This is a genomic window from Actinoplanes subtropicus, assembly GCF_000721705.1.
Classification (GTDB): Bacteria; Actinomycetota; Actinomycetes; order Mycobacteriales; family Micromonosporaceae; genus Actinoplanes; species Actinoplanes subtropicus.
The window spans coordinates 56,372-171,714 of the sequence record NZ_JOJL01000013.1 but is presented as its reverse complement, the minus strand read 5'-3'; the positions used below and the strand labels follow the sequence as shown (position 1 = coordinate 171,714).

93 protein-coding genes and 1 pseudogene (2 of these 94 running past the window's edge) are annotated in these 115,343 nt (G+C 71.8%); 53 read left to right on the top strand and 41 right to left on the bottom strand.

The window, feature by feature from the left end; genetic code table 11:
- Window positions 1-710 carry the 5' portion of a LacI family DNA-binding transcriptional regulator gene (locus IH26_RS0119535; RefSeq protein ID WP_030437654.1) on the bottom strand. The gene continues 301 nt to the left of window position 1, outside the view, so the window shows 710 of its 1,011 coding nt (coding positions 1-710); the start codon lies at window positions 708-710; its stop codon lies off the left edge, out of view.
- Between the two features lie 265 nt (window positions 711-975).
- Here IH26_RS0119535 and IH26_RS0119530 point away from each other — a divergent pair, with 265 nt between their 5' ends.
- From IH26_RS0119530 to IH26_RS0119510, 6 genes are read left to right on the top strand one after another with little or no spacing between them, the layout of a single operon-like run.
- Window positions 976-2,211 carry a sugar ABC transporter substrate-binding protein gene (locus tag IH26_RS0119530; RefSeq protein ID WP_245665312.1) on the top strand — a complete coding sequence of 412 codons (1,236 nt, stop codon included), beginning with the start codon at window positions 976-978 and terminating at the stop codon, window positions 2,209-2,211.
- Window positions 2,212-2,213: 2 nt separating this feature from the next.
- Window positions 2,214-2,828, top strand: coding sequence for a carbohydrate ABC transporter permease (locus IH26_RS53690; protein ID WP_245665310.1), 615 nt, complete (start codon window positions 2,214-2,216; stop codon window positions 2,826-2,828).
- Window positions 2,825-3,004, top strand: coding sequence for a hypothetical protein (locus tag IH26_RS62950; RefSeq protein ID WP_245665309.1), 180 nt, complete (start codon window positions 2,825-2,827; stop codon window positions 3,002-3,004). Before IH26_RS53690 ends, IH26_RS62950 begins: the two co-directional genes overlap by 4 nt.
- Window positions 3,001-3,810: a carbohydrate ABC transporter permease gene (locus IH26_RS0119520; protein WP_030437652.1), complete on the top strand. Its 810-nt coding sequence runs from the start codon at window positions 3,001-3,003 to the stop codon at window positions 3,808-3,810. The genes IH26_RS62950 and IH26_RS0119520 overlap by 4 nt, the downstream gene beginning before the upstream one ends.
- Window positions 3,811-3,817: 7 nt before the next feature.
- Window positions 3,818-5,641 (top strand): amylo-alpha-1,6-glucosidase, encoded by a 1,824-nt coding sequence (locus IH26_RS62945; RefSeq protein WP_030437651.1) that lies wholly within the window; start codon window positions 3,818-3,820, stop codon window positions 5,639-5,641.
- 13 nt (window positions 5,642-5,654) lie between these two features.
- Window positions 5,655-9,257, top strand: a complete 3,603-nt coding sequence (locus tag IH26_RS0119510; protein ID WP_084598927.1) for a LamG-like jellyroll fold domain-containing protein — start codon at window positions 5,655-5,657, stop codon at window positions 9,255-9,257.
- A gap of 269 nt (window positions 9,258-9,526) precedes the next feature.
- Here the strand turns inward: IH26_RS0119510 and IH26_RS0119505 are convergent, their stop codons facing one another.
- The 7 genes from IH26_RS0119505 to IH26_RS0119475 all read right to left on the bottom strand — a co-directional run bounded on the left by IH26_RS0119505 (window position 9,527) and on the right by IH26_RS0119475 (window position 15,880).
- The gene (locus IH26_RS0119505; RefSeq protein WP_030437649.1) at window positions 9,527-10,258 is read right to left on the bottom strand and encodes a GntR family transcriptional regulator; all 732 of its coding nucleotides are present in this window, start codon (window positions 10,256-10,258) and stop codon (window positions 9,527-9,529) included.
- Window positions 10,259-10,314: 56 nt separating this feature from the next.
- On the bottom strand, window positions 10,315-10,812 hold the full coding sequence (locus tag IH26_RS0119500; protein WP_030437648.1) for a hypothetical protein: 498 nt from the start codon (window positions 10,810-10,812) through the stop codon (window positions 10,315-10,317).
- Window positions 10,813-11,139, bottom strand: a complete 327-nt coding sequence (locus IH26_RS0119495) for a glycosyltransferase family 2 protein (RefSeq protein WP_030437647.1) — start codon at window positions 11,137-11,139, stop codon at window positions 10,813-10,815.
- 113 nt (window positions 11,140-11,252) lie between these two features.
- Window positions 11,253-12,266: a phenylacetaldoxime dehydratase family protein gene (locus tag IH26_RS0119490; RefSeq protein ID WP_211268692.1), complete on the bottom strand. Its 1,014-nt coding sequence runs from the start codon at window positions 12,264-12,266 to the stop codon at window positions 11,253-11,255.
- Window positions 12,266-13,348: a carbon-nitrogen hydrolase family protein gene (locus IH26_RS0119485; protein WP_084598926.1), complete on the bottom strand. Its 1,083-nt coding sequence runs from the start codon at window positions 13,346-13,348 to the stop codon at window positions 12,266-12,268. The genes IH26_RS0119490 and IH26_RS0119485 overlap by 1 nt, the downstream gene beginning before the upstream one ends.
- A 53-nt stretch (window positions 13,349-13,401) precedes the next feature.
- The gene (locus IH26_RS0119480; RefSeq protein ID WP_169789774.1) at window positions 13,402-14,451 is read right to left on the bottom strand and encodes an AraC-like ligand-binding domain-containing protein; all 1,050 of its coding nucleotides are present in this window, start codon (window positions 14,449-14,451) and stop codon (window positions 13,402-13,404) included.
- 52 nt (window positions 14,452-14,503) lie between these two features.
- Window positions 14,504-15,880: a glycoside hydrolase family 43 protein gene (locus IH26_RS0119475; protein ID WP_030437643.1), complete on the bottom strand. Its 1,377-nt coding sequence runs from the start codon at window positions 15,878-15,880 to the stop codon at window positions 14,504-14,506.
- A 199-nt stretch (window positions 15,881-16,079) separates the two neighbouring features.
- Here IH26_RS0119475 and IH26_RS0119470 point away from each other — a divergent pair, with 199 nt between their 5' ends.
- A complete protein-coding gene (locus IH26_RS0119470) occupies window positions 16,080-17,381 on the top strand; it encodes a vanadium-dependent haloperoxidase (RefSeq protein WP_245665307.1) in 1,302 nt (433 codons plus the stop codon).
- A 236-nt stretch (window positions 17,382-17,617) separates the two neighbouring features.
- On the opposite strand, the gene IH26_RS0119465 is transcribed toward IH26_RS0119470, so the two are convergent.
- Window positions 17,618-18,946, bottom strand: a complete 1,329-nt coding sequence (locus IH26_RS0119465; protein WP_030437641.1) for an extracellular catalytic domain type 1 short-chain-length polyhydroxyalkanoate depolymerase — start codon at window positions 18,944-18,946, stop codon at window positions 17,618-17,620.
- Between the two features lie 217 nt (window positions 18,947-19,163).
- On the opposite strand from IH26_RS0119465, the gene IH26_RS0119460 reads away from it, so the two are divergent.
- Window positions 19,164-20,114 (top strand): PaaX family transcriptional regulator, encoded by a 951-nt coding sequence (locus IH26_RS0119460; protein WP_030437640.1) that lies wholly within the window; start codon window positions 19,164-19,166, stop codon window positions 20,112-20,114.
- Window positions 20,115-20,249: 135 nt separating this feature from the next.
- On the opposite strand, the gene IH26_RS55950 is transcribed toward IH26_RS0119460, so the two are convergent.
- On the bottom strand, window positions 20,250-21,374 hold the full coding sequence (locus tag IH26_RS55950; RefSeq protein ID WP_051808291.1) for a GGDEF domain-containing protein: 1,125 nt from the start codon (window positions 21,372-21,374) through the stop codon (window positions 20,250-20,252).
- Entirely contained in the window at window positions 21,371-21,982 is a 612-nt protein-coding gene (locus IH26_RS0119450) for a DJ-1/PfpI family protein (RefSeq protein ID WP_245665305.1), read from the bottom strand. Before IH26_RS0119450 ends, IH26_RS55950 begins: the two co-directional genes overlap by 4 nt.
- A 29-nt stretch (window positions 21,983-22,011) precedes the next feature.
- Between IH26_RS0119450 and IH26_RS0119445 the strand changes: the two genes are divergently transcribed.
- Entirely contained in the window at window positions 22,012-23,208 is a 1,197-nt protein-coding gene (locus IH26_RS0119445; protein ID WP_084598924.1) for an aminotransferase-like domain-containing protein, read from the top strand.
- An 8-nt stretch (window positions 23,209-23,216) separates the two neighbouring features.
- Here the strand turns inward: IH26_RS0119445 and IH26_RS62940 are convergent.
- Window positions 23,217-23,573 (bottom strand): annotated as a pseudogene (locus tag IH26_RS62940) (helix-turn-helix transcriptional regulator); the annotation flags it as partial.
- On the opposite strand from IH26_RS62940, the gene IH26_RS61325 reads away from it, so the two are divergent.
- On the top strand, window positions 23,462-24,001 hold the full coding sequence (locus tag IH26_RS61325) for a zinc-binding dehydrogenase (RefSeq protein ID WP_157437269.1): 540 nt from the start codon (window positions 23,462-23,464) through the stop codon (window positions 23,999-24,001). The pseudogene IH26_RS62940 and the gene IH26_RS61325 sit on opposite strands and share 112 nt — an antisense overlap.
- Window positions 24,002-24,540: 539 nt before the next feature.
- Here IH26_RS61325 and IH26_RS64520 read toward each other — a convergent pair.
- Window positions 24,541-24,759, bottom strand: coding sequence for a DUF6578 domain-containing protein (locus tag IH26_RS64520; RefSeq protein WP_425394387.1), 219 nt, complete (start codon window positions 24,757-24,759; stop codon window positions 24,541-24,543).
- On the opposite strand from IH26_RS64520, the gene IH26_RS59860 reads away from it, so the two are divergent.
- Together IH26_RS59860 and IH26_RS57110 are read left to right on the top strand one after the other, a co-directional pair.
- Window positions 24,758-24,895: a hypothetical protein gene (locus IH26_RS59860; protein ID WP_157437268.1), complete on the top strand. Its 138-nt coding sequence runs from the start codon at window positions 24,758-24,760 to the stop codon at window positions 24,893-24,895. The genes IH26_RS64520 and IH26_RS59860 overlap by 2 nt on opposite strands.
- 108 nt (window positions 24,896-25,003) lie before the next feature.
- Window positions 25,004-26,692: a serine/threonine-protein kinase gene (locus tag IH26_RS57110; protein WP_245665320.1), complete on the top strand. Its 1,689-nt coding sequence runs from the start codon at window positions 25,004-25,006 to the stop codon at window positions 26,690-26,692.
- 40 nt (window positions 26,693-26,732) lie between these two features.
- On the opposite strand, the gene IH26_RS0119420 is transcribed toward IH26_RS57110, so the two are convergent.
- Window positions 26,733-27,611 (bottom strand): TolB family protein, encoded by an 879-nt coding sequence (locus IH26_RS0119420; RefSeq protein ID WP_245665301.1) that lies wholly within the window; start codon window positions 27,609-27,611, stop codon window positions 26,733-26,735.
- 60 nt (window positions 27,612-27,671) lie between these two features.
- On the opposite strand from IH26_RS0119420, the gene IH26_RS0119415 reads away from it, so the two are divergent.
- Together IH26_RS0119415 and IH26_RS0119410 are read left to right on the top strand one after the other, a co-directional pair.
- On the top strand, window positions 27,672-28,088 hold the full coding sequence (locus tag IH26_RS0119415) for a nitroreductase family deazaflavin-dependent oxidoreductase (protein ID WP_030437632.1): 417 nt from the start codon (window positions 27,672-27,674) through the stop codon (window positions 28,086-28,088).
- Between the two features lie 107 nt (window positions 28,089-28,195).
- Window positions 28,196-29,233: an LLM class flavin-dependent oxidoreductase gene (locus IH26_RS0119410; RefSeq protein WP_030437631.1), complete on the top strand. Its 1,038-nt coding sequence runs from the start codon at window positions 28,196-28,198 to the stop codon at window positions 29,231-29,233.
- Window positions 29,234-29,239: 6 nt separating this feature from the next.
- On the opposite strand, the gene IH26_RS0119405 is transcribed toward IH26_RS0119410, so the two are convergent.
- The 5 genes from IH26_RS0119405 to IH26_RS0119385 are packed head-to-tail and all read right to left on the bottom strand — an operon-like array spanning window position 29,240 to window position 35,397.
- The gene (locus tag IH26_RS0119405) at window positions 29,240-30,652 is read right to left on the bottom strand and encodes an amidase (protein WP_030437630.1); all 1,413 of its coding nucleotides are present in this window, start codon (window positions 30,650-30,652) and stop codon (window positions 29,240-29,242) included.
- A complete protein-coding gene (locus tag IH26_RS0119400; protein ID WP_030437629.1) occupies window positions 30,645-31,373 on the bottom strand; it encodes an ABC transporter ATP-binding protein in 729 nt (242 codons plus the stop codon). The genes IH26_RS0119405 and IH26_RS0119400 overlap by 8 nt, the downstream gene beginning before the upstream one ends.
- Entirely contained in the window at window positions 31,370-32,134 is a 765-nt protein-coding gene (locus IH26_RS0119395) for an ABC transporter ATP-binding protein (protein WP_034215660.1), read from the bottom strand. The genes IH26_RS0119400 and IH26_RS0119395 overlap by 4 nt, the downstream gene beginning before the upstream one ends.
- On the bottom strand, window positions 32,131-34,086 hold the full coding sequence (locus IH26_RS0119390; protein WP_030437627.1) for a branched-chain amino acid ABC transporter permease: 1,956 nt from the start codon (window positions 34,084-34,086) through the stop codon (window positions 32,131-32,133). The genes IH26_RS0119395 and IH26_RS0119390 overlap by 4 nt, the downstream gene beginning before the upstream one ends.
- A gap of 12 nt (window positions 34,087-34,098) precedes the next feature.
- A complete protein-coding gene (locus tag IH26_RS0119385) occupies window positions 34,099-35,397 on the bottom strand; it encodes an ABC transporter substrate-binding protein (RefSeq protein ID WP_030437626.1) in 1,299 nt (432 codons plus the stop codon).
- A gap of 126 nt (window positions 35,398-35,523) precedes the next feature.
- Here IH26_RS0119385 and IH26_RS0119380 point away from each other — a divergent pair, with 126 nt between their 5' ends.
- Entirely contained in the window at window positions 35,524-36,276 is a 753-nt protein-coding gene (locus tag IH26_RS0119380; RefSeq protein WP_051808288.1) for a hypothetical protein, read from the top strand.
- A 46-nt stretch (window positions 36,277-36,322) separates the two neighbouring features.
- On the opposite strand, the gene IH26_RS0119375 is transcribed toward IH26_RS0119380, so the two are convergent.
- Complete coding sequence (locus tag IH26_RS0119375; protein WP_030437624.1) at window positions 36,323-37,978, bottom strand: glycoside hydrolase family 27 protein; 1,656 nt, start codon at window positions 37,976-37,978, stop codon at window positions 36,323-36,325.
- Between the two features lie 223 nt (window positions 37,979-38,201).
- Here IH26_RS0119375 and IH26_RS0119370 point away from each other — a divergent pair, with 223 nt between their 5' ends.
- Window positions 38,202-38,891, top strand: coding sequence for a DUF4386 domain-containing protein (locus IH26_RS0119370; protein ID WP_169789773.1), 690 nt, complete (start codon window positions 38,202-38,204; stop codon window positions 38,889-38,891).
- 105 nt (window positions 38,892-38,996) lie between these two features.
- On the opposite strand, the gene IH26_RS0119365 is transcribed toward IH26_RS0119370, so the two are convergent.
- The gene (locus IH26_RS0119365) at window positions 38,997-40,163 is read right to left on the bottom strand and encodes an alpha/beta hydrolase family protein (RefSeq protein WP_281179758.1); all 1,167 of its coding nucleotides are present in this window, start codon (window positions 40,161-40,163) and stop codon (window positions 38,997-38,999) included.
- A 443-nt stretch (window positions 40,164-40,606) separates the two neighbouring features.
- Between IH26_RS0119365 and IH26_RS58010 the strand changes: the two genes are divergently transcribed.
- A complete protein-coding gene (locus IH26_RS58010; RefSeq protein ID WP_157437266.1) occupies window positions 40,607-43,150 on the top strand; it encodes a pectinesterase family protein in 2,544 nt (847 codons plus the stop codon).
- Between the two features lie 193 nt (window positions 43,151-43,343).
- On the top strand, window positions 43,344-43,928 hold the full coding sequence (locus IH26_RS0119345; protein ID WP_030437620.1) for an HAD family acid phosphatase: 585 nt from the start codon (window positions 43,344-43,346) through the stop codon (window positions 43,926-43,928).
- Window positions 43,929-43,948: 20 nt separating this feature from the next.
- Here IH26_RS0119345 and IH26_RS0119340 read toward each other — a convergent pair whose 3' ends face one another.
- Genes IH26_RS0119340 through IH26_RS0119320 form a run of 5 tightly spaced genes read right to left on the bottom strand, consistent with a single transcriptional unit; the run spans window position 43,949 to window position 50,124 of the window.
- On the bottom strand, window positions 43,949-45,304 hold the full coding sequence (locus IH26_RS0119340) for an L-serine ammonia-lyase (protein WP_030437619.1): 1,356 nt from the start codon (window positions 45,302-45,304) through the stop codon (window positions 43,949-43,951).
- Entirely contained in the window at window positions 45,301-45,855 is a 555-nt protein-coding gene (locus IH26_RS0119335) for a sarcosine oxidase subunit gamma (RefSeq protein WP_030437618.1), read from the bottom strand. The genes IH26_RS0119340 and IH26_RS0119335 overlap by 4 nt, the downstream gene beginning before the upstream one ends.
- Entirely contained in the window at window positions 45,845-48,637 is a 2,793-nt protein-coding gene (locus tag IH26_RS62935) for a 2Fe-2S iron-sulfur cluster-binding protein (RefSeq protein WP_030437617.1), read from the bottom strand. Before IH26_RS62935 ends, IH26_RS0119335 begins: the two co-directional genes overlap by 11 nt.
- On the bottom strand, window positions 48,634-48,885 hold the full coding sequence (locus IH26_RS0119325; RefSeq protein ID WP_030437616.1) for a sarcosine oxidase subunit delta: 252 nt from the start codon (window positions 48,883-48,885) through the stop codon (window positions 48,634-48,636). Before IH26_RS0119325 ends, IH26_RS62935 begins: the two co-directional genes overlap by 4 nt.
- Window positions 48,886-48,897: 12 nt before the next feature.
- Window positions 48,898-50,124, bottom strand: a complete 1,227-nt coding sequence (locus IH26_RS0119320) for a sarcosine oxidase subunit beta family protein (protein ID WP_030437615.1) — start codon at window positions 50,122-50,124, stop codon at window positions 48,898-48,900.
- 103 nt (window positions 50,125-50,227) lie between these two features.
- Between IH26_RS0119320 and IH26_RS0119315 the strand changes: the two genes are divergently transcribed.
- The 3 genes from IH26_RS0119315 to IH26_RS0119305 all read left to right on the top strand — a co-directional run bounded on the left by IH26_RS0119315 (window position 50,228) and on the right by IH26_RS0119305 (window position 53,455).
- Window positions 50,228-50,884, top strand: coding sequence for a GntR family transcriptional regulator (locus IH26_RS0119315; protein ID WP_034215658.1), 657 nt, complete (start codon window positions 50,228-50,230; stop codon window positions 50,882-50,884).
- Window positions 50,881-51,084, top strand: a complete 204-nt coding sequence (locus IH26_RS0119310; protein WP_030437613.1) for an aldehyde dehydrogenase family protein — start codon at window positions 50,881-50,883, stop codon at window positions 51,082-51,084. The genes IH26_RS0119315 and IH26_RS0119310 overlap by 4 nt, the downstream gene beginning before the upstream one ends.
- A 76-nt stretch (window positions 51,085-51,160) precedes the next feature.
- On the top strand, window positions 51,161-53,455 hold the full coding sequence (locus tag IH26_RS0119305) for an ATP-binding protein (RefSeq protein WP_030437612.1): 2,295 nt from the start codon (window positions 51,161-51,163) through the stop codon (window positions 53,453-53,455).
- A gap of 98 nt (window positions 53,456-53,553) precedes the next feature.
- On the opposite strand, the gene IH26_RS0119300 is transcribed toward IH26_RS0119305, so the two are convergent.
- On the bottom strand, window positions 53,554-54,201 hold the full coding sequence (locus tag IH26_RS0119300) for a response regulator transcription factor (protein ID WP_030437611.1): 648 nt from the start codon (window positions 54,199-54,201) through the stop codon (window positions 53,554-53,556).
- Window positions 54,189-55,346: a sensor histidine kinase gene (locus IH26_RS0119295; protein WP_030437610.1), complete on the bottom strand. Its 1,158-nt coding sequence runs from the start codon at window positions 55,344-55,346 to the stop codon at window positions 54,189-54,191. Before IH26_RS0119295 ends, IH26_RS0119300 begins: the two co-directional genes overlap by 13 nt.
- A 166-nt stretch (window positions 55,347-55,512) precedes the next feature.
- On the opposite strand from IH26_RS0119295, the gene IH26_RS0119290 reads away from it, so the two are divergent.
- The gene (locus IH26_RS0119290; protein WP_034215722.1) at window positions 55,513-57,720 is read left to right on the top strand and encodes an MMPL family transporter; all 2,208 of its coding nucleotides are present in this window, start codon (window positions 55,513-55,515) and stop codon (window positions 57,718-57,720) included.
- A complete protein-coding gene (locus IH26_RS63925; protein WP_281179756.1) occupies window positions 57,717-57,848 on the top strand; it encodes a hypothetical protein in 132 nt (43 codons plus the stop codon). The genes IH26_RS0119290 and IH26_RS63925 overlap by 4 nt, the downstream gene beginning before the upstream one ends.
- Here IH26_RS63925 and IH26_RS0119280 read toward each other — a convergent pair.
- The gene (locus IH26_RS0119280; protein WP_157437265.1) at window positions 57,835-60,156 is read right to left on the bottom strand and encodes a glycoside hydrolase family 2 TIM barrel-domain containing protein; all 2,322 of its coding nucleotides are present in this window, start codon (window positions 60,154-60,156) and stop codon (window positions 57,835-57,837) included. The genes IH26_RS63925 and IH26_RS0119280 overlap by 14 nt on opposite strands.
- Window positions 60,157-60,229: 73 nt before the next feature.
- Between IH26_RS0119280 and IH26_RS0119275 the strand changes: the two genes are divergently transcribed.
- Both IH26_RS0119275 and IH26_RS0119270 read left to right on the top strand, forming a co-directional pair.
- On the top strand, window positions 60,230-61,189 hold the full coding sequence (locus IH26_RS0119275) for a LacI family DNA-binding transcriptional regulator (RefSeq protein WP_051808286.1): 960 nt from the start codon (window positions 60,230-60,232) through the stop codon (window positions 61,187-61,189).
- Between the two features lie 307 nt (window positions 61,190-61,496).
- Window positions 61,497-63,233, top strand: coding sequence for a hypothetical protein (locus IH26_RS0119270; protein WP_245665318.1), 1,737 nt, complete (start codon window positions 61,497-61,499; stop codon window positions 63,231-63,233).
- Window positions 63,234-63,296: 63 nt separating this feature from the next.
- Here IH26_RS0119270 and IH26_RS0119265 read toward each other — a convergent pair whose 3' ends face one another.
- Window positions 63,297-64,733, bottom strand: a complete 1,437-nt coding sequence (locus IH26_RS0119265; RefSeq protein ID WP_034215654.1) for a carboxylesterase/lipase family protein — start codon at window positions 64,731-64,733, stop codon at window positions 63,297-63,299.
- Between the two features lie 26 nt (window positions 64,734-64,759).
- Here IH26_RS0119265 and IH26_RS0119260 point away from each other — a divergent pair, with 26 nt between their 5' ends.
- Window positions 64,760-65,677, top strand: a complete 918-nt coding sequence (locus IH26_RS0119260) for a nucleoside hydrolase (RefSeq protein ID WP_034215652.1) — start codon at window positions 64,760-64,762, stop codon at window positions 65,675-65,677.
- Here the strand turns inward: IH26_RS0119260 and IH26_RS0119255 are convergent.
- The gene (locus IH26_RS0119255) at window positions 65,671-66,273 is read right to left on the bottom strand and encodes a TetR/AcrR family transcriptional regulator (protein WP_030437603.1); all 603 of its coding nucleotides are present in this window, start codon (window positions 66,271-66,273) and stop codon (window positions 65,671-65,673) included. The two genes, IH26_RS0119260 and IH26_RS0119255, sit on opposite strands and share 7 nt — an antisense overlap.
- Before the next feature lie 170 nt (window positions 66,274-66,443).
- Here IH26_RS0119255 and IH26_RS0119250 point away from each other — a divergent pair, with 170 nt between their 5' ends.
- Genes IH26_RS0119250 through IH26_RS0119230 form a run of 5 tightly spaced genes read left to right on the top strand, consistent with a single transcriptional unit; the run spans window position 66,444 to window position 73,865 of the window.
- Window positions 66,444-67,961: an ABC transporter substrate-binding protein gene (locus tag IH26_RS0119250; RefSeq protein ID WP_211268691.1), complete on the top strand. Its 1,518-nt coding sequence runs from the start codon at window positions 66,444-66,446 to the stop codon at window positions 67,959-67,961.
- A 6-nt stretch (window positions 67,962-67,967) separates the two neighbouring features.
- Window positions 67,968-68,909, top strand: coding sequence for an ABC transporter permease (locus tag IH26_RS0119245; RefSeq protein WP_030437601.1), 942 nt, complete (start codon window positions 67,968-67,970; stop codon window positions 68,907-68,909).
- Window positions 68,906-70,594 carry a dipeptide/oligopeptide/nickel ABC transporter permease/ATP-binding protein gene (locus IH26_RS0119240; protein WP_030437600.1) on the top strand — a complete coding sequence of 563 codons (1,689 nt, stop codon included), beginning with the start codon at window positions 68,906-68,908 and terminating at the stop codon, window positions 70,592-70,594. The genes IH26_RS0119245 and IH26_RS0119240 overlap by 4 nt, the downstream gene beginning before the upstream one ends.
- On the top strand, window positions 70,591-71,427 hold the full coding sequence (locus IH26_RS0119235; RefSeq protein WP_030437599.1) for an ATP-binding cassette domain-containing protein: 837 nt from the start codon (window positions 70,591-70,593) through the stop codon (window positions 71,425-71,427). The genes IH26_RS0119240 and IH26_RS0119235 overlap by 4 nt, the downstream gene beginning before the upstream one ends.
- Window positions 71,424-73,865 carry a beta-glucosidase gene (locus IH26_RS0119230; protein ID WP_030437598.1) on the top strand — a complete coding sequence of 814 codons (2,442 nt, stop codon included), beginning with the start codon at window positions 71,424-71,426 and terminating at the stop codon, window positions 73,863-73,865. The genes IH26_RS0119235 and IH26_RS0119230 overlap by 4 nt, the downstream gene beginning before the upstream one ends.
- Window positions 73,866-73,984: 119 nt before the next feature.
- On the opposite strand, the gene IH26_RS62930 is transcribed toward IH26_RS0119230, so the two are convergent.
- Entirely contained in the window at window positions 73,985-74,224 is a 240-nt protein-coding gene (locus tag IH26_RS62930; protein WP_030437597.1) for a hypothetical protein, read from the bottom strand.
- Here IH26_RS62930 and IH26_RS64515 point away from each other — a divergent pair.
- Window positions 74,141-74,344 carry a hypothetical protein gene (locus IH26_RS64515; RefSeq protein ID WP_425394388.1) on the top strand — a complete coding sequence of 68 codons (204 nt, stop codon included), beginning with the start codon at window positions 74,141-74,143 and terminating at the stop codon, window positions 74,342-74,344. The genes IH26_RS62930 and IH26_RS64515 overlap by 84 nt on opposite strands.
- A 37-nt stretch (window positions 74,345-74,381) precedes the next feature.
- On the opposite strand, the gene IH26_RS0119215 is transcribed toward IH26_RS64515, so the two are convergent.
- Complete coding sequence (locus IH26_RS0119215) at window positions 74,382-75,506, bottom strand: glycoside hydrolase family 5 protein (protein ID WP_051808285.1); 1,125 nt, start codon at window positions 75,504-75,506, stop codon at window positions 74,382-74,384.
- A gap of 345 nt (window positions 75,507-75,851) precedes the next feature.
- Between IH26_RS0119215 and IH26_RS0119205 the strand changes: the two genes are divergently transcribed.
- The 5 genes from IH26_RS0119205 to IH26_RS59855 all read left to right on the top strand — a co-directional run bounded on the left by IH26_RS0119205 (window position 75,852) and on the right by IH26_RS59855 (window position 83,376).
- Complete coding sequence (locus tag IH26_RS0119205; protein WP_030437595.1) at window positions 75,852-77,159, top strand: CE1 family esterase; 1,308 nt, start codon at window positions 75,852-75,854, stop codon at window positions 77,157-77,159.
- 219 nt (window positions 77,160-77,378) lie between these two features.
- Complete coding sequence (locus IH26_RS0119200) at window positions 77,379-78,725, top strand: RICIN domain-containing protein (RefSeq protein ID WP_030437594.1); 1,347 nt, start codon at window positions 77,379-77,381, stop codon at window positions 78,723-78,725.
- Between the two features lie 24 nt (window positions 78,726-78,749).
- On the top strand, window positions 78,750-80,225 hold the full coding sequence (locus IH26_RS0119195; RefSeq protein ID WP_030437593.1) for an arabinofuranosidase catalytic domain-containing protein: 1,476 nt from the start codon (window positions 78,750-78,752) through the stop codon (window positions 80,223-80,225).
- Window positions 80,226-80,306: 81 nt separating this feature from the next.
- Window positions 80,307-82,748 (top strand): glycosyl hydrolase family 95 catalytic domain-containing protein, encoded by a 2,442-nt coding sequence (locus IH26_RS0119190; RefSeq protein WP_211268690.1) that lies wholly within the window; start codon window positions 80,307-80,309, stop codon window positions 82,746-82,748.
- Window positions 82,749-82,752: 4 nt separating this feature from the next.
- Window positions 82,753-83,376: a cellulose binding domain-containing protein gene (locus tag IH26_RS59855; RefSeq protein ID WP_030437591.1), complete on the top strand. Its 624-nt coding sequence runs from the start codon at window positions 82,753-82,755 to the stop codon at window positions 83,374-83,376.
- A gap of 288 nt (window positions 83,377-83,664) precedes the next feature.
- Here IH26_RS59855 and IH26_RS0119180 read toward each other — a convergent pair whose 3' ends face one another.
- Window positions 83,665-85,197: a cellulase family glycosylhydrolase gene (locus tag IH26_RS0119180; RefSeq protein ID WP_030437590.1), complete on the bottom strand. Its 1,533-nt coding sequence runs from the start codon at window positions 85,195-85,197 to the stop codon at window positions 83,665-83,667.
- Between the two features lie 240 nt (window positions 85,198-85,437).
- The gene (locus tag IH26_RS0119175) at window positions 85,438-86,229 is read right to left on the bottom strand and encodes a DUF3050 domain-containing protein (RefSeq protein ID WP_030437589.1); all 792 of its coding nucleotides are present in this window, start codon (window positions 86,227-86,229) and stop codon (window positions 85,438-85,440) included.
- Between the two features lie 335 nt (window positions 86,230-86,564).
- On the opposite strand from IH26_RS0119175, the gene IH26_RS62135 reads away from it, so the two are divergent.
- The 6 genes from IH26_RS62135 to IH26_RS0119145 are packed head-to-tail and all read left to right on the top strand — an operon-like array spanning window position 86,565 to window position 94,912.
- Window positions 86,565-87,650: a putative antibiotic biosynthesis monooxygenase gene (locus IH26_RS62135; RefSeq protein WP_063763707.1), complete on the top strand. Its 1,086-nt coding sequence runs from the start codon at window positions 86,565-86,567 to the stop codon at window positions 87,648-87,650.
- A gap of 13 nt (window positions 87,651-87,663) precedes the next feature.
- Window positions 87,664-89,772 carry an aminodeoxychorismate synthase component I gene (pabB, locus tag IH26_RS0119165; protein WP_030437587.1) on the top strand — a complete coding sequence of 703 codons (2,109 nt, stop codon included), beginning with the start codon at window positions 87,664-87,666 and terminating at the stop codon, window positions 89,770-89,772.
- Entirely contained in the window at window positions 89,769-91,280 is a 1,512-nt protein-coding gene (locus IH26_RS0119160; RefSeq protein WP_030437586.1) for an AMP-binding protein, read from the top strand. The genes pabB and IH26_RS0119160 overlap by 4 nt, the downstream gene beginning before the upstream one ends.
- Before the next feature lie 19 nt (window positions 91,281-91,299).
- Window positions 91,300-92,904: a class I adenylate-forming enzyme family protein gene (locus IH26_RS0119155; protein WP_030437585.1), complete on the top strand. Its 1,605-nt coding sequence runs from the start codon at window positions 91,300-91,302 to the stop codon at window positions 92,902-92,904.
- Window positions 92,901-94,094, top strand: coding sequence for an FAD-dependent monooxygenase (locus tag IH26_RS0119150; RefSeq protein ID WP_030437584.1), 1,194 nt, complete (start codon window positions 92,901-92,903; stop codon window positions 94,092-94,094). The genes IH26_RS0119155 and IH26_RS0119150 overlap by 4 nt, the downstream gene beginning before the upstream one ends.
- Window positions 94,095-94,105: 11 nt before the next feature.
- Window positions 94,106-94,912: an aminotransferase class IV gene (locus IH26_RS0119145; protein WP_030437583.1), complete on the top strand. Its 807-nt coding sequence runs from the start codon at window positions 94,106-94,108 to the stop codon at window positions 94,910-94,912.
- Here the strand turns inward: IH26_RS0119145 and IH26_RS0119140 are convergent.
- Window positions 94,888-95,379 (bottom strand): carboxymuconolactone decarboxylase family protein, encoded by a 492-nt coding sequence (locus IH26_RS0119140; RefSeq protein WP_030437582.1) that lies wholly within the window; start codon window positions 95,377-95,379, stop codon window positions 94,888-94,890. The genes IH26_RS0119145 and IH26_RS0119140 overlap by 25 nt on opposite strands.
- 115 nt (window positions 95,380-95,494) lie before the next feature.
- On the opposite strand from IH26_RS0119140, the gene IH26_RS0119135 reads away from it, so the two are divergent.
- A complete protein-coding gene (locus tag IH26_RS0119135) occupies window positions 95,495-97,015 on the top strand; it encodes a tannase/feruloyl esterase family alpha/beta hydrolase (protein WP_030437581.1) in 1,521 nt (506 codons plus the stop codon).
- A gap of 98 nt (window positions 97,016-97,113) precedes the next feature.
- Here IH26_RS0119135 and IH26_RS0119130 read toward each other — a convergent pair whose 3' ends face one another.
- Complete coding sequence (locus tag IH26_RS0119130) at window positions 97,114-97,956, bottom strand: PaaX family transcriptional regulator (protein WP_030437580.1); 843 nt, start codon at window positions 97,954-97,956, stop codon at window positions 97,114-97,116.
- A gap of 124 nt (window positions 97,957-98,080) precedes the next feature.
- Between IH26_RS0119130 and IH26_RS0119125 the strand changes: the two genes are divergently transcribed.
- Both IH26_RS0119125 and IH26_RS0119120 read left to right on the top strand, forming a co-directional pair.
- Complete coding sequence (locus tag IH26_RS0119125) at window positions 98,081-101,212, top strand: RICIN domain-containing protein (protein WP_030437579.1); 3,132 nt, start codon at window positions 98,081-98,083, stop codon at window positions 101,210-101,212.
- A gap of 106 nt (window positions 101,213-101,318) precedes the next feature.
- Entirely contained in the window at window positions 101,319-103,037 is a 1,719-nt protein-coding gene (locus tag IH26_RS0119120; RefSeq protein ID WP_211268689.1) for a right-handed parallel beta-helix repeat-containing protein, read from the top strand.
- A 481-nt stretch (window positions 103,038-103,518) separates the two neighbouring features.
- Here IH26_RS0119120 and IH26_RS0119115 read toward each other — a convergent pair whose 3' ends face one another.
- Both IH26_RS0119115 and IH26_RS0119110 read right to left on the bottom strand, forming a co-directional pair.
- Window positions 103,519-104,199, bottom strand: coding sequence for an SDR family NAD(P)-dependent oxidoreductase (locus IH26_RS0119115; protein ID WP_030437577.1), 681 nt, complete (start codon window positions 104,197-104,199; stop codon window positions 103,519-103,521).
- Window positions 104,200-104,231: 32 nt separating this feature from the next.
- Window positions 104,232-104,627, bottom strand: coding sequence for a zinc-binding dehydrogenase (locus IH26_RS0119110; protein WP_084598918.1), 396 nt, complete (start codon window positions 104,625-104,627; stop codon window positions 104,232-104,234).
- 99 nt (window positions 104,628-104,726) lie between these two features.
- Here IH26_RS0119110 and IH26_RS0119105 point away from each other — a divergent pair, with 99 nt between their 5' ends.
- From IH26_RS0119105 to IH26_RS0119075, 7 genes are all read left to right on the top strand, one after another.
- Window positions 104,727-105,383, top strand: a complete 657-nt coding sequence (locus IH26_RS0119105) for a TetR/AcrR family transcriptional regulator (protein ID WP_030437575.1) — start codon at window positions 104,727-104,729, stop codon at window positions 105,381-105,383.
- A 128-nt stretch (window positions 105,384-105,511) separates the two neighbouring features.
- The gene (locus IH26_RS0119100; protein ID WP_051808281.1) at window positions 105,512-107,056 is read left to right on the top strand and encodes an APC family permease; all 1,545 of its coding nucleotides are present in this window, start codon (window positions 105,512-105,514) and stop codon (window positions 107,054-107,056) included.
- Window positions 107,053-107,898 (top strand): urea amidolyase associated protein UAAP1, encoded by an 846-nt coding sequence (locus tag IH26_RS0119095; protein ID WP_030437573.1) that lies wholly within the window; start codon window positions 107,053-107,055, stop codon window positions 107,896-107,898. The genes IH26_RS0119100 and IH26_RS0119095 overlap by 4 nt, the downstream gene beginning before the upstream one ends.
- A complete protein-coding gene (locus IH26_RS0119090) occupies window positions 107,895-108,491 on the top strand; it encodes an urea amidolyase associated protein UAAP2 (protein ID WP_034215646.1) in 597 nt (198 codons plus the stop codon). The genes IH26_RS0119095 and IH26_RS0119090 overlap by 4 nt, the downstream gene beginning before the upstream one ends.
- Complete coding sequence (uca, locus tag IH26_RS0119085) at window positions 108,488-112,036, top strand: urea carboxylase (RefSeq protein WP_030437571.1); 3,549 nt, start codon at window positions 108,488-108,490, stop codon at window positions 112,034-112,036. Before IH26_RS0119090 ends, uca begins: the two co-directional genes overlap by 4 nt.
- On the top strand, window positions 112,033-113,721 hold the full coding sequence (gene atzF / locus IH26_RS0119080; protein WP_030437570.1) for an allophanate hydrolase: 1,689 nt from the start codon (window positions 112,033-112,035) through the stop codon (window positions 113,719-113,721). The genes uca and atzF overlap by 4 nt, the downstream gene beginning before the upstream one ends.
- A complete protein-coding gene (locus tag IH26_RS0119075; RefSeq protein WP_030437569.1) occupies window positions 113,718-114,431 on the top strand; it encodes a TetR/AcrR family transcriptional regulator in 714 nt (237 codons plus the stop codon). Before atzF ends, IH26_RS0119075 begins: the two co-directional genes overlap by 4 nt.
- Here IH26_RS0119075 and IH26_RS0119070 read toward each other — a convergent pair.
- Complete coding sequence (locus IH26_RS0119070; protein WP_034215713.1) at window positions 114,406-114,999, bottom strand: sugar O-acetyltransferase; 594 nt, start codon at window positions 114,997-114,999, stop codon at window positions 114,406-114,408. The genes IH26_RS0119075 and IH26_RS0119070 overlap by 26 nt on opposite strands.
- Before the next feature lie 114 nt (window positions 115,000-115,113).
- On the bottom strand, window positions 115,114-115,343 hold the 3' end of the coding sequence (locus IH26_RS0119065) for a hypothetical protein (protein WP_211268688.1). The gene runs 391 nt beyond the window's last position; only the last 230 of its 621 coding nucleotides appear in the window; its start codon lies off the right edge, out of view; its stop codon occupies window positions 115,114-115,116.

Genomic DNA, 115,343 nt, shown 5'->3' with positions numbered 1-115,343 from the left:
TGGTCCGCGCGCAGCTGTTCGAAGCAGGTCTCGCCGCTCGGCGCGTCGTCGGCGCAGCACAGGTCGACGCCGGTCAGCCCGCGCTGGGTGACGGCCTCGGTGAAGCCGGCCAGGGCGCGCTGGGCGGGGCCGTACCCGGCGGCGACCAGCTCGGTGGAGCGGTTGATCAGGGCCAGGCGGCGGTGGCCGAGGTCGGCCAGGTGGTGCACGCAGCGGGCGATCAGGGCGGCGTAGTCGAGGTCGACCCAGCAGGTGCCGTGCGGGTGGGCGGTGTGGCCGATGGTGACGAACGGCAGGCCGGTCTGCTGCAGCCGGGTGACGCGCTCGTCCTCGAGGCGGATCTCCATGAGGATGACGCCGTCGACGCGGCGGCCGCTGACCACGCGCTCGAAGGAGCGGTCGTGGTCGCCGCCGGAGGGGGAGAGCAGCACGTCCAGGTCGGCGCGGGCGGCCGCCTCGACCACGCTGGCGACGAAGCCCAGCTGCATGTCGGTCAGGCGCAGGCTGGCGGGCGGGATGACCAGGCCGAGCGTACGGGTGCGGCCCTCCTTCAACGCGCGGGCCGCGGCGTTCGGGCGATAGTCCAGCTCGTCGATGACCGCCTGGATGCGCCGGCGGGTCTCCTCGGACACGGTGCGTTTCCCGCTGAGAGCGTACGAGACGGTGCTGCGGGACACCCCGGCCCGGCGGGCGATCTCGCCGATGTTCATCTCGGACTCCTCACGAATCGGTTCACCACGCAGATCAGCTTGACGTAGCGCCCGCTGCGGCTCTTCGCCGGGTCGAAGTAGGTGGCGAATCGGTTCGCTGCGCAGCGTAAAATCGATCACTGAACGATGTCAATGGTGTATCGCGACCGTGAAATCTGCCCCCTTGACCGGCTCGTGGGCGGGTCCTATCGTCCTGTCGAACCGATTCGTCGAACCGATTCTCTCCGGCACCGAGAGGCCAGATATGAAGACATCAGCTCGCAGGATGGGCGCCGCCCTGATCGCGGTCGCGATCGCCGGTGGCGTGGGCGCCTGCTCGCATTCCGACGACACTTCAACGGGCGGGACGTCGTCCAGCGGGGGCGGCACGTACGCCATCTGGGATCCGTACCCGCAGTTCGACGACAGCTCGGACTGGGTCAAGCTGCTGACCAAGTGCGGCACCGCGGCCGGTGTCACGGTCAAGCGCACCGGCTACGACACCACCGACCTCACCAACAAGGCGCTGCTCGCCGCCCAGCAGAACAACTCCCCGGACGTGCTGATCATCGACAACCCGGTGATCTCCACGCTCGCCGAGGCGGGCGCGCTCACGTCCACGGACGAGACCAAGCTCGACACCTCGGCGATGGCACCCAACCTGCTGGGCGCCGGCCAGACCGGGGGCAAGACGTACGGTGTGCCGATCGGCGCCAACACGCTGGCGCTCTACTACAACAAGGACCTGCTGACCAAGGCCGGCGTGGACGTCGCCTCGGTGAAGGACTGGCCGTCGCTGACCGCCGCACTGCAGAAGGTGAAGGCGAAGGGCAAGAAGGGCATCACGTTCTCGGCGATCGGCACCGAGGAGGGGTCGTTCCAGTTCCTGCCCTGGTACTGGGGGTCGGGCGCGCAGCTGACCGCGCTGGACTCGCCGCAGGCGGTCTCGGCGCTCACCCTGTGGACGGACTGGCTCAAGAAGGGCTACGCGCCCAACTCGGTCATCAACAACACGCAGACCACCAGTTGGCAGGAGTTCGCCAGCGGCGACTTCGCCTTCAGCGAAAACGGCACCTGGCAGCTGGCGAATGCCGAAAAACTAGGTTTCTCGTACGGGATCATCCCCGTCCCCGCCAGCGCGGGCGGCACCGCACCGGCGCCCACCGGCGGTGAGTTCGTCTCGATCCCGGTGCAGAGCAAGACCGACCGGTACGCGACCTCGGAGAAGCTGGTGTCCTGCTTGACGAGCCCGGACAACCTGCTGACCACGGACACCACGCTGTCGTACATCGCGCCGGTGGCAGCCGTCCAGGAGAAGCAGGTCGCCGCCAACCCGAAGCTGAAGGTCTGGGTCGACGCGGTCCAGGCCGCCAAGGGCCGCACCGGCGACAACCTGGGCACGAAGTACCCGAAGATCTCGGAGCCGCTCTGGACCGCGGTGCAGGCGGCGCTGTCGGGCAGCAAGTCACCGCAGGACGCGCTGAAGGCGGCGCAGTCCACGGCGGCCGCGGCCACCAAGTGACCGTGGCGCACGAGGTGGCATCTCGCGCCGAGGCGGCTCCGGCCGCCCCGGCGCGGGCCCCGCGTCGGAGATCCGGCCGGCGGACGGGATCCGGCCAGTGGGCGGCGTGGGGGTTCCTGCTCCCGGTCGTGGTCTACCTGCTTGCCTTCTATGCCTGGCCGCTCTACCGCAACCTCGACCTGAGCCTGCACAAGTACACGGTGCGGTCGTTCGTCCAGGGCGGGGCGCCGTTCAGCGGGCTGGACAACTACCAAGCCGTTGTCCAAAACCCGACCTTCTGGCCGGCGTTGCTGCACACGATCGTGTTCACCGGGGTGTCACTGCTGTTCCAGTTCACCATCGGCATGGCCCTGGCCGTCTTCTTCACCCAGCACTTCCGGCTCTCCGTCACCCTGCGTGCCTTGTTCCTGGTGCCCTGGCTGCTGCCGCTGATCGTCTCGGCCTCGACCTGGTCCTGGATGATGAACAGCGACTCCGGCGTCATCAACTCCCTGCTCAAAGCGGATGGCAACGCTTCTGGCGGGTCACCTTCCCGCTCCTACGGCCGGTCTCCGCCATCACCCTGCTGCTCGGGCTGGTCTACACCCTCAAGGTCTTCGACATCATCTGGGTCATGACCCGTGGCGGTCCCACGGACGCCTCCACCACATTTGCGACCTGGTCCTACCGGCTGAGCTTCGGCAACCTGCTGCCGCAGTTCGGCCCCGGGGCCGCCGTCGGCAACCTGCTCATCGTCATGGCACTGATCTTCGGGCTGCTCTATGTCCGTACGCAGCGGAGGTCTTTGTCATGAAAAACCGCGTCAAAACCGGGCTGGCCCTCCTGTTGACCGCGATCATGCTCTTCCCGGTCTACTGGATGATCAACGTGTCCTTCACCAGGGACACGGACATGCGGCACGATCCGCCCTATTTGTTCCCGGTGCACGGCACGCTCGAGGGCTATCGGGCGGTGCTGCACCAGCAACTGCCCTATCTCGGGACAAGTCTGCTGGTCGGCCTCGGCACCGTGGCGCTGACTCTCGCCCTGACCGCTCCCGCCGGCTACGCCCTGGCGAAGTTGCGGCCGCGCGGCGGGGGACTGCTCAGCTTCGTGCTGCTGATGGCGCAGATGATTCCGGGGATCATCATGGCCATGGGGTTCTACGCCATCTACCTGCGGCTCGGCGTCCTGAACACCGCGCCCGGCCTGGTGCTGGCGGATTCCACGATCGCGGTTCCGTTCGGCGTGCTGATCTTCACCGCGTTCATGACCGGCATCCCGGACGAACTGATCAACGCCGCCCGCATCGACGGCGCCGGAACGGTCCGCACGTTCCGCTCGGTGGTGCTGCCGGTCAGCCGGAATGCCGTCGTCACCGTGTCGCTGTTCGCGTTTCTGTGGGCGTGGTCGGATTTCGTCTTCGCCACGACCCTCGACGGCGGCGGCACGCAGCAGCCCATCACCCTCGGCATCTACCACTACATCGGCAACAACAACCAGCAATGGAACGCCATCATGGCCACCGCCGTGATCGCCTCCATCCCCGCGACGCTGCTACTCATCCTGGCGCAGCGCTACGTGGCCGCCGGCATCACCGCCGGCGCCGTCAAGGACTGAGGAGCCCATGTTCTCCATCCAGGACATCCCGTTCAGCTACCGCGGATCCTGGCTCGACGTCTCCCCCGTGGTGGCCGAGGGCACGTATGCGGACGACCTCCACCTGGTGTCGCATCAGACAGGCATGCATCCGGTGTTCCGCTTCACGCCGTCGGTCGCGGACGGCCGCCGCTCCGGCAGCGCGCTGGATGCTGCCGCCGACGTGACGGTCGTCGCGACTCCGGCGCTGCTCACGTGGCGGCACGACGCCGGCCGGATCGAGCTCGCCTACGAGGGCCCGGACGCCATCCGAGTCCGTGGCAACGGTCTAGGTATGCGGATCGCGGCCGCCGCCACGACCCTCACCCCGTTCAGCGGCACGTACCTGTACCGCGACCCGGTCGACGGCTCGCACGTGTTCACCTGCTACGAGACCGGCCGCCGCTACCGCGTCACCGTGCTGTCCGGCAACGCCGACGACATCGCCGGCGTGGAAGCGCTCGGCACCGCCGACCGGCACCTCACCCTGCCGGCCGGGCGGCCGTGGGAGATCGCCATCGAGGAGTACGCGACGGCCCGCCGCCCGTACTCGTCGACCGCCACCTTCGACGAGATCCGGGCGGCCGCCGCCGCGACCTTCGCCGGGTTCGTCGAGACGGTCGCGCCGTGGCGCAGCCCGGAGACACCGGCCGCCGAGCTGGCCGCATATGTGTTGTGGTCCGCCACCGTGGATCCGGCCGGCTTCCTGAACCGCCCCGCGGTGCTGATGTCGAAGCATTGGATGGACAAGGTCTGGAGCTGGGACCACTGCTTCAACGCCATCGCGCTGGCGGCCGGCCAGCCCGAGCTCGCCTGGCACCAGTTCCACCTGCCGTTCGACCACCAGGACGAATCCGGCGCACTGCCCGACTCGGTCGCCCACTCGGAGGTCCTCTACAACTACGTCAAGCCGCCCATCCACGGCTGGGCGCTCCGCCACCTACGCGAACGCCTGCCGAAAAGGCCGGACCTGGCCGGGGCGGATGATCGGCTGGCGGCCGACGCGGGCGACCAGTTGATGGCTGGTGCGGGTGGTCGGCTGGCCGCTGGGGCCGGCGCGGGCGAGCGGCTGATGGCGGACACATACGAGCGGCTGGTGCGCTGGACGGAATTCTGGCTCACCTATCGGCGGGCGCCCGGGCACGAGCTGCCGCACTACCAGCACGGCAACGACAGCGGGTGGGACAACGCCACCACCTTCGACGGCCATCACGTCATCGAGACCGCTGACCTCGCCGTGTTTCTGATCCTGCAGCTGCGCCAGATCTCGGAGCTGGCCACCGAACTGCATCGTGGCGACGAGGCAGCCCGCTGGACCGCCGCCGCGGACCGGATCCGGTCCACGATGCTGGACGCCCTCTGGACGGACGACCGGTTTTCCGCCCGCGACGCGACCACCGGTGAATCGTGGGTCAGCAGCAGCCTGCTGGACCTCATGCCGATCGCGCTCGGTTCCGACCTGCCCGGCGACGTCAGCGCCGCGCTCGCGCGCCGCATCGAAACCCACCTGACCGCGCACGGCCTCGCCACCGAACATGTCGACTCGCCGGACTACGCCGCCGACGGCTATTGGCGCGGGCCGATCTGGGCGCCGTCCACGGTGCTGATCGAGGACGGGCTGCGCCGCGCCGGCCACACCGGCCTCGCCGACGAGATCAGCCACCGGTTCCGCGCGCTGTGCGAGAAGTCCGGCTTCGCCGAGAACTTCGACGCCGAGACCGGCACCGGCCTGCGGGACCGCGCCTACACCTGGACCGCCAGCAGCTACCTGATCCTCGCCGCCGCCCACGAACTCCGGTGCACGCAATCCTGAGGGGACCGGCCAGATGACACGAAAGGCAATCGCCGCGGCTGTCGCCGCTGCCCTGCTCGTCGCGCTGCCTGCCCCGGCGAAGGCGGCCGACACGAGCCGGCTGGTGCTGCATTACGACTTCGACGGCGACCTCTCCGACGGCGTCGTCAAGGACACCTCCGGCTCGGGTCTGGACGGCACCCTCGTCAACCCGGGCTCCGCCACGACGACGACCGGTGCGGACGGCTCGCGGGCGCTCCAGCTGCCCGGCGGCGGACCGGCCGACACCACCGCGCCGTACGTCTCGATCCCGAACGGACTCTTCCGGGGCCTGGCCGCCACCACGATCTCCACCTGGGTGAAGTGGGCCGGCGGCGACGACTTCCAATGGGTCTACTGCATCGGCAAGGACCTCGACACCGCCACCTTTGTCACCCCGTCCTACAGCGGGGTCGGCCGGACCCGCTCGTCGATCAAGCCGGTCAACGGCCAGTCCGAGGTCGGCGTCACCGCGACCCAGAAGCTGCCCACCGACCAGTGGATCAACCTCGTCACCACCATCGACGGCGAGACCATCAGCTACTACCTCAACGGCGCGAAGGTCGGCTCGACCGCCGCCATCCTGGACCTGGCCGCCACCATGTACTCCGCGGCCAACACCACGTCCGGGTTCCTGGGGAAGCCGTTCTGGGGCGGCCACCCGTTCTTTGCCGGCGCGCTGGACGACTTCCGGGTATATGACACCGCGTTCGACGACGCCCAGGTGGCCGCGCTCGCCGGGGACCACCTCGCGAAACTGACCGGCGTCAAGCAGACCACCTATGCCGTCACCACCACCGTGGGGACCGCGCCTAGCCTGCCCGCGGTGACCGCGACCTACTCCGACGGCATCGACCGGGAGCTGCCCGTCGCCTGGAACCCGGTCGACCCCGCCGCGTACGCACGCCGGCGTTCCTTTACGGTCACCGGGGTGACCTCCGGCATCACCGTGACCGCGAACGTCCATGTGGTCGGCGGCGGCGACCTGACGATCGACCTGGGCACTGACACCGGTCCCTTCCACGGGGGCGCGTCCGGCACGCTGTACGGCCTCTACGGTGATGGACTGCCGTCACGGAACCTCATCGAGGGCATGGGGCTGCGCACCGTCTCCACCAAGGCACAGGACGGACCACAGCATCCGGGCGCCGACGCGCTGGAGGTCGTCAAGCCGCTGGCGGACAGCACCGGCGGGGACGTGTACATCTACATGACCGACATCTACCGGGGCTTCCCCTACCAGTGGCCCGGTGACACGCCACAGGCGCGGCTCGACGACTTCAAGGCGAAAATCGCCAAGCAGGTGGACCAGGTCCGTACGCTGCCGGCCAAGTACCAGCAGCACATCGTCTTCGTGCCCTTCAACGAGCCCGAGGGCAACATGTTCGGCACCGGCGACTGGAGCTACAACAAGGTCAGCTGGCTCACCGACCCGGCCTACTACTTCCGGGCCTGGGACGACGTCTACCGCCTGATCAGGGGCAGGATGCCGGACGCGCGGATCGCCGGGCCGAACACCAGCGCCCTCTTCGACCAGGTCAAGGGCTTCCTGCAGCACACGGTCGCGGCCGGCACCGTGCCCGACGTGATGACCTGGCACGAGCTGAGCGATCCGGCGCGGATCCGCACCAGCGTCGCCCGTTACCGGTCCTGGGAGAACGACGTCCTCGGTGGGCGACACCTACCTATCAACATCAACGAGTACGCGTTCAACTACCACACCTCGGTGCCCGGCCAGATGATCCAGTGGGTGTCCGCCATCGAGGAGTCCAAGGTGGACGCGGACATCGCGTACTGGAACATCGACGGCAATCTCAGCGACTCGGCCGTGCAGGCCAACCGCGGCAACGGCCAGTGGTGGCTGCTGCACGCGTATTCCCAGATGAGCGGCCATACCGTGACCGTGACGCCGCAGTTCCCCGGTGTCAGCTACACCATGCAGGGCGTCGCCACCGTGGACAAGGCGAAGACGCAGGCGCGGGCGCTGATCGGCGGCGCCTCCGGCGACGGGCTGGTCACCTTCCGGAATGCCACCATGTTCGGCTCGACCGCGCACGTCCTGGTGCGGGAGATCCCGTGGACCGGGCAGATCGGCGATTCACCGCAGCCCGCCGTCGTCGCCGAGTTCGACCAGCGGGTCGCCAACGGCGCCGTCACCGTCGACTTCGGCGGCGCGCTGCCGAAACTCAGCGAGTCCTCGGCGTACGAGGTGATCCTGAGTCCCGGCCGCAACGCCACCTCGGCGCAGGTCCCGCCGAGGCTGTGGAGCGCGAGCTACGAGGCGGAGGACGCGACGCACACCGGCTCGCCCTACTTCCGCAACGGCCCCGAGGGCACGCCGGCCGACGTGTCGAAGTTCTACACCTCCGGCGCGTACGACATCGGTGGCCTGCGCACCGGCGCCGACCTCACGCTGAACTTCCCGGTGACGGTTCCGGCGACCGGCGTCTACGACCTCAGTGTCTTCGCCAACTCCCTGAACACCTTCGACGCCGTGGCCGAGCAGGGCCCCACCAACGTGTTCCTGCGCGTCGACGGCTCGGCCGAACAGGAACTGCATCTGCCGCTGGGCTACAAGTGGGTGGTCTGGGACCACGCCGACACCAAGGTCGCGCTCGCCAAGGGCGACCACGTGATCAGCCTGGCCGCGCGCAGCCTCGACGGCACCAAGGCCACCAAGGGCGACGCGATCGTCGACCGCATCACCCTCGCCCTGCCCAACCCGGCCGCGCGGCAATCCATATATGAGGCCGAGTACGCGACCCTGGCCGGTGCCCGCGTCGGCTACAGCCGCCGCGGCGTCTCCGGCTCCGGCCGGGTGGATCTCGCCCGTGGACAGTCCGCCACCTTCTGGGTGTACGCCGCCGACGAGGGCGAGCACACCCTGCTGCTCGACACCGCCGGGGGCAGCGGCCACGCAGCCCTGAGCGTGAACGGCCACCGGCTGGCCGACGTTCACAAATCGGCCGAGGCGAAGGTTTTCCTGTCCGGCGGCATCAACAAGGTGACGGTCACCGGGCTGTCCGGCAACCTCTATCTGGACCGGCTGTGCGTCTCGGCCACCGCGGGCACCCTGCGCACCGCCTGGTACGAGGCGGAGAACGCCACCCTTGCCGGCACCGCCACGGTCACCGCGTTCCCGCTCGCCAGTGGCGGTAAGGCAGTCACCGACGTAGGCGGCGCCCCCGGGAACGCCAACACACTGACGTTTGACGTCCAGGTGCGGGCCGCCGGCACATATGTGTTGACCGTCCGCTACTCGAACCCCGAACAGTCGCCTGCCTCGCATTACAACCCTGACCCGCTGGCCCGCCCGGCCGACATCTCGGTCAACGGGGGAGCGCCGCACCGGACGCTGTTCCCGCACACCTTCCACGCCGACAACTTCTGGAGCCTGACCATCCCGGTCGAGCTGAGGGCCGGGCACAACACCGTGCGGTTCTCGTCGGAGGAGTCGCCGGACTTCGACGGCACCACCTACATCAGCGACCGCTACTCCGAACCGCTGCGTTCCCGGTACGCGCCGATCATCGACCGGGTCGGTGTCACCCCGTATACCGGCGTCACGCCGTACGCAATGGACGCGAACGGTCAGTAAGCGTCGCCGGAATCCGTCGGCGCCCGCCTCGACGAGCTCGCGGGTCTCGGCCGTCTTGACGGTGGTACGGGTGTCGCCGTGCGGGAATCCGGCCACGCTCCCGACCAGCACCCCGGTGCCAGCGAGGGCGGCCTTGGCGAGCTCGACGTCGGACGGGCGGACGCAGACCGAGGCGACCTGACGGCGGCCGGCGATCCCGCAGCCGCGCCGGATGTCGTCGGTGGTCAGTTCGGGGCGCAACAGCGAGTGGTCGATCATCTTGGCGATGTTCATCGGGTTTCTCCTGCTCGGTGCGGCTGCACGTCGAAGGTGACCCGCAGCTCGTAGCGGTCGCCGACGTACCGGCTGACGGTGTGTTCGAGCGGCGCCGAGTGCTGGTCGACGATCAGCCGGGTCTCGACCAACAGCGGTTCGTCGGCCGGGACGTGCAGTAGATCGGCATCGGCGCCGGCCCCCTGGGCGGTCAACCGGGAGGAACCGAGGGTGGGCCGCAGCCCCCGCTCGTGCAGTGCGCGGTGCAGCGACCCGGTCTCCAGGTCGAGGTCGAGCAGCCCCTCCAGGTGCGGCGGGAAGCAGGCGTACTCCACGGCCAGCGGCACGTCGTCGGCGAACCGCACCCGTACGATCGAAACCACCCGCGGAGCCGCCGCGGTCAGCTGCAACGCCGCCGCCTCCGCCGGGGAAGCCGCCCGGAGCTCGCCCTCCACCAGCCGGGATCGCGGCACCCGGCCCCAGTCGCGCACCTGGTCCTGAAAGCTCATCAGGGTCCCCGCCGCACGCGGCTCGGGTTGCTGCCGTACGAAGGTGCCCCGCCCCTGGATCCGCTCGATCAGGCCGTCGGACTCCAGGGCGTTGAGGGCGGCCCGCACCGTCATCCGGGCCACGCCGAACTCTTCGGCCAGCGCCGACTCGGCCGGCACCACGTCGCCGGGCCGAGCCCGGGCCAGGCGGGTCCGCAGCTCACGCTCGATCCGCACGTACAGCGGAGGGGTTTTGACCATGCCGTCCTCCAGGTCCTATAGACAACCTAGAAGATGCCGTGCGGCCGACGCCGGAGTCAACCGCGATGGACGGCCGCGATGAAGCGCTCCGCCGTAGGCTCGCCGACCTCCTCGGCGAACTCCGCCAGGAACGCGGCGTAGCGCTCGGGAGCCGCCGCTTCCGCCGTGAAGTGCGGCTCGGCGTGCGTACGGGCCCAGTCGAAGTAACGGTTCGTGCGGTCGTCGTCGTGCAGTACTGCCCGCAGGGTGGTCCGGCCGAGGTGCACCACGTAGCCGTCCCGGGTGAACGGCAACTCGGCCACCGAGACGCCGCACCGCCGCGCGGACTCCTGCAACCGCTGGGACGGGCTGCCGTCCTCCTCGAACGGGACGATCGGGTCCCGCCACACCTGGCCCGGGTCGAGCAGCAGGCAGTGCAGGCCCAGCAACTCGCCGGGGCGATGCCAGCGGTCCACCGACCATTGCCCGACCAGGCCGGCGCCGGTGGTCGTCAGCAGGTCGACGGCGGTCGACAGGGTGTCCGCACGCAGCACGATGCAGTCGGAGTCGAGCACCTAGACGGCTCCCACCCGGCGGTCCGCCGTCTGGGTGGCTGCCAGGTGGTCCATGGCCTGGGTGAGCGCCGGCCCGTGGTAACGCTGCTCCCGGTTGGCGATGAGCTCGCAGAGGCCGGCCTCGGCCAGCGCCGCCAGCAGCTCGGCCGATCCGTCGGTCGAGGCGTTGTCGACCACGACCAGGCGGATCCCGGGAGTCCGGATCGTACGCAGCAGGGCGTACGCGGCCTGGGCCGTCACGTCCTTCGTGTTGTAGCTGACCATGACCACGCCGACCCGCTCCGCGGCGCCGAACTGTGCCACGGCCGGCCATTCGTGCGAACGCATGCCGCCCAGTATCCGGCCGAGGACGTGCGGAACCCCGGTCGCGGGCCCGTCCGATCCGGGGTGACGGTGCGCACAAACAATGACGGACTTCTATTTCTCCTCCAGCAAGGACATCATCGCGCCGTACGCAGCATGCCGGTCGAGTCGTGGCAGTTCAGATACTCGAACAGCTGCTGGTCCGCTGACGCGACGCTCACCTCGTGGTAGAGCTTCAGCCGGGCGGCCGGCCCGAGCGTCGACAGGTACTTCATCGCGGCGCCGAAGATCGCCACATGCGTGGGATGCGACTCCGCCCACCGCTCCAGCGCGGCGAGGCTGCTCCACCAGCTGAGCCCGTACGACTTGTCGGCCGGCGTTCCAGCGTCGTCGAGGACCCGGACGTAGCGATTGAAGAAGCACCCGATCGGGAGGCCGTCGTCCCGGAGGAAGTCCATGCCGGCGCGCAGGACGGGCTCGACGTCCTCGAGATACATGCGCCGCTCGTCCGCCTCGGTCTGCGTCCAATCCTGGCCGGAGCGGATCACGCACACGTTGTCGGCGGGGCGGATCCGCCGCACCGGGCCGTCCACCTCGACGGCCGAGCGCCCGGCCGGGGCCATCTCGTTGTCCTGGGACAGCGGGATGCGGTCGCGCGCGCCGCCCCAGTAGGCGTGTTCCTGGATCTCGCCGCTGAGCTCGGGCGCCAGCACGCCGATGCCTTCCAGCCGGTCGGCGGCGGAGAAGAGGGTCTCGTACCGGTCCACGGTCGGGCGGAGAACCTCGGTGAAGTAGCCGACGCCGTCGTGGGGCCGGTCGGGCGACGTCCATGCCTTCCCGTGGTTGGCGAACCACGTGTCGAATGCCGCGATGTCGTCCCAGTACGCGACGTTGAGCAGCGTCTGGTAGCCGCGCTCGTCCACATATGTGGCGCGATCCCAGTGACCGGAGGCTGCGATCCCCTCCGGGACAGTGTCCACGGGTTGGTCGCCGCGCCACTGTGCGCCGAAGTACGCCATCACGACCTGGCTGACAGCGGGCTGGAACCGGGCCGAGTAGCTGGGGTACGGCGGGGCGTAGTCGCTCGGCACCCGGATGTGCCGGGTGCGGGCACGCCGTAGGTGCTCCGGGATCGCGGATTCGATGGTCATCACACGGCTCCCGTCGTCACGAGCGCGCCGTCGACCGGCTCCTGGCCGTCGACCGGTTCCGGGCCGACCGGCGGCGGGCCGACCGGCGGCGGGCCGACCGGCGGCGGGCCGACCGGCGGCGGGCCGACCGGCTGCGGCCCGACGACCTTCGGCTGCGGGCCGGGGTTGAAGTGCAGCTGGAAGATGTCCGGGCGGGAGTAGTGGCCGACCGGGTCGGCCGCGGACTTGGCGATGGCGATCAGCGAGAAGTCCAGATCGGCGAGGACCAGGCCCTCGTACGTCTCGTCGGGCGCGCCGGCCAGCAGCGTCCCCTCCGGGCCGTAGATCTTGGTGAAGCCGCCGCCCTGCAGCAGGAGCTGTCGCTTGAGATCGGTGTCGCAGAACAGCTCGTGCGCCGCGGCGCCGATCCGCCCGCACGGCGCCAGGACGAAGGCCTGTCCCTCGACGGCGTACACCTGGCTGGCCGCGTTGTTCACCTCTGGACCCAGTGCCGTCGCGGCGCCGCGATACACCGAGAAGGACGGCCACGACGCCACGTGGATCTGCTCGCCCAGGCTGTACATCGCGAACTTGGTCAAGGGTTGGAAGTGCTCCCAGCAGTTGAGCGCGCCCACCCGGCCGATGCTCGTGTCGTGGACCTGCACATCGCTGCCGTCGCCCTCGCCGAAGACGCTGCGCTCCACGTGCGTCGGCTTGAGCTTGCGGCGTACGGAAACGACGCGCCCGGTCTCGTCGATGAAGGCCTGCGACATGTAGAGGCTGCCGCCGTCCCGCTCGCTGAAGCCCAGGACGACGTGGATGCCGTGCTGGCCGGCGGCCGCGGCGATGCGGCGCATCTCGTCGCCGTCGCGGGTCATGGAGTTGGCGCTGTAGCCCGGGACGAACTGCATCCCGGCCGCGGGCGAGTCGAGCCAGATCCACCAGGGGTAGCCCGGGAGGAAGGTCTCCGGGAACGCGACGAGCCGGGCGCCGGCCTGGGCCGCCGCGGCGATCCACGAGACGGCCTGCTCGACGCCGGCCGGAAGGTCAAGCCATGCGGATTCCGCCTGGACGGCGGCCACCCGGATGCTGTTGTCGGTCACTCGAACCCCCTTGAGGAACGGTCGGTTCGAGGATCGTCACGCCCCGCGGCAGGTCAGGACATCGCGTCGCGTGCCACGTCAGTGCCGGGGCGTGCCAGACCGCCGGCCGCGACCCCGTAGGCCGCGTCCCGATACTCGGCCGGCGTCATGCCGGTGGCCGCCTTGAACGTGCGGTAGAAGTGGCTCGGCAGGGCGAATCCGCAGGCCGTCGCGATCGAGGACACCGTCCGCCGGGCGTCGGTGACGAGCATCCGCCGCGCGTTCTCGACCCGCAGCCGGCGCAACTCGTCCGTGAACGTGGTCCCGTGCTCGGCGAGGATCCGGAACAGCTGCCGGCGGGACACGTGACAGGCCGCTGCCGCCCGGCCAGAGTCGAGATCAGGGTCCACATACGTGTTCGCCAGGTACGCCTGGAGACGGGCGAAGGCGAGCTCGTGATCGTCGGGCACGGGCGCGGACGGGCGGGCCGCGAGGGCGAGGACGGACGCCACCAGCCCCTCACCGTGCACGCTCAGCGCGGCCGCGGCCAGCGGGTCGTGCCGCTGCAGCCGGGCGAGCGAGGCGAAGTACGAGGAGGCGACGCTGCCCGGCCCGCCGGAGCCTAGATCGCAGGCCGTACGCGTCCGCAACGCGTCCAGCGGCACGCCCCGCTCGCGCAGGGCCTCCATCGGCAGGTGGACGCTGACCTGCTCGAACGCTCGCTCGAAGGTCAGCGTGTACGGGCGGGTGCTGTCGTAGAACACGATCGAGGAGGGTTCCAGGACGGCCGCCCGGCCGTCCTGCTCCACCACGCCCGACCCGCTGAGCGGAATGCTCGCGATCAGGTACTCCCCGGCCGTCCGCCCGATCAGCGACCTGGTTCGCCGGACCCGCTGACTGGCGGCGCTCACCGTGGTCACCTGCAACGCGCCGTACCGGTGGTTCTCGACCCGCCCGGTGAACTCCGCCAGATCACCGAGCGGCGTCGCGGTCAACGGCACGAACGTCTCGCTGATGATGCCGGTCCAGGCGTCGAACCGTTCGCCCGGACGCACCTCGGACGTGGACCAGCGCACAGCACTGTCGTGCTGACCTGGGACGATGTCCCGCTCACGGGTGGACACGCGCTCCATCCTGCGCGCGAAGCCAACCCCCTGTCGAGAGGCAGCCCGTCGATCAGTAGCCAACCCGGAAGGTGGCGTCCTGCTTGTCGGTGGCCGACGAGCTGCTGCTGATGACGTCGATCCGCAGCACGAAGTTGAAGTGCCGCAGGTACCGGGTGGGGTAGTTGTAGGAGCGGAACGACGTCCAGCTGCCATCGGCCAGGCCGGCCTCCTGGTAGAAGGTGGCGTCCGCGTTGAACGTGCTGCTGCCGTCGTTGGCGGAGAGCGCCAGCTGGTAGTTGGCGTGCCGCAGGTAGCGGTCCGGGTAGTTCACCGACCGGAACGAGACGCCCGCCGAGTCGGCCAGGCCGGGCACCAGCGTCCACTGCTGGTCCTGCCACAGGTCGAACGGGTACTCGTCGATCCGGCCGACGTTGTTCTGGTGCCGGACGTACCGGCCGGGATAGTTGTACGACTTGATCCGTCGCCAGGCGGGAGTGCCCCAGGTGCTGGTCATCCCGGACAGCTCGGTCGCGGTGATCGGGGTGACGCCGCAGTGTTTGGAGTTCAGGGGCTGGGTGTAGGCCCGGTCGTTGAGCAGCGTCCAGGATCCGGTCGTCAGGTCGGTGGTCTGCCAGCAGAAGAACCGGCCGTTCGGGCTCCAGGTGTCGCCCCACATGTACCAGGTGTTGCCGGTGTTCGACCTGGCGATGTTCGGCGCCTCGACCCCGCGGCCGGGGCTGAGCGCGCCGGTGAACGCGGTGAAGCTGCCCGGGTCCAGCGTGCTCGACCGTGCCCCGACCAGCGTGCTGCTGCGCTTGAAGTACAGGTAGTTGACGCCGCCGGCGCTGACCAGGTCGCCGTCGATGACGTCGTAGCCCGGGTCGAAGAACACCTGCGGCGCGGAGGCGGTGACGAAGTCGCTGGTGTAGTTGACCATCAGCACGTTGTGGTCGCCCGGCACGGTGGAGTAGACGACGGCGTACTGGCCGCGGGAGGCGTCCCAGAACGCCTCCGGCGCCCAGGCGTGCGACGCGAGCGAGTGCACCTTGAGCCGCCGGTAGCCGGTGAACGTGCGCAGGTCGGCCGAGTCCCAGATGTGCAGGTACTGGCTCTGGTAGTTCCAGTCGGTGCCGTTCAGGTCGGTCGCCATCACGACGAACCTGCCGTCCTGTTTGCGCAGGATGAACGGGTCGCGCAGGCCCAGACTGCCGGCCGTCGGGGTGGCGACCGGGTTGTTCTGGTTGAGCGGCGTCCAGTTCAGGCCGTCGGTGCTGACGGCCAGGTGCAGGCCGTAGTTGGCGGCGGACATGTCCGGCGACTCGGTGAAGTAGGCCATGGCATGACCCGAGTACGTGGCGGCGCTCGCCGCACCGGGACGCAGCAGCCCCCCGGTGAGGCCGGCGAGGGCGGCGCCGCCGGCGGTAGTGAGGAGGCTACGACGCTTCATGGCGGAACTCCCGGTCTCTGGCAGGTCGATGGCGTACGCGACTCGGCTCGGGGAGTGAAAGCGCCGATTGGGTTGCGTGAATGTTATCGTTAACAATCTCGGTGTCAAGGGACCGTAACCCCCGCCCGTATCTCCCGGTGTGAACCCACCACTCGATGAGGACCACCGGCAGATCGTGAGGGGAATTCTGATGGAGGGCTTGCGGCGCAGGAGCGTATTGCTGCTGGCCGGCGGCGGTGTCGGCATCCTGGCGACGGGCGTCTCGCCGGCCGCACCGGCGTCAGCCGGCCGACCGGCATCAGTCGGCGGGCAAGCATCGACCAGCCGGCAGGCATCAGCCGGCCGGTCGGCGTCCGGCGACCTGATCCTGGACTGGAATGCGGCCCTGCTCCGGATCGTGCGCACGGCCGGCGCGCAGCCGCCGACGATCCACCCCACCCGCAGCTTCGCGATGCTGCACAAAGCCATGGACAACGCGGTCGTCGCCGCGCCCGGCGCGGCCACGGCGGGCGCCGCTGCCGCCGCGGCCGGTCACGGCGTGCTCGTCGCGCTCCACCCGGCGTCGACGGGGCAGCTGGACGACCTGTTCCAGAGCCAGTTGGCCGCGCTGCCGGCCGGTCCGGGGCGGGCCGCGGGCGAGCGGACCGGCCGGGCGATCGCGCTGGCCATGGTCCGCTCGCGGGCCGCCGACGGCTCCGGCGCCACCCCGCCGGTGCTGCCGCCCGGCACCGCGCCGGGCGAGTATCGCCCTACCCCACCGGCCTTCGCGGCGCCGGTCTTCACGCACTGGGCCGGGGTCCGCCCGTTCGTGCTGCGTTCCGCCGGCCAGTTCGGCGTCGCGCCTTATCCGCGGCTCACCGGCGACACGTACGCGGCGGCGCTCGAGGAAGTGCGGATGGCCGGTCGCGACGCGGGGTCGAACCGTACGCCGGACCAGACCGAGATGGCCCGGTTCTGGGCGGCGCCGATCTGGAACTACTGGAACGAGATCGCCGCCGAGCTGGTCCGGAACACCGGCGCCGGCCTGCACCGGGCCGCCGCCGTGTTTGCCGAGCTGAACCTCGCGATCGCCGACTCGGTGATCGCCTTCTACGCCGCGAAGTACGCGCATCGGATCTGGCGGCCGGTGACCGCGATCCGGCTCGCGGACACCGACCACAACCCGGCGACGACGGCCGACCCGGCGTGGAATCCGCTGGCCACCACGCCCGCCGACCCGTCGTATCCCGGCGCGCACAGCGTCGTCTCGCAGGCCGCGGCGCTGGTGCTCCGCCGTACGCTGGGTGACCGGCCGGCGGCCGTCACGTCGGAGGCGCTGCCCGGCGTCACCCGGACCTTCCGGCACCTGCAGGACGTCGCCGACGAGGCCGGCCTCAGCCGGATCTTCGCCGGGGTGCACACCCGGATCGACCACTGGGCGGGCCAGCACCTGGGCTTCAACGTCGGCCGTTACGCGCTGGCCCACGCCACCGCCCACGGCCGGCCCCTCGCCGCGGCCTGACCGCCCGGCTCGGATGGTGTGGCCGAGCTGAGCCGGGCCGCGCCGAAGACGGTGTGGCCCGAGCCGGCCGGCGCCGAGGATGGTGTGGCCGAGCCGGGCCGCGCCGAGGATGGCGGCGTGGACGTTCCGGCTGGCCACGGCGTCGCCGTCGCGGAACAGCCGGAAGGTTCCGGACGTGCTTCGTTCGTGGACGCTCCGTGGGGACGGTGGCGGCCGTCCCCACGTCGCGTTGTCGGTCAGGCGGTGCTACAGGCGTTGCCGTTGAGGGTGAAGGCCGGCGGCTTGGTCGTGTTTCCGGTGTGGGTGGCCTGGAAGCCGACGGTCACCGAGCCACCGGGCGGGATGGCACCGTCGTACGACATGTTCCGGGCAGTCACCTGGCCGGCGGTCGGCGAGAAGGATGCGTTCCAGCCGGACGTGATGGTCTGCCCACTTGGCAGCGTGAAGACCAGCGACCAGCCGTCCACGGGGGTGGCGCCGGTGTTGGCGATGGTGAGGTTCTCGGTCAGGCCGGTGTTCCAGGCGTTGACGGTGGCCGTCACGCGGCACGCCCCCGACGCCGGCGGGCTCGTCGGCGGCGTGGTGGGCGGGGTCGACGGGGGAGTGGACGGCGGCGTTGTCGGCGGGGTGCCGCTGGTGAGGCCGAAGAACGAGATGGCGTACGCGGCCATGCCGGCACTCGGCAGGCTGTGCCCGGCGCCCTGGATGCTGTACGCCTCCACCTGGACCGTGCCGGCGCTGTCGGCGTAGCGGCGGCGATTCCAGCCGGACTGCGGGGTGTCAGACGTGGTCGGCGTCTGGCTCAGCCCGAAGACGTTGGTCCACTGCTCGATCTCCTCCTGGAGCAGGGAGTACGGCACGAGGGTGTCGCTGGTTCCGTGCCAGAGCTGCATCCGCGGACGTGGCCCGGTGTAGCCCGGATCAGCCTGCCGGACGGCGTCACCCCACTGCTGCGGAGTCCGGTCCATGCTGCCCCCGGTGCATTTGCTGCTGCCGGGCGGATAGTCGGCGGCGTTCGCGAAGCAGTTGAACGGCACACCCATGAACGCCGCCCCGGCCTTGAACACGTCCGGGTAGAGGGCCAGCATCTCGTTCGTCATCATCCCGCCGGACGAGCTGCCGGTGGCGTAGACCCGGTTCGGGTCGCCGCCGTACTGCCGTTCGGCGTAGGCGACCATCGAGGCGATCGACACCGGATCGCTGCCGCCGCCGCGGTGTTTGGCGGCGTCCGACCAGGTGTCGAAGCAGTTGCCGAAGCCGGCCTGCTGGGTCGCGGTCGGGTAGATGACCAGGAATCCGTACCGGTCGGCCAAGCCGGCGAACTCGGTGCCGGAGTAGAAGCCGGGACCCGAGCCGCCGCAGCCGTGCATGGCCACCACGATCGCGGGGTTGGCCGGCCGGGAGTCCGGGACGTAGATGTGCATGCGCATGCCGCCGGGGTTGTCGCCGAACGAGGTGACCTCGGTCAGCGAGGCGGCGAACGCGGGTTGCGCGGCCGGCACGGCCAGGCCGGCGACGGCCACCGACAGGGCGGCCACGAGCAGGAGTTTCCGTCTGATCCTCATCGCTTGACTCCTTTGTTCCCGCGCGCGGGGCAGGGCGAAGCCGCCGCCCGTAGCGGGTGGGGATGCGGAAGTACGCGTGGGGCGCCGACCGGGGGAAGGTCGCGCCGAGGTGGTGCATGACATGCCGTGCGTGCCCGGTCCACCACCATCGCGTGGCACATATCCTTCACCCGGGACGCGAAACTGTCAATCGATAACTCTCGATAGAGTGGCGAAGGTGACCAGTCCGTACGACATCGACGAGATCTTCCCCGAGGACGCGGCCGGAGCGGTCCGGCTGCCCCGGCGGCAGGCCGGCAACTCGCCGCAGGGGCTGGCCGTCACGCTGCTGGCCGACTACACCCTGCGGACGCGCGCCTGGCTGCCGTCCGCCGCCATCGTGGCGTTGCTCGCCGAAGCCGGTGTCAGTGAGGCAGGTGCTCGGACGGCTATCAGCCGGCTGGCGCGGCGCCGGGTGCTGGAGAGCCGCCGCGAGGGCCGGCACAGTTCCTACCGGCTGACCCGGGCGGCCGCGGCCTTCCTCGTGGTCGGCGGGAGCGCCATCGTCTCGCCGGCTGGCACCCGTCCATGGGACGGGCAGTGGACACTGATCGCCTTCTCGCTGCCACAGGAGGAGAGCACGCTCCGGCGCGGGCTGCGCGGCCGGCTGCGGTGGATGGGCTACGCGCCGCTGTACGACGGGTTGTGGATCTCCCCGCACGACCTCACCGAGAAGACCAAGGCGCGCCTCGCCGAGCTCACCCTCGGCACCCTGACCGTCTTCCGCGCCCGGCACGTCGAGCTGGACGCGGCGATCCGCCGGAATCCGCTGGACGCCTGGGACACCGCCGAGATCGCCCGGCAGTACGAGGCCTTCATCCGGCGCTGGAGCACGACGCCACCCCGGGCGGCGGGCGGGCGGATCACCGGCGCCGAGGCCGTCCGCGCGCGTACCGAAGTGATGGACACCTACCGGCGCCTGCCGATCCTGGACCCCCAGTTGCCGGCCCGGTTGCTGCCGCCGGGATGGCTGCGGGAGCCGGCCCGGGAGCTGTTCGTGGCCGTCTACGACGGCCTGGCCGAGGCGGCCGAGCAACACGTCCGCGCGGTGGCGAGTCGCCACGACGGCGGGCGGATCCCGGACGTACGGGCGCACACGGTCGCCGCCCTGACGACGAGTTTCTCCTGAGCCCGGCGCGCCTACGACGGGGGACGGCCGGCGGCCCGACGACGGGGGACGGCCGGCGGCCCGACGACGGGGGACGGCCGGCGGCCCGACGACGGGGGAGGGCCGGCGGCCCTACAGCGGGGGACGGCCGGCGGGCTACCGCACTTGGCCGGCCGGCGCGACGGCGACCCGGTTGCGGCCGTCGCGCTTGGCCGCGTACAGGCTCTCGTCGGCCAGCCGGAGCAGATCGTCCGGCGCGTCGCCCGCGCCCGGCCGGATGCTGGCCACCCCCACGCTGACAGTGAGGAATCCGCTCGGCGTGGTCGCGTGCTCCTCGCCGAGACCGGCGACGTCCGCCCGGATCCGTTCGGCGATCCGGTGCGCCAGGTCGAGGTCCGCGTCGGCCAGGACCACCGCGAATTCCTCGCCACCGTAGCGGGCGACCAGGTCGCCCGGGCGGACACCGGCGGTCAGCGTGGTCGCGACCCGGCCCAGGCAGGCGTCGCCCAGGAGGTGCCCGTACCGGTCGTTGTACTGCTTGAAGTGGTCGATGTCCACCATGATCACGCTGACCGGCTCCCCGGCGGTCGCGGCGCGCGACCAGGCGCCGTCGAGCACCTCCGCCAGCCGCCGGCGGTTGGCCAGGCCGGTGAGCGGATCGGTGCGGGTCAGCCGCTCGAGCCGGTCGTTGGCGGCCGCGAGGGCCCGGGTGCGCTCGTCGACCTTGCGCTCGGTCGTCACCCGGATGCCGAGCAGGAGCACGCCCAGCGCCAGATCGGCGACGGCCGCGCCGGCGACCTGCCACGCCAGGTCGCCGCGGGCGCCGAAGGCGAGCTGGGAGCCGAGATAGGTCACCGCCATGAGGACCACACCGATCTCGGCGTACGGGCGCAGCAGCATCAACGCCACGTACACCATGCCGATGGCGACGACCGCCGCGAGCAGAACGTGTTCGCCGGGCGCGACCGCTCCCCACAGCACGACCAGGCCGACGCAGAGCGCCAGCGTCGCGGGTATCTCCCGGCGGTCCTGCCGCCGGGGCGGGAGGCACGCCGAGACGGCCAGCAACGCGAACAGGACCAGCATCACCCAGCGCCCGGCGCCGCGTGTGAGGATGGCGCCGACGCCGTAAAGCGGGGCGCCGACACCGCCCAGCAGCGTGGTCAGCCGGCCGGCCACGGAGGCGAGGCTCGCGCCGGCCACGGAGGAGACGCCGGCCGGCGCCACGGGGCCGCCGCGCTCCGGTTCCGGGCCGCGGGTCGCCGTGGTCGGTGGGCTCACACCCCCACGGTCGGCGCCACGTCGCGTGGCTGGAGCACTCCCCGGGGAGCGGATCGGGTGTACCCGCCGGCCGGCAGGTAGGGGGTGATGTTGCGCCACGCGCGGGCGATGTACTCCTCCTTCTCGCCGACCGGGGCGACGTAGTGCAGGGCCCCTTCGGCCGCCTCCGTGCCGCGCAGCCGGGCGATGAGCCATCCGGCCAGGTACTGCGAGGCGAGGCAGCCGCCGGCGGTGGCGATGTTCTCCCGGGCGAAGAACGGCTGGTTGAGGACCTCGACGCCGGCGGCGACGACCCACGGCTTGGTGGTCAGGTCGGTGCAGGCCGGAACGCCGTCGAGCAGGCCGAGCCGGGCCAGGACGAGCGTGCCGGAGCACTGGGCGGCGATCAGCTGGCGGCCCGGATCGAGCCGGCGCAGCACGTTCATGATCGCGGGGTCCTCGACGACCTCGCGGGTGGCGATGCCGCTGCCGATGACGACGGCGTCGGCCTCGCAAGCCTGCTCGAGGGTGGACATCCGCTCGACGACCACGCCGTTCATCGAGGTGACCCGCGGCGTGGGGGTGGCGAGCGTGACCCGCCAGTCGTCGTCCTTGACGCGGTTGAGCACGCCGAGCGCGATCAGTCACCGCCACCCGGGTGTACGCCGGGCTCGAGGCGGCCGGCCTGGTGAGCCGCGAACAGGGCCGGGGCACGTTCGTCCGCGATCTCGCCGTGCGCGCCGGGCACGGCATCGATCAGCAGGCGATCGCCGGCGACGTCATCGACCTGAACTTCAACTACCCGGCCCTGCCCGAGCAGGCCGACCTGTTGCGGCAGGCGCTGCGCGAGGTCGCCACCGCGGGCGACCTCGACGCGCTGCTGCGCTACCAGCCGCACCGGGGCCGCGCGCCGGACCGGGCGGCGATCGCCCGGCACTTGACCCGGCGGGCGGTGCGCAACGACCCCGACCGCATCCTGATCGTCAACGGCGCCCAGCACGGCCTGGCCACCACCCTGATGGCCGCTCTCGAGCCCGGCGCCGTCGTGGCGGTCGACGCCCTCACGTACCCGGGCTTCAAGATCCCCGGCCGTACGCTGCGCCTCGAGCCGGCCCCGGTGCCCGTGACCGCGCACGGCACCGACCTCGACGCGCTCGACCGGCTCTGCGCGGAGCGGCCGGTACGCGCCGTCTACACCATGCCGACCCTGCACAACCCGCTCGGCGCGGTCATGGGCGAGAGCGACCGCGCCCGGCTGGTCGGCATCGCCCGCCGCCACGGCCTTCTGCTGGTCGAGGACGCGTCCTACGCCTACCTCGTCGAGAACCCGCCGACACCGCTGGTCACGCTCGCGGCCGACATCACCTTCCATGTGTCCGGGGTGTCCAAGAGCATCGCCACCGGCCTGCGCGTCGGCTACCTCGTCGCCCCCGAACCGCTGGTCCCGGTGCTCGAACGCGCCGTCCGGGCCACCACCTGGAACACTCCCGCGCTCACCGTCGCGATCGCCTGCCGCTGGCTGGAGGACGGCACCGTCGACCGGCTGGAGATGCGCAAACGCGAGGACGCCCGGGCGCGCCAGGCGATCGCCCGGGAGGTCTTCGCCGGGCTACCGCACATCGGCCATCCCGGGTCGTACTTCCTGTGGTTGCCGTTGCCCGAAGGCGCCCGCGCGGATCGCATCGCCGCCGAGCTGGCCCGCCGGCACATCTCGGTGTCGACGGCGGAACCGTTCGCCGTCACCACCCGTGTCCCGCAGGCGATCCGCCTCGCGCTCGGCTCGGCGGACCTGGGCGCCCTCGCCGCGACGCTGCACACCGTCGCGCGGGTAGCCGGCCTCGACGCGGACCGGTAAGCCCACGCTCATTGGCCGGGGTCGGCGCCGGCGCGCCGGTATTGTCCGGGCGCCATGCCGAATCGGCGTTTGAAGGCGATGCTGAAGGCGAACGTCGAGGTGTATCCGACGCTGGTGGCGATCGCGTCCAGTGTGGAGTCACTGGCTCGCAGCAGGCGGGCCGCGGTGGTCATGCGCCACCAGGTGAGGTAGCTGAGTGGTGGCTGGCCGACGAGTCCGGTGAACCTGCGGGCGAAGGTTGCCCGGGACATCCGTGCCTGGCCGGCCAGCCCGGCGACGGTCCAGGGCCGTGCCGGTTCGGTGTGCACGGCCCGCAGCGCGGCGGCGATTCCGGGGTCGCGCAGCGCCGCCGCCCAGCCGGTGGTCTGCTCGGTGGTTCGGGACCGCTCGGCCCGAGCACGCCGACCACGTCCGGCATCTCGGCGCCGATGAGGTTGTCGACCATACGGTGGGGCCGTTCGCGTTGAGCGAGCCGGCCGATGTGGTCTTGAACTTCGCAGCGATCAACCCGGGCCGGCTGGCGGCCGTGGCCACCCAAGTGCGGCCGGGCGGTGTACTGGTGTCGGCCGCCACCGGCGTCTCGCACCTGACCGGGGCCCCGATCCGCGTCGAGCATTTCGTGGTGCGCAACGCACCGGACGACCTCGCCGCGCTCGTGAAACTGGTGGACGCCGGAACCGTCCGGGTCGAGGTCGCCGGTACGCGGCCGCTCGCCGAACTGGCCGGCGTGCACCGCGACGCCGAGGCAGGGCGGCTGCCCGGCAAGACGATCCTGGTGCCGGTCCGGGGTTAGGCGACATCCCGCGAACCTCCGCCGGGCCGCCCGCCAACCGCGCGCATCCGCCACTGAAATGCGCGATACCACGGCGTCGATCTCCGACCGCTCGGGACCTGCGCGCCCACCCATGAGGCGGCCTGCACGGCCCACCGAGTCGCTCCGGCGACACGTGGAATCCGGGTGCACGCACCTGTCGCCGATCGTGTATCGCGGCCAGGGCGGCCGTCACACCGCGTACGGCCCGCGCTGGTTCGGTGGGCGGATTTGGCCGATGTACGGGCGTCCGGCCGCTTACCGCTGTTGGCCGGCCGAACGCGACCACAGCTCCCTTTCCCTGCGGCTTTGCTCTGCTCACGTATACGCACCGAAATCGAACGCCCGCTCGATTTCGGTGCGTGTACGTGAGCAGAGCAAAGGCGGCCGGAGGTGTCCGGATTTGCCGCCGATAGTGCGCGGTGGCGGGCACGCTGCGTACACCCCGGATCGTCATATGGGCTGCTTCTGTACACCGGTCAGTTCCACCACGTAGCCAACAAAACGGAGGTCGCCAACGTTCAGGAGACCTCGTCGCCCACCGCGAAGGGTGCGCCGCAACACTGCATCTGCCAGTCATCCACCCACACTTTGATCTCCACGACCCCATTTTCTTGCTCGGCGGGACGCGGACAGGACCGCGGCGGCGACCGCGACGCCGGCCACCATGCCCGCGCCCGGCACGGCAGCCCACCACGTCCGCCGCCCCCGTACGGCGAGCGCCGCCCGGGAACTGGCATGCCACAGCAGCGACGCCGGGCCCTGCGGTACCGCGGCGCTCGCTGCGTTGCGCGCGGCTGCGCCGACCTCCCGCCCACCCCGGACAGCGCGGTCGTCCTGCTCGTCACCGAGGGAACCGCCGCCAGCGCGGCCTGACGGACGTCTCGTTGCTTATCACAAGCCTCCGCACTGGACACCTTTGGGGGGATTCCTGCAAGATCCGTGGGGGAATTCACGGGGCAGTGTCGAGGTGGCGAGTTGAACGTGGACGGCCTGCACCGGGTGGCCCCGCTGCGCCGGTCCGATCCGGAGTGGCTGGGCGGCTACCGCCTGTCCGGCCGCCTGGGCTCCGGCGGGATGGGGGTCGTCTATCTGGCCGCCGACCGCTACGGCGATCCCGTCGCGATCAAGCTGGTGCACGCGGTGCTCGCCGACGATCCGGAGTTCCTCGGGCGGTTCCGCAGCGAGGTGAACCGGGCGCGGCAGGTGCCTTCGTTCTGTACGGCCGAGGTGCTCGACGCCGATCTGGACCATCATCCGCCGTACCTGGTGGTGGAGTTCGTCGACGGGCCGAGCCTGACCGAGGTGGTGAAGGAGTACGGCCCGTTACGGCCGGCCGCGCTGCATTCGCTGGCGGTCGGGGTGGCGACCGCGTTGACCGCCATCCACGGGGCCGGCGTGATCCACCGCGACCTCAAGCCGGGCAATGTGCTGCTGGCGCCGGGCAGTCCGAAGGTCATCGATTTCGGTCTCGCCCGGGCGTTCGAGGCGACCAGTCAGCACACCCGCACCGATCAGATGGTCGGCACGGTGTCCTACATGGCGCCGGAGCGGTTCACCGCGGAGCCCGCGGTGGCGCCGACCCCGGCGGCCGACGTGTTCGCCTGGGGCTGCGTCGTCGCGTACGCCGGGACGGGTCGCACACCCTTCCACGGCGACTCGCCGTCGGCGACCGCGGCGAAGATTCTCACCCAGCCGCCGCACCTGGCGGGCCTGCCGGAACCGCTGCGCGGCGTGGTCGAGCTCGCGCTGGCGAAGGATCCGGCCGAGCGGCCGACCGCCCGCGAGATCCTGGACCTGCTGCTCGGCAACCGGCCGATGCCGGCCCCGATGCAGGAGCAGTCGCCGGCCGACTTCTTCGTCCCCGAGCCCATGCCGGAGGAGAAGCGGCCGGTCCGCCGCCGGATCCTGACCGCGTTCGCCGCCCTGCTGATCGTCGCCGGGGTGGCCACGGCGGCGCTGGTGGGCAACGCGCGGGTCCGGCCGAGCGAGGCCGTCCTGCCTGGCGCCGGCGCGGCCGCGACCGCGTCGCGCGCGCCGGTGGTGAAGGCCTCGCCGTCCCCCGCGGCCGATCCCGCGCCGGCCGACGACGGGAAACCGGTGCCGGAGGAGCCGCACGGCGGGGAGCCGATCATCCAGGATCCGCTGACCCGGGACGATCAGTGGGTGGACAGCCAGATCCAGGGCGAGAACGCCAGCTGTGTCGTCCGCGGCGTGATGCGCGTGACCCGGGCGGACCAGGGCACCTACCAGTGCATCGGCCCGAAGGAGTCGATCGAGGACGACTTCGGTGTCGCGGTCACCGTCGCACTGCAGTCGCCAGGCAGCTGCGCCGCGATCTGGTTCCACTGGGTCGCCCGCCGGGGTGGCCAGGTGTTGCGGGTGTGCCAGACCGAGTTCTCGGTGGCCGCGGACACGCCGGACGACCACCGGGTCTACCGGCGGGTGCCGCTGGCCCGGCCGATCGGGCTGGGCCGGGCGGCCCGAATCCACCTGGTCGTCCGGGACGGCGCGGCGCAGGTGTTCCGCGGTGGCACGTTCGCCGGGCAGGTCGCGCTGCCGGTGCGGGGTCCGGTCGCCGGGCAGGTACTGCTCGGCCTGAGCGCCGAAACCCCGGGCACCGGTACGCCGTACGCGGTCACCTTCGCGGCCGCCGACATCCGTTCCCTCTGAGCGGTGCCGGCGCTCACCCATCACCGGGTACCCGTTACTGTCACCGGATCGGATACGACACGTACGCGAAGCGCCTCGAGTCGGGAGCCCAGCTGTTGACGTTGATGGTTCCCTGGCCGCCGGGAACGGCGATGCGCCGCCGCGGGCGGGACCAGTCGTCGGTGCCGACGACGACGAGCTGGACGGCGAGGTCCGCCGGGTGCCCCTCGGTGCCGGTCGGGTATTCGAGGTAGACGGCGGCCCGGCCGTCCGGCGACAAATGCGGGAACCAGTCGACCGTGTCGCTCGCGACGAGCCGCTCGACCTCGCCGCCGCCGTCCGGGATGCGCGCGAGCTGGGCGTGCCCGGGGCGTTGCGCCCAGCGCTCGGTGTTGAAGTAGATCCACCGGCCGTCCGGCGACCATTCGGGGCCGTCGATGTGACCGGCGCCGGTGTCGACGAGCAGCGATTCCGAGGCGTCGTCGACGGACGTCACGGCGAGTCGGCCGGGCTCGCCGAAATCGACGATCCGGACGTACGCGAGCCGCTTGCCGTCGGGTGACACGCCGTGCAGGAAGTGCCAGACGCCGGCTTCGGAGGTCACTCGCGTGGCGGCGCCGCCGGTCAGGCCGGCGCGGTAGATGTGCTGGTCCATCGCGGACACGAAGATGTGCCGGCCGTCCGGGTCGAGGACGTGGTCGTTGTTGGCCTCGGGCAGGTCGAGGTGCTCGATGCGGGCCGGTTCCGACCCGGCCGCCGGCGCGAGGGACCAGAGGGCGCCGTTGCCGTTGAGGATGAGCGCCTGTCCGTCGGTCGTCCAGTTGGGCGCCTCGAACAGCACGTCCCGGCTCTCGTGGACGACGCTGTCCTCGCCGGTCTCGATGGTGTGCACGTGGATGCGGGCCATCTGTCCGGGCGCGAGCGAGCGATAGTAAGCCACAGGTGAATCTTCCACCGCGGGCCCGGGTATTGTCCGTCCGGTCGCAACCGGAGGAGAACCGTGAGTAGTTTGAACGACTGGAACACCGCCATCATCGAGGAGTTCCGCGCCAACGAGGGTCGCGTCGGCGGCCGCTTCGAGGGCGGGACGCTGCTGCTGCTCCACCACACGGGAGCGCGCTCCGGCACCGAACGGATCAGCCCGCTGGCCTACTTCCCGGACGGGGACCGCAAAATCATCGTCGGGTCGGCGGGTGGCGGCCCGAAGAACCCGGACTGGTTCTACAACCTCCGGGCAAATCCGCGCGCCACGGTGGAGGTCGGCACCGCGACCCTCCCGGTCGTCGCCACCGAGGTGACCGGCGACGAGTACACGAAGTTGTGGGAGCGGGTCACCACCGCCATGCCGGGATTCGCCGACTATCAGAAGCAGACCACGCGCCGCATCCCGCTGGTGGCGTTGCAGCCGCAGGCGTAGCGGCCCGGCCGGTGTGTCGGCGGTCATGGTCCCCTCTCGTTGACGCGTCATGTATTTAGCAGATAATTGACGTGTCAATAAACCGGGAAGGGCCTGACATGTCGGGAATATCGGAAATTGAGTTCGGCCTCGACACCTTCGGCGATGTGCCGGTGGACGACACCGGGAGACCCGCCTCCTACGCCGCCGCGATCCGGCAGGTGGTGGCGGAGGCGGTGCTCGCGGACGAGCTGGGCGTGGACGTGATCGCGCTCGGCGAGCACCACCGCCCGGAGTACGCGGTCTCCACCCCGGAGACCGTCCTCGCCGGCATCGCCACCCGTACCTCCCGCATCCGGCTCGCCTCCGGCGTGACCGTGCTGAGCTCGGACGACCCGGTCCGGGTGTTCCAGCGCTTCGCCACCGTCGACGCCCTCTCGAACGGCCGGGCCGAGGTCATTCTCGGCCGCGGCTCGTTCACCGAGTCGTTCCCGCTGTTCGGCTACGACCTGCGCGACTACGACAAGCTGTTCGAGGAGAAGATCGAGCTGTTCGTCCGGCTCCTCGACGAGAAGCCGGTCACCTGGAGCGGCACCACGCGGGCCGCGCTGGAGAACGCCGACGTCTTCCCGAAGACCGAGTCCGGCCGCCTGCGTACCTGGGTCGGGGTCGGCGGCTCACCGCAGTCGGTGGTCCGCACCGCCCAGTACGACCTGCCGCTCATGCTCGCCATCATCGGCGGCCCGGCCAAGCGGTTCGCCGGCTACGTCGACCTCTACCGGCGGGCCGCCGAGCAGCTGGGCACGACCGCCCACCCGGTCGGCATGCACTCGCCGGGCTTCGTCGCCGACACCGACGAGGAGGCGAAGGAGATCGTCTGGGAGCCGTACCGGGTGATCCGCGACCGGATCGGCGGGCTGCGCGGCTGGCCGCCGGTGCGCCGCGAGGAGTTCGAGGCGGAGATCGCGTACGGGTCGCTGTACATCGGCTCGCCGGAGACCGTGGCCCGCCGGATCGCCGGCGCGATCGGTGACCTGGGCGTCGGCCGGTTCGACCTGATCTACACCGCGGGCGCCCAGCCGGTCAGCGCCCGGCTGCGCTCGGTCGAGCTCTACGGCAGCAAGGTCATCCCGATGGTGCGGGAGCTGCTCGCCGACCGGCGGTGAGCGGTCTCATCGCGCCGGCTCGATCGGCGTGGGCGACCCCCCGGCACGTTCGACGATCGCGCCCAGGTGGAGACAGAGGGCCTCGTGATAGCGGCCGGCGACGATCTGGACGCCGCAGGGCTGGCCGTCCGGCGTCGGGCCGGCCGGCACCGAGAGGGCCGGCAGGCCGAGCAGGTTCACCGCGACGAGCAGGCGATGGGCGAGCCAGAGCTGGTCGGCGTTCGCGGGCCCGGCGAGGTCGAACGGCAGGCGCGGCGTCAACCGGGTGGACACGGGTCCGAGGATCGCATGGGTTTCGGCGGTGAACTGGGACCAGGCCGAGGCGATCGCGTGGCGGCGACCCAGGGCGTCGAGGAAGCCGGCGAGGTCGAGCCGGGGGACGTGGGTGATGGACTGTTCCAGATAGGTGAGGCCGCCGGCCGAGGCGTGCTTGCGCATCACTCCGTCCAGCAGGCCCTCGACGTCGGCGGTGCTCAGCGTGCGCCACAGCTCCGCCGCCGCCATCAGCTCCGGGGGCTGCCGCTCCACGATGTCGACGCCGGCGTCGGCCAGCGCGTCGGCGGCGCGGCGCACCGCGGCCGCCACGGCCGGATCCACGCCCATTCCGCCCGGGTCGGCGACCACGGTGACGGTGATCCGGTCCGGCAGGGGCAGCCGGGGCGGCGCCGGGACCCATTGCGGATCGCGCGCGTCGGGGGCGCACAACGCCTCGTACGCCGCCGCGACGTCGCCGACCCGGCGGGCCATCGGACCGTCGACGGCGAACAGTTGCAGGCTGATCGGCGGCGGCACCGGGATCGTGCCGCTGGCCGACGCGACCCGTCCCTGGGTGGGGCGCAGCCCGACCACCCCGGCGGCCGCGGCGGGCAGCCGGATCGAGCCGCCGTAGTCGTTGCCCAGGCCCAGCGGTGAGGCGCCGGTGGCCAGCGCGACGGCCTCGCCGCCGCTGGAGCCGTACGGCGTACGCGTGCGGTCCCAGGGGTTGATCGTCGGTCCGTGCAGGTCGTTGTCGGTGTGCCAGCGCATGCCGAAGTCGGGCATGTTCGTGCGCGCCAGAGGGATGGCGCCGGCCGCCCGGAGATGGGCGACGGCGGGCGCGTCCCCGGGTGCCCGCCGGTCGCGGAACAGCGGCGAACCGTCGGTGGTCGGTTCGCCGGCCACGTCGATGTTGTCCTTGACCGTGAACGGCACGCCGCCCAGCGGACCGACCGGCCGCCCGGCGGCGAGCGCCGCGTCGACCCGGTCGGCGGCCGCGAGGGCCGACTCGGCGAGGACCGCGGTGATCGCGTTCACCGCGGGGTTGACCTCGGCGATCCGGTCGAGGTGCGCCTGGACGACCCCGCGGCTGGACAGCACGCGGTCGCGGATCAGCTCCGCCAGGCGGACGGCGTCGTGCTGCCACACGGGCGAGTCACTCATCGAGGGTTCCTTTCGCTGCTTCGCCGAGGTATCCGGCGACGATGAGGGAGTGGTCGGCGCGCAGGTCGGCGGCGGCGCCCTGGGTGGTGATCTCGCCGTGCGAGAGCAGGAACCCGCGGTCGGCCACCTTCAGGGCGAGGCCGACGTGCTGCTCCACGAGCAGCACCCCGCAGCCGGAACTGTCGGCGTAGCGGCGGACGATCGGCAGCAGCCGTTCGACGATGATCGGGGCGAGGCCGAGACTGAGTTCGTCGAGCAGCAGCAGGCGGGGCTTGCGGGCCAGGGCCCGGCCGAGGGCGAGCATCTGCTGCTCGCCGCCGGAGAGCAGGCCGGCCTTGCGGTGGCGGAGATCCGAGAGGGCGGGGAAGTGGCGATAGGCCTCGTCGGCGTCCAGCCGCTCGCGCTGGTGCCCGAGCCGGAGATGCTCGGCCACGGTCAGTCCGGCGAAGATGCCCCGGCCTTCCGGTACGTGGGCGATGCCGAGGCGGGCCCGGGCCGAGGCGCGTACCCGGCCGAGCTCCTGTCCGGCGAGGGTGACCGTGCCCGCCAGGGGCTGCAGCAGGCCGGAGATCGTCCGCAGGGTGGTCGTCTTGCCGGCTCCGTTGGCGCCGAGCACGGCGACCACCTCGCCGGGAGCGACGGTCAGGCTGATGTCGCGGATCACGGGCAGTGCGTCGTAGCCGGCGCTGAGCCCGTCGAGGCGCAGAATCGGTTCGCTCATCGGCCGGCGGCCCTTCTGCTCTGATCATCGGCGCCGAGATACGCGCTCAGGACGGCCGGATCCTGCCGTACGTGCGCGGGCGGACCGGCCGCGATGACCGCCCCGAACTCGAGGACGACGACGTGGTCGCAGATCCCGAGGACCAGGCCCATGTCGTGGTCGACCAGCAGCAGCGCCGTGCCGCGGTCGGCGACCGCGCGCAGGTGCCGGCCGAGCTTGGCGCTCTCCGTGGTGTCCAGGCCGGCGGCCGGCTCGTCGAGGCAGATCAGTCGCGGCCGGGCGGCCAGGGCCCGGGCCACGCCGACGAGCTTGCGCTGGCCCTGGGAGATGGCGTGGGCCGGCGAATCGGCGAGCCCGCCCAGATCGAGCCGGTCGAGACACTCGGCGACCACGTCGTCCGGCCGCGGCCGGCGTCCCGCGGTCTGGCCCAGCGCGGCGAGCCAGGACGGATGCTGGGCGGAGACGGCCAGGTTCTCCGCGACCGTGAGGTCGTCGAAGAGCTCCCCGCTCTGCCAGGTGCGGGCCAGCCCACGGCGGGCGCGCCGGTGCGCGGGCTGGGCGGAGAGGTCGGCGCCGTCGAGGACGACCCGGCCGCCCGCGGGCGTGAAGCCGGTGACCGCGTCGATGAAGGTGGTCTTGCCGGCCCCGTTCGGGCCGATCAACCCGACCAGCTGACCCGCGGCGATGTCGAGGCTGACGCCCTTCAGCGCGTGCACCCCGCCGTAGCGGACGTCGACGGCGTCGGCCCGGAACATGGTCATGCCGTCTCCCCGGTCGCCGGGACGGTGGTGCGGACCGCGTACTTGGCCGCCTCTTTGCGGCGGTGGTGGGCGCCGGCGATGCCGTCCGGGTTGCCGACCAGGGTGAAGACCAGCGACACGCCGCCGAACAGCAGCGCCCAGGTGCCCTTGATGCCGAACCAGGTCTCCAGGGCGTGCGGCACGAGGGCCTCAGTGGAGAGCAGGCCGGCGATCACCGCCCCGGAGACCGTGGTGATGCCCCCGACGTACGCGAAACCGATCAGGCCCAGAGCGGCCAGCGCGGTGAAGCGGACCGAGCTCACGGAGGCGTAGTTGTAGGCGTAGAGCGTGCCGGCGAGGCTGGCGATGAACGAGCTGATCGCGAAGGCGGCGACCTTGACGCCGCGGACGTTGACGCCCGCCGCGGCGGCGGCCCGCTCGTTGGCCCGGACGGCGAGCATCTGCCGGCCGAGCACGGTACGGCGCAGGTGCGCCACGTACAGCCCAGCCGCCACCGCCACGCCCAGCACCAGCAGGCCGAACACGGGACTGGGCTGCTTGCCGTCCAGTCCGCGGAACGGCCCGTCGGGACCGAGATCGAGCCCGAACAGCCGTGGCGAGGAGACACCGAGGCCGCTGGTCCCGCCGAACGAGGTGTTGAGGAAGAGGGCCTGCTCGATGGCCAGCGCCGCGGCGAGCGTCAGCACCGCGAGACTCACCCCTCGTACGCGCAGGGCGGACACGCCGGCGGCGACGCCCAGCGCGGTGGCCGCCGTGGCGGCGAGCAGCACCGAGAACGGGAAGGGGACGTGCCCGCCGGCGAGACGGGCCAGCAGGAACCCGGCGGTGCCGGAGAGGGCGAGCTGCATGACCGAGATCTGGCCCAGGTAGCCCGTGATGACCACATAGGACAGCACGATGACCGCCCCGATGAGGGAGTTGGTCAGCGCCTGCCGGAAGTCGTACGGCAGGACCACGAGCGCGGTGGCGGCGACGGCCGCGGCGAGCAGCGCCGGCCGGGCCAGCCGCTCGGACGCCGGCACCGCGGGCAGCCGCCGCTCGGCGACCTCGCCGCGGGTGGGCAGGCCGGCGCCGCGCAGGAACAGCGCCACCACGATGATCCCGAAGACCAGCACCTGGGACATGCCGGGCAGGGCGTTCCCGTTGTCGGTCGGGAACCAGCTCTGCGTCGCCAGGTAGTAGAGCAGGGACTGGCCGACCCCGATGAGCACGCCGGCTGTCGCGGCGATCGTCAGCGAGCTGAAGCCGGCCAGCAACGCGGCCGCCAGCGCCGGGATCACCTGCAGCGGCAGGGTGGTCGAGTCGACCTGGATGATCGGCGCGGCCAGGATGCCCAGCAGCCCGGCGACGAGCGCGGCGACGGCGGCGTTGACGGTGGCGATGCCCTGCGTGGGCAGGCCGGCCAGCAGCGCGGCCTGTTCGTTCTCCGCGGCCGCGCGGGTGGCCAGCCCGAACCGGGTCCAGCGGTACCCGGCCGCCAGCAGGACGGTGATGCCCCCGACGATCGCGGCGAGCAGGAACCGGTCGACCGGGATGGTGACGCCCAGCAGCGGCACCGCTCCGGCGGGCAGGACGCTGGGCTCCTGCTGCGGCTGGTTGCCGAAGATGAGCAGCACCCCGGCCTGCAGGGTGAGCAGGACGCCGAGCGACGCGGCGAGCCGGGCGAGCGGGGACGCGTGGCGCAGTGGGGCGAACACGACGGCCTCGACCGCCAGGCCGACGACCAGCGCGACCGCCAGGGCGGCCGCGAAGGCGACCGGCACCGGGCAGGTCACCCCGAAGAAGCCACTGGTCAGCGCCCAGAACGCGTAACCGGACACCATCGCGACGGCACCGGTGGCGAGGTTGATCACCCCGGAGCCCCGGTACGAGACCACCACACCGAGGGCGATGGCGGCGATCAGCGCGCCCTGGCCCAGACCGAGAAGGGCGAACAGCAGCAGATTCGGCATGTGTTCGACCGCCTAGCCGACCGGACGCAGCCAGCCGGTCAGGGCCTTGAACTGGCCCTTGCCCTGGTACTGGTAGAAGCGGGACTGGTCGTTGCAGACGGCCGGCGCCGCCGGGTACTTGCCGCAGGTGACCTCGGGCGCGCCCATGATGACCGGGCCGTGGAAGGCTTGGAGCGCGGCCGTGACCGAGGCCGCGTTGATCTTGTCCGGGCCGAGACCGTCGAAGACCTTCGCGTACGTCAGGATGGTCGTCCAAGCGAGCGGCGCGAAGACCTTGCTCGCGTCCCCGGCGCGCAGGCCCGCCTCGGCGGAGGCGGCCAGGAAGGCCTTCGAGTCGGCCGCGGTCGGGTCGGTCGGCAGGGTCTGCGCGATGCCGTACGTCCAGGTGGGCAGGTCACCGCCGAGGCCCTGGGCGACGTCGGGCGTCAGGCAGATCGGGGTGGAAACCACCGGCTTGCGTACGCCGAGACTCTGCAGCGCCTTGGCTATGCCCACGCAGCCCGTCCCGACCGAGACCGGAACGACGATGTCCGCGGTCGCCGCCCCGGACGCGGTCACCGGACCCAGCAGGTCGGTGCTCTGCGCGTCGAAGCCCACGGTCTTCACGGTGAGCCCGGCGGTCTGCAGCGCCTTGACCACCGCCGCGGACGCGACGTTGTCGCCCGGCGTGTTGGTGTGGATGACCGCCGCGGTCCGGGCGGCCAGGACCTCCTTGGCGTACGTGCCCCACGCCCCGAAGATGTGCGGCAGGTCGCCGAAGAGCGCGAACGTGTCCTTGGCGGTGGACAGCGCGGGGCCGGTCGCCACGCCGACCAGCACCGGCTTCTGGCCGGCGACGACGGAGGTGAACGAGCGGTCGCCGACGTACAGGTTGCCGACCCCGATGGCGGCGACGGAGGAGTCGTTCGCCAGTTGCTGGCCGCATTTCTGCCCCTCCTCCTCGGCCGAGACGACCGTGCAGACGAGCAGCTTCAAGGGGTGGCCGCCGATGCCGCCGAGCTTCTCGTTGACGTACCGGACGGCGGCCTGGGCGCCGAGCGTCGCCTCCGGCGTGCCGCCCGGGCCGCCCTCGACGTTCACCCAGCCGATGGTGACCGGTGACCGGCTCTGATCGGCGGCGCCGGCGGTCGCGCCGAGGTAGGCCGCGTAGTCGGTGACCGCCGGGCCCGCCGACGGGTTGCCGATCGAGGCGCCCGCGGCGGGGACTCCGGCGGTGTCCACGCTGGTCGCCGGCGTGGACGAGCAGGCGGCGAGGCCGAGGACCAGGGACAGGGGGAGGGCCGAGCGAAGTAAGAAACGAACGTTTGGCATGGCAACGCCTCCGCGGCGTGATCAGGCGTACGTTAATAATAAATTTCTTATGGACGGGACACTAGGAGGCGGTTCCGCTCGGTGTCAACGGCTAAAGTCGGCTCGTCCGACCAGGGACGGAGAAGGATGACCGAGACAGCTCAGCGACGCCGGCTACCCCGCCGCTCGATGGAGGAGACCCGCGCCCTCATGCTGGCCGCGGCGACCGAGGTGGTCAGCGAGGCGGTCAACGACGACGGCGAGGAGGCGGCGGCCGCCGCGCTGGCCCACATCCGGGTCAAGCAGGTGGTGCAGGCGGCGACCCGGCGGGAGCGGGAGCGGACCGGGCGCGAGGACATCCCGCCGATCACCATCGGCTCCGTCTACCAGATCTGGTCCACCCAGGCGGAGTTCCAGGCCGACCTGCTGGTCCATCTGGCGGAGGAGTTCGCCGTCCTGGTGCCCGGCCTGCCGGAGAGCCTCGACCGGTTCCGGGTGGCGGCCGCGGGGAACGTGCCGGTGACCGAGATGGTCCGGCAGGTGCTGAGCGAAAATCAAGAACACCTTCGCCGTACGCCGTTGTTCCGCGTCATCCTGTCGTTCTACGCCAGTGCCGGCCACCCGCGGGTCCGGGAGGCGCTCGCCCGCCTGGACACGGTGTTCACCGGGGCGGCGACCGCGGCCTGGCAGGGGCTGCTCGACGCGTACGGCCTGCGGATGCGCGCGCCCTACCGGGTGGAGAACCTCGCGTCGGTCGTCGCGGCGATCCTCAACGGCCTTCAGATCATTGCGATCGTACGCCCGGACACGCTGCACGACCCCGAGGGCAGCGACGACTGGAGCCTGGCGACCCGGTCGGCGGTCCTGGTGTTCGAGCAACTGACCGAAGCGGCCCGGTAGCACAGGGCGGTGCACCACCGGGCCGCTCGCTCGCGGCGTTCGCCGGTTACTTGAACGTCCACTTCTGGTTGTCGCCGGACCCGCACGCCCACAGGACGATCTTCGTGCCGTTCGCGGTGGCCGCGCCGGAGGCGTCGAGGCACAGGCCGGACAGGACGCTCGTGATGGTGCCGTCGGCGTTCAGGTTCCACTGCTGATTGTTCTGCCCGTTGCAGTCCCAGATGACCACCGGGGTGCCGTTGGTCGTGCCCTTGTTGTAGGCGTCCAGGCACTTGTTGCCGTAGATCGTCAGCTGCTTGCCCGAGGCGTACGTCCAGGATTGGTTGCTCTGGCCGTTGCAGTCCCAGATCTGCGCCTGGGTGCCGTTGGCGGTGCTGGAGTTGTTGATGTCCAGGCATCGGTTGGACTGCTTGCCCACGATGGTGCCGGTCTTGTCGCCGCCGCTGCCGCCGCCGTCGGTGCCGCTGAGCACCAGCAGAACAGCCTCGTGGGCGGGCACGCTCGCGGTGTAGCTCGTAGTGAAGGAGCCGAGGTCGGTGCCGGTCCACGGGTTGCGGACCGCGGCGCTGCCGGTGAGGCCGAGGCTGGACCAGCGGGCGGTGATGTTCGCGGTCGCGCCGGTGCGGTTCAGCAGCAGGACCGCTCGTTTGCCCGTACCGCTGAGGGTTTTGCTGTAGACCTGCAGGCCGGTCGCATCCTCGGCGACCTTGGTGCCCTGGCGGCCCAGCGGGTCCTGGTCGATCGCGATCACTTCACGGTTGGTCAGGACGGCGCGGGTGTCGGCGCTCATCGTGGCGAGGTTGTTGCCGGCCAGCAGCGGCGCCCCGGAGATCGCCCACAGGCCGAAGTGGGTGCGGTTCTGCGCCGCGGTGAAGTTCGGCATGCCGACGATGAGCATGTCGGGGTCGTTGTAGTGGCCGGCGCTCTGCGCGGTGGGGTGCTGCGCGGAGTCGAAGTTGGTCAGCACCCGGTCCATCGACGCGGTCTCGCCGTAGTAGATGATGTCCTGGCTGGTGCGCCACATGGTGGAGACGCCCGGCGCCCAGTTCCACGGGCTGCCGTTGCCCCAGCTGCAGATGGAGAAGGTCATCGGCCGGCCGGTCTGCGCGGTGGCCCGGGCGATCGAGTCGCTGATCGAGGTGTACGCCGTCTGCGGGTTGAGGCCCTCGGCGTTGCCGCCGCACCAGTCCACCTTGACGAAGTCGAAGCCCCACCTCGAGAACTGCAGGAAGTCCTGGTCGTAGTGGCCCTCGCTGCCCGAGCCGGGAGCCGCCGGCCGCCCGGTGGGATAGTAGTAGCCGCAGCCGTCGCGCCCGGCGTCGGTGTAGATGCCGGCCTTGAGGCCCTTGCCGTGGATGTAGTCGGCGATCGCCTTCATCCCGCCGGGCCAGTCGGCGCTGTCGACGGTGATGTTGCCGCCGGAGTCCCGGGTGCCCTGCCACCAGCCCTCGTCGATGTTGACGTACTGGTAGCCGGCGTCCTTCATGCCGGACGACACCAGCGCGTCGGCCTGCGCCTTGATCACGCTGTAGTTGATTTTGGCGGCGAAGGTGTTCCACGACGCCCAGCCCATCGGCGGGGTGGTCACCACGTTGTTCGGGGCGGCCGTGGCGTCCTGGGCCGATGAGACCGAGGCGGCGGCCACGATCGCGAGAGCGGCGGCCGCGGCGAGGGCGCGCCGGCGGCGTCGGGATCTGATCATCTGAACCTCCCGGGTGGGTTGCGGGCCTCGTGCGGCGACGAAGGCCGGCCACCGGGAGGAGCGGCTGGCGGCTGGTCCGCACGCGGCTGTGTGAGCGGTCACATCGCGCCAAACCATAGAGCCGGATAACGACGTACGTCAATGGGTTGGGTCGCCGTTGACTGGCTTGCGCAGTGTTCTTACCCTACGCTGTAGACCTACGGTGTAGAACAGGGTGATCGCGGTGAATTCGGTGCGCAGAATCTCGATCGTTACCGGGGTGTTGTTCGTGCTCGCGACAGTTACGGCGGTCATCGCCGGTGCGGTCGTGCCGGCTCTCGGCGGAGCTGGAGCACTGAGCGGCGTCGCCGGTCATCCGGGGCGGCTGGGTGTCGCCGCGGTGCTCTACCTGATGGCGGCCGGCACCAGCGTCGGCATCGCTGTCGCGCTCTACCCGCTGCTCAGGGAGGTCGACGCCGGGCTGGCGCTGGGGTCGGTGATCTTCCGTACGATCGAGGCGGTCTGCTATGCCGTGGCGGTCGTGGGTCTGCTGGCCGTGCGGCCGCTTGCCGAGCGATGGGTCGCGGCGCCGGCCGGCGATCGTGCCGCCATCCAGACGGTCGCCGACTCGGTCGTGGGCTCGCGGGACTACGCCACCCTGGTCGGCGTGCTGGCCTTCTGCGCCGGGGCCCTGATGTATTACCTGGTGTTCTATCGGGCGCGGCTCGTTCCCCGGTGGCTGTCCGGATGGGGTCTGGCGGGGGTGCTGCTGATGGCGGTCGCCGGTTTGCTCGCGCTGTTCAGCGACAACCCCGTCACCGGGTACACGGATTTGATCCTGCCCATCGCCGTGCAGGAGATGGTCTTGGCGGTTTGGCTTCTGGCAAAGGGCTTCCGGCGTGCGGGGTCTGCGCGTCAGGGGTTTTCTGTGTGAGGGGTTTTCCGCGTGAGGGCCTTCGGCGTGCGGGGTTTTCCGCGTGAGGGCCTTCGGCGTGCGGGGTTTTCCGCGTGAGGGCCTTCGGCGTGCGGGGTTTCCGCGTCAGGGGACGAAGGTCATGTCGGGGAAGCTCGGGGAAGGACCGTCGAGTAGCTGACCGTCGCGGCCGCGCAGCCACCGGTCGAAGAAGGCGGCGACGTAGGTCTCCTCGGTGTGGACGGCCCGGGTCAGGTCGATGCTCCCGACGGTCTGGGTGACGAAGCTGTCGGTCAGGCCGAGTTGCCGGGCGATCTGCGGGATCAGCGGGACGGCGTCCTTGTAGGAGTTCTCGCCGTTCGCCCCGTCGAGCCGCAGGTCGACGTGCCAGCCCCGGCTGTTGTCCCACAACATCCGCCAGGACGGCGTCTGGTGGTGGTCGGTGCCGGCGTCGCCCAGGACCATGAACGGCCGGCTGAGACCCTGCCGCGCCACTGGCCACAGTCCGATGGGATCCGGGATGACCGGTGACTCGACGCTGCCCCCGATGTCGACAGCCGCCCGGATACGTGGATCGTCGCCCATCATCTGGAAGGCAGTCAGCCCGCCGGCAGAGACCCCGAACATGCCCGTCCGATGCAGGTCCATGGCGCCCGCGACGCCCGCGGGCAGCGTCCTCCCCTCTGCGTCCGGGTTACGACCCCGATCCAGGGCGGCGAGTTGGTCGAGCACGAAGCGGGTGTCCGCGATCCTGGCGTCGAACACCTTGGCGCCCAGCGCCTGGAAATCGGACGGCTGCTGCGCCTGCTGGAACAGTTCTTGCAGCAGGCTGCCGACCACCCGGCCGTCCGGGAACTCCACCTCGGACGAGTCGTAGGGGTGGTCGATCGTCACCACCACGTAGCCGCGGCTGGCCAGGTCCTGCACCAGCGTCGTCTCCCAGGTCCGCGGGTCGCCGGCGCCCGGCGAGTACAACAGCACCGGGAACGGCGTCCGGTGTCGTGCCACCGGCGCACGCTCGTGGCCGGCGGTCCGGGTGGCGGCGAAGTTCACCGAGTCGGCCGGGATGTCGTAGAGCGTCGAGCCGGCGCCGGCCGCGCTGCCGAAGTGGGCCGCCGCGCCGGGGAGCATGTGCGGCGCCCGCGGGAAGCGGTCCACATCTCTGGCCGGATACCACAGGCTGACCATCAACTCCCGGTAGGACGGCGTTGCCGTCCATGGATTGGCGCGCGAATGGTCGATCAGGTGCAGGTCCACGGTGCCGACCGGATATGAGCCGGTGGGCGCCGGCAGTGTCAGCCGGCGTCGTCTGCTGGGTGCCGTTCGGTGAGGCGGTCTGCTGGGTGCGGTTCGGCGGGCTGGTCGTCTGCTGGGTGCCGTTCGGCGGGGCGGTCAGCCGGGTGGTGTTCGGTGAGGCGAGGGCGGCCGTCACGGATGTGATGGGGAGCGCGGATGTGGTGGTGAGACAGCCGGCGAGAAGTGAGGCGAACAGGGCGGTGCGGGCTCTCCGTGTCATGACCTCACGCTAGGAACGGCACGAGTCCGGCAGAAGGGAGCTATCACCCATCTCCTGGCCGAGGGATAACCCCCCTCGTCAGGGGGACATGCCGACGACCTCCACGGGCACGAGTAAAAGTGTCCGACCGCGCGAGCAACCTTTCGGGGCGCCGGAGCCACTAACGCACGTCCGACGCCAACAAAGTCGACGCCAATGATGAACCGGAAGGACCGAACCCTTGTCCCAGGAGCCCGTTTCGCACCGGATGGCGGGTCGGCGCCCGCGCCGGTCGCTGGTCATCGGGGGGACCGCCGCGATCGTCGGCGTCCTCGCGGCGGTACCGCTGATCGCCAGCGCGAGCACTTCGTCGCCGGCCGGCGGCACGCTCACGGTCGCCGCCGACGGCAGCGCCACGTACAAGACCGTGCAGGCGGCGATCAACGCGGTGCCGGCGAACAGCGGCAGCGCGTACAAGATCGTGGTGGGCAAGGGCACGTACCACGAGATCATCACGGTGCCGGTGACCAAGAAGCACCTGACGATCGAGGGCGCCACCGGCAATCCCGAGGACGTGGTGATCACGTACGGTAACGCCTCGGGCACCAGCAAGCCGGGCGGCGGTACGTACGGGACACTGGGCAGCGCCACCGCCTCGATCCTGGCCGCCGACTTCACCGCGGCGAATGTGACGATCGCGAACTCGTTCAACCCGGCCGCCGAGCCGACGATCAAGGACACCCAGGCGGTGGCGCTGGCCGCCGAGGGCGACCGGCAGATCTACCGCAACGACCGGTTCCTCGGCCGGCAGGACACCCTGCTCGCCTGGTCGCCGAGCGCGGCCGCGCAGACCCGGCAGTACTTCTCCAGCGACTTCATCGCCGGCACCGTGGACTTCATCTTCGGCAACGCGACCGCGGTCTTCAACCACGCCAACATCCAGGCGACCGACCGCGGCGCCGCGGCCGGCGGGCTCAACGGCTTCCTCACCGCGGCCAACACCGAGTCGTCGAAGAAGTACGGCTTCCTGATCACCGACAGCACGGTGTACAGCTCGGCGAAGGCGAACACCTACTACCTCGGCCGCCCGTGGCACCCGACCGGCACGGCGGTGGCGCAGGTCGTCTTCCGCAACACGGTCCTGCCGGCGGCGATCAAGAAGGCGACGCCCTGGACCGACATGTCCGGCTTCTCGTGGAAGTCGGCCCGGTTCTCGTCGTACCACAACTCCGGGCCGGGCTCCGGCGCCGCCGCGGACAGCCCGCAGCTGAGCGACGCGACGGCCGCCGACTTCACGGCGCAGAAGTACCTCGCCGGCACCGACGGGTGGAACCCGGTCGGCGCGACGACCGGCGCCACCACCGGCGCCACCGGGAACCCGACGACGAAGCCGGCCGCCACGACCCCCGCGACCGGCCCGTCGCCCGCGGCCCCCGCCGGGATCACCGGCGACACCCGCAAGGTCACCGAGCCCACCGTGCCGGCCACCACCTGCGCCACGCTCACGGCCGCTCTGACCATCTCCGGCCGTACCTTCCCGGCCGCGCAGGAAACCACGCCGCCGGACACCGCGCGGCTGCAGAAGGCGATCGACTCGTGCACGCGGAGCAGCGGCACGGTCGCGGTGAAGCTCGCCGCGGGCGGCAGCAACCACGCGTTCCTGACCGGGCCGCTCACCATCAAGCCCGGCGTGGTGCTCCTGGTCGACAGCGGCGTCACCCTCTACGGCTCCCGTAACCCGGCCAGCTACCAGATCAGCGGCAAGCCGACCTGCGGCACGCTGGCCAGCAGCAGCGGCGGATGTTCCCCGCTGATCACGGTCGCCGGCGCCAACGCCGGCATCGAGGGCATCGGCGACGCCGCCGGGGTCGAGGGGCACATCGACGGGCGCGGCGACCAGGCCATCCTCGGCACCAGCACGACCTGGTGGGGGCTGGCCACCCAGGCCCAGCAGCAGAACCTGAACCAGAACAACCCGCGCCTGATCCAGGCCAACAAGTCCGACAACTTCACGATGTACGACATCGAGCTGCTCAACTCGGCCAACTTCCACGTGGTCTACTCGGGCGGCAACGGCTTCACGGCCTGGGGCGTCCGGATCAAGACCCCGGCGAACGCGCGCAACACCGACGGCATCGACCCGGCCGGCGCCACCAACGTCACCATCGCGAACTCGTTCATCCAGGACGGCGACGACGGCATCGCGATCAAGGGCGGCCAGGCGAGCAGCAACATCACCGTCCGGGACAGCCACTTCTACGGCACGCACGGCATCTCGATCGGCAGCGAGACCAACGGCGGCGTGACCGACGTCCTGTTCCAGAACAACACGCTGACCGGCACGGACAGCTCCGGGATCGTCAGCGGCAGCAGCACCGGCATCCGGATCAAGAGCTCGCCGAAGAGCGGCGGGAAGGTCACGAATGTCGCGTACCTGAGCACCTGTGAGACGGCGGTGAAGACGCCGCTGATCTTCGACACCCACTATGCGAACGGAACCGGCACGCTGTTTCCGTCGTTCACCGGCATCGTGGTCGACGGCGTCAAGGTCATCAACTCGCCGAAGGGCGCCAAGTCGGTGTTCAACGGCTTCAGCGCGAGCCTGCCGCTCGGCCTGACGCTGACGAACGCCAGCCTCGACGTCACCACCAACACTTCCGCGTACGCCGATGTCCGGCTGGCCAACAGCAATATCACCCCGGCCGGAACCGGCGTGACCGTCACCAAGGTCTCCTCCGGCGGCGCCGTGCCGTCCTGCACCTTCCCGGCGTTCCCGGCCGGCTGACCGGTCCACCGCCGCCGCGCCGTCCCGGAACACCGCGGCGCGGCGGTGGCGACCAGGCGAGATAGATCGTTGCCTTTGGGCTACCGGTGAGTAATGTAAGACTCCTCCAGTCGACGCCCACGGACTCCACTGTGGGCTTCGAGGCATCCGGTGCGGGTGCCGGCGCCCGTACGTCAAAGGGAGTCCACGCACGATGAAGCGTCTCACCGTCAGCAGTGTCGCCGCGGCAGCCGTCGCTGGCCTGGCCCTGTCTCTCACCGCGGGGATGCCCGCCTACGCCGCCACCGTGACCGAAGCGCAGTGGCTCTCCGACGTCGCCGCCGTCACCGGCCCGGCCCAGACCTATGTGGACGGCCGGGTGGCCGGCAACAGCTCCGGCACGAAGCTGGCGATCGTGCTCGACATCGACAACACCGCGCTGGCGAGCTACTTCAAGGGCGGTTACCCGACGCCGGCCACCGCACCGGTGCTCACCCTGGCGAAGGACGCGCACAGCCGCGGCGTCGGCGTCTTCTTCGTGACCGCCCGGGTCAACCTGATCGACGCGACCACCAGGTACAACCTGACCAATGTCGGTTACACCGTCGACGGTCTCTACTCGCGGTCGCTCATCGACCTCTTCGGGGACGTCGCGGCCTTCAAGACGGCGCAGCGCAAGAAGATCGAGGACGCCGGGTACGACGTCGTCGCCAACATCGGCAACAACACCACCGACCTGACCGGCGGGTACGCCGACCAGACGTACAAGCTGCCGGACTACGACGGCCTGCTGGACTGATTCCGCGGTACCGCGGCGGCTCAGCACTCGACGACGTTGACCGCCAGGCCGCCGCGGGCCGTCTCCTTGTACTTGTCCTTCATGTCGGCGCCGGTCTCCCGCATCGTCTTGATCGCCTTGTCCAGCGTCACGTGGTGCACGCCGTCGCCGAACAGCGCCATCCGGGCCGCCGTGATCGCCTTGACCGCGCCCACGGCGTTGCGCTCGATGCAGGGGATCTGCACGAGGCCGCCGACCGGGTCGCAGGTGAGGCCCAGGTTGTGCTCGATCCCGATCTCGGCCGCGTTCTCCACCTGTTCCGGGGTCCCGCCGAGCACCTCGGCGAGCCCGGCGGCGGCCATCGCGCAGGCCGAGCCGACCTCGCCCTGGCAGCCCACCTCGGCGCCGGAGATCGACGCGCCCTCCTTGAACAGCACGCCGGTGGCGGCCGCCGTCAGCAGGAAGCGGACGATGCCGTCGTCGTCGGCGCCGTCCACGAACCGGTCGTAGTAGTGCAGCACCGCAGGCACGATCCCGGCCGCGCCGTTCGTCGGGGCGGTCACGATCCGGCCGCCCGCGGCGTTCTCCTCGTTCACGGCGAGCGCGAAGAGGGTCACCCACTCCATGCCGCGCAGCGGATCCGCGGAGTCGTCCCGGTCGGCGAGCGTACGGTGCAGGTCGTGCGCGCGCCGCCGCACCTTCAGCCCGCCGGGCAGCACGCCGCTGGTGGCGCACCCCCGCTCGACGCAGCCGCGCATCACCGCCCAGATGTGCAGCAGCCGCTCGCGGACCTCGGCCTCGCTGCGCCACACCGTCTCGTTGGCCAGCATCACGCCGCTGATCGGCAGACCGGTGGCCTGGGTGTGCTCGAGCAGTTCCGCGCCGGTCGTGAAGGGGAACGGCACGGGTGTGCGGTCGGCGACGACCGCCGGCTCGCCGGCGGCGGTCTCGGCGAGGACGAAGCCGCCGCCGATGGAGTAATAGGTACGCGAGACGACAACCTCACCGTCCAGGTCGTACGCGTGGAAGGTCATGCCGTTCGGGTGGAACGGCAGGCTCCGGCGCCGATGCAGGACGATGTCGTCGGAGGCGGAGAAGTCGATCTCGTGTTTGCCGTTCAGGGCCAGCCGGCCGTCCGCGGGCACGGGCGCGTACGGGTCGACCGTCTCCGGCTCCTCGCCGGCCAGCCCGAGCACCACGGCCTTGACGCTGCCGTGCCCGTGCCCGGTGGCGCCCAGCGAGCCGAACAGCTCGGCCCGCACCCGCCGCACCCGGGGGAGAAGGCCGTCGTCGGCGAGCGCCGCGACGAACATCCCGGCGGCGCGCATCGGCCCGACCGTGTGCGAGCTGGACGGCCCGATACCGACCGAGAACAGGTCGAAGACGCTGATGCTCACCGGCCGGCACCGTCGGTGCTGTCGACCAGCCAGGCGGCCAGGTACTGCGCGAACGAGGCGCGGACCAGCAGCAGGAACCGCTCCTCCTGGACCACGATCGTCACGCCGGTGCGGGCGAGCAGGGTCTGCACGCAGGTGCCGGCCGGGGCGAACCGCGGGTCGAGGTCGATCGAGCAGCCGCGGGCGAGCACCTCGCGGGCGGCGGGCCCGGCCAGGCTCAGCGCGGTGCGCTGGGCGGAGACGTCGACCACCGCGCCGTGCTCCTCGCCGATCGCCGCGCGCAGCAGGACTTCCAGCTCGCGCTGCCGGCCGGGCTCGGCGAGCAGCAGCCACTCGTCCGGGCCGAGCCACAGCGCGTCCACGTCGCCGAGCCGGCTCGCGGTGCACGGCGCGGTGGGCAGTTCGCCGCCCAGGGCCTTGGCCACCGCCGGGAAGGCGGGGCCGTCCGGGTCGAGGCGGAGGTCGAGCTGGGTCAGGAACGGGATCTCGGCGATCCGTACGTCGCCGCCTTCGTGCGCAAAGGCGGCCAGCGGGCTCTGCTCAACCGTCACGGCGGGCTCCTTCGGAGTCGTAGAGGACCGGGCCGGTGACCGTGACCGGCACCGACGCGCCGTCGTGCCAGGCGTGCAGGGTCTCGCCGATCCGGTCCCGGCCGGCTCGCACGAGGGCGAGCGCGAACGGGCGGCCGAGCGCGGCGCTGCGGTAGCTGGAGGTCACGTGCCCGAGCATAGGCGGGGTATCGGGGTTGGTCAGGATCTGCGCGCCCTCGGCGAGGACCGTGCTGCCGTCGGCGGGCAGCAGGCCGACCAGGTGCTTGCGGTCGGCGCGCTGGTTCTCCGTACGGTCGAAGGAACGCTTGCCCACGAAGTCCGGCTTCTTCTTCGAGACGATCCAGGACATGCCGAGGTCCTGCGGGGTGACCGTGCCGTCGGTGTCCTGGCCGATGATCGGGTAGCCCTTCTCGGCGCGCAACACGTGCATGGTCTCGGTGCCGTACGGGGTGATGCCGAGTGGTTCCCCGGCATCGAGGAGCGCCTCCCACAGCGCGCGCCCGTACCAGGCGTTGACGTTGATCTCGTACGCCAGTTCGCCGGAGAAGCTGATCCGGCAGACCCGCGCGGGAATCCCGGCCACCGTCGCGTCCCGCCACGACATGAACGGGAACGCCTCCTTGCCGACGTCGAGCCCGGGCGCGACCTGGGCGAGCACCTCGCGGGAGCGGGGGCCGACCAGCGCCACGGTGGCCCAGTGCTCGGTCACCGAGGTGAGGCTGACTTGCAGGTGCGGCCACTCGGTCTGCAGCCACTCCTCCATCCACTCGAGGACCATCGCGGCGTTGCCGGTGGTCGTGGTGAGCAGCCAGCGGTTCTCGTCGACGCGGATGACCGTGCCGTCGTCCTTGACCATGCCGTCCACCCCGCACATGACGCCGTAGCGGGCGCTGCCGACCTTCAGGGTGCTCATCAGGTTCGTGTAGAGGCGGTCGAGCAGTACGCCGGCGTCCCGGCCCTGCACGTCGATCTTGCCGAGGGTCGAGGCGTCCATCATCGCGACGCCCTCCCGGGCCGCCCGGCACTCGCGCAGCACCGCGGCGGTCAGGTCCTCGCCGGCGTGCGGGTAGTACCACGGGCGCTTCCATTGGCCGACGTTCTCGAACAGGGCACCGTGCTCGACGTGCCACGGGTGGAGCGAGGTGACGCGTACGGGATCGTGCAGTTCTCCGGTGTTGCGGCCGGCGAGCGCGGCGAACGCGACCGGCGTGTACGGCGGGCGGAAGGTGGTCGTGCCCAGGTCGCCGACCGGGACGCCGAGCTGTTCGGCGACGATGCCGGACGCCACCACGCCGGACGTCTTGCCCTGGTCGTGCGCCGTGCTGATGGTCGTGTACCGCTTGACGTGCTCGACCGACCGCAGGCCCGCGCCGACCGCCTGCAGCACATCGGCGGCGGTGGCGTCGCGCTGCAGGTCGACGAACTGCCGCTCGGGCTCGTCGCCGGGCACCCGCCACAACACCCGCGCCGGCTGCCCGGCGGGGGCCGGCGGCACGGCCGGCAACTCGGGAAGGGCGGCCGGCACGCCCAGCTCGGAAAGGGCCTCGGCGGCCCGCGCGGCGCCCTCGGCCCGGCAGGCGGCGAGCTCGAAGACACCGGCGGCGGAGCCGGCGACGCGTACGCCCTCGACCGTCCCGCCGGGCAGGAAGGCGCCGAGCGCCTCGTCGAAGCGCAGCGCGCCGCGCGCCTGGCTGAACAGGTGCACCGCCGGATTCCAGCCGCCGGAGACGAGCAGCACGTCGCACTCCAGGCCGCTGCGGGGGCCGCCACCGAGCGGGGCGAGGTGGGCCCGGGTGACCCGGTCGCTGCCGCTGGTCCCGGTCACCACGTGGCTGCTGTGGACGGCGATGCCGCGCCGCTCGCACTCGGCCCGCCAGTGCGCCGGGATCTCGTCGCGCGGGTCGACGATGCCGGCGATCGCCACGCCGGCGTCGGCCAGCTCGACGGCGGCCGGGTAGGCGCTGTCGTTGGTGGTGAACACGGCGGCCCGCCGACCGGCCAGGACGCCGTACCGGTGCAGGTAGGTGCGCGCGGCGCCGGCCTGCATGATGCCCGGGCGGTCGTTGCCGGCGAAGACCACCGGCCGCTCGTGCGCCCCGGTGGCGACGACGACCTGCTTCGCCCGGATCCGCCAGACGCGTTGCCGGGTGCGCTCCGGATCCAGCACCTCGAGTGCCAGCACGAAACCGTCGTCGTAGTAGCCGAACGCGGTGCAGCGCCGGAGGAACCGGACGTCCGGGTTCGCCCGCAGCTCAGCGGCGACCGCGGCGAACCAGTCGAGGGCCGGCCGGTCGTCCGTGCCGAGCAGCGCGCCGCCCGGCTCCGGCTGCTCGTCCACGATGACCACCCGGACGCCGGCGCGCGCCGCGGTCAGCGCGGCGGTCAGGCCGGCCGGGCCCGCGCCGACGACCAGCACCTCGCAGTGCGCGTGGGTGGCGTCGTAGCGGGCCGGGTCCGGTTTGTCGGCCAGCCGGCCCTGACCGGCCAGCCCGCGCGCGACCAGCCCGTCGTACAGCTCGATCGCGGTGGCGGCGAGCATCGGCTCGGGGAACGGCGCCTCGATCTGGACGATCGCGCTGGGCTCCGCCACGCCGGCCGTGACGATGCCGCGCGGCCGGCCGTACCTGATGCTGGTCGCCACCCGGTGGACGCCGTTGGCCAGCAGCGCGGAGGCCAGGGTGTCGCCCGCGTAGCCGGTGTACGTCCGGCCGTCGAAGGTGAACCGCAGCGGTCGCGAACGGTCTATGCGGCCGCCGGCGGCGGTCCGGAACGAAGTAGTCATCGGTAGACCCGCATCAGTCGGTAGGTGTGGGTGTCACGGACGGCGTTGAACCACCGGCGGCAACCGGCGGTGTGCACCCAGCGCTCGGCGAACGGCCCCTTCGGGTTGTCCCGGAAGAAGACGTACCGGGCCCAGGCCTCGTCGTCGAGCTCGGCGGGGTTCTCCGGGTAGGCCACGCCCGCCTGGCCGCCGTAGTGGAACTCGGCCTCCTCGCGCGGGCCGCACCACGGGCAGGGAATGAGTTGCATGCGTCAAGCTCCTCAGTGCGCGACCGCGGCGGCGCCGTGCTCGTCGATCAGGGCGCCGGTGGTGAACCGATCGAGGGTGAACGGGGCGTTGTAGGGGTGCGGCTCGTCCCGGGCCACGGTGTGCGCGAAGCACCAGCCGACGCCGGGGGTGGCCTTGAAGCCGCCGGTTCCCCAGCCGCAGTTGAGGTAGAGGCCGTCGATCGGCGTACGCCCGACGATCGGCGAAGCGTCCGGGGTGACGTCGACGATGCCCGCCCAGCTGCGCAGCAGGTGGGCGCGGGCGAAGACCGGGAACAGCTCCAGCGCCGCGGCCATCTGCTCCTCGATGATGTGGAAGGCGCCGCGCTGCCCGTACCCGTTGTAGCTGTCGATGCCGGCGCCCATCACCAGCTCGCCCTTGTGCGCCTGCGAGACATAGACGTGTACGGCGTTGGACATGACCACGGTGGGGTGCACCGGTTCGAGCAGTTCCGAGACGAGCGCCTGCAGCGGGTGGCTCTGCAGCGGCAGGGGCAGGCCCACCCGCTCGGCGAGCACGGACGTGTGACCGGCCGCGGTCAGCGCGACCTTGCCCGTCGCGATGCGCCCGCGGGTCGTGTCGACCGCGACGACCCGGCCATTGTCGACCTCGAAGCCGGTCACCTCGCAGTTCTGGATCAGGTCGACGCCCATCGCGCCGGCCGCCCGGGCGTAGCCCCAGGCCACGTAGTCGTGCTTGGCGATGCCGGCCCGCGGCTGGTACGTCGCGCCGAGCACCGGGTAGCGGACGTCGGGGGAGATGTTGACGATCGGGCAGATTTCCTTGACCTGCTCCGCGTCGACCCACTCGGCGTCGATCCCGTTGAGCCGGTTGGCGTTGACCCGGCGGACCGAGTCGCGGACGTCCTGCAGCGAGTGGGCGAGGTTGAGCACGCCGCGCTGGCTGAACAGGATCGGGTAGCCCAGCTCCTCCTCCAGCCCTTCCCAGAGCTTGAGGGAGTGCTCGTAGATGGCCGCGCTCTCGTCCCACAGGTAGTTGGACCGGATGATCGTGGTGTTGCGGGCCATGTTGCCGCCGGCCAGCCAGCCCTTCTCGAGGACGGCGACGTTGCGGATGCCCTCGTTCTTGGCGAGGTAGTACGCGGTCGCCAGGCCGTGGCCGCCACCGCCGACGACCACGACGTCGTACGACGGCTTGGGGTCGGGGTTGCGCCACAGGAACTTGGGGTGCTCGGGGAGGCCACCGTCGCTCGTGCCCATAGAATGTCAGTCCTCGCTGGTTGATATATCAGCCTGCGGGTAGAGTAGGCGAGCGCATGAGCAGCGTCAACACACGCGACCGGGACGACGGGGAGGGACCAGCGTGACGACCAGTACGGTGTCCGGTGAGGCGCCGTCGTTCGCCGAGCGGGCGTACGAGACCATCCGGGACCGGCTCGTCATGCTCGAGATCCGGCCCGGCGCGCCGATCAACGACGACCAGCTCGGCCGCGAGCTCGGCCTCGGGCGTACGCCGGTACGCGAGGCCCTCAAGCGCCTGGAGCGGGAGCGGCTGGTCGTGGCCTATCCGCGCCGGGGCACCTTCGCCACCGACGTCAAGATCGCCGACCTGGGCCACATCTCGGAGGTACGCCAGCAGCTCGAGCCGGTCGCCGCCGCGGCCGCCGCGCGCCGGGCCACCCCCGCCGACCGGGCCGACCTGCGCTCGCTGGCGGCCCGGTTGCGCGCGGCCGGCGGCACGACGGTCTCCACCGAGCTGATGCGGCTGGACATGACGGTGCACCGGGCGATCTACGCGGCGACCCACAATCCGTACCTCGAGGACACCCTGGTCCACTACGACAACCTGGCCACCCGGGTCTGGTGCCTCTTCCTGAACCGGCTGACCGACCTGGCCGGCCACGTCGGCGAGCACAGCGAGCTGCTGGGCGCCATCGCCGACGGCGACGCCGATCGCGCGGCCGAGCTGGCGGCGGCGCACGTCGCGGACTTCGAACGGGCGATCCGGGCCGTCCTGTGAGCCCGGTCGTCACCGTGGAGACCTTCGCCGGCGAGGACGAGGCGCCGGCCGGCACGGTGTGGGTGAACGCGCATCCGGTGCTGGCGGGCGAGGTACCGTGGGGTGGTTTCAAGGGCTCCGGATACGGCCGTGACCTGTCCATCTATGCCCTCGACGACTATTCGCGGACCAAGCATGTCAGGCACAACGTGGCCCGCTGAGGCGTTCACCCGATCGTGGCCCGTGGTTGACGCCGCCTTCGATCTTGGGTGACATGGGCCTCGAGAGGTAGGTGCGATGCCGGCGACTGGTCGGGTACGGCCCGGGAACGTTCCCGCCGAGTCGACCAGCTTCGTCGGCCGCCGGACGGAGCTGGCCGAGATCAAGCGGATGCTGGCGGACGCCCGGCTGGTGACCCTGACCGGGATGGGCGGCATCGGCAAGACCCGGCTGGCGCTGCGGGTGGCGGCCGAGGTGCGGCGGGCCTTCCGCGACGGCGTGTGGTTCGTGGACCTGACGCAGCTGCGCGAGCCGGACGCGGACGCTCTCGCCGATCTGGTGCTGGCCGTGCTCGGGGTGCCGCGGCCCGGCGGGCCGCCGAGGCGGCGCCTGATCGATCATCTGGCCGGCCGGCGGGCGTTGCTGGTGCTGGACAACTGCGAGCATCTGCTCGCCCCGTCCGCGGTGCTGGCCGAGGCGTTGGTGCGGGGCTGTCCCGAGGTGGGCGTGCTGGCCACCAGCCGCCAGCCGCTGGCCATCGGGGGCGAGAGGCTCTACCTGGTGCCACCGCTGGGCCACGACGAGACGGCGACGTTGTTCGTGGCGCGCGCCCGCGCGATCGCGCCCGAGTTCGCGGTGACCGGCGACGACGCCGCCGCGATGGCCGAGCTGTGCCGGCGGCTGGACGGCCTGCCGCTGGCGGTCGAGCTGGCCGCCGCCCGGGTCCGGGCGCTGGCGCCGCCGCAGATCCTGGACCGGCTGGCCGACCGGTTCGCCCTGCTGTCGCAGGGCGACCGTGGTGGTCCGGCCCGGCAGCGGACGCTGCGGGCGAGCGTGGAGTGGTCCTTCGACCTGTGCGGCGAGCCGGAACGGACGCTGTGGGGGAGGCTCTCGGTCTTCGCCGGCACGTTCGAGCTGGACGCGGTCGAGGGGATCTGCGCCGACGAGGCGCTGCCCGAGTCCGAGGTGCTCGAGGCGCTGACCGGCCTGCTGGACAAGTCGATCCTGGTCCGCGACGACGTTCGCGAGAACTGCGCGCGGTACCGGATGCTGGAGGCCATCCGGGACTACGCCCGGGACAAGCTCGTCGCGGGCGGTCTCGTCGTGCTGCCCCGGCGGCACCGCGACTGGTACCTGCGGATGGTGGCCCGCGCCAACGCCGAGGGGATCAGCGACCGGTCGGCGTACTGGATGTCGCGCCTCGCCCGCGAACGAGCCAATCTGCGTACGGCCATGGAATTCTGCCTGAGCGAACCCGGCGAGGCCGAGGCCGCGCTGCGCCTCGCGGTGACCCTCCCGGGGCACTACTGGTCGGCCTGGGGCCTGCTCGGTGAGGGCCGGCGCTGGCTCGACCGGGCGCTCACCCTGGCCCCCGCCCCGACGGCGCTGCGGGCCAAGGCCCTGCTGATCAACAGTCACCTCGCGGTCTGGCTCGGCGAGCACGCCGAGGCGGCGCGGCTGCTGACCGAAGGCGAAGAGCTGGCCGGCCGCCTGCACGCCGCCGCCGAACTGGGCCACGCCGCCTACACGCGGGGCGTGGCCGCGCTGTACGCCAACGACCTGCCGGTCGCCGTCGAACGGCTCGAAAAGGCCTGGACCCTGCTGGCCGGCGAGCCGGACAAGGACCTGTACCTGTACCTCAACGTGCTGCTCGGGTTCGGGGTGTCCGCCGCGCTGGCCGGCGACACCGAGCGGGCCGGCTCCTGCCAGCGGGAGCTGCTGGCCATCGTCGAGCCGCGGGCCGGCGGTCGCCACCGATCCCTGGCCCGCTGGGTGGGCGGCCTGATCCGCTGGCGGCAGGGCGATCCGCGGGAGGGCGCCGCGCAGGTGGTGGAGGCGCTGCGGCTGAAACCCACCTGGGGGTCGGACGACCGGTACACCACCGCCCTCTGCCTCGAGGTGCTCGCCTGGATCACCGCGGACCGGCGACGGCACCGGCGGGCCGCCACCCTGCTGGGCGCCGCCGACGTCTGCTGGGCCGACGTCGGCGCCTCGATCGGCTCGTACCTGCAGTTCGCCGGCCACCACGACACCTGCGAGCGGCTGGCCCGGGCCGCCCTCGGCGACGCCGCCTTCACCGCGGCCTTCCGGGACGGCCAGGCCCTGGCGCCCGAGGACCTCCTCGCCTTCGTCCTCGACGAGCCGCGCCGGGCCGGGCGGGCCGAGGAGGAAGCCGAGCCGACGCCGCTGACCAACCGCGAACGCCAGATCGCCGATCTGCTCACCCAGGGCCTGACCAACAAGGAGATCGCGAGCAGGCTGGTCATCTCGCGCCGGACCGCGGAGAGCCACGTCGACCGCATCCTGGGCAAACTGGGTTTCTCCCGTCGCGCGCAGGTCGCCGCGTGGAACGCCTCGTCACGGAATCCTTGAGTCCCGCTGGGCCTGTCGGTCGGGTTTGCGCTGCTCAACTGGCTGCTGGACGCGGACTGCCGGTGGCTGAGCCACCGCCTCCTCAGCCTCGCTGCGGGTCAGGCGCGATTCTCGAGGTACGCCAGCACCGCCAGCACCCGCCGGTGTCCCGAGTCGGTCGGGGGCAGGCCGAGCTTGAGGAAGACGTTCCCGATGTGCTTGCTCACCGACCGTTCGGTGATCACGAGGGCCTGGGCGATGGCCGGGTTGTCGTGCCCCTGCGCCATCAGGGCGAGCACCTCCTGCTCCCGGGCGGTCAGCGAGTCCAGCGGCGTGTTCCGCCGGCGGGCGAGCAGTTCGGTGACCACCTCGGGGTCGAGGGCGGTGCCGCCGGCGGCGACCCGGTCGAGGGCCTCGAGGAACTCCTCCACCCGGCCCACCCGGTCCTTGAGCAGGTAGCCGACCCCGCCGGCGCCGCCGCCGAGCAGTTCGGTGGCGTAGGACTGCTCGACGTACTGGGAGAGCACCAGGACCGGCAGGCCGGGCAGGCTCTGCCGGGCCGCCAGCGCCGCCTTCAGTCCCTCGTCGCGGAAGGTGGGCGGCATCCGTACGTCGATCACGGCGGCCTCCGGCCGGTGCTCGAGCAGCGCGGGCAGGATCTCGGGGCCGGTCCGCACGACCGCGACGACGTCATGGCCGACGGTTCTGAGCAGCAGCACCAGGCCCTCGCGGAGCAGGGCGTTGTCCTCGGCGATCACCACACGCACGGCAGCTCCGCCTCGATCACGGTGGGGCCGCCCGCGGGGCTGGTCACGGTCGCCCGTCCGTCCAGGGCCGCGGCCCGGCGCTGGATGCCCAGCAGGCCGGTGCCGGGCCCGGTGTCGGTGGCCCCGCCTCGCCCGTCGTCACGTACCGACACCCCAAGTCCTTTTCTCGTACGGGCGATCCGCACCTCGACGCGCTCGCAGCCGCTGTGCTTGGCCGCGTTGGCCAGCGCCTCCGCCACTATGTAGTACGCCGCCGCCTCGATCGCGGCCGGTGCCCGGGGACCGTCGTCCACGCCGTCGTCCGCCACCGTCACCGGGATCCCGGAGCTCGCCGCCAGCGCCCGTACGGCGCCGGTGAGGCCCCGGTCGGTGAGGATCGGCGGGTGGATGCCGCGGACCACGTGCCGCAGGTCGGTCAGGGCGTCCTCGGCCAGGTCCTGGGCGGCGTCGAGCAGCTCGCGCACGGTCCGCGGGTCGTGCTCCAGCGCCCGTTTGGCCAGTCCGAGCCGCATGGACAGCGAGACGAGCCGGGCCTGGGTCCCGTCGTGCAGGTCGCGCTCGATCCGGCGCAGTTCGGCGCCGTGCGCGACGATCGCGTCGGCCCGGGTGGCGGCCAGCTGCTCGACCCGCTGCGCGAGGGCCGCCTTGGGCGAGGGGCGCAGCAGGATCCGGCTGCCGTCCGCGTCCAGGTCGGCCAGCCAGCCGATCATCGGTAGGACGACCGGCCGGCGGCGCAGCAGCCCGCACCAGACCGCGTCGACCGGGAGCCCGATCACCCACAGCGGCACCGCGAGCAGCCCCAGGTTGCCGTAGAGGTAGTAGGCGGCCACCCAGATCGCGTCCGCCTGGGTGCCGGGGTCGCGGACCGCCGTCCGGACCCGCTCGCGCACCCGGCGGCCGGTGATCGGCACGTACGCCTCGGGGATCGGCCGGCCGGTCCGGTCGGCCACCATCTCCCGCTTGATGCCGGCCAGCCGCCGGATCAGCAGCACCGTCTCGGGCAGCAGGCCGATCCCGATCACCGCGACCGCGCCGGTGGCGGTGAACAGCAGGACCGTGATGAACAGGTACGACGCGATCGACAGCGCGACGGACTTGACCAGGTACATCGTCGCCCGCGCCGCCTCCCGCACCGCCCGTCGCATGACGATCAGGCTAGGGGATCGCCGGCCCCGGGCGCGGGCGGGCGAGCACCACCACGGTGGTGTAGCCAGCTACACCACGAGGAGGGGAGTGCGCCCGGTCGTGCCGGCTGACCTGCGCCGGAAGAGTGATCGGTGGCAGTCAGGACCGATCCCGAAAGGCATGATCATGGCAATCCTCCTCGACCGGCTCGGCCGGATGGCGTTCCGGTGGCGGTGGCTCGTCGCCGCGTTCTGGGTCGCGGTGCTGGCCTGCGTCGGCTACGCCGCGACCCAGGCGCCGAAGGCCGCCGGCGACGGCTTCACCATGCCCGGGATCGAGTCGCAGAAGGCGTTCGATCTGATGGAGCAGCGGTTCCCCGGTGCGGACGCGCAGTCCGCGACGGCCCGGGTGGTGTTCGTCGCCCGGGACGGGCAGCAGCTCACCTCGGCGGCCGACCGGGCGGTGATCGAGAAGCTGGTCGCCGAGGCGGGCGCGGGCACACAGGTCGCCACGGTGGCCGATCCGTTCCGGACGGGCGCGGTCAGCCAGGACCAGGCGACGGCGTTCGCGACGGTGACCTTCACCGCGCGGGCGGCGGACCTGACCGGCGCGAGCAAGCAGCATCTCTCCGACGCGATCGGCCGGGCCCGCTCGTCCGGCCTGACCGTGGAGGTGGGCGGGGACGCGCTGGCCACCCAGCCGGCCGCGGGCGGGCCGGCCGAGGGGATCGGCATCGCGGTCGCCGCCCTCGTCCTGCTGGTCACCTTCGGGTCGCTGGTCGCGGCCGGGCTGCCGCTGCTGACCGCGGTCCTGGGCGTCGGGATCGGCATGTCGGGGATCCTCGCGCTCGGGCACGCCCTGGGCCTGTCGGAGACGACCGGGACGCTGGCCACCATGCTCGGCCTGGCCTGCGGCATCGACTACGCGCTGTTCGTCGTCTCCCGCTACCGGGAGGAACGCGGCAAGGGGCGCCAGGCCCGGGAGGCCGCCGGGCTGGCGGCCGGCACGGCCGGGTCGGCGGTGGTCTTCGCCGGGCTCACCGTGATCATCGCGCTGGCCGGGCTGTCCGTGGTCGGGATCCCGATGCTGACCAGGATGGGCCTGGCCGCGGCCGGCGCGGTCGCGATCGCCGTGCTGATCTGCCTCACCCTGGTCCCGGCGCTGCTCGGCTTCTGGCCGGACGCGGTGCTCTCCCGCAAGGCCCGCCGGGGCGTCGCGGCCGGCCAGCACGAGCGGCGCGGCGAGGGCAACCGGTGGGCGCGGCTGGTGCTGCGCTTCCCCCTCCCGGTTCTGCTGGCCGGCGTCGCGGGCCTCGCCGCGCTGGCCGTGCCGGTGATCCACCTGCAGCTGGGCATGCCCGGTGACGAGGCCAAATCGACCAGTACGACCGAACGGCGCGCCTACGACGCCCTGGCCGAGGGCTTCGGCCCCGGCTTCAACGGCCCGCTGGTCATCGTGGTGGACGCGCGCGGCGCCGCCGACCCGAAGACCGCCGTCGGCACGATCAGCAAGGCCGTCGCCGCCACCCCCGGGGTCGTCTCGGTCTCGCCGGCCCGGTTCAACACCGCCGGCGACACGGCGATCTTCTCGGCGATCCCGGCGACCAGCCCGACGGACGAGAAGACCAAGGATCTCGTCCAGGCCATCCGCGACGAGCGCCCCGGCGTCGCCGCCCGGGCCGGGGCGACCTTCGAGGTCACCGGCTCCACCGCGGTCAACATCGACGTCGCCGGCAAGGTGCAGGGCGCGCTCTTCCCGTACCTCGCGGTGGTCGTCGGCCTGGCGATCCTCCTGCTGCTGATCGTCTTCCGGTCGATCCTCGTCCCGGTCAAGGCGGCCTTCGGCTTCCTGCTGTCGGTGCTGGCCGCGCTCGGCACCGTGGTCACCGTCTTCCAGGAGGGGCACCTCGCGAAGCTGCTCGGCGTCGAGCAGACCGGGCCGATCATGAGCCTCATGCCGATCTTCCTGGTCGGCATCGTCTTCGGCCTCGCCATGGACTACGAGGTCTTCCTGGTCTCGCGGATCCGCGAGGACTACGTCCGCAACGGCGGCGCCCGCCCGGCGATCGTCAGCGGCTTCGGCCACAGCGCCCGCGTCGTCACCGCCGCCGCGCTGATCATGACCGCGGTCTTCTCCGGCTTCATCACCGCCGACGTCTCCATGATCAAGATGATCGGCTTCGGCCTCGCGATCGCGGTGCTGTTCGACGCGTTCGTCGTCCGGATGGCCATCGTCCCCGCCGTCCTCGCCCTGCTCGGCGACCGGGCCTGGTACCTGCCGCGCCGGCTCGACCGGCTGCTGCCCCGCCTCGACATCGAGGGGGAGCGCCTCCACCACGTGAGGCCGGCGCCGCCCGCCGCTCCCGAGCCCGAGCCCGAATTAGCGCGGTCGTGACCCGCGACGGGGCCGCCGGCACCGACGTCTACGTCGACGCCGCCGGAGCCGTTCGGCGGGCCCTTGAAGCCCTCGCGCTCGCCGCCACGCCCGGCGCGGCCGGCAAGGTCATGGTCACGTTCGACTGACGCTCAGGTCGAAGGTGGCGGTGCCGTGGTTCCGGCTGGTCGCGGTGACGGTGATGGTGCCGGGCCGATCGGCGGCGCGGATGACGGCCAGGGCCCGGCCGTAGTGCGTGGTGTGCGTGTCGCCGGTGAAGGTCTCCTCGGTCGCCGGGGCGGCGCTGCCGAAGCCGGCGAGCTCCCCGGGGCCGGTGACCGCGACGGTCACGGTGTCCTTGGCGAGCGTCTGCACCGTGCCGTGGTCGTCGGCGAGCTCGATGTGGACGAAGGCGAGGTCCTGGCCGTCGGCGGTCCGGGCCTCGCTCTCGACGTTCAGGCGCAGGCGGGCCGGGCCGGCCGAGCGGAGCGTGGACCGGCCGGTCTCCCGGCCGGCCCGGTAGCCGACCGCGGTGAGTTCGCCGGGCCGGTACGGCGTACGGAATCGGGCCAGGAACCGCCTCGGCCGGCGGCGGCCCAGCGAGCGGCCGTCGAGCAGCAACTCCACCTCGTCGTCGGCGGAGTAGACCTCGATCTCGGCGGTCCGGCCCTCGCAGCCCTGCCAGGACCAGCTGGCGACGGCGTCGGTGCTGCGCCAGGCGGTGCGTAGCGTTCGCTCGCCGGCGTGGTCGAGCGGGCGGACGGCGATCGCCGGGGCGTCGAGGCGCCCCCAGACCGCGCGGGCCAGCAGCGCCGGCGCGCCGGGGAGCCCGGTGATGTCGATGGCGCCGGGACCGGCGATCAGGGCCGGGTAGGGCTTCTGGATGCCGCCGGGCTGCTCGCCGTACGCCCAGGTGCCGATGCCCGCCTCGCCGAGGTAGTCCCAGCCGGTCCACATGAAGTCACCGAGCACCCCGGGGACCCGCTCGACGAGCTCCCAGATCCGGGGCAGGTCGCCGGGCATCGACTCGGTGCCGAGGATGACCCGGCCGGGGTGGCGCTTGCGGTCGCCGGGGTAGCGGCCGTACGCGTAGTTGTATCCGGCGACATCGACGGCGGCGAAGGCGTCGCGGCTGACCCGGTCGGCGACCGGCAGCCGGGAGAGCAGCCGCATCAGGGCGCCCAGCTTGTCGGCCATGAAGTTCGCCGCCGTACTGCTGACTTCCGTCGGCTCTTTGTTGAAAGGGGAAGCGCCGTGGCTGGCCATGACGTTGAGCACCAGGTTGACCGCGACCGTGGTGGGCCGGTGCGGATCCAGCCCGGTGACGAAGTCGTGCAGCTCGCGGGCGGTCGCCACGCCGCGCGCGGTGGCCGTCTCGGTGATCTCGTTGCCGATCGAATACATGATCACGCTGGGGTGGGCGTGGTCCTTCGCGACCATGGCGCGGGCGTCGTCCTGCCAGGTCCCGGCGAAGCGGGCGGCCGCGTCGTGGGCGGTCTTCGGCTCGTACCAGACGTCGGCGAGCTCGTCCATCACGTACAGGCCGATCTCGTCGCAGGCGTCGAGGAGGTCGCGGGAGATCGGGTTGTGCGCGCTGCGGATCGCGTTGAAGCCGTTGGCCTTGAGGATGCGGGCGCGGCGGAACTCGGCGGCCCGGAAGGTGGCGGCGCCCAGGACGCCGCTGTCGTGGTGCACGCAGGCGCCGCGCAGCAGGACCCGCTCGCCGTTGACCAGCAGCCCCCGCTCCGCGTCGACGTGCAGGGTGCGCAGCCCGGCCCGCAGCGTCCGGCGGTGCAGTTCGGCGTCGCCGTCGAGCAGCCGTACGGTCGTCTCGTACCGGTAGGGATCGTCGGCCGACCAGAGCCGCGCCTGCGGAACGGTGAGCCGCAGCCGCGCCGTGCCGCCGACGACCGGGGCCGACGACTCGCCGGCGTCGCCGAGCGTCACCGCCACGGTCAGGCCCTCCGGCGCCGGGCCGGCGACGTCGACGCCGATCTCCACGACGCCGTCCCCGGTGTGCACCCGGATGCCGTCGCGGGCCAGGTGCACCGCCGGGAGCTCCTCCAGCCACACCGGCCGGTAGATCCCGGCGCCGGTGTACCACCGGCCGTTCGGCACCTCGCGATTGTCGACGTCGACCTCGATCAGGTGCTCCCGGCCGGCGGTGACCACGCCGTCGAGCGGGACCGTCCACTCCCGATAGCCGCTGTCGCACCCCGCGATCGGCTCGCCGTCGACCAGCACCCGGGCCTTGCCGTAGACGCCCTCGAAGACGAGATGCAGCCGGTCGGCGGCGGGCGCGGTCCAGCGCTTGGCGTACCGGTACCGCCCGCCCGGGAAGTAGCCGCCGTGGACGCCGGTGCCGCCGCGCGCCGTCCGCGGCTCGGCGAGCATGGCGTCATGGGGAAGCCGGACGGGCCGGCCGTCGACGGACCAGCCGTCCATGAATGATGACACGTGACAGCAACGTAGGGTAGTTGCTGTCACGTGTCAATCGGCACCTCACCGGCCGCTGTGTCACACTCTCCCGGTGACCAGGCCGACCAGTTCGGATGTCGCCCGGCTCGCCGGGCTGTCCCGCTCGGCGGTGAGCCAGATCCTCGGCGGCAACGAGGACCGCTTCCCGCCGGCGACCCGCGAGCGGGTGTTCGCGGCCGCCGCGTCGCTGAACTACCGGCCCTCCAAGGCCGGCCGGGCGCTGGTCACCGGGGTCGGCGACCTCGTCGTGCTGGTCGTCCCGAATGTCACGTTCGGCCACCACCTGCAGGACGGCATCGACCGGATCACCCGCGGCGCGGCCGCCCACGGACTGAGCGTCGTGGTGAAGTACGCGGGCGCGACCGTCGACGCCGTCCTCGACCTGCAGCCCGCGGCGGTGATCGACCTGGGGGTGTACTCCGCTGCCGCAGCCGAGGCGCTGCGCGCCGCCGGGATCCGGGTCCTTCCCGCCCGCGCCTTTCATGACCCGAACGCCACGATCGGTGCCCTGCAGGCCGGAGAACTATTGCGTACGCCTGGGCGCCGGCTCGTCTACGCGCTGCTCGCCGACGACCGCCTCGACCCGTACGGCCCGCCCCGCGCCGAGGGTGCCGCGCGGCACGCCCGGCTGGCGGGCGTGCCCGACCCGATCGTGGTGCGGGTCCCGCTCGATCGGGCCGGGGCGGTGCGGGCCCTGGCCCCCGTGCTCGCGGAGTCACCGGTCGGCATCGCCTGCTACAACGACGAGGTGGCGATCGCCGCGCTCGCCGCGGCCCGGGAGCTCGGCCTGGCCGTGCCGGGGCAGGTCGCCGTGGTCGGCGCCGACCACACGAGCATCGGGCAGCTGGTCACGCCCCGGCTGACGACCGTACGCATCGACTTCGCCGCCCTGCTGGACGCGGTGATCCCGGAGGCCGAGCTCCGCGGCATCCGCTCCGGCCACCAGGAACCGCCCCCGTCGGAAGCGGACCCGAGCCGGTTCGTCACCCTGGTCCCCGGCGAGACCTCTTAGCGCGTGCCAGATCCGCGCACCCGCTTGGTAGCCGGGTCGGCGTGCCAACCGTTTCGGAGCCTCGGTCGGCGACACCCGTCGGTACCGGGCCGCTTCCCCGTACGGCCGGCAGTTTCGCGTTTCGGGCCCAGTTCCCGGTAGGGCATCGACGTGTGACAATGTCCTGCGTCCGGGCGTCTGCGATCGAACCAGGAAACCGGGGGCGTGCGTGGTCGAGATCCAAGGTCAGCCCTCCGAACTTGGCACCGTGTCACGCGGCGGGCGGGCCGCGGGCGGGACCACCGCGGGGTCGAAGGCGGCATCGGGCGTGCTGAGGCGGCTGTGGTCCCGCCGTGAGTGGATTCTGGTCGTCCTGGGCGGGCTTGTGCTCGCCGTGGCGCTGACCTGGCCGACGCTGCGCGACCCGCGGCACACCGTGCCCGGGGACATCGGCGATCCGGCCTTGTTCGCCTGGCAGATCGCCTGGGCCGGGCACGCGCTGGTGCACCACCCCCTGCACCTGTGGGACTCGAACACGTTCTACCCCGATCCGCATTCGCTCGCCTTCACCGATGCCGTGATCGGCTACGCGCCGTTCGGCGCGATCGGGTCCGGCATGGACGCGGCCGTCCTGCGATACAACATTCTGTACGTCCTGGTGCACGCGCTCGCCTTCATCGGGGCGTACGCCCTGACCCGCCAGTTGGGCGCCCATCCGCTCGGTGCGACGGTGGCCGGCGTCGCCTGGGCGTACGCGCCGTGGCGGCTCGCGCATGCCGGCCACCTGAATGTCCTGTCCACCGGCGGCATCGCGCTGAGCCTCGCCATGATCGCTCGCGGCCACGGCTGGTCGTTGCGCACCGGCCACCGCCCGGAACGGCACCGGCCGCGGTGGGCGCTGGCCGGCTGGCTGGTCGCTGCCTGGCAGGTCACCCTCGGGCTTGCCATCGGGCTCGTCTTCGCGTACCTGATGGTGGCCCTCTGCCTCGTGGCCGCGGCGTGCTTCGGCTGGTCCTGGTGGCGGCGCGGCCGGCCGCCCTTCGGCCGGCGGCTGCTGGCCGCCGATCTGGCCGGCGGGTTGTGCTTCGCAGCCGCCACGGCCTTCATGGGCCTCGCCTTCGCCCGCGTCGTGCAGCTCTACCCGCAGGCCGACCGGGGGCTGGGTTGGACCGAGATGTATTCGCCGGCCTGGCGAGGCCTGGTCATCGCGCCCGAGGCGTCCTGGCTGTGGGGTGCCCGGCACGCCGCGGCGCGTTCGCACCTGCCCTGGCCGCCGGAGATGACGCTGTTGCCAGGCATCGCCCTGATCGTCCTGGCCGTGATCGGGATGTTCATCTCGATCTTCCGACTCCGCCACCGGATCCTGCTCGGTCTTGGCACCCTCGGCGCGGTGCTGCTCACGCTCGGCGCGACCCTGCCCTGGCACGGCGACCCGGGCTATCTGACACTCTCCCGACACTTGCCGGGCTGGGCGGCGTTGCGCACGCCCGGGCGGATGACGGTGTGGACCACGTTGGTGCTGGCCATTCTGGCCGCCGGCGCGGTCAGCGAGTTCGTCGCCGGTGCGCGGGTCACGGCGCCGCGGCCCGCGGCCGGCGCCGGGCGCTCGGGGCTCGTGGCCCGCGGAAGATTCGTCGCGCTGCGGGTCGCCCTGCTGATCCCGCTGGTGCTGGTCGTCGTGGAAGGGGTGAACCGGACCTCGCACCCGGAGCTGCTGCGGTATCCGGCCGCGATGCAGGCCGCGCAGGAGCCGACCCTGGTGCTGCCCAGCGGCGGCAGTCTCGAGATGTCCATCATGCTGTGGTCCACGAACGGGTTCCCGCGCATCCCGAACGGCCTGGTGACCTTCGTCCCGACCGGGCAGGAGAGGATCCGCTCGGTCAGCACCACCTTCCCGGACCCGGCCAGCATCGCCGCGTTGCGAGCGGCCGGCATCAGGTCGGTCGTCGTCCTGCCCGAATGGCTGAGCGGAACCCCGTGGGAGGGCGTGCCCGGTCGCCCGATCGACGGCCTCGGCATCTCCCGTGAGCAGATCGACGGCGCGATCCTTTACCGCCTCGGGTGACCCTCGGCGGCGGCCGGGACTCGTGCTGACGCCGGCTTCGGGCTGCTGGTACGCGGCTCGGGCTCAGGAACGGGTGAGCAGCCGCGCGGTCCCGTACGCCTCCGCGCCGGTCACCGCGCTCTTGGTGTCCCAGGTCATGACCGGGCCGTCGCCGTTCCAGGCCGGCCAGCCCGGATCGCCGTCCCGGACGAAGGCGACGTACGCGCCGTGCACCGCGTCGGCCAGTTCCTGCGGGGGCGCCTCGCCGGCGAGCCGGGCCACGTGCTCCTCGCCGAGGACGTCCCACGCGAACGGCACGTCGAGGCAGTGCCCGGACAGGCCGTCGGCCCCGCTCCGCCAGGCGAAGTCGTACGCGAACGTCGGCGCGGCGGCACCGGCCCGCAGCTCCGCCCATTCCACGACGCGCCGCCGGAACACCCGGTCGGTGACCGACTGGCCGAGCACGGCCGCCGGCGACCGGCCGGCCAGCGCGGCCGCGTACCCGGCCGCGACCTCGGGATCGAGTCCGGCCCGGACGAGCAGGTCCACCGGGTCGGCGTCCTCGAACGACGACGCGGCGCCCAGCGCGATCATCGAGAATTCGTCCCGGGTGGCGCCCACGACCAGGGCGACGTCCGCCCCCTCGCCGCGGGTCAGCCCCTCGGCGACTGTCCACGGCAGGACGTCGCCGTCCACCACGGGCGCCATCCGTACGCCCGCGGAAACCGTCGAAACCACCTCGAGCGCGGTGGACGGCGGGCCCCCGAACCCGGTGTCCACCAGCTCCGACTCGTCCACGCCGCCGAACCCGGCCAGGTCCGGGGTGACGGCGAGCCGGCCGGCGAGCGCCCGCGTCATCGCCGTCGCGTCCGCCACCGTCCGGTCGCCCGGCGAGCCCGAGATCGCCATGGCGCCGCGGAAGAGGCCGCCCGCGCCGGGCGCGACCAGCAGGTGCATCACGCTGCCGCCGCCGGCCGACTGCCCGGCGATGGTGACCTTCCCGGGGTCGCCGCCGAACGCGGCGATGTTGTCGCGCACCCATCGCAGGGCGAGGATCTGATCGCGCACGCCGCGGTTGGCCGGCGCGTCGGGCAGGTGTCCGAAGCCCTCGAAGCCGAGCCGGTAGGCGATCGTCACGACCACCACCCCGTCGCGGACGAAGGCCGCACCGTCGTACCAGGGACTCGCCGGGGAACCCGCCACGTACCCGCCGCCGTGGATGTACACCAGGACCGGCAGGCCTTCCGCGGCCGGGCCGGGCGTGAACACGTTGAGCGTGAGCACGTCGTCGCCGGGGATGGTCGGCTCTGGGATCGCGGTCACCGCCGCGAACGGGCGGCGCTGCGGCGTCGGGCCGTACGCCAGGCAGTCGAGCACGCCCGGCCAGGCCCGCCGCGGCTCCGGCGCCTGGAACCTTCGCGAGCCGTAGGGCGGTTCGGCGTACGGGATCCCGAGGAACGCGACGCCCGTTCCCCAGTCGCGGCCGCGGACGACACCCGCGGTGGTACCGACGATGGTCATCGTTCTCCCTGGAAAGATCTCGTGGCATGATCCGGGCCGTGGCCCGCATCCGCGTCATCTCCGACAACGACTACTCCGGCGACCCGGACGGTCTCTGGCAGCTCGCGCACCTGCTGCTGAGCCCGGACGCCGACGTACGGCTGGTGATCGGCTCGCACCTGCGCGAGGGCGACCCCTTCGACCCCTCCGGCCGCAGCGCCGACAACGCCGCCCGGAAGGCCCGCGAGATCGCGGCGGCCTGCGGGCGCGACGACGTCCGGATCGTTCCGGGATCGAACACCGCCGGGGTGGTGCGGGGTGAAGCCGTCGCCGCCATCGTCGAGGAGGCGATGCGCGACGACCCGCGGCCGCTCTACGTGACCTGCGGCGGCGGGCTCACCGAGATCGCCTCGGCCTGGCTGGCCGAACCGCGGATCGCGCAGCGGCTCACCGTGGTGTGGATCGGCGGCCCGGAATACCCGGGCGGGCTGGTGCCGCCGGGCGCGATGCCGGTCGAGTACAACACGCTCATCGACCCGGCCGCCGCCCGCGTGGTCTTCAACGACTCGGACCTGCCGCTGTGGCAGGTGCCCCGGGACGCGTACCGGCAGGCCCTGGTCTCGATGCGCGACCTGGACCATCGGGTGCGGCCGCTCGGGCCGCTCGGCGCGTCGCTGGTCGACGCGCTCGAGCAGGTTCGAGCCATGATGCGCGAGCACGGGATGGACCCGGGCGGCACGTACATCCTCGGCGACAACCCGCTCGTGCTGCTGACCGCGCTGCATTCCGGGTTCGAGCCGGACCCGTGCTCGTCGCAGTCGTTCCGCCGGGCGCGGCCGCGGGTGCGCGACGACGGAACGTTCGACTTCGACGGCGCCGGGGCCGAGGTGCGGGTGTTCACCCGCCTCGACGTACCGCTGATGCTGGGTGACCTGATCGCCCTGCTCGCCGGCCGCGGTCATTGACGCACGCGGAGGCTGCGCACGTACGCCCGGAGCGGGACGGTCATGTCGAAGCCGCCGTCCTCGTACAGCCACTGGATCTGCAGCCCGTCGAGCAGCGCGATGAGGGTGCGCGCCACCTCGGTCGGGTCGAGCTCGGGCCGTAGGTCGCCGCTCGCCTGAGCCGCGACGACCGCCTCCTCGGTGATCTCGCGGACCCAGGCGTACCGCTGCTTGAAGTACTGGTGGCCGGGATGGTCCGGCGCGGTGGCCTCGCCGGAGAGCACCGCGAAGACCGCGACCAGGCCCGGCGTGGTGGCGTTGTACGAGGTGAGATCGATCAGGGCGTCGATCAGTCCCATCCCGGTGGGCAGGTCCGACCCCATCCGCTCCAGCGCCAGGTCGTCGCGGTAGGTCAGGACCGCCTCCAGCAGCTTCTCCTTGTTGGCGAAGTGGTGCAGCAGGCCCGGCTGGCTTAGCCCGACCCGCTCGGCGACCTCGCGCAACGATCCGCCGTGGAACCCCGACTCGGAGAAGACCTTGACGGCGGCGTCCAGGATCTCGGCTCGCCGGTCGGCCGTCTTGGCGTACTCGCCTCGGGTTCGCCGAACGAAAGCCATGCGGTTTCTCCTTGTTCGTGATGTCCCCATTTGGCACGCCGTGTTACCGGCCCGCGACGGAGATGTTAATGGAAGTGCTCGCGAAACCCTACCGAGTACTCGGTAGGGAGTGCTAGCGTCCCGGCCAAGCCACCCGAGAGAGGGGACGACATATGGTCCGTTCGAGCAGGTTGACAGCCATCGCAGTGGTCGCGGGCCTCGGTCTCGCCGGTTGCGGGGGAGGCGGGAGCTCCACCGGCGGCAGCGCGGGCGGGGCCTCGGGCAGCGTGGTCCTCGGCTCCCTGGTGCCGCCGACCAGCTACGCGGCGAACGGAGCCGGCTGGGCCAACGAGTCGCTGCTGCAGCAGGCCGTCTACGACACGCTGCTGCACGCCGACCCGGACGGGAAGATCCTCCCGTGGCTGGCCACCGAGTGGTCCTGGAACGACACCAAGACCGTCCTGACGCTGAAGCTGCGTACCGACGTCACCTTCACCGACGGCACCAAGCTGGACGCCGACGCGGCGGCGAAGAACCTCCTGCGCTTCCGCGACGGCACCGCGCCCAACAAGTCCTTCCTCGCGGCCGTGACCGACGCGAAGGCCGTCGACGCCGCCACCCTGCAGATCACGCTCAAGCAGCCCGACCCGGCGATGCTCACCTATCTCACCCAGGCCCCGGGCCTGATGGAGAGCCCGAAGCACTTCGGCGCCGCCGACGAGAAGACCAACCCGATCGGCACCGGGCCGTACCTCCTGGACACCGGCAAGACCGTGGTCGGCTCCTCGTACGCCTACACGGCCAACCCGAACTACTTCGCCAAGGACCAGCAGCACTGGAAGAACCTGACCATCAAGGTCATCACCACCCCGGCCACCGAGGTCAACGCGATCAAGGGCGGCCAGATCGACGGCATGAACGTCATCGACGCCACCACGGTCGCGCAGATCAAGGGTGCCGGGTACACCGTCGTCGACCACGAGCTCGACTGGGCCGGACTGGCCATCTTCGACCGCGGCGGCAAGCTCGTCCCGGCGCTGAAGGACCCGAAGGTCCGCCAGGCGCTCAACTACGCCGTCGACCGGGCCGGCCTGCTCAAGGCCGCCGCGCAGGGCAACGGCACGGTGACCAGTTCGGTGTTCCCGACCTACTCGCCCGGCTTCGACCAGGCGGTCGACCAGTACTACACGTACGACCCGGCGAAGGCCAAGCAGCTGCTCGCCGAGGCCGGCTACCCGAGCTTCACGATGACGCTGCCCCAGGTCCCCGGCCTCGGCCAGGTGCAGAACGACCTGCTCAAGCAGTACCTCGGCGCGGTCGGCATCACCGTGAAGTACGTGACGGTGCCGCTCAACAACGTCATCGCCGACCTGCTGGCCGGCAAGTACCCGGCGGCGAACTTCCAGCTGCAGGAGGACCCGACGGCGTGGCAGGAGGCCAACTTCCTGCTGACGACCGGCGCGACGTTCAACCCGTTCAAGGTCCCGGACACCACCGTCGACGGCCTGGTCAAGACCATCCAGACCGGCTCGGACGCGGACGTCGCGACCGCGACGAAGGCCCTCAACAAGTACGTGACGGAGCAGGGCTTCATGGCGCCGTACTACCGGGTGAAGGGCTTCTGGGCGCAGAGCTCGAAGATCTCCGCCGAGCCGCAGGCCGGCAACGCCATCCCGTACCTCTACAGCATCACCCCCGCCAAGGGCTGATCCGCCGTGCTTCGCTTCGTGCTGCGGCGGCTCGCCTCCGGAGTCGTCCTGATCGTCGTCATCACCGCCGCGACCTTCTTCCTCCTGCACGCCTCCGGCGGGAACATCGCCCGCCGGATCCTCGGGCAGGAGGCGTCCGAGGACACGGTCGTGCAGAAGACGCACGAGCTCGGCCTGGACCGGCCGGTGCTCACCCAGTTCGGGGACTGGCTGTCGCACGCGATCCACGGCGACTTCGGCGCCTCGTGGTTCACCTCGCAGCCGGTCTCCGACGCGATCACCTCCCGGCTCCAGGTCACCCTGGAGCTGGTCGTCGGGGCGACCATCGTCTCCGGCCTGATCGCGGTGGCGCTCGGCGTGCTGGCGGCCACCCGGCGCGGGTGGATCGACCGGTTCGTCCAGTTCCTCGCCGTGCTCGGGTTCGCCATCCCGAACTTCCTGGTGGCGCTGGCCCTGGTCACCGTCTTCGCGATCCACTTCAAGGTGTTCAAGCCGACCGGGTACACCGCGATCGAGGACGACCCGGCCGGCTGGCTGTCCACCGTGACCCTGCCGATCGTCGCGCTCTCGGTCGGCTCGATCGCGGGCGTGGCCCAGCAGATCCGCGGTTCCATGATCGACGCGTTGGACCGCGACTACGTCCGTACGCTGCGCAGCCGGGGCCTGCCCGAGTCCCGGGTGGTCTACAAGCACGTGCTGCGCAACGCCGGCGGCCCGGGCCTGGCCATGCTCGCCGTCCAGTTCGTCGGCCTGCTCGGCGGCGCCGTCATCATCGAGCAGATCTTCGCGATCCCCGGCCTCGGCCAGGTGTCGGTCGGCGCCACCAGCCAGGGCGACGTCCCGCTCGTGATGGGGCTCGTGCTCGCCACGGCGATCGTGGTCGTCACGATCAACCTGGTGGTCGACCTCCTGCAGGGCTTCCTCAACCCCAAGGTGCGTCTCTCATGACCTCGCTCCGGCGGCGCCTGCTGCGCAACCCGATCGGCCTCGGCGCCCTGCTCTTCCTGGTCGTCGTGGTGCTCAGCGCCGTCTTCGCGCCGCTGCTCGCGCCGCACGACCCGAACACCGCGAACGCGTACGACACGCTGTCCGGGCCGAGCGGCAAGTACTGGCTCGGCAACGACAGCTCGGGCCACGACGTGCTGTCCCGGCTGCTGTTCGCCACCCGGCTGTCGGTCACCCTGACCGCCGAGACCCTGGTCATCGCCGCGGTCCTCGGCATCGTCCTCGGACTGCTGGCCGGCTACTACGGCAAGGTCTTCGAGGCGGTCGGCAGCGCCGCGACCAGCCTGCTGCAGGCGTTGCCGGCGATCGTCGTGCTGCTGGCCGCCAAGAGCGTGCTCGGCCCGTCCGACTTCGCCGCGATGGCCGTCTTCGGCGTCCTCATCGCGCCGGCGTTCTACCGGGTCGTCTACTCGGCCGTGTCCGCGGTCCGCGGCGAGCTGTACGTCGACGCGGCCCGGGTGTCCGGCCTGTCCGACCCGCGGATCATCGGCCGGCACGTGCTCACCGTGGTCCGCGCTCCGGTCATCGTGCTGGCGGCGAACATCGCCGGGATCTCGGTGGCCATCTCCGCCGGGCTGGACTTCCTCGGCCTCGGCGACCCGTCGATCCCCAGCTGGGGCGGCATGCTCAACGACGGCTTCGCGAACATCTTCACCCAGCCGCTGCTGGTGCTGTGGCCGTCGCTCGCGATCGGCCTCACCTGTGTGGCGTTCGCACTGCTCGGCAACGCGCTGCGCGACGAACTCGAACGCGCCGCGGTCCCGCGTAAGAAGGCCGTCGTCACTCGGCAGACAGCGGCGGCACCGATCGTTCCCGATGACGCTCTCCTTTCGGTGCACCACCTGTCGGTGGGCTATCCGACAGCGAATGGCTCGATGCAGACGGTGGTCGAGGACGTGGCGCTCACCGTCCGGCGCGGCGAGGTGCACGGCCTGATCGGGGAGTCGGGCTCGGGCAAGACCCAGACGGCGTTCTCGATCCTGCGCCTGCTGCCCGGCGGCGGGCGGATCGTCGGCGGCTCGATCGCCTTCGAGGGCCGGGATCTGGCCGGGCTCTCGGCGAAGGAGATGGCGGCCGTACGCGGAAAGAAGATCGCCTACGTACCGCAGGAGCCGATGAGCAACCTGGACCCGTCGTTCACCGTCGGGTCGCAACTCGTCGAGCCGATGCGGATCCACTTGGGACTCTCCCGCGCGGACGCCAAGGCGCGGGCGCTCGAACTGCTCGCCCGGGTGGGCATCCCCAACCCCCGGCGCACGTACGGGTCGTATCCGCACGAGCTGTCCGGCGGCATGGCACAGCGCGTGCTGATCGCCGGTGCCGTGGCGTGCGACCCCGAGCTGCTCATCGCGGACGAGCCGACCACCGCACTGGACGTCACGGTCCAGGCCGAGGTGCTCGACCTGCTGCGCGACCTGCAACGCGAACGACAGATGGGAGTGCTCCTGGTGACCCACAACTTCGGCGTGGTCGCGGATATCTGCGACCGCGTGTCGGTCATGCGGGCCGGGCGGATCGTGGAGACGGGGCCGGTGCGCTCGATCTTCGCCGACCCGCAGCACGAGTACACCCAGAGCCTTTTCGCCGCGGTGCTGTCCAACACCGAAGGTGAAGGTGTCGTCGCATGAGCCCGCTGCTCGATGTCAAGGACCTGGTGGTGGATTACCCGGTGAAGGGGTTCCGGAAGCCGCCGTTCCGGGCGCTGCAAGGCGTCTCACTCGAGGTGGAGCCGGGCGAGTGCGTCGGCCTGGTCGGCGAGTCCGGCAGCGGCAAGACGACGCTGGGCCGCGCGGTGCTCGGCCTGGCGCCGGTCACCTCGGGGTCGATCGGCTTCCAGGGCCGCGAGATCGGCCGGCTCGGCCGTGCGGAGCGGCGGGCGCTCGCCGGCGATCTGCAGGTGGTCTTCCAGGACCCGTACACGTCGCTCAACCCGTCGCTGACCATCGACCAGATCCTCACCGAGCCGCTGATCGCCCGGAAGACGGGCAAGGCCGAGGCCCGCAACCGGGTACGTGAACTGCTTGACGCCGTGCACCTGCCCTCGGACGCCGGGCAGCGGCTGCCCCGCGAGTTCTCCGGCGGCCAGCGGCAGCGGGTCGCCATCGCCCGCGCGCTCGCCCTCGACCCGCGGCTGATCGTCTGCGACGAGCCGGTCTCCGCGCTCGACCTGTCGACCCAGGCTCGCGTGCTCGACCTGTTCCAGGAGATTCAGGCTCGGACGGGTGTCGCGTATCTGTTCATCAGCCACGACCTTGACGTCGTGCGCCATCTGTCGCATCGCGTCGCGGTCATGTACCGCGGCCAGATCGTTGAATGGGGCGCGGCCGCCGAGGTGACTGTCCGCCCGCAGCATCCGTACACCAAACGGCTTTTCCTCGCCGCTCCGGTGGCGGACCCGGTGAAGCAGGAGCGGCGGCGCGCCGAGCGCCGGCGCCTCGAAACGATGGAGGTATCCCGATGACCGACGCCGGCACCCGGATCGACGAGGCGCTCGGGGCGCTCTCGCTCGAGGAGAAGGTACGGCTGCTGACCGGCCGGGACTTCTGGACCACCTGGCCGGTCGAGAAGATCGGCCTGCGCGCGATGGTCTTCTCCGACGGCCCGTCCGGCGTCCGCGGGGAGCGGTGGGACGAGCGCGAGCCGTCCGTCAATCTGCCGTCCGCCACCGCCTTGGGCGCGTCCTTCGACGTGGACCTCGCCCGCAGATATGGCGCGGTCGCCGCGGTGGAGGCCCGGCGCAAGGGGGTGGACGCCGTCCTCGGGCCGACGATCAACCTGCACCGCTCGCCGCTGGGCGGCCGGCACTTCGAGGCGTACAGCGAGGACCCGGTGCTGACCGCCGACCTCGCCACCGCGTTCGTGCACGGGCTGCAGGACAACGGCGTCGGGGCGACGCCGAAGCACTACGTGGCCAACGACTACGAGGACGAGCGGTTCACCGCCTCCTCCCAGGTGAGCGACCGGGCGCTGCGCGAGCTCTACCTGCTCGCCTTCGAGCGGGCCATCGTCGAGGCCCGCGCCTGGCTCGTGATGAGCTCGTACAACTCGATCAACGGCGTGACGGCGACCGAGAACGAACTGCTGGAGACGCCGCTGAACAGCGAGTGGGGCTTCGACGGGGTGGTGATCAGCGACTGGACCGCGGTGCGCAGCCTCGAGGCGGCCAAGGCCAGCCAGGACCTCGCCATGCCGGGCCCGATCGGCGCCTGGGGCGACGCACTCGTCGCCGCGGTCCGCGAAGGCAAGATCGACGAGGCGCACGTCGACCGCAAGGTACGCCGGATCCTGCGGCTCGCCGCCCGGGTCGGCGCCCTGGACGGCTTCCCGGCGAAGGAGCCGGTGCTCGTCGAGGACGGCGCCGCCTTCGCCCGGGAGGCCGCGGTCGAGGGCATGGTGCTGCTGGCGAACCGGGACGCGCTGCCCTGGGACGCCGCCGCCCTGACCAGCGTCGCCGTCATCGGGGACAACGCCGCGCACGCCCGCACCCAGGGCGGCGGCAGCGCGACCGTGCTGCCCGCGTACACCATCTCCCCGCTCGACGGCCTCCGCGCGGCGCTCCCGGACGCGGAGATCACCTACGCCCTCGGCGCGGTCGTCCGGACCGGGCTCAGCCCGCTGCCGGCCGACCGGCTCGAGAACCCGGTCACCGGCGGCCCCGGCGTCCGGATCCGGTTCCTCGACGCGGCCGGCGAGGAGCTCTTCGCCGAGGACCGGCTCACCACGTCGCTGGTGTGGTTCGGCGGCGACGCGCCGATCGCCCGCTCGGCCAGCGTCGAGCTGACCACCCGCTTCACCCCGGCCGAGGACAGCACCCTGCGGCTCGGGTTCGCCACGATCGGCGCCGGCATCGTCGGCGTGGACGGCGAGACGGTGGTCGAGGCCGACCTGAAGCCGGTCGGGAACGACCTCGGCGCCGCGTTCCTCAACCCGCCCAGCGCCAGCGAGCCGGTGGTGTTCGTCGAGGGCCGGCCGGTGGACATCAGCTTCGAGCTCGACCTCAGCGGCCGCGAGGACTTCCTGACCGGCGCGCTGTCCTTCCAGTTCGGCACCGAACCGGACCGGACCGACCCGGAGGCGCTCATCGCGGAGGCGGTCGAGGCGGCCCGGACCGCCGATGTCGCGCTGGTCGTCGTCGGCACGAACTCGCTCGTCGAGTCGGAGGGCTGGGACCGCGACTCGCTCGCGCTGCCCGGCCACCAGGACGACCTGGTCCGGGCGGTCGCCGCGGTCAACCCGCGCACCGTCGTGCTGGTGAACTCCGGTTCGCCGGTGCTGCTGCCCTGGCGGGACGAGGTCGCCGCCGTGCTGGTCGGCTGGTTCGGCGGCCAGGAGTTCGGCGGCGCGGTGGCCGACGTGCTCACCGGCCGCAGCGAGCCCGGCGGCCGGCTGCCCACCACCTGGGGCGTTCGCGAGGCCGGCGTGCCGGTCCTGGACACCAGCCCGAAGGACGGGATCGTCGACTACCGCGAGGGCATCCACATCGGATACCGGGCCTGGCTGCGCCGGCCCGAAACCCCGCCGGCCTACTGGTTCGGCGCCGGCCTCGGCTACACCCACATTCCGCTCGTACGCCTGGATGCGCCGGCGACGGCGGCGCCGGGCGAGACGGTGTCCGTGTCCGTGACCGTGCGGAACGAGGGCACCCGCGACGGCAAGCAGGTGGTCCTCGTCTTCGCGGAGAAACCCGGTTCGGCAGTGGAGCGGCCGGTCAGATGGCTGGTCGGCTTCTCGGCCGTGCGGGTCCCGGCAGCCGGCGAGACGGTCGTCGACATCCCGGTCCCCGTCCGCATGCTTGCCCACTGGGACGCCGGCTGGCAGTACGAGCCCGGCCAGTACCTGCTGCGCGCCGGCACGACCGCGGTCGACCTGCCCCTCTCCGCCTCGCTCACGCTGCGATGACCCGCGGTGGCGCGGTCCGCCCAGCTGTCGCGTCACCTGCGCCGCCTGGCCCCCGGCGGCTGCGGGAGAGGTGAGGGCGCGCCGGTGGGCGCGGCCGGGTGACCGCGCCCACCGTTCGGTCACGCCTTCTGGGATGCCAGCTCCTGGTACGCGGTGTCGAAATCCTTCATCGCCGCGTCGAGCACGCCCTGATCGAGGGTGGGGCCGCCCTGGCTGAGCAGGTTCAGACCGACCTGTGCCGACGGTCGGGCCAGGTCGACGACGCGGTCCGTTACCTGCTCCGGCTGCTCGACCACGACCCGTACGACGAACGCGCCCATCTCGATCTCGTCGACGTGCTGGCCGAATCGGGCCGGCACGGCGAGTCACGCCGGGCGCGGGAGCGCTACCTGGCGGCGATGACCGAGATCGGCGTCACGCCGGCGCTGCCCGTACGCTCCACCCCTCGCGCGGCCGAACGCCTCCGGACGCGGAGTTGACAGACATTTCCGCGGCCCCGCGCGGTGGCGGCGAGGTTCACGGCAGCGCGGTGAGCCGGCTCTTCAGGCCGGCGCCGAACGCGGTGGGCGTGCCGGTGTAGTCGGTGATCAACGCCGGCCCGCTCTTGCAGTCCCAGGTGTTCCAGGTCCAGCCGAGGTAGCCGATGCCGTGCGTGTCGGCCCAGGTCATCAGCGGGTCGATGAAGCCGTGGCCGCAGTCGTTCTCGCCGATCTCGTTGATGGTCAGCGGCACCGCGGCCGCCACCGGTCCGAGTTCGGCGTCGTAGCACGAGACCGACTTGCAGTCGTTGAAGTTGTACACGTGTGCGGCGGCGGTGAGGTTCCCGGTCGGATCGGCGGGCTCGTACTGCAGCCACTGCCGCATGTCGTTGGCGTACCGCAGCCCACTGAGTTGGATCACGTTGGTCGCGCCGGTCGCCCGTACGGCGTTGACCAACGTCTGGAAACCGGCCACCGAATACCCGATGCCGAAGCAGCTTCCGCCGTCCCGCCAGCAGCGCCACGCACCTGGCTTGTCGAGCATGAGGGTCGCCCAGTCCGGGTAGGGCTCGTTGAACAGGTCGAAGACCACTGCGTCGTCGCCCTTGAACGTGGTGGCGACGCCGGTCCAGAACGCCGGCGCGTACTTCATGTCGGGCATCGGCTTCTGACAGGTGGCCTTTTCGTCCCCGCAGCCCGAGGAGAAGCTGGTGTACCTGCCCCAGGTCCAGTGCAGCTCGAGGATCGGGTTGATCCCGTTGGCCACCAGCAGGTTCACGTAGTCCTGGACCGCCTGCCGGTACGCGGCGCCGCTCACCCCGCCCGCCGGCACGTCGGCGGTGCCGAGCCAGCACTCCTCGTTGAGGCCGACCCGCACGGCCCGGACGTTCCAGGACCGCATCGCGGTGACCGAGGCCTGGTCCACCGGGCCGTCCCACATGCCCTTGCCCTGGATGCAGGAGAACTCGCCGCCGGAGCGGTTCACCCCGAGGAACCGGAAGGCGGCGCCGTCCGCGGTGACGAGGCGGTTGCCGGAGACGTGCAGGGCGGCCGCCGGCGCGGTGCCGGCCGCGCCGGCCGGCCGCGGGGCGAACAACCCCACCGCGACGGTGACGAGCAGGGCGGCGGCGCGAGCCACCCGGGACAGAACTCTGTCCGACATCGCGACGCTCCCGCGAGTACGTGATCACGAAGGGTGGGCAGAACCCTATACCGGATCGGTCGCTCCTTCCAGCTCCGGTACGGGGCGCCCGCGTACCGACCCTCGCTCGTAACATCGAATAACATCTTTTTACCGGAAACCTTTTTCGCAATTTCGTCACCCGGTGAGCCCCTGGAAAACCCATTGATGTCCGTCACTTGACAGTTTTGTTAAAACGCCTCTACGGTTTTGTCGAACCGATTCGGCGGGTCCTTGGTGACCTCGTATCGGTGGCCCGCGTCGGCCACCTGCGGCATTCCCGCGGCCACCGTTGTCGACATTCACCGGCAGAGGAGTTGAACGAACGTGAAGTGCAGGTCGGCACTCCTGTCCGCGGCGGCCGCCGCGGTCACCCTGGCGGCGTCCGCGCTCGTGGTGTTCGGCGGCGGCGTCGCGTCCGCGACCGGGGCGGCCGGCCTCGCGGCGACCGCCGGCTGTGGTCGGGCGCCCGGGTTGTCCGACGGCACGCACACGATTCAGAGCAGTGGGCAGAACCGTAATTACATCCTGCGGCTGCCGACCGGCTACGACAGCAACCACCCGTACCGGTTGGTGTTCTCGTTCCACTGGGTCGGTGGTACCGCTGAGCAGGTCGACAACGGCAGTACCAGTGGTATCGAGTGGTCCTACTACGGGTTGCGGGTGGACAAGTACGGCAAGGGCAACACGATCTTCGTGGCGCCGCAGGGGCTCGGTAACGGTTGGGGCAACTCGGGCGGTCAGGACGTGACGTTCGTCGATGACATGATCCGGCAGATCGAGTCGGGTCTGTGTGTCGACACCACGCAGTTGTTCGCGTCCGGCTTCAGTTACGGCGCGGCGATGACCTATGCCCTGGCCTGTGCGCGGGCGACGGTGTTCCGCGGGGTCGTGGTGTACTCCGGCGGCGTGCTGAGCGGGTGTCAGGGCGGTACTCAACCGATCGCGTACTTCGGGATCCACGGATTGCGCGACGGTACGTTGCCGATTTCCGGTGGGCGGTCGATGCGTGATCGGTTCGTCGGGAACAACGGTTGCACGCCGCAGAATCCGCCGGAGCCGGCGCAGGGCAGTCTCACGCACGTCGTGACGTGGTACAGCGGGTGCCGGTCGGGTTATCCGGTGGTGTGGGGTGCCTTCGACGGGCCGCATGCCCCCAATGCGGTGGATGGCTCGGCCGACCCGTACGCACCGGGCGCGAAGTCCTGGACCCAGGCCGAGGTGTGGAAGTTCATCACCTCGCTCGGCTCGAGCCAGCCGCCGACGAGCCTGCCCCCGTCCAGCCTGCCCCCGTCCAGCCAGCCCCCGTCCAGCCAGCCCCCGTCGAGCCAGCCGCCGATCGGTGCCTGTGGTGCGACCTACCGTACGGTCAGCTCCTGGCAGAGTGGCTTCCAGGGCGAGGTGGCCGTGACCGCCGGCGGTTCGGCGATCTCCGGCTGGACCGTCAAGTGGACGCTCGGCGGTGGCCAGAGCATCACCCAGGTGTGGAGCGGCACGCTCACCGCGAACGGTTCGAACGTGGCGGTCAGCAACGCCTCCTACAACGGATCGCTGCCGGCGGCCGGGTCGACCACCTTCGGCTTCCTCGCCAACGGCACGCCGTCGGCCCCGACGTTGAGCTGCACCAGTCCCTGAGGCCGCGGGCACCCGGCGCCGCCCCGCGCCTGTCCCGTGCCGCAGCCGACACATCCGACCACCGCGGAGGTACCAGTGAAGCCACCAGGAGCAGGACGCAGTCGAGGACGGTTGTGGGCCCCACCTCAGCCGGGTTCACCGCGAGCGGAGGTGCCGCCCCGGCCAACGGCATTGGCGGCACCGGCACCGACATCCAGTCACGACAGGAGGGCGACGGCAATGCGGCGTAGACCCGTTCTGGGTGGGCTGGCGATCGGGGTGATTCTCGCGCTGGCCTTGGCCGCCGTGGTGGTCAGTGGCGGGTTCGGTGCCACCGCATCCGCGTACGCGGCGACCGCCGGCTGCGGCCAGGCGCCGGCGCTGACCAGCGGCACCCACTCGATCACGAGCAGCGGGCAGAACCGCAGCTACATCCTGCGGGTGCCGAGCAACTACGACAGCAACCACCCGTACCGATTGATCTTCGGCTTCCATTGGGTCGGCGGCACCGCCAACGACGTCGACTCGGGCGGGACCGACGGCTACAACTGGTCGTACTACGGGCTGCGGCGGCTGGCCGACAACGCCGGCAATGGCACGATTTTCGTGGCGCCGCAGGGCATCGGCAACGGCTGGGGAAACAGCAACGGCCAGGACGTGACCTTCGTCGACGACATGCTCCGGCAGCTCGAGGCGGGGCTGTGCGTGGACCCCACGCAGATCTTCTCCTCCGGATTCAGCTACGGCGGTGCGATGACGTACGCGCTGGCCTGCGCCCGGCCCGCAGTCTTCCGGGCGGTCGCGGTCTACTCGGGCGCGAACCTCAGCGGCTGCAGCGGCGGCACCCAGCCGGTGGCCTACATCGGGCTGCACGGCCTGCGGGACGGCACCCTGCCGATCGCCAACGGGCGCGCGCTGCGGGACACGTTCGTCCGCAACAACGGGTGCACACCGCAGAACCCGCCCGAGCCGGCGCAGGGCAGCCTCACCCACATCGTCACCGCCTACTCCGGATGCCGGGCCGGATACCCGGTCGTGTGGGCGGCCTTCGACGGGGCCGGGCACGACCCGGGCCCGCGGGACGGCTGCACCTGCGACGGGTGGCAGACCTGGACCAAGGACGTGGTGTGGAGCTTCTTCACCCAGTTCTCCTCGCCGGCCCCGCCGTCCTCGACTCCGCCCTCCAGCACGCCGCCGGGCGGGAGCGGCCAGCAGATCGTCGGCGCCCAGTCGGGCCGGTGCATCGACGGCACGAGCCTGACCAACGGCACGCAGACCCAGTTGGCCGACTGCGGCGCCGCGGCCGGCCAGCGGTGGACGTACAACTCGAGCCGGCAGTTGACCGGGCCCGGCAACAAGTGCCTGGATGCCTCCGGCCAAGGCACGAGCAACGGTACCGCGGTCATCGTCTGGGACTGCACCGGCGGCGCCAACCAGCAGTGGAACGTCAATGCCAACGGCACTGTCACCGGCGTGCAGTCGGGGTTGTGCCTGGACGCCAACGGAGCGGGAACCGCGAGCGGCACGAAGATCATCATCTGGTCGTGCAACGGCGGCGCCAACCAGCAGTGGACGCTACGGAACTGACCGGGCACGGACGGGAGCATTCGCATGCAGACCAAGCAGACGCGACGGGCCGCGATCGCGGCCGCCGCGGTCGGGGTGCTGGCGGCGGCCGGTGCCATGACGGTGGGTTCCGGGGTGGCGTCGGCGGCCGCCGGGTGCTCGGTGAACTATGCGGTCACCAGCCAGTGGCCGGGCGGATTCGGCGCGAACGTGACGGTGACCAACCTGGGTGACGCGGTCACCGGTTGGAAGCTGACGTGGTCGTTCGCCGCGGGACAAACCATCACCCAGTTGTGGAACGGGTCTTACACCCAGTCGGGCACGGCGGTGACGGTGACCAACGCCGCGTGGAACGGTTCCATCGCCACCGGCGGCAACGCCGCCTTCGGGTTCAACGGCGCGTGGAACGGCAGCAACCCGGTGCCGGCGAGCTTCGCTCTCAACGGCACGGCGTGTACCGGCGGGGTCGTACCGTCGTCGGCGCCGCCCTCGTCCGAACCGCCGTCCTCGGTGCCGCCCTCATCCGTGCCGCCGTCCTCGACGCCGCCCGGCCGGCTCCCGTGTGACCTGTACGCGGCCGGTGGCACGCCGTGTGTGACGGCGCACAGCACGACGCGGGCGTTGTTCGCGGCGTACAACGGGCCGCTGTATCAGGTGCAGCGGGCGTCGGACAAGCAGTATCTGGATGTCGGGTTGTTGTCGGCTGGCGGGGTGGCCAACGCGGCGGCGCAGGATACGTTCTGCGGGAGCAGTGCTTGTTCGATTACCAAAATTTACGATCAGACGGCCAACCACAACGATCTGCCGGTGTCCTGGGGTGGTTTGTGGAAGGGTCCGGGGCCCAACGGTGCTGATGTGCCGGCGGACGCGAAGGCGTTGCCGGTGACGGTCGCTGGTCAGAAGGCGTACGGCGTCAAGGTGACCTCGGGTGTGGGGTATCGGATCGACAACGCGAAGAAAGCGCCGACCGGTTCGCAGCCGGAGGGCATCTACCTGGTCACGTCGTCGAACTACGTGAACGACCAGTGTTGTTTCGACTACGGCAGCGGGGTGAACTCGCACACCGACGCCGGTAACGCGACGATGAATGCGATCGAGTGGGGTACCGCGTGTTGGTTCGGGACCTGGGCAAACAATCCGTGTGTGGGTACCGGGCCGTGGGTGGAGGCCGATCTGGAGAACGGCATGTACCACACCAACACGGGTTCGAACAAGGATCCGAACAACTCGGGTGTGCACTTCCCGTTCGTGTCGGCGTGGGAGAAGAACAACGGCACGTCGAACTTCACGCTCAAGTACGGCAATGCCGCCGGCGGCGGGTTGACCCGGCCGTACTCGGGTCCGTTGCCGAACGGGTACTCGCCGATGAAGCTGGACAGTTCCATCCTGCTGGGTACCGGCGGGGACAACAGCCACTCCGGTATCGGTGAGTTCTTCGAGGGCGCGGTGACGGCCGGCTATCCGTCCGACGCCACCGAGGACGCCGTCCAGGCCAGCATCACGGCGGCGGGCTACCGCTGACACTCGGGCCGCCCGCCATGCGGGCGGCACGACCATCGAGAAATGACATCGGGTACGACCGCGGTGCGTACAGGAGGAATGGTGTCTCGTCGGTCAAGGATCTGCGCGATCGTGGTCGTCTGCCTGGCCCCGGCCCTGGCGGTGGTGTCCGGCCCGAGCACCCCGGCCCAGGCGGCCACCGCGACGACCGCCTGGCAGAACGGGGCGTTCACCACGAACGTCGGCGGGATCGTCTCGCGGTCCGATGTGGTGCTCGGCAAACCCAACAGTTCGGCGACCCAGTTCCTGCCGCTGGGCAACGGTTCGCTGGGCGTCGCCGCGTGGGCCGCCAACGGCTTCACCGCCCAGCTCAACCGCAGCGATACCATGCCGGACCGGCTGTCGCCCGGGCAGGTGACCATCCCGGCACTGTCCACGATGACCTCGGCGTCGAACTTCGTCGGCTACCTCGACCTCTACAACGGTGTGCTGCACGAGTCCGGCGGCGGCATGACGATGCAGGCCTGGGTGCCGGCCGGCAAGGACGAGCTGATCGTCGACGTGACCGGGGCGAACGCCGGCACCCGGATGACCGCCGCGGTCAACCTGTGGAGCGGGCGCGGCCCCACCGCCTCGGCGTCCGGCGGGGTCGGCGCCCTGGCGCAGACCTGGTCGGACAACTCGCAGACCGGCCACTCGAACCAGACCTTCGGCACGCTGGCGGCGATCACCGCGGGCGGGCAGAACGTTACCGCCTCGGTCGTCAACTCCACGCAGGCACAGGTCGCCTTCAACCCGAACGGCAACGGCTCGTTCCGCATCGTCGTCGCCTCGCCGTCGTGGACCGGCGGCAACCCGGTCTCCACCGCGTCCACCCTGATCGGCGGCGATGCCACCGCGAGCACCGCCGGGATGCTGGCCACCCAGGCGGCGTGGTGGAACCGGTACTGGGCGAACAGCGGCCTGATCGAGGCCGGCTCGTCCGACGGCACCGCCCAGTACATGGAGAACCTCAACACCCTCTACCTGTACTTCGAGGCCGGCATCATGCACACCGGCCAGTACCCGGGCAGCCAGGCCGGGCTCGCCGACCTGTACAACTTCAACCGGGACCACCAGGCGTGGTACCCGGCCGGGTACTGGCTGTGGAACCTGCGCGGCCAGATCAGCGCGAACCTCGCCTCCGGGAACTTCGGCCTGAACCTGCCGATCTTCGACATGTACCTGGCCGATCTGCCCGCGATCCAGTCGTGGACCAGCGCCAACATGAACGGCAAGGCGGGCGCGTGCGTGCCGGAGACCATGCGGTTCAACGGCAACGGCTACTACTGGGGCGGCGGCATCACCTCGGACGCGTCCTGCGCCACGGCCTCCAGCCCCAACTTCAACGCGTTGACGATCACCAGCGGTGCGGAGATCGCGCTCTGGATCTGGCAGCAGTACCAGGACACCGGGGACACTGCCTTCCTGCAGAAGTACTACCCGCTGCTGCAGCAGACCGCGACGTTCCTGCTCGCCTGGCAGTCGGTCGGATCCGACGGCTACCTGCACTCGGTGGACAACGCGCACGAGACCCAGTGGGCGGTCCAGGATCCGGTCACCGACCAGGCCGCCGACCAGGCGCTGTTCAGCGCCACCGCGAGCGCGGCCACGCTGCTGAACACCGATTCCGCGCTGGTCGCCCGGCTGCGCACCGCCCTCGGGCAGATCCGCCCGTACCCGCGCACCGACCAGGGCAGCCACAGCCAGCAGCTCCCGCCGTCCGCGGACTCCTCGGGCACCGACGTGATCGGCAACTCGTACCAGCAGACCGCGGCCACCCACAACGTGGAGAACCTCGGGCTGGAGCCGGTGTGGCCGTACGGCGTCATCGGCGACAACACCGTGATCAACGGCGACAACCTCACCGCCCTCGCCCAGCGCACCTACAGCCATCGCCAGTACGTCAACAACCCCGACTGGACCTACGACTCGGTGCAGGCCGCCCGCCTGGACCTGGCCTCCGAGGTCGCCGCCGACCTGGTGAACAGCACGAAGAGCTACCAGGTGTACCCGTCCGGCCTGGCCGCGTGGAACCCCGGCACGCAGGACGAGCCGTACATCGAGCAAGTCTCCGACGTCGCCGCCACCCTGGACGAGGCGCTGGCCACCGAGTACGACGGCACCCTGCGCTTCGCGCCGTCCTGGCCGGCCGGCTGGGACGTGTCCGGCACGGTGTACGTCCACGGCGGCTCGAAGGTCGACGTGCAGGTCCAGGGCGGCACCTTGGTCACCGCCGCGATCGAGGCCGGCACCACCAGGACGATGACCGTACGCAACCCGTGGCCCGGCCAGCCGGCCGAGGTGGTCGACGGCTCGACCGGGGCCTCGGTCGTCGCGCCGACCAGCGGCTCGACGCTCAGCGTTCCGGTGACCGCCGGCAAGACGTACCTGGTGCAACGGCCCTCGGCGCCCACCGCGTCACTGCCGTTCGCCCCGGTCACCGGCACCCCGGCCCGCACCAGCCGGCAACTGGGCAGCGTCACGATCGGGCTGAGCGGTTAACAGCGTGCCGCCGCCGACGACCGGCAACACGGTGACCGTCACCAATCCGGGCGACCAGACCGGCACGGTCGGCACGGCGATCGGCGGCCTCCAGGTGCACGCCACCGACTCGGCCGCCGGGCCGACGCTGACCTACACGGCCGCCGGGCTGCCCGCCGGCCTGTCGATCGACCCGGCGACCGGGCTGATCTCCGGCACGCCGAGCAGCGCCGGCACGTTCAGCGCGACGGTCACCGCCACCGACTCCACCGGGGCCGCCGGCTCGGCCGCGTTCAAGTGGACGATCGGTGGGGGGTCCACACCGCCACCGCCGACCGGCGGCTGCCACGTGGCGTACGTGCCGAACGAGTGGTCGGGCGGCTTCACCGCCAACCTGACCGTCACCAACACCGGCACCAGCGCGATCGACGGGTGGACCGTGAAGTTCTCGTTCCCGGGCGACCAGAAGGTGACCAACGCCTGGAACGCCACCGTCACCCAGTCCGGCACCGCGGTCACCGCCACCAACGCCGGCTACAACGGCACCATCGCCCCGGGTGCCAACGCCACGTTCGGGTTCCAGGGCACGTGGTCGGCCAGCGACGCAGCCCCGACCGCGTTCACCGTCAACGGGACCGCCTGCGGCTGAGCCACACCGGCGAAGGAGACACGAAACCCACGTTCGGCTCCGAGCGTCACGCCGTCGAGGCGGGGGCCGCGACGTACGCTCGTAGCCGGGAAGAGCGAGCCTCTGGCTGTCCGCGCCGACGAGGTGACAAGACCATGACGATCACACCGGCCAGGTCCCGTAGGGCCGGGTTTCCCATCGGATGCCCTACGCCTTGCGACAACCGAATCAGGCCCGGAGCCGTCGGGTAGTACGGCGGGCGGGAACCGGCCCGCACGAGGTGCTCGTGCGGGCCGGCCGAGGAGGGGTTTACGGGTTGACGGTGAGCAGGTGTGCCTTGAAACCGGAGCCGTAGCTGTCGGTCGGCGTGCCGTCGTAACTCTGGATCAGGACGTTGCCGCCGCTGCAGCCCCACGGGTTCCAGGTCCACGCGAGGTACCCGACGTTGTGCGCGTCCGCCCAGGCCATCACCTGGTCGATGAAGTCGTGCGCGCACGAGTTCTGGCCGATCTCGCCGGCCACGACCGGCACCTGCGCGGCCACCGGGGCGATCTGGCTGTCCCAGCAGGAGGTGTTGGAGCAGGAGTTGAAGTTGTACACGTGCCAGGCCGCGACCAGGTTGCCGGCGGAGTCGGTCGGCTTGTACGTCAGCCACTGCGTCAGGTCGTTCGACCAGGCGAGGCCACCCAGCAGGATGACGTTCGTGGCGCCGGCCCCGCGGACCGCGTTGACCAGGCTCTGCATGCCGGCCACCTGGTAGGTGATGCCGCCGCAGGTGCCGCCGTCGCGCCAGCACTTCCACTCGTTGGCGGCGCTGGCGTAGCCGTCGGCGTTGTCCGGCCACGGCTCGTTGAACAGGTCGAACAGGACCGCGTTGTTGCCCTTGAAGGTGGTGGCCACGCTGGTCCACAGCTGCGGGGCGTACTGCGCGTCCGGCATCGGCTTCTGGCAGGTGGCGTTGACGTCGGTGCAGTTGCCGTTGCCGCCGCCGCTGTAGCTGCCGTACGTCCAGTGCAGGTCGATGATCGGGTTGATCCCGTTGGCGACCAGCAGGTTGGCGTAGTTCTTGACCGCCGTCTGGTAGGCGGAGCCGCTGGGTGTGCCGTACGTGCCGAGCCAGCACTGCTCGTTGATCGGGATCCGGACGGCGTGGATGTGCCAGGCCTTCATGGCGTCGACCGTGGACTGGTCGGGGTCGGGGCCGTCGAAGACCCCGGTCTTGCCCTGCACGCAGGCGAACTCGGCGCTGGACCGGTTGACGCCCAGCAGCCGGTAGGGGGTCCCGGCGGCGGTCACGATCTTGTTGCCGGAGACCCTCAGCGCGGGCGCCGCACCGCCGGCCGGCGGGGTCGTCGGCGGGGTCGTGGGCGCGGTGGTCGGCGGGGTCGTGGGGGTGGTGGTCGGCGGCGTGGTGGGTGGCGTGGTGGTCGTGCTGCCGGTGCAGGTGACGCCGTTGACCTTGAAGGACGACGGGCTGGCGTTGCTGCTGCCCCAGCTGCCGATGAAGCCGACCGAGACGGAGCCGTTGGTCGGGACGCTGTTGTTCCAGCTCATGTTGACCGCGGTGACCGCGGAGCCGGACTGGGACCAGGTGGCGTTCCAGCCCTGGGTGACCTTCTGGGCGGCGTCGGGGAAGGTGAACTCCAGCTTCCAGCTGGACAGCGGGTCGCCGAGGTTGGTGAAGGAGACACCGCCCTGGAATCCACCCTGCCATTGACTGACCACCGTGTAGGTGGCCGAACAGCCGGTTGTCGCGGCCGATGCGGTGGACACGGCTACGAACGCGCCCGTGGTGAGCAGGCCGGCTGCCGCCGCTGCCACGAGGGCGACACGGTGTTTCATGGGGAGTGCCTCCTCCTATTGATCGGGATGGATGGGAGCGCTCCCAATAGGGTGGAGACCTTACATTCGTAAGTCAAGACATTGCCCGGCGCCGCCCGGACCGGTGAGTCCGGGCGGCGGTCGGAGAGGTCAGGACGCTCGGCAGCCGGGTCGAGCCGACCCGCACGAGCGTGCGCATTCCGGTCGACCGGATCGTCCTGGGCGGCAGCGCCTGACCTCGGCCGCCCGACCCTCGACCGGCTAGTGCGCCGGGACGGCGATCGCGGCCATGATGCCGTCCCAGAGCTTGGCCCGCGCCTCGAGCACCCGGGTGGCCGTCGCCGCGGCCTCCCGCCAGGCGTTGTCGTCGTCGCCGCAGAGGTCGGCGACCATCTGCATCGCCATCGGGGTGTGCTCCTCGCCGTCGACCTCGATGTGCCGGGCCAGGTAGTCCCGGAAGATGCCGAGCCGGGCCTCGTCGCCGGCGGAGATGACCTGGTCGAACATCTCGGGGATGAGGTCCTCGCGACCGAACGCGAACGCGGCGGCCTGGCAGTGGGTCGGCGCGTTCTCGATGACGCCGAAGGTGGTGGCGACGAACTCGGCGGCCGGCTGCGGGGCGCCGGCCAGGCGCAGCGCCTCGGTCACCGGGGTGCCGACGCCCAGCATCGCCAGCAGCCGGTCTATCGGCCCGGTGTCCGCGCCCGCCTCGGCCATGCCGGCCCGGTAGAGCTCGAAGTGGCTGGTGAAGCCGCTGCCGAGGGCGTCGCTCTCCTCGACCATGACGATGTCGTTGATCAGGCGGCGGCTGGCGGTCGGCCCGGTCGGCAGCCACGGGACGTCGACGCAGGTGAGCCGGCGCTGCAGCGACTTGAGCAGGGACATGAAGTCCCAGACCGCGAAGACGTGGTGCTCCATGAACACGGTGAGATCCCGCTCGACGCGCAGTCCCTGGTAGATCGGGTGCCGGGTGACCTCGTCCCGGGCCGGCCCGATCGCCGACCGGATCAGGTCGATTCCGGGATGCGTCTTTCCCCACTGGTAGCGAAGCATTCGGCTCTCCTGTCTGGTGAGCAACCGATAGTGCGCCCGGCGGCGAGCGATCGGCAAGGACGGCTTATTGAAGTCTTCTTTAAGATCAGCTCCCGAAGGAAATATCCGCAGGTCAGAGCCGTGATGGGGCCACAATGGAGCCGCTACGCTTCGACACCCCGGGGTAACCCGCAGAATTCTCGGTTGAAGCTTGAACCCTGGAAGTACGCGGGCCGTACTAACCGCCACAGCAGTCCATGGTCGAAGGTGCGTGACCGATTCCCGGTGCCTCATTCGGCCGTTTCTGCATCAGTTAGGAACCGTGGCGTTTGTTCCTTCGCCGGAGGTGGGATTTGGTGGATGAGCCGGTGACGGTCACGGTGGCGTACCAGGTGACACCCGGGGGTGCGGACGCCTTCAGCGACTGGGCCATGGCGATGCTGCAGGAGGCCGCGCAGTACGTCGAGTACCTCGGCGGCGGCATCCTCGCGCCGGGCGAGACCGGGGACGACTGGCACGTCGTGTCGCGCTGGTCGAGCCCGGAGGCCGCGAAACTGTGGGAGGCGTCGCCCGCGCGGGCCCGCCTCGTGCGGTCGGCGTCGAGCTTCGCCCAGCCGGCCCGGACCAAGCGGACGACCGGCGTACGGGCCTGGTTCGACCTGTCGTCGCGGATGGCCACGCCGCCGCCCAAGTGGAAGACGGCCCTGGTCACCCTGGCGGCCGTGTTCCCGCCGGTGCTGGTGTTCAACCTGACGGTCATCCCGTACCTCGGTGGCGTGCCGGCCGTCCTGCGCACGCTCACCCTGTGCGTCGCGGTGACCGCGGTGGTCACCTGGGTGATGATGCCCCGCCTGCTGCGGCTGCTGCGGAACTGGCTCAACCCGCCGCCCCTGGAGGCCGAGGGCGTCGATGTCGGCGCGCCGGAACCGCCCGGCGGCGGTGGCCGGATCGCGATCGGGCGGCGGCAGCGCGGCTGGAGCGGGGGCGAGACCGCGACGGCCGACTTCGGGTACGGCGGCGGGGACGCCGGGCCGGCCTGGCTGGCCGAGGTGGCGCCCCGCGAGCGGCCCGCTGAGCGGCCCGACGACGACTGGCGGGAGCCCCCGGGCGGGCCGGCGCCGTGGTACAGCTCGCGCCGGCAGGAGCCCGAACCCTCGTACGACCCTTCGTACGACCCGGAGCCTCGCTATCGCGAGCAGGACCGCGGCGGCTGGTACCGCGAGCCGCAGGAATCCGGCTCCTGGTACCGCGAGGCGGCCGAGCCGGAGCCCGAGCCGGAACCCCGGCGCTACCGCGAGGAGCCGCAGCCGGACGAACGCTACTGGGAGGAGCAGCAGCCCGGCCGGTGGTACCGCGAGCGGGACGCCACCGAGATCCTGCCGGCGGTGCAGGACGAGTACGACGAGCCGGAATGGCGGCCGATCAGGCAATACCGGCGTTGACGGGAGAACCTGGATGAGAACACTGCTGGTCGACAACCTCGACTCGTACACCTACAACCTGTTCCAGCTGATCGCGCAGGTGCAGGGGACCGAGCCGGTGGTGGTACGCAACGACGAAGAGGCGCCCGACCTGAGCCGCTTCGACAACGTGGTGATCTCGCCCGGGCCGGGGCATCCGGCCAAGGAACGCGACTTCGGGCTGTCCGCCCGGGTGCTCGCCGAGGCGAGCGTGCCGGTGCTCGGGGTGTGCCTGGGTCACCAGGGCATCGGCGTGCTCGAAGGCGCGACCGTGGAGCAGGCGCCGCAGGCCCGGCACGGCCACCTGGCCCGGGTGCGGCACGACGGCCGGGGCCTGTTCGCGGGCATCCCGCAGGAGTTCACCGCCGTCCGGTACCACTCCTTGCGCGTACGGGAACCCCTCCCGGCCTCGCTGGCAGCGACAGCCTGGGCCGAGGACGGCGTGCTGATGGGCCTGCGGCACCGTGAGCGTCCACTGTGGGGAGTCCAGTTCCACCCGGAGTCGGTGCTGACCGAGCACGGCCACCGGCTGCTGGCGAACTTCCGCGACCTCAGCCGCACCCGCCGGCTCACCCCCGGCTGGACCGCGCCCGGCAGGACCGCGTACAAGCTCGAGGTACGCGTCCTGCCCGTGCACGTCGACGCCGAGGTCGCGTTCACCCGCCGCTTCGCCCGCTCGGCGAACGCCTTCTGGCTGGACAGCTCCCGGGTCGAGCCCGGCCTGTCCCGGTTCTCCTTCTTCGGCGACGGCAACGGCCCGCTGGCCGAGCGGGTCAGCTACGACGTGTCGGCCGGCACCACCCAGGTGCAGCGCCCGGGGGAGCCGCTGAAACTGGTGGCCGGCAGCGTCTTCGACTACCTGCGGCACGAGCTGGCCCGGCGCACCGTCGACGACGACCCGAGCCTGCCCTTCGCGTTCACCGGCGGCTACGTCGGCTACTTCGGCTACGAGATGAAGGGCGACTGCGGCGCGCCGAACAAGCACCGCGCCGCCACCCCGGACGCCTGCTGGCTGTTCGCCGACCGGCTGGTCGCGGTCGACCACCAGGAGCGGCGCACCTACCTGGTCTGCCTGGCCGAGGACACCGCCGAGGGGCGGGCCGGCGCCGCCGGCTGGCTGGATGAAACGATGCAGTACCTGCGTGAGCTGCCCGGGTTCTCCGCGCCGTCCGAAGGACCAGGCGCCGGTAGCGGCACTGCCTCGCCCCCGGTCGAGCCCTGGCTGGTCCGCGGGCGCGAGCGCTACCTCGCCGACATCGAGGAGTGCCATCGGCAGCTGCTCGCCGGGGAGAGCTACGAGATCTGCCTGACCAACGCCGCCTGGCTGCCGGCCACCGCCGACCCGCTCGGCTACCACCTGCTGCTGCGCCGGCTCAACCCCGCGCCGTACGCCGCGTATCTGCAGTTCGGCGATCTCGCGGTGGCCAGTTCGTCGCCCGAGCGGTTCCTCACCATCGACCGGGACGGCATGGTGGAGACCAAGCCGATCAAGGGCACCGCGCACCGGGACGAGCGGCCCGAGGTGGACGAGCGGCTGCGCGACGCGCTCGCCGAGGACCCCAAGACCCGGGCCGAGAACCTGATGATCGTCGACCTGCTCCGCAACGACCTGGGCCGGGTCAGCGAGGTGGGCAGCGTGCACGTGCCCAAGCTGATGGCGACCGAGAGCTATGCCACCGTGCACCAGCTGGTCTCGACCATACGCGGGCGGCTGCGGGAGGGGCTGGACGCGATCGACTGCGTGCGCGCCTGCTTCCCCGGCGGCTCGATGACCGGCGCCCCGAAACTGCGCACCCTGGAGATCATCGACTCGCTGGAGACCCAGGCGCGCGGCGTCTACTCCGGCGCGATCGGTTTCCTCGGCTGCAACGGCACCGCCGACCTGAACATCGTGATCCGGACCGCGGTGTTCGCCGGGGACCGGATGCACATCGGCGCCGGCGGGGCCGTGGTGCTCGACTCCGACCCGGTCGCCGAGTACGACGAGATGCTGCTCAAGATGGCCGCCCCGATCCGCGCGTACTGGGCCGCCGCGGCCGCGCACGGCCTGCGCGGCATCAACCCGGTCGCTCCGGCCCTTCCCCGAGCGGAGTCCAAACGATGAGTGTCCTGTCCGTACCCCCGCCGCTTTCGCCGTCCGTCCGGCCGGTCAATGTGGCCGCCGACCTCGCCGAGCTGGCCGAGCGGGAGGGCTGGCTGCCTTGCCCGGCGTTCCTCACCGGCGACCGGGTCTGGACCCACGGCGAGGTGCACGACCTGGCCGCCCGCGCCGCGAGCGTGCTCGTCGACCACGGGGTGCGCCCCGGCGACCGGGTGCTGCTCGCCCTGCCGGACGGCATCGGCTGGGTAACCGCTTTCCTCGCGGTGGCCCGGCTCGGCGCGGTGGCCGTGCTGGTCAACCCCGCCCTCACGGTCGCCGACCACGAGGTGCTCGCCGAGGACTGCGGGCCCCGGCTCTGCGTGACCGAGACCGCCCTGCTGGGCCGGTTCGACCACGCGCTGGACGTGGCCGACCTGCTCGCCATGGCCCGCTCGGCCGGGGCGGCCGGCGCCCACTGGGTCGACCCGGACACCCCGCTCTACATCCAGTACACCTCCGGCACCACCGGTGAGCCGAAGGGTGTCGTGCACACCCACCGGGACCTGCCGCTCTACCACGCCGCCATCGGCGTTCCGGTGCTCGGGATCGGGCCGGACGACGTCACGCTGTCGGTTTCCAAGCTGTTCTTCGCGTACGGCTTCGGGAATGCCTTTGTCTTTCCGCTCTTCTCCGGATCGGCCGCCGTGCTGGTGGCCGGGCGGCCGCCCGCCGAGGAGGTGGCCGAGCTGGTCGAGCGCCATAAGGTGACGATGCTGTACGCGGTGCCCTCGGCGTACGCGGGGCTGGTCGAGCGCACCCGGCGTTCCTCGTATTCCTCGCTGCGGGCCGCGGTGTCGGCCGGCGAGACCCTGCCGCGCGAGCTCGGCGAGCGGGTCACCGCGCTGCTCGGCGTGCCGGTCTACGAGCAGATCGGCTCCACCGAGGCGGGGCACGCCTTCTGCGCCAACGGCGTGTTCGGCAACGCGCCGGGCACGATGGGCTGGCCGGTGCCCGGATTCGAGCTGGAGCTGCGCGACCGCGACGGCCGCCGGGTGCCGGAGGGTGCCGAGGGCGAGCTCTGGGTGCACGGCCCGACGCTGTTGCGGGAGTACCTGAACCGCCCGGCGCAGACCGCGCGGGTCCTGGTCGACGGCTGGCTGTCCACTCGCGACCGGGCCGTGCGGGGCGCCGACGGGACCTACCGGCACCTCGGCCGGGTCGACGACATGGAGATGGTCGGCGGGATCACCGTGTCGCCCCTCGAGGTGGAGACGGTCCTCGCCGAGCATGCCGGGGTCCGCGAGGTCGCGGTCGCCGCCGTGCCGGACGAGACGGGCGCGACCAGGCTGCGCGCGTTCGTCGTGCCGGCCGGCGCTTCCGACGAGACCGAGCTGGCGGCCGATCTGATCGGCCTCGCCCGGCGGCGCCTCGCGCCCTTCAAGGTGCCGCGCACCGTGCGGCTGGTGCCGGCACTGCCGCGCACCCCGACCGGCAAGCTGCGCCGGCACATCGTCCGCACCGGTTCCTGGTAGCAGGAAAGGGGTTTCCGTCATGGTGCAACGCTTCTTCTCCGGCCGGGGGTTCTACCTCGGCGACATGTTCGAGCAGGCCCGCGAGCGGCACGGCGGGGTGACGGTCACCCTGGACAAGCCGCTCGACGTAGCGGTCGCCGCCGGGCTCGACCACACCTACCGGACGATCGCCGATCTGGTCGACGCGCTCGCCGCGCAGCTGTGGGCGGCCGGCGTGCGGCCCACCGAGCGGGTCGCCCTCTACAAGTCGGACAACTTCGATCTCGCGCTGCTGACCTGCGCGCTGTCCCGGATCGGCGCGGTGCCGGCGCTGCTGTCGCCCACCTTGGACGGTGCCGTCGCCGGCGAGCTGCTGCGCCGCCTCGACCGGCCGTGGCTGATCACCGACGCGGCCAAGCTGGGCGGCCGGCTCGACGGGCTGCCGCTGACCGGCCTGACCCGGCAGATCCTGGTGGTCGGCGCCGACGCGGAGCGCGCGGCGCACGACGCGGGCGGGATGCCGCTGGCCAAGTTCGACGGCGCCGAGCGGCGGCCGGCGGTGCATCTCGCGGTGCGCGAGCCGTCGCTGATCACGCACAGCTCCGGCACCACCGGCATCCCCAAGCTGGCCGTGCACTGCGCGAACGCGATGTGGAACCGGCTCGTGCCGCAGAAGGTGATGGGCTGGCCGACCCGGGGCGAGACCGCAGCGATCTGCATCTCGTACGTGCACTCCCGCTTCTATCATCTGCTGGGCGTGCTGCTGCGCAACGGCAGCCCGCTGCTCGCGATGGTCGACCACGACCCGCGCAGCGTCGGCCCGCTGCTGGCGAAGGCCCGCCCGGGCATCGTGGAGACCCACCCGAACACCTTCGTGCTCTGGGAGGACCTGGCCGAAGCGCCGGACCGCCCGCTCTCCACCGTGCGGCACTACGGCAGCACCTTCGACGCGATCCACCCGCGGACCGTGCAGCGCCTGCTCGGCGCGTCCACCCGCCGCCGCCCGTGGCTGATGCAGCTGTACGGGCAGAGCGAGACCGGCCCGGTCGCGGCCCGCTTCTTCACCCGGTCGAGCGCGGCCAAGGCGAACGGCCGGCTGGTCGGCATCGGCCTGCCCGGCTTCACCCGGGTGCGGGTGGTCGACGACGCCGGAAAGCCCTTGCCTCGCGGCGAGCACGGGCACATCGAGGCCCGCACCCGCGGCCGCATCCTCACCTACCTGGGCGCCGAGGAACAGTACGCCGAGCAGCTGCACGACGGCTGGTGGCGGATGGGCGACGTGGGCAGCATCGGCAAGTGGGGCACGCTCTACCTGGAGGACCGGGAGATCGACCGGATCGACTCGGTGGACAGCAACCTCGAGCTCGAGGACGTGCTGATGTCCCGCCTCCAGGAGCTGCGCGAGATCGTCATCGTGCCGGGCGGCTCCGGCGAGCCGGTGCCGGTGGTCTGCACCCGCGACGACCAACCGCTGTCGCCGGAGCGCTGGCAGAACGCGGTGGCCGGGCTGCCGCTGCTGGCCGAGCCGGTGTTCTGCCGCTTCGACGACCTGCCGCGGACCGGCACCTGGAAGATCAAGCGGGTGGAGATCGCCAAGCTGTTCACCGAGGGGCGGTCCCTCGCCGGCAACTGGGTCGCGGCTTGAGCCCGCTCCCGGTTCTCGTCGTCGGCGCCGGGCCGGTCGGCCTGGCCGCCGCGCTGGCGCTGCGCGCCTGGGGGCTGCCGGTCACCGTGCTGGAGGCCGGCCCCGAGGACCGGGTACGGCCCGGCAGCCGGGCCCTGTTCGTGCACCGCGAGTCGCTGGCGGCGCTGGAGCGGATGAGCCCCGGCCTCGGCGACGGCATCGCCCGGTACGGGGTGGTCTGGCGGACCCGCCGCACCCTGTACCGCGGCCGGGAGGTGTACGCGCAGACCTTCGCCCAGGGCCGGCCCGGCCGGCTGCCGCCGTTCGCCAGCCTCCGCCAGGTGGACACCGAGCGGTTCCTGATGGACGCCTGCCGCGACGCGGGCGTGACGTTCCACTGGGGAGCCCGGGTGACCGAGGTGACCGCCGGCGCCGACGCGGTGACGGTCACCGCCGCGGACGGCTCCGCCTGGCAGGCCCGCTACGTGGTCGCCGCCGACGGGGCCCGCTCGGCGGTCCGCGCGGCGGTCGGCATCGAGCTGGAGGGCGACCGGTCGCCGGGCCATCACGTGGTGGTCGACGTGGCGGACCGGCCGGACGGCGGGCTGCCGGTCGAGCGGGTGTTCCACTACGAGCACCCGGCGATGGACGGCCGGACCGTGCTGCGGGTGCCGTTCGCCGGCGGCTTCCAGATCGACCTGCAGTGCCGCGACGACGACCCGCCCTCGGCGTACGGCACCGAGGAGGCGGTCCAGCGGTGGCTGCCCGAGGTGGTCGGGCCCGGCTGGGCCGACCGGGTGCTGTGGGTGTCGACGTACCGCTTCCTGCAGGTGGTGGCGGACGCCTTCCGCGACGCCTCCGGCCGGGTGCTGCTGGTCGGCGAGGCCGCGCACCTGTTCCCGCCGTTCGGCGCCCGCGGCATGAACAGCGGCATCGCCGACGCGGAGACCGCGGCCGAGGCGATCGCCACCGCCCTGGCCGAGCCGGCCGGGGCCGCCGCGGCGGTGGACGCCTTCGCCGAGCGGCGGCGGGCCGCGGCGCTCTTCAACGGCCGGGCGGCCGGCACGGCCCTGGCCCATCTGCGGCCCGGCCGGCTGATGCGGGCGAAACAGCACGCCGCGGCGGCGCTGGCTCCGGTGCTGCCGCGCTGCGGGTCCTGGCTGGAGCACGCCCCGTACGGACCCCGGCACGTCGCGCCGGGCCGCTATTGAAAGGAGGACCGATGACCGATGTACCTCTTGTGTGGCGGCCCGAAGCGGGACTGGAGCCGGCCGCCGGCCCGGCTGGTGGTCCCTTGCTCGCGGCGGATTCCTGGCTGGTGCGGGACGGCAGAGTCCGCGGCCTGGAGCGGCACCGGCAGCGATTCTTCGCCGCCTGCGCGGAGGCGGCCGAGGTGCCGCCGGACCGGCTGTGGCCGTTCTGGCGGGCGGTGCTGGACGCGCTGCCGCGAGAGGGGCTCTGGTTTCCGCGGGTGGAGCTGACCGAGGGCGCGCTGCGGCTGCGCGTCCGGCCGGCCCCGCCGCTCGCCGCCGACGTGCGGGTCTGGGTGCCGGCGATCGGCGATCCGCGTACCGTGCCCCGGCGCAAGGGCCCCGACCTGGCGGCCCTGGCCGAACTGCGCTCCGGCGCCGCCCGGCGCTCGGCTCAGGAGGCGCTGCTGACCAGCCGCGGCGGGCTGCTCCTGGAGGCGGCCAACGCCAGCGTGCTGTGGTGGGAGGGCGGGCGGCTGTGCGCGCCCGCCCCCAACCTCTCGCTCCTGCCCGGCGTCACCCGCGCGATCATCCTCGACCGGGCCCGGGAGCTCGGCGTGCCCGTCACCTACCGCCGGCGGCCGCCCACCCAGCTCAACGGCCGCGAGGCGTGGCTGGTCAACGCGCTGCACGGGATCCGTCCGGTGACCCGGTGGGTGGAGGCGCCGATTCTGGCCGGGCCGGCGCATCGCGCGCCGGCCTGGCAGGCTTGGTTGGACGGGGAGGCCGAGCCGCTGCCGGACCGGCCGGCGGCTCAGGACGAGGTCTTGGCCGGCTGATAGCCGCCGGGCACCATCCGGGTGCTGATGGCGATCCGGTTGTACGCGTTGATGACCGTGGCCGCCCAGATCAGGGCCGCCACCTCGTCCTCCTTGAAGACCTCCGTGGCGGCCCGGTAGACGTCGCCGGGCACCCGGTCGCCGGCGATCAGCGTGACCGCCTCGGTCAGCGCCAGGGCGGCCCGCTCCCGCTCGGAGTAGAACGGCGTCTCGGCCCACGCGTTGAGCGCGTAGATCCGCTGCTCGGTCTCGCCGGCGGCGCGGGCGTCCTTGGTGTGCATGTCGATGCAGAAGGCGCAGCCGTTGATCTGCGACGCCCGGATCCGCACCAGCTCGAGCAGTTCCGGCTCCACCCCGGCGTCCTTCGCGGCGGCCACCGCGGCGGCGTGCAGGGCGCCCATCGCGGCCGAGACCTGGGGCGTCACCTTCTTCAGCGCGACCCGGGGGAGATCGATATCCACTGTCATCTCAAGATCCTAGCTCGCGACCGGGCCCGTCTCGCTACGTTGCATTGACGAGTCGCAATGGATGAGTAGAGGATGGGTGCCGATCGCGTCGTTCCCGACACCCAGGGAGCCATCGATGAAGATGTCCATCGTCGCGGCCGCCGCGGTGCTGGCCGTGCCGCTGCTCGTCGCCGGCCCGGCCGCCGCGAGCCCCCGGTCGCTCGCCGCCCCGGCGTCCTGCTCGAGCCTCACCGGCGTACGGCTGCCGAACACCACGGTGACCAGCGCCGTCGTCGTCCCGGCCGGCGGCGGGGTCCCGGAGACCTGCCAGGTGGAGGCGACCGTGACGCATCCGCCGGCGGGCGACGTCGAGAACATCTACGTCTGGCTGCCGGTGTCCGGGTGGAACGGCCGGTTCCAGGGCGTCGGCGGCGGGGGATATGTGGGTGGCTTCCCGCAAGCGCTGGCCGCGCCGGTCGCACAGGGATACGCGGCGGCGTCCACCGACACCGGTCACTCCGGCGTGGACGGCTCGTTCGCGCTGGATCCGAGCGGCCGGCTCGACTGGCAGCTCATCCGGGACTTCGCCTACCTCGGCATCCATGACATGACCGTGGTCGGCAAGGCGGTCACCGCCGCCTTCTACGGCCGGCCGGCGGGGCACGCGTACTGGAACGGCTGCTCCACCGGCGGCCGCCAGGGCCTGTCCGAGGCGCAGCGCTACCCGGACGACTACGACGGGATCCTGTCGGCCGCCCCGGCGATCAACTGGTCCACGTTCATCCCGGCCGAGTTCTGGCCGCAGCTGGTGATGCTGCGGACCGGGGACTTCCTGCCGCAGTGCAAGTTCGAGGCGTTCCAGGCGGCGGCGATCGCGGCCTGCGACACGGTCGGCGACGGCGTCCGGGACGGGGTGATCGGCGACCCGGCGCGCTGCCGGTTCGACCCGCGCTCGCTGATCGGCCGGGCCACGCCGTGCGGCGTCATCACCGCCACGGACGCGTCGGCGGTGGCCCGGATCCTCGCCGGGCCGCGCTCGGTGGAGGGCGACTTCCTCTGGTACGGGCTGCGGCCCGGGGCCTCCTTCGCGGGCCTGGCCAACACGACCGCGGCGGGCGGCGCGCCCTTCCCGATCGCGCTGACCCACCTGGGCACCTGGGTGCAGCGGAATCCGTCCTGGGACTGGACGACCACCACGTACGAGCGCTATGACCAGCTGTTCGCCCAGTCGAAGCGGATGTACGACGCGGTGATCGGCACCGCCGACCCCGACCTGCGGCCGTTCCGGAACGCCGGCGGCAAGCTCCTGATCTGGCACGGGCAGGCCGACCAGCTGATCTTCCCGCAGGGCACGATCGACTATTACCGCCGCTTCATGGCGGCCACGCCCGGCACCGCGGACTTCACCCGGCTGTTCCTGGCGCCGGGCGTCGCGCACTGTGCCGGCGGCCCGGGCCCGCAGCCGGCCGACCCGCTCGGCGCGCTCGTCGCCTGGGTCGAGCACGGGCAGGCGCCGCAGGTGCTCACCGGCATCGTCCGGGACGCCACCGGCACGGTCGTGCAGACCCGGCCGATCTGCCGCTATCCCGCGGTGGCCGCCTACCGCGGGCACGGCCCGGTGACCCAGGCGTCGAGCTTCACCTGCCGCCGGTCCTAGGGTCTGTGTCGTAGTGGCAGACGGGCAGCGGCGTGGCCCAGACGACGCCTGGACCTCGCCTCGCTCCGGCCCCCACTACGACACAGACCCTGCGGCCGTCACGACCCGCTCCGCTGCCACTCGGCTCGGGCCGCGGCGGCCCACGGCTCGTGGCTTTGCCGGAACAACTGCGCGGCCCGGGTTCCGCTCCACCGGGCCGGCAGCAGCTCGGCCGGCAGTTCGGGGTCGATCTGCGGGAAACGGCGCCAGGCGTGCACCAGCTGGATCGCCCGGACCAGGGGGTCGGGAGACGGCTCGCCGGCGAACTCGGCGAGGAACTCCGCGTACCGCCGCTCGATCTCGTCGAGGTCCCACGCCTGCCGGACCATGGTGGCGATCGCGCCGGCCTGGTGCTCGGCACGGAAGATCTGCGCGTCGTCGCGCAGGCCGGCCTCGTCGAGGACCCGCTCGGCCTCCGCGGCCCGGTCGAGGTGCGTGCTGATCCACACGCCGGGCGCGGGGCTGCCGAAGCCGGCCCAGGTGAGCCGGGTGCGCAGCATGTGCCGGGCGGCCCGCTCGGTCTCCGGGACGCGGGCCAGCACCAGCAGCAGCCGCCCGTCCCAGCCGGGCTGGACGCCGTGGAAGCCGTAGATGCGCTCGGCGCCGTCGGTGAGCAGCCGCCGCGCGTCCGGGCTCAGCGTCCACACCGTACGGCGGCCCTGTCTTTCCGTTTCGAGCCAGCCGTCGGCGGCAGTCCGCATCAAGGCCTGCCGGGTCGCCTTCTCCTCCACGCCCAAGCGGCCGAGCACGTCGATGAAGGCCGAGGTGAGCGCGGCGCCGCCGGCCGGCAGGACCAGCTCGCCGAGCACGGTCAGCAGCAGGCCCCGGGCGCTCTCCGACCCGCGGGCGTGCCGGCGGGACAGCGTCGGCGCCGCCTCGGCCTCCGCCGTCCGTACCGGCATCGGGTCCCTCCTCGCTCGCTCGGACATCTCGACCATGCTACGGATCATGTCTTGACGGCGGCCGGTCCGGGACGTAACACTCCGGACCTTCGATGTTTACGTAAACATCGGCGAAGGGCAGATCATGCGACTTCTCATCGCCGCCGCTGCGGCGACCCTCGGGCTGGGTCTGATCGGCGTTCCCGCCGCGGCACCGGCCGTTTCCGCCGACACCTCGGCCGCCGCGGGCACGCCGGCCGTCACCATAACCATCGATCCCTCCTACCGGCAGCCGGAGTTCCAGGGCTGGGGCACCAGCCTCGCCTGGATGGCCGAGGCCACCGGCGGCTACCCGGACGCCATCCGGAAGAAGCTCGTCGACATGGTCTTCGGGGCGGACGGGCTCGACCTGAACATCGCCCGCTACAACATCGGCGGCGGCAACGCCCCCACGGTCCGCGACTACCTGCGGCCCGGCGGCGCGGTACCCGGCTACTGGAACGCGCCCGAGTCGCACGGCCCGGCCGACAAGGACTGGTGGAACCCGGACGACCCGGCCGACTGGAACTGGTCGGCCGACGCGAACCAGCGCTGGTGGGTGCAGCAGATCAAGAACCGGGTCACCGGCTGGGAGGCGTTCAGCAACTCGCCGCCGTACTTCCAGACCGTGAGCGGGTACGTCAGTGGCGGGTTCAACGCCTCCGACGACCAGATCCGCGCCGACCGGGTCGACCAGTACGCCGACTACCTCGTCCGGGTCACCGACCACCTGGAGAAGCAGTACGGCATCAAGTTCGCCGGCCTCGAGCCGCTCAACGAGCCGAACACGCCGTACTGGAAGACCACGCTGGGCGCCGACGGGCAGCCGACCGGCGGCCGGCAGGAGGGCGCGCACGCCGGACCGGCGCTGCAGGCCCAGGTCACCCAGGCGGTCCAGCGCCGCCTGGCCACCGCCTCGACCCGGGCGATCGTGTCGTCCCCCGACGAGACCAACCCGAGCACGCTGGTCACCGACTGGTACGGCTACCCGGCCGCCGGGCAGGCCGCGGTCGACCGGATCAACGTGCACACGTACGGCACCAGCCAGCGCACCAGCGTCCGGGACATCGCCAAGGCCGAGCAGAAGCCCCTCTGGATGAGCGAGATCGAGGGCAGCTGGGGGCACGACTACACCAGCATGGACTCCGGCCTCGGCATGGCGCAGCAGATGATCGACGACATCCGCGAGCTGGAGCCGTCCGCCTGGGTGCTGTGGCAGCCGATCGAGGACGCCAAGAACATGGTGGCCGAGGGCAACCTGCAGTGGGGCGAGATCCACGTCCCGTTCGACTGCACCGCCACCGACACCCTGCAGACCTGCCCGATCCAGACCAACACCAAGTACGACACGATCCGCAACTTCACCCACTACATCCGCCCGGGCGACCGGATGGTGCAGGTGAGCGACGCCCACAGCCTCGCGGCGATCGCCAAGAACGGGCACGCGGTCACGGTGGTGCACGCGAACGCGACCAGCGCGCCGCAGGCCGTCACCGTGGACCTGTCGAAGTTCGCGGCGCTCGGCCCGTCCGCCACGGTCACCCCGGTGGTCACCAGCGCGGACGGCAAGCTGGTCACCGGCACGCCGGTCCGGGTCAGCGACCACCGGGCCGCGCTCACCGTGCCGGCGCAGTCGGTCACCACCTTTCTCGTACGCGGCCTGCTCTCCACCGCCGCGGCGGCCCCGCAGTTCCAGTCCGGGCACACGTACCGCCTCGCGGGCGTGCAGAGCGGGCGGTCGCTGGCGGCCGACGCGACCATCCGCACCACCGACGTGGCGAGCGCCGGCCAGCTGTGGACCTTCCGCCGGCTCGCCGGCGGCGACGGCAACCGCGCGCGGTACGAGGTGACCAACGCGGGCACCGGGCAGCGGCTGGCGGTGCGCAACGGCAAGCTCGGACCCGAGCCGGCCGGGGCGGCGGACGAGGCGGCCGAGTGGGTGCTGTCCACCACCGGCGACGGCACGTACACCCTCATCAACGTCGCGGCCCGGCAGCTGATCGACGTGCCCGGCCAGGCGGTCGCCGACGGCACCGCCGTCGGGGTCTACCAGCCGACCTCGGGGCCCAACCAGCGGTGGCGGCTGAGCGATGACACGGTCGCGGGCATCGACACCACGATCGCCTACACGGTGCCGGGGCGGGTGCCGGACCTGCCCGGGACGGTCACCGGGACGACCGCTGGGGGCGAGCGGCGCACGCTGCCGGTGACCTGGCAGCTGCCGCCGGCCGGGCGGTGGCGGACGGCCGGCACGGTGCGCGTCACCGGCACCGCCGTCGACGTCGCGGGGCGCGGGCAGCGGGCGGTCGCCCAGGTCACGGTGGACACGTTCACGTCCACCGAGCCGGGGCGCGCCAAGACCTATCCCGGCGGGACGCCGGCGCTGCCCGCCACGGTGGTCGGCGTGGGGCGGCAAGGGGGCCGCGCGGATCTGCCGGTCGTCTGGGACCCGGCGCCGGTCTTCGACCAGCTCGGGGTGGCTACGCTGACCGGCACCGCCACCGTGGTCGACGGGACGAAACTGCCTGCGACGGTACGGGTGCAGGTGGCGCCGCCGGGCGAGGCCGACGTCGCGACGGATGCGGGGGTGACGGTCGCCGCGTCGTTCACCGAGAGCGGCTACTCGGCGGCCGGGCTGGTCAACGGCGACACCATGGACAAGGCCTGGTCGAACTGGAAGCCGTCCGGGCGCAACGCCTCGGACACGCTCACCGTGACGTTGCCGCAGGCGCATGACGTGTCGCACCTCGTCGTGCACTTCTATCGGGACAGCTCCTCCGGCGGCGGCCTGGCCGCGAGTGTGCAGGCGGGCGTGCCCGGCGAGTCCGGCGGCTGCGTGGCGGCCGGGCCGGTGGTTCCGGTGGGCACGGCGAGTCCCCTGGCCGTCGACGTACCGGTGACGGCGTCCGGCGCCCGGTCGGTGTGTCTGGTCCTCACCGCGGTCCCGAACGGCTATCTGACGGTGGCCGAGTTGCAGGTCTTCGCCAAGGTGCCGGGCGTGTCGTCGGACGCCCGGCTGGACGGCATCCAAGTAGGTGGCGTGCCGATCGCCGGCTTCGACCCGTCCGTCATGACGTACCGGGTCAAGGTGTCGCACCACGGCCCGGTGACGGTGACCGGGACAGCCACCGATCCGTACGCCACGGTGGTGGTAAGGCGGGCCGGCGGTTGCTGGGAGATCACCACGACCAGCGAGGACGGCGCGCACACGATGGTCTACCGAGTGGTAACGCATTGACAGTGCTCGATTGAGTGCCGACCATGGTGCGGAAAGCGTTTACCTGAGCGTTTTTCTGAGCAACCGGGGAGACCGCGCCATGGTCGCACTTCATCGTCTTCTGTCCGTGGCTCTCGCCCTGACGGCGACGGCCTTCGGGTCGACGTCCTTTGGCTCGACGCCCAGCGGGTCGGCGGCCTTCGGGTCGACGCCCAGCGGGTCGGCGGCCTTCGGCTCGGCGGCCCTTGGCTCGGCGCATCGCGGGGGTTTCGCCGCCGCCGTGACGTTCTATGTGGACGCGACGGGCGGCAACGACGCGAACGCCGGCACCAGCTCGGCGGCGCCGTGGAAGTCGCTGGCCAAGGTGAACGCGACCACCTTCCACGCCGGTGACCAGATCCTGCTCAAGGCCGGACAGGTCTGGTCCGGCCAGCTGTGGCCGAAGGGGTCGGGCGCGACCGGCAGCCCGATCGTGCTCGGCGCCTACGGCAGCGGCGCCCGGCCCCGGATCGACGGGGCCAGCCGCGTCACCTCCACCGTGAAGCTGCACAACCAGCAGTACTGGGAGATCCGCGGCCTCGAGATCACCAACATCGCACCGGCCACCGGCACGCCCGGCGCGAACCTGAAGGACCTGCGCGGCATCCACATCGACGGCGACAACGGACAAACCCTCAATCACCTGTACGTGGATGGCGTCTACGTCCATGACGTGAGCGGTCAGGTCAACTGGATCGGCGGGGATACGACCGGCAACGCGCCGGGTGTCACGTTCCAGACCGGCTGGGACCGCTCCAAGAAGACGGGCGGCATCGTCTTCGACACGACGGTGCCGGACATCGCCGCGCCGGGCACCGCACCGACGATCCTCAACGACCTGCTGGTGCAGAACTCCACGATCTCCGACACGTCGTTCGCCGGCATCGTCGTGAAGCAGTACAGCGGCGACGCACCCGGCGCCACGGCGACCGGCTGGGGCAACCGGTCGTCGGCGAGCGACCCGGCGTTCCACCCGCACACCAACGTGGTGATCCGGAACAACTACATCTCGCAGGCCAACACGGCGTACGGCTGCAATGGGGTTTATCTGACCGACGTCCGCGGGGGCGTGGTCACCGGGAACACCATCTACCAGGCCGGGACCTCGGGCATCGAGGCCTATTTCGCCGACAGCGTCACGATCCAGCACAACGAGATCTACCAGACGTCGAAGAAGGCGGGCGGCGCCGACTACAACGGCATCGACCCGGACAAGGCCACCACCAACATGCTCGTGCAGTACAACTTCGTGCACGACAACGGCGACGGCATCCTGCTCTGCCAGTTCTCGTTCGGCAGCGTGACCGTGCGCTACAACGTGCTGAAATCGAACACGCGCTACCCCATCTACCTGCATTCGGACAAGGCGGCGACCGCCGACATCTACAACAACACCGTCTACAACGATGTCAGTGGCTATCTGACGTACGGATACGGCAGCTCGCTGAGCGCGAAGTACACGATCCGGAACAACATCTACTGCTCCACCAAGGCGAACGCCGTCCTGACCACAAGCAGCACGATCACCTACGGCAACAACCTCTACGCCGGCACCCTGACCATCCCGTCGAGCGACACGACCCCAAAAACCGGCGACCCCCACTTCGTCAACGAGAACGTCTCGGGCCCATATGGCACCCCCACCAGCGGCCCGCAGCTGGCCACCGCCCGCGCCTACGCCCTGACCCCAGGCTCAGCGGCAATCAACACCGGCCTGACGATCAGCGCCAACGGCGGCCTCGACTATGCCGGCGCCCCCCTCTACAACGGCGCCCCCGACATCGGCGCCCTCGAATACGAATCCTGACCACCCCACCGCCGCCCGCCCACCCCAGCCACCGCCCACCTACCGGTTGGCCCGCCCCCACAGGCCGTCCCGCGCCCGCCGGTTGGTCCGCGCCCCGCCCGCTGAACCCGTCTTCGCCGGTCGGTCCGTGCCCGATAGCTGGCCCGTGCCCGCGGGCTTGGGTCGTGCCCGCGGGTTGGGTCGTGCCCGCTCGCTGGATCGCGCCCGCGGGCTTGGGTCGTGCCCGCGGGTTGGGTCGCGCCCGCGGGTTGGGTCGTGCCCGCCCGCTGGGCCGTGCCCGCCGGTTGGGTCGCGTCTGCCCGCTGGGTCGCGTCTGTTGGTTGGGCCGTGCCCGCGAGGTTGGGTCGTGCTCGCCCGCTGGGCCGCGTCTGCCGGTTGGGTCGCGTCCGCCCGCTGCGCCGCGTCTGCGAGTTGGGCTGTGTCAGGTGGCTGGATCGCGTCCGGTGCGTGGATCGGGGTTCGGTGGGTGGGGTGGCGTCGGTCAGCTGGCGGCGTAGTGGTGCTCGGCGCCGTCGCGTTTGGTGTAGGTGGTCCAGTAGTGGTCGGCGATGGTGTCGGGGTGGGTTTCCGGGCCGCCGCTGCCGATCCATACCGACAGGGGGATGTGGGCCGCGTAGACGCCGGTGCCGGACAAGGCCTGGTGCAGCTTGAGCACCCAGGCGCGCAGGGCGGCCGAGCCGGTGGCGGTGGCGGCGAACTCGACCGGGCCGGTCAGCGGGTCGACCGAGGAGCCGCCGGTGGTGAACAGCAGGGTGCCGGCGTTGTTCGCGAGCATCTCGGGCAGGACCTGCCGGGCGGCGGTGAGCCCGCCGTACAGGTAGTAGTCCAGCTGGGGCTGGAGTGTCTCGATCGTGGCCTCCAGCGGGCCGGTCATGGTGATGCCGGGCACGGGGGTGTGCGGGGCCGGCGAGTACTCCAGCACGTCGACGGTGCCGAACCGCTCCTTGATCCGGTCGAACGCGGCAACCAGCGCGGGCCGGTCCATGATGTCGGCCGCGAACCCGGCGGCGTCGACGCCGTCCGCCCGCAACTGACCGGCGAGCTCGTCGAGCTTCTCCTGGGTCCGGGAGACGAGGGCAACGGAGAAGCCGTTCCGGCCGAACACTCTGGCAATGGACAGGCCGAGCCCGGGGCCGGCCCCGACGATGGCGATCGTGGGCATGAAGGATCCTTTTTCGGGGGGAGGGGAGGGGCTCAGAAAGCGATGACGAGCTTGCCCTGGGCATGCCCGGACTGGCTGTGGGCGTGCGCCTCGGCGGCCTGGTCGAGGCCGTACGTGGCGGCGACCCGCGGGGTGTAGCGCCCGGCCGCACCGAGCGCGGCCGCCTGGGCCAGGGCCTCGGCGGGCGCCTCGGCAGCGGCCGTGAGGCGGGCACCGTGCTCCGGCGCGGTGTAGTCGGCGATGCTCACCACCGCGGCCGCCCCGGGCGCGATCTTGATGAGGTCGGGCAGCGATCCGGAGCCGGCCGTGTCGAGGACCGCGTCCACGCCCGCCGGGGCCAGTGCGGCGACCCGGTCGGCCAGCCCCGGGCCGTAGGTGGTCGGGGCGGCCGACGGATCGCCGTACTCGTGAAAGGTGACCGCCTTCATGGGTCTGTCTCCCGTTCAGAAGTGGAGCCGTGCCTTCACTTTCACGCTAGCACGGAAGTGGTGGGTTTCCTCCACTTGTGCGATCGTGAGGGTGTGACCATGCGAACTCCTTCCGACCGGCCCCTGCGTACCGACGCCGCGCGGAACCGGGCGGCGATCGTCGCCGCGGCCCAGCGGGCGTTCGCCGAGCACGGCCTCCGGGTGCCGTTCGACGAGATCGCCCGGCGTGCCGAGGTCGGCGAGGCGACCGTGCACCGCCGCTTCCCGGACCGGGAGTCGCTGATCGCCGCCGCGTTCGGCGACAAGATGCGCGCCTACGCCGACGCGGCCGCCGAGGCCCTGGCCGCGCCCGACGCGTGGCAGGGCTTTTGCGGGTACGTGCGCCGGGTGTGCGCCATGCAGTCCGGCGACCGCGGCTTCGCCGACCTGCTCACGATCACCTTCGCCGCGGCCAACCCGGCCGTCGAGGACCTCGAGCACCAGCGCAACACCGGTTACCGCGACTGGCTCAAGATCGTCCGTAGGGCGAAGGCGGCCGGGCGGCTGCGCCCCGACTTCCACCCGGACGACCTGGTCGTGCTGCTGATGGCCAACGCCGGCGTGATCGCGGCGACCGCCGGGGAGGCGCCCGACGCCTGGCGGCGCCACGTGGAATACCTGCTGCAGGCCTTCGCGGCGGACCACACCGAGACGCTGCCGGCGCCGCCGCCGCGCGAGACGCTCGTCCGGGCGCTGCAGCGCACCCAGCGCCCGTAGGCAGTCATGACGATTTAACGCCCCGGAACGTCGTCTTAACGCCGCCGAACCGCCCCTGGAACACCCGGACTCCAACCTCAGGTCCATTACCTGTCGGACGACAGATAAGACCCGCCGGAGGTGGAGTCATGAGCGCAACGGACATCGACCCTGGTCACATCGGCTACAAACAAGAACTGCGCCGGGGCGTCGGGACGTTCGCGTCCTTCGCCGCGGGCTTCTCCTTCGTCTCGATCCTGACCACGGTGTTCCAGCTCTTCGGGCTGGGCTTCCTGCTGGGCGGGGCCTCGTTCTTCTGGTCCTGGCCGGTGGTGTTCGCCGGGCAGCTGTGCGTCGCGCTGTGCTTCTCCGAGCTGGCCGGCCGCTGGCCGGTGTCCGGCGCGATCTTCCAGTGGTCGAGCCGGCTGGCCGGAGTGAGCTGGGGCTTCTTCACCGGCTGGATCATGGTGATCGGCCAGATCCTCACCGTCGCCGTGGCGGCGATCGCGATGCAGGCGGTGCTCCCGGCGATCTGGTCGGGCTTCCAGATGGTCGGTGGCTCCGCCGCCGACCCGTCCATCCTCTCCGCGACCGGGGCGCAGAACGCGATCATCCTGGGCGTGCTCCTGCTGGCCGTCACGACGCTGGTGAACGTGCTGGGCATCCGGCAGATGGCGGCGGCCACCAGCGTCGGCGTCGCGGTCGAGATCGTCGGCGTGGTCGTGCTGGTCGGAGTGCTGTTCGCGCTCTCCGAGCGGGGTCCGTCGGTGGTACTGCACCACACCGGCTGGACCGGCACCGGCTCGTACTTCTTCGCCTGGCTGGCCTCGGGACTGATGGCCGCGTACGTCATGGTCGGTTTTGATTCGGCCGGCGAGCTGGCGGAGGAGACCCACGCGCCGCGCAAGACCACCCCCAAGACGATCATCCGGGCGCTGACCACCTCGGGCCTGGGCGGCGGCCTGCTGATCCTGGCCGCGCTGATGGCCGCCCCCAGCCTCACCGACGGCAACCTCTCCACCCTCGGCCTGTCCTGGGTGCTCACCGAGCGGCTCGGCGGCGTGCTGGGCCGGCTGCTGCTCTGCTGCGTCGCCGTGGCGGTCTTCGCCTGCACGCTGGCCTGCCAGACCTCCGGCGCGCGGATGATGTACTCGATGTCGCGCGAGGGCGCCTTCCCGTTCGCCAGGGCGCTGGGCAAGGTCTCGCCGCGCACCGGGACACCCATCCTCACCTCGATCGTGGTCGGCGCCGGCGCGGTGATCGCGCTGCTCGTGAACATCAACTCCACGACGATCTTCACCGCGCTCTCCAGCATCTGCATCGCGATGCTCTACATCGGCTACCTCGGGGTCACGCTCCCGCTGCTGGTGGTGCGGATCCGGCACCGGAACACCGACCACTTCCCGGCCGGGGTGGACGAGGACGGCAAGCCGCTGTTCTCGATGGGCCGGTGGGGGCTCGCCGTCAACGTCGTGGCGGTGATCTACCAGGTGATCATGGTGGTCAACCTGATGTGGCCGCGGACCGAGATCTACGACCTCTCGCCGCACGGGAACTGGGTGCTGCAGTACAGCGCCGTGCTGCTGGTCGCGGCGGTCGTGGCCATCGGCGCCGGCTACTTCGGTTACAAGCGGCTGCACCAGAACATCGAGCTGGTCCACATCCCGCACACCCATGTGCCGGCCGAAGCATGAGTGCCCGCGAAGAGCACCGCACCGACAGCGTCCTCCACGCACGGGACGACGCCCGGGCCCAGACCGGGCGGAGCAGCGAGTGGATGCCCTATCTTCCCGCGTCGAGCAGCCCGTTCACGCCCGGCGGGGTCGACCCGGCCGCGCTCACCTGGGCCGAGACGGTGGCGCCCGGCGGGTACACCCACAAGGTGCTCGCCCGGGGCACCCGGCTGCGCCTGGACGATCCGGCCGGACAGGCGTGCGCGCACCTGCTCGTCTACAACGCGCTCGAGCCGGTGGAGCGGCTGAACGTGGCCGACACGCTGAAGATCCCGTGGCAGGCGTACCTGAAAACCGGGACGCCGCTGCTCTCCGGCGACGGGCGGGTGCTGGCCAGCCTGGTCGAGGACTCCTCCGGGCAGCATGACGCGTTCTGCGGCACCACCACCGAGGCCTGGAACGAGAGCAAGTACGGCGACGCCCGCCCGGAGGGTCCCTCGCCCGCCGGGCGCAGCCTGTTCGTCAAGGCGGCCGCCAAGCACGGCCTCACCCGGCGCGACCTGCCGCCCAGCGTCAGCTTCTTCCAGGGTGTACGGGTCGGGCTCGACGGCGCCCTGGACTGGCTCGGCTCGGCCGGCCCCGGAACGCACGTGACGCTGGTGGCCGAGTTGCCGCTGCTGGTGCTGCTGGCCAACGTCGCTCACCCGCTGGATCCGCGGCCCGAGTACACGGTCGGACCGCTGCGGGTGCATGCCTGGCGCGGCGACGCCACCGGACCGGCCGACCGGCGGTTCGACGCCACCCCGGAGTTGAACCGTGCCTATCTCAACACCATCGACTACGCGGAGGCGCGCGGGCTATGAGAGACGAGTGGGTGGAGCCCCGGGCGTCCTGGTCGGGCGTCGTCGAAGCCGGCGACGTGCTCACCATCGTCGACGTCGGCGGCAACCAGTCGGCGGACTGCCTGATCTACAACGCGCACGACCCGGACGAGCGCTACAGCGTGCCCGACACCCTCGCCTGGCAGGGCAACGCGTACGTCCGCACCGGCACCGTGCTGCGCAGCAACGAGGGACGGCCGCTGATGACCGTCGTCGCGAACGAGATCGACCGGCAGGACACCATCGGCGGGGCGTGCGGCAAGGAGTCCAACACCCTGCGCTACGGCCACCACGTGATGTTCCACCACGGCTGCCGCGAGAACTTTCTCAGCGAGGGGGCCAAACACGGCCTGGGCGTACGGGATCTGGTCTCGAACCTGAATTGGTTCATGAACGTCCCGGTCGAGCCCGATGGCGCGCTCGGGATCGTGGACGGGATGTCGGGGCCGGGCAAGCGGGTGGCGGTCCGGGCCGAGATGGACGTGCTGGTGGTCGTCTCCAACTGCCCGCAGATGAACAACCCGTGCAACGACTTCAACCCCACGCCGCTGCGCATGATCGTGGTGCGGCCATGACGACCGTGCTGATCGCGAACCGGGGCGAGATCGCCCGGCGGATCATTCGTACGGCGAAAATGCGCGGGTTGCGGACGGTCGCGGTCTTCTCCGACGCCGACCGGGCCGCGCCGCACGTGCGCGAGGCCGACACCGCGGTCCGGCTCGGCCCGGCGCCGGCCCGGGAGTCGTACCTGCGTCGCGACCTCATCCTCGCCGCCGCGCTGAGCAGCGGCGCCGAGATCGTCCACCCCGGCTACGGGTTCCTCTCGGAGAGCGCCGAGTTCGCCCGCGAGGTGGAGGCGGCCGGCATCCGGTTCGCCGGCCCGACGCCCGGGCAGATCGTCGCGTTCGGCGCCAAGCACACCGCCCGGGCGCTGGCCGAGCGGGCCGGCGTTCCGCTGCTGGCCGGCACCGGGCTGCTCGCCTCCGCCGGCGAGGCGGTGGCCGCGGCGGAGGCGATCGGCCTGCCGGTGATGTTGAAGGCGACCGGCGGCGGGGGCGGCATCGGCATGCAGGCCTGCGTCTCCGCCGGCGAGGTACGCGCGGCCTTCGAGCGGGTCGAGGCGCTGGCCCGCGCCAACTTCGACTCGGCCGGGGTCTTCCTCGAACGGCTGGTCCGGCCCGCCCGCCACGTCGAGGTGCAGGTCTTCGGCGACGGGGCGGGACGGATCGCGGTGCTCGGCGACCGGGACTGCTCGCTGCAGCGGCGCAACCAGAAGGTCCTCGAGGAGGCGCCCGCGCCCGGCCTGCCCGGGCCGGTCCGGGAGCGGCTGCATGCCAGCGCCCGGGCGCTCCTCGCCACGGTGAACTACCGGGGTGCCGGCACGGTCGAGTTCGTCTACGACCCGGTCCGGGAGGAGGCCGCCTTCCTGGAGGTCAACACCCGCCTGCAGGTCGAGCACCCGGTCACCGAGGAGGTCTTCGGGGTCGACCTGGTGGCGCTGCAACTGGAGCTGGCCGGCACCGGGTCGGTGGATCCCGCGGTGTTCGAGCGGGACTGGCGCCCGTCCGGGTTCGCGGTCGAGGCGCGGGTCTACGCCGAGGACCCGGCGAAGGACTCCCTGCCCTCCTCCGGCCTGGTCACCCGGGCGGAGTTCCCGGCGGGCGTACGGGTGGACAGCTACGTCGAGACGGGCCTCGAGGTCTCGCCGTTCTACGACCCGATGCTCGCCAAGATCATCGCGGTCGGGGACACCCGCGACCAGGCGCTCGATCGGCTCGGCGCGGCCCTGGACGCGACCCGGATCGACGGCATCGTCACCAACCTGGGGCTGTTGCGCTCGCTCACCGACGAGCCCGCGCTGCGCGCCGCCACCCACTCCACCACGACGCTGCGGACCACCACCGACCCGCGGCCCCGGATCGACGTTCTCGTGCCCGGGCCGATGACCACCGTGCAGGAGCTGCCCGGACGGCTCGGTTACTGGCACGTCGGGGTGCCGCCCAGCGGGCCATTCGACGCCGTCTCGTTCGCCGAGGCCAACCTCGCCGCCGGCAACCCGGCCACGACGCCGGCGCTGGAGGTCACCGCGGGCGGCCTGTCGGTCCGGTTCTCCGCGCCGTCGGTGGTCGCGGTGACGGGCGCGCCGGTGCCGCTGACGCTGGACGGCGAACCGGTGGACCTGTGGACCGCGATCGAGGTGCCGGCCGGGGGAGTGCTCACCCTCGGCGCGCCGACCGGGCCCGGGCTGCGCACGTACGTCGCGGTCGGCGGCGGCCTGGCCGTGCCGTCCTATCTGGGCAGCGCGGCCACCTTCACGCTCGGCGGGTTCGGCGGCCACGGCGGCCGGGCGCTGCTCGCCGGCGACGTGCTGCGGCCCCGCTCTTCCACCGCGTTCACCAAACGGCGCACGCCCGAGGACCGCCGCCCCCACCTGACCGACACCTGGCAGATCGGGGTCACCGAGGGGCCGCACGCCGCGCCCGAGTTCTTCACCCGGGCCGACATCGAGACGCTCTACGCCACCGACTACCAGGTGCACCACAACTCCGCCCGGACCGGCATCCGGCTGATCGGCCCGAAGCCGGCCTGGGCCCGCCCCGACGGCGGCGAGGCGGGCCTGCACCCCTCCAACATCCACGACACGCCGTACGCGGTCGGCGCCCTGGACTTCACCGGCGACACGCCGATCATCCTGGGCCCGGACGGCCCGTCCCTGGGCGGCTTCGTCTGCCCGGCCGTGGTCGCCAGCGGGGAGCTGTGGAAGCTCGGCCAGCTCCGCCCCGGCGACACCGTCCGGTTCGTACCGGTCCGGGAGGCCGACGCGGCCGCCCTGATCGACCGGCGCCATGCCCCGACGGTCGTCACCCGCGGCGGCGACGGCGACGACGGCATCCTCGGCCGCCTGGAAGAGGACGCGGACCGCCCGGCGGTCACCTACCGGCGCGACGGCGACGACAACGTGCTGGTCGAGTACGGGCCGATGGAGCTCGACCTGGCGCTGCGCATGCGGGTGCACGCGCTGCAGGAGACCCTCGCCCGGCACCGGCCCGCCGGGATCCTCGACGTCACGCCCGGCATCCGGTCGCTGCAGGTCCACACCGACGCGAGCGTCCTGAAGGCGCGCGATGTCGCCGTCCTGCTGCGCGAGCTGGAGGCCGAGGTGCCGCCCACGCACGAGCTGGCCGTACCCTCGCGCACCGTCCGGCTGCCGCTCAGCTGGGACGATCCGGCCACCCGGCTGGCCATCGAGCGCTACATGGCGGGCGTACGCGACGACGCGCCCTGGTGCCCGTGGAACATCGAGTTCATCCGCCGGATCAACGGCCTGGACACGCCCGACGACGTCTACCGCACGGTGTTCGACGCCAGCTACCTCGTGCTCGGGCTCGGCGACGTCTACCTGGGCGCGCCGGTCGCCACCCCGCTGGACCCGAGGCACCGGCTGGTCACCACGAAATACAACCCGGCCCGTACGTGGACGGCCGAGAACTCGGTGGGCATCGGCGGGGCGTACCTGTGCATCTACGGCATGGAGGGCCCCGGCGGCTACCAGTTCGTCGGCCGTACGGTGCAGATCTGGAATCGCTTCCGCCACCGCGACCAGCCCTGGGCGCTGCGGTTCTTCGACCGGATCGAGTGGTACCCGGTGACGGCCGAGGAACTGCTCGAGCTCCGCGCCGAGAGCGACGCCGGCCGGTTCGCCCTGGACACCGCCGACGGGTCGTTCTCGCTGGCGGAGTACAACGAGTTCCTGGCCGCGAACGCCGAGTCGATCGCCGGGTTCCGGGCCCGGCAGTCGGCCGCGTTCGAGGCGGAGAAACAGCGCTGGCGGGCCGCCGGCGAGTTCGACCGGCGGGACACCGAGCCGCCGGCGCCGGCCTCGGAGGTGGCGCTGCCGGCCGGGGCCACGGCGGTCACCGCGCCGTTCACCGCCACGGTCTGGCAGTTGTCCGCCGCGCCCGGCGATCTGCTGGCCGCCGACGATCCCGTGCTGTCCCTGGAGGCGATGAAGATGGAGGCGAAGGTGACCACACCGGTGCCGGGCACCCTGGTCGAGTTGTACGTGAAGGCCGGCGAGCAGGTCGCGCCGGGCCAGATCCTGGCGGCGGTGCGCCCGTGACCGTCGTGGCCCGGGTCGCCGCCGCCTTCGACCGGATCGAGGCGGCCGGCCGGCCGGAGATCTGGATCTCGCTCCGCGACCGGGCCGCGACGCTCGCCGAGGCGTCCGCGGTGGACCCGTCGTTGCCGCTGGCCGGCCTGGTGTTCGCGGTCAAGGACAACATCGACGTGTACGGGCTGCCCACCACCGCCGGTGCCCCGTCCTACGCCTACCGGCCCGGCGCCGACGCCACCGCGGTGGCCCGGCTGCGCGCGGCGGGCGCGGTGGTGATCGGCAAGACGAACCTCGACCAGTTCGCCACCGGCCTGGTCGGCACCCGCAGCCCGTACGGCGCCGTCCGCAACGCCTGGGATCCGGCGCGCATCTCCGGCGGTTCGTCGTCGGGGTCGGCGGTGGCGGTCGCCCTCGGCCTCGTCGACTTCGCCCTGGGCACCGACACGGCCGGGTCCGGCCGGGTGCCGGCGGCGCTGAACGGGATCATCGGGGTGAAGCCGACCCGGGGCCTCGTCCCGGTCACCGGGGTGGTGCCCGCCTGCTACTCGCTCGACTGCGTGACCGTCTTCGCCCGCGAGCTGTCCCTCGCCCGTACGGTCGCCGAATTGATGGAAGGGGTCGACCCGGCCGATCCGCTCTCCCGTCCCTCTTCACCTTCGGTGGCGGCCCCGGCCCGGCCCCGGCTCGCCGTTCCCGCGGACGAGCACCTGGCGGATCTCGCGCCCGGGTGGCGGGAGGCGTTCGATGCGGCCGTACGCCGGTTCGCGGCGACCGGCGCCGAGATCGTCGAGGTCGACGTCGCACCCCTGCTGGAGGCGGCGGCGCTGCTGTACGGCGGGGCGTTCGTGGCCGAGCGGTATGCCGCCGCCGGGCCACACCTGGAGAAACACGCCGACCTGATCGGTTCCGACCTGGACCCGACCGTCGCCGGCATCATCCTCGGCGGCAAGGAGAAGACCGCCGCCGACTGGGCCACCGACACCGCCCGGCTCGCCGCGCTCAACGCCGCCGGCCGGGCGGCGCTGGACGGCTGCGACGCGCTGCTCACCCCCACCACCACGTGGCACCCCACGCTGGCCGAGGTGGCCGCCGACCCGGTCGGGGCCAACGCGCGGATGGGCCGCTTCACGAACTTCGCGAACCTGCTGGACTACGCCTCGCTGGCGGTGCCGGCCGGGTTCGCCGGCGGGCTGCCGTTCGGGGTGATGCTGACCGGGGCCGCCTTCACCGACCGCGCGCTGGCCGAGCTGGCCCGCCGGTTCGCCAACCCGGGCGTCGACCTGTTCGTGGTCGGCGCCCACCTGACCGGCCAGCCGCTGAACGTCCAGCTGGTGGCGGCCGGCGGCACGCTCGTCGCGGTCACGGCCACCGCCCCGGGCTACGCGTTGCACGTGCTCGACACCGATCCGCGCAAGCCGGGGCTGGTCCGGGTCGGTGCCGGCGGGCGCAGCATCGAGGGCGAACTGTGGCGGCTGCCGGCGGACGGCTTCGGGGCCTTCGTCGCCGCCGTCCCGGCGCCGATGGCCATCGGCCGGGTGACGCTCGCCGACGGCACCTCGGTCAGCGGCTTCCTGGTCGAACCGGCGGCGCTGGCGAACGCGCCGGACATCAGCCACCTCGGCGGATGGCGCGCCTACCTCGCCGGGACCGCCGGGGCGGCCGGGGCTTCAGGGGCTTCCGTGCGAAGATGACCGATATGGCGCAGCAGGCTCGACCCGGGCGGCCGCGGCATGCACCCGCCTCGGGCGCGGCCGGCGCCACCCCGCGCCAGCAGATCCTGGACGCGGCCGCGGCGCTGTTCGCCGAGCGTGGCTTCGCCGCGACCACCACCCGCCTGATCGCCGAGCGGGTCGGCATCCGGCAGGCGTCGCTCTACTACCACTTCGCCGGCAAGGACGAGCTGCTCATCGAGCTGCTGACCACCTCGGTCCGGCCCAGCCTGGAGGCCGTCCGGCGGATCGAGGGCCTCGTCCCGGGCGGCGCCAGCCCCGCGGCGGCGCTGTATCTGCTCGCGCTGGCCGACGTGGAGACCCTCAGCCGCACGCCGCACAACATCGGCACGCTGTACCTGTTGCCCGAGGTGCAGCACGAGCGATACGACTCGTTCCGCGCCGAGCGGCAGGAGCTGCAGGATGCGTACGGCCGGCTGGCCGCCCGGGTGGCCGGCCCCGAGGTGCTGGCCGGCGCCGGCGCGCGGCGCCTCGGTGAGTTGCTCATCCAGGTCACCGAGGTGGTGATCCAGATCCGTCGGGCCCGGGAGCCGGACAGCGCCGACGCGCAGGCGATCGCCGCCTCCTGCCTGCGGTTGTGCGGCTGCCCGCAGGCCACGATCGACCAGGCCCGCGCCGAGGCCGGCGAACTGATGCCCGCGGCGGTCAATCGTCCTGAACGGAGCGGATGACGCGGGCCGGGTTGCCCACCGCGACCACGCCGGCCGGGACGTCCCGGGTGACGACCGCGCCGGCACCGATCACCGAGTCGGCGCCGATGGTCACGCCGGGGCAGACCACCGCCAGGCCGCCGATCCACACGTTGTCGCCGATCGTGATCGGCAGGGCCGCCTCCCACTTGGCGCGCCGCGGCTCCGGGTCGATCGGATGCGTCGGGGTCAGCAGCTGGACGTTCGGGCCCAGCAGCACGTCGTCGCCGATCCGGATCTCCGCCACGTCCAGCGCGGTCAGCCCGAAGTTGACGAACACGCGGTCGCCGATGTGCAGGTGACTGCCGTAGTCGACGTAAAGCGGCGGCCGGATCTCCACGTCGGCACCGATCGAGCCGAGCAACCGCCCCAGCAGGCTCCGCCGGTGCCCGGGGTCGCCCGGGTCGCTGTCGTTGAACGCCTTGCTCAGCACCATCGCCGCGCGCATCTCGGCTTCCAGCTCCGGGTCGGCGCCCCGATAGAGATCGCCGGCCAGCATGCGCTCCCGCATGGATCGCAGGTCACCGTCGGCGGGCTCTACAGACCTCATGCGGACGATCGTACGCATCGGAACGGGCGCCGGGGATCACCGCAGGAACCGGGCGATGATCTCCCCGCTCCTACCGGCTTTGTCGTAGCCGCCGTCTTTGTCCGGGGCCAACCGTCAGCCGGGCGTTCCGCGCTGGCGCTCGCGCCGGCGCTGGGTGACCCGCCGGACGTGGTCGGCGTCGTCGGTGACACCGGCGATGCGCTCGGCGAGCGCGGCGTGCCGCGGCGTCAGGTATTCCTGGGCGTCGCTGAGCAGGGGGAGCAGGGTGGCCGGGTCGCTGCCGCCGAGGGCCCGGTGCAGCCGGTCGAGGCTGGCCTGCGCCTGTGGGCCGAGGTCGGTCAGCG

Excerpts from the sequence above, each read along its gene's own strand:
- IH26_RS0119530 (WP_245665312.1), top strand. The coding sequence starts at position 976 with ATGGGCGCCGCCCTGATCGCGGTCGCGATCGCCGGTGGCGTGGGCGCC.
- IH26_RS62950 (WP_245665309.1), top strand. The coding sequence starts at position 2,825 with ATGACCCGTGGCGGTCCCACGGACGCCTCCACCACATTTGCGACCTGG.
- IH26_RS0119520 (WP_030437652.1), top strand. The coding sequence starts at position 3,001 with ATGAAAAACCGCGTCAAAACCGGGCTGGCCCTCCTGTTGACCGCGATC.
- IH26_RS62945 (WP_030437651.1), top strand. The coding sequence starts at position 3,818 with ATGTTCTCCATCCAGGACATCCCGTTCAGCTACCGCGGATCCTGGCTC.
- IH26_RS0119510 (WP_084598927.1), top strand. The coding sequence starts at position 5,655 with ATGACACGAAAGGCAATCGCCGCGGCTGTCGCCGCTGCCCTGCTCGTC.
- IH26_RS0119505 (WP_030437649.1), bottom strand. The coding sequence starts at position 10,258 with ATGGTCAAAACCCCTCCGCTGTACGTGCGGATCGAGCGTGAGCTGCGG.
- IH26_RS0119495 (WP_030437647.1), bottom strand. The coding sequence starts at position 11,139 with ATGCGTTCGCACGAATGGCCGGCCGTGGCACAGTTCGGCGCCGCGGAG.
- IH26_RS0119490 (WP_211268692.1), bottom strand. The coding sequence starts at position 12,266 with ATGACCATCGAATCCGCGATCCCGGAGCACCTACGGCGTGCCCGCACC.
- IH26_RS0119475 (WP_030437643.1), bottom strand. The coding sequence starts at position 15,880 with ATGAAGCGTCGTAGCCTCCTCACTACCGCCGGCGGCGCCGCCCTCGCC.
- IH26_RS0119465 (WP_030437641.1), bottom strand. The coding sequence starts at position 18,946 with ATGAGGATCAGACGGAAACTCCTGCTCGTGGCCGCCCTGTCGGTGGCC.
- IH26_RS59860 (WP_157437268.1), top strand. The coding sequence starts at position 24,758 with ATGCCACAGCAGCGACGCCGGGCCCTGCGGTACCGCGGCGCTCGCTGC.
- IH26_RS64520 (WP_425394387.1), bottom strand. The coding sequence starts at position 24,759 with ATGCCAGTTCCCGGGCGGCGCTCGCCGTACGGGGGCGGCGGACGTGGT.
- IH26_RS0119405 (WP_030437630.1), bottom strand. The coding sequence starts at position 30,652 with ATGAGTGACTCGCCCGTGTGGCAGCACGACGCCGTCCGCCTGGCGGAG.
- IH26_RS0119400 (WP_030437629.1), bottom strand. The coding sequence starts at position 31,373 with ATGAGCGAACCGATTCTGCGCCTCGACGGGCTCAGCGCCGGCTACGAC.
- IH26_RS0119395 (WP_034215660.1), bottom strand. The coding sequence starts at position 32,134 with ATGACCATGTTCCGGGCCGACGCCGTCGACGTCCGCTACGGCGGGGTG.
- IH26_RS0119390 (WP_030437627.1), bottom strand. The coding sequence starts at position 34,086 with ATGCCGAATCTGCTGCTGTTCGCCCTTCTCGGTCTGGGCCAGGGCGCG.
- IH26_RS0119385 (WP_030437626.1), bottom strand. The coding sequence starts at position 35,397 with ATGCCAAACGTTCGTTTCTTACTTCGCTCGGCCCTCCCCCTGTCCCTG.
- IH26_RS0119380 (WP_051808288.1), top strand. The coding sequence starts at position 35,524 with ATGACCGAGACAGCTCAGCGACGCCGGCTACCCCGCCGCTCGATGGAG.
- IH26_RS0119375 (WP_030437624.1), bottom strand. The coding sequence starts at position 37,978 with ATGATCAGATCCCGACGCCGCCGGCGCGCCCTCGCCGCGGCCGCCGCT.
- IH26_RS0119345 (WP_030437620.1), top strand. The coding sequence starts at position 43,344 with ATGAAGCGTCTCACCGTCAGCAGTGTCGCCGCGGCAGCCGTCGCTGGC.
- IH26_RS62935 (WP_030437617.1), bottom strand. The coding sequence starts at position 48,637 with ATGACTACTTCGTTCCGGACCGCCGCCGGCGGCCGCATAGACCGTTCG.
- IH26_RS0119325 (WP_030437616.1), bottom strand. The coding sequence starts at position 48,885 with ATGCAACTCATTCCCTGCCCGTGGTGCGGCCCGCGCGAGGAGGCCGAG.
- IH26_RS0119320 (WP_030437615.1), bottom strand. The coding sequence starts at position 50,124 with ATGGGCACGAGCGACGGTGGCCTCCCCGAGCACCCCAAGTTCCTGTGG.
- IH26_RS0119305 (WP_030437612.1), top strand. The coding sequence starts at position 51,161 with ATGCCGGCGACTGGTCGGGTACGGCCCGGGAACGTTCCCGCCGAGTCG.
- IH26_RS0119295 (WP_030437610.1), bottom strand. The coding sequence starts at position 55,346 with ATGCGACGGGCGGTGCGGGAGGCGGCGCGGGCGACGATGTACCTGGTC.
- IH26_RS0119290 (WP_034215722.1), top strand. The coding sequence starts at position 55,513 with ATGGCAATCCTCCTCGACCGGCTCGGCCGGATGGCGTTCCGGTGGCGG.
- IH26_RS0119265 (WP_034215654.1), bottom strand. The coding sequence starts at position 64,733 with ATGACCATCGTCGGTACCACCGCGGGTGTCGTCCGCGGCCGCGACTGG.
- IH26_RS0119260 (WP_034215652.1), top strand. The coding sequence starts at position 64,760 with ATGATCCGGGCCGTGGCCCGCATCCGCGTCATCTCCGACAACGACTAC.
- IH26_RS0119255 (WP_030437603.1), bottom strand. The coding sequence starts at position 66,273 with ATGGCTTTCGTTCGGCGAACCCGAGGCGAGTACGCCAAGACGGCCGAC.
- IH26_RS0119240 (WP_030437600.1), top strand. The coding sequence starts at position 68,906 with ATGACCTCGCTCCGGCGGCGCCTGCTGCGCAACCCGATCGGCCTCGGC.
- IH26_RS0119235 (WP_030437599.1), top strand. The coding sequence starts at position 70,591 with ATGAGCCCGCTGCTCGATGTCAAGGACCTGGTGGTGGATTACCCGGTG.
- IH26_RS0119230 (WP_030437598.1), top strand. The coding sequence starts at position 71,424 with ATGACCGACGCCGGCACCCGGATCGACGAGGCGCTCGGGGCGCTCTCG.
- IH26_RS0119215 (WP_051808285.1), bottom strand. The coding sequence starts at position 75,506 with ATGTCGGACAGAGTTCTGTCCCGGGTGGCTCGCGCCGCCGCCCTGCTC.
- IH26_RS0119200 (WP_030437594.1), top strand. The coding sequence starts at position 77,379 with ATGCGGCGTAGACCCGTTCTGGGTGGGCTGGCGATCGGGGTGATTCTC.
- IH26_RS0119195 (WP_030437593.1), top strand. The coding sequence starts at position 78,750 with ATGCAGACCAAGCAGACGCGACGGGCCGCGATCGCGGCCGCCGCGGTC.
- IH26_RS0119180 (WP_030437590.1), bottom strand. The coding sequence starts at position 85,197 with ATGAAACACCGTGTCGCCCTCGTGGCAGCGGCGGCAGCCGGCCTGCTC.
- IH26_RS0119175 (WP_030437589.1), bottom strand. The coding sequence starts at position 86,229 with ATGCTTCGCTACCAGTGGGGAAAGACGCATCCCGGAATCGACCTGATC.
- pabB (WP_030437587.1), top strand. The coding sequence starts at position 87,664 with ATGAGAACACTGCTGGTCGACAACCTCGACTCGTACACCTACAACCTG.
- IH26_RS0119160 (WP_030437586.1), top strand. The coding sequence starts at position 89,769 with ATGAGTGTCCTGTCCGTACCCCCGCCGCTTTCGCCGTCCGTCCGGCCG.
- IH26_RS0119155 (WP_030437585.1), top strand. The coding sequence starts at position 91,300 with ATGGTGCAACGCTTCTTCTCCGGCCGGGGGTTCTACCTCGGCGACATG.
- IH26_RS0119145 (WP_030437583.1), top strand. The coding sequence starts at position 94,106 with ATGACCGATGTACCTCTTGTGTGGCGGCCCGAAGCGGGACTGGAGCCG.
- IH26_RS0119140 (WP_030437582.1), bottom strand. The coding sequence starts at position 95,379 with ATGACAGTGGATATCGATCTCCCCCGGGTCGCGCTGAAGAAGGTGACG.
- IH26_RS0119135 (WP_030437581.1), top strand. The coding sequence starts at position 95,495 with ATGAAGATGTCCATCGTCGCGGCCGCCGCGGTGCTGGCCGTGCCGCTG.
- IH26_RS0119130 (WP_030437580.1), bottom strand. The coding sequence starts at position 97,956 with ATGCCGGTACGGACGGCGGAGGCCGAGGCGGCGCCGACGCTGTCCCGC.
- IH26_RS0119125 (WP_030437579.1), top strand. The coding sequence starts at position 98,081 with ATGCGACTTCTCATCGCCGCCGCTGCGGCGACCCTCGGGCTGGGTCTG.
- IH26_RS0119115 (WP_030437577.1), bottom strand. The coding sequence starts at position 104,199 with ATGCCCACGATCGCCATCGTCGGGGCCGGCCCCGGGCTCGGCCTGTCC.
- IH26_RS0119110 (WP_084598918.1), bottom strand. The coding sequence starts at position 104,627 with ATGAAGGCGGTCACCTTTCACGAGTACGGCGATCCGTCGGCCGCCCCG.
- IH26_RS0119105 (WP_030437575.1), top strand. The coding sequence starts at position 104,727 with ATGCGAACTCCTTCCGACCGGCCCCTGCGTACCGACGCCGCGCGGAAC.
- IH26_RS0119100 (WP_051808281.1), top strand. The coding sequence starts at position 105,512 with ATGAGCGCAACGGACATCGACCCTGGTCACATCGGCTACAAACAAGAA.
- IH26_RS0119095 (WP_030437573.1), top strand. The coding sequence starts at position 107,053 with ATGAGTGCCCGCGAAGAGCACCGCACCGACAGCGTCCTCCACGCACGG.
- IH26_RS0119090 (WP_034215646.1), top strand. The coding sequence starts at position 107,895 with ATGAGAGACGAGTGGGTGGAGCCCCGGGCGTCCTGGTCGGGCGTCGTC.
- uca (WP_030437571.1), top strand. The coding sequence starts at position 108,488 with ATGACGACCGTGCTGATCGCGAACCGGGGCGAGATCGCCCGGCGGATC.
- IH26_RS0119075 (WP_030437569.1), top strand. The coding sequence starts at position 113,718 with ATGACCGATATGGCGCAGCAGGCTCGACCCGGGCGGCCGCGGCATGCA.
- IH26_RS0119070 (WP_034215713.1), bottom strand. The coding sequence starts at position 114,999 with ATGAGGTCTGTAGAGCCCGCCGACGGTGACCTGCGATCCATGCGGGAG.